Origin of the sequence: Niabella ginsenosidivorans (assembly GCF_001654455.1) — a bacterium.
Taxonomy (GTDB): Bacteria; Bacteroidota; Bacteroidia; order Chitinophagales; family Chitinophagaceae; genus Niabella; species Niabella ginsenosidivorans.
Map to the genome: position 1 here is coordinate 4,094,375 of NZ_CP015772.1, position 115,343 is coordinate 4,209,717.

The following is a 115,343-nucleotide window of genomic DNA, read 5'->3' on the forward strand; positions in this document are numbered from 1 at the left end:
CTGGTGGGAGGAAATTGTTTCCGGCGATATGTTGTACTGTTTGCAAAGCTGTGCTATGAGCCGGATGAGCACATCCAGCAGATGCGGGCTAAGTTCCTGCTGCCCGTAATTACCCAGGAAACAGATCAACAAATGCCCGCCGGGGTCATACTCCGTATTGGTTTCACCTGTGGTAAGCGGGTTGCGGCCTTCATAAACCGTACCATCGGGTGCAATAAGGTAATGATAAGGAATGTCTGCCCAGTTACGGTCAGGCCCCATACACCAGGTTTGTATATTTTTTAGCCGTACAGCGGCATTGAAATAGTGCGCCTGCAAAAAGTTCAGCAACGCTATTGCCTCTTCTTTCTGCTGCTTTACCGGCAAACCAGGTTTGCAGGGCTAATTGATATTAGCCACTATAGCTACCCAGGCCGCACGGAACTCACGATTAACTGCAGGTATGGGCAGTGTATTTTGCGCTCCTGTATTGTTTTTTTGTGCCTGGCAGGAAAGGTAACTGGTTATAAAAAACAAATAAATTGCCGGCAGTAATAATTTTGTACGCATAACCTGTTAAAATAGAAAAGATAAATCTACGGCAAATTAGCTGCCTGCAGTAGGTTTGCAGGTGCCGGATCCCTTACCTTATCCGGTTTTCCCCCTTAAACAGGGCGTAAATGGTCATACCATGCCCCGCTGTTAATGACAAGTATTTTATTGTATTGAAATCCAACAACATACAAGATCGTCGTCTCGACCGAGTTCGGAGAACGAGCGGAGAGATCTCTGTAACAGATGAGATCCCTCTGCGCACCCGCTGAAAGCAGGTTTGGTCGGGGTGACGATTAAAAAACTTGTCATCCGAATGAACTTAAATGAAACGCTTTTATGGTTGCCTCACCCGGGCATTATGTAAACAGCCAACCTACAAAATGAAAGTCTGATTGACCGTGCCTGTGTTTAAATATGTTTTCTAAAAATTTATACTGAACCTGGTTAAACAGGATGCCGGAACCAGAATGGTTATAGCAGGTTACTCCCCTTCTGCCTTATCCTCCGCTTTTTCCGCGTTTTCGATAATATCGCCTTCCTTGAACAGCACATTTTTCATAATAAGGCGCCATTCTTTTTTCTTGCGCAGCAGGAATTCCAGGTCCATAGCAAAATGGATGAACTCTTCTTCCTGGGCGTGCTTCATGATCTTTTTGGCCTCCCGGTCTTTTTCCACATGAATGCGTTGCTCATACCAGTCAATGGCCTCAGCTTCTTCAATCAATGATTGTATCATCCGGGCAAAGGTGCGCACCGGTTGCGACAGCTCTTCCGGCGGTTCATGGTACTGATCAAATCCCATAGTTTTTGACTTTTTAATGAAACAATATGTGATCTGTAAGATACAAAGTTCAGGCCATCTTTAGCAGTATTTTTCTGTATTCTTATAGTGGATAAAAAAACAGAATACTTAAAACCTGGCTTCCTGTCTTTCAAAGCTGCGTTCTATAAAAAAACATCGCTGCTCTTTCTGCAGGCAGTAATGCCCGTGTACTATTTGCAGAGGGCTTACCGGTTATTTTCTGCTACTGCCACTTTACGGCAAGTCGGATGCCCGTCTTTATCAGTTTCTGTCAGGGCTTTTGATTTTACAGCGGAACACGGCTGAAATTTTTACCATCGCGGCAAACCTGTACCTTTATTGAGGGGGAACGGGGCTGAGGCTGATCGCTCAAACCCAAGATCAAAAATAGGGGAGTCCATTTTAAAAAATACTCTTTTTTATAATCTTTAAATAAATGGTATGCTGCTGCTTTATAAAAAGAAACGCATAATAAATTGCTGCCTTTGGCATAAACAGCTTTCTGTAAAGCTGACTGAAAATAATACGCTTAAAACTTTTTCGGCGCAGTGGGGCAATAAATAGGGTGGTTATCCTAATTTTGTGAAGTTACCCGATAAAACCAGACCCACTCATGAAAAAGATTTTTCTCTTTTTTAGCATCCTGCTGTTAGCGCTTTATAGTTGTAAAAATAAAGATGAAAAAAAAGAAGCGCCAACTGCTGCCGATAACGCGCAGGAGACGCGGGATAAGGAGAACTTTTATGCGCAATATGAAGGGACCATAGGAAATATGCCGGTTATTATGCATGTTGTAAAATATGGCACCGCTTATAACATCAACTATTCCTATACAGACCATGGAAAAACAATTGAACTGCTCTTTCAAAAAGATTCGCTTTTAAAAAACGACAGCCTCTCTTTTACAGAGTTTGCAGACCGGGGCCTTACAAACGGTGAGCAAAAAGAGGCACAGCTGCATATGCTCATCAGCAGTAAAGCAATCTCGGGCTATTGGATCGGCGGAGATAAAACAACGTCCCTGCCCGTATCTTTAAAGCCACAAACCGGGTATGCGGCATTTACCCCTTTGGTATATACTGATTCTGTAAAAATTACCGGTTTTAAAACTGATACGCCTTCCGCCTACACCAGCCTGGTACTGTTACAGCCTTCTGATACCGGTTTAAACGGTGATTGGTTCAGCAGTGTAATAAAAAAAGAGGTTATAGGAGAACTGCAGCCAGACCCCGCAACGCCGCTGCAATACAGCATAAAACGGTTGGGAAGCAATTTTCTCCAGGATTTTAAGGAAGATATAGATACTTTAAAAGCGGCGGGTAATGATACAGGGCATATTCCTTATTCATTGATGCACTATGATCAGCAGCTGATCACCAACCTTATATATAATGATAAGGGCTATGCTGTTTTAAACAGCAGCAATTATGTATATACCGGCGGTGCCCACGGAATGTATAACGAAACGTTCTATTGTTTTGATCTGAAACAGCAAAAACGCCTTACCCGTGAAAGTATATTAAATATAGATTCGGCACAACTGGTGCCCCTCCTGGAAAAATATTTCAGGATCAGCTATAAATTAGGGCCGGATAAGCCGTTAAAAGAGATCCTGTTTGACAACCAGCTTACACTGACCAACAATTTTTATTTTACTTCAAAAGGCATTGGCTTTTTATACCAGCCTTATGAAATTGCGGCTTATGCGGTTGGGCCTGTGGATATCTGGATCCCCTATGCGGAATTAAAACCCTACATCAATCCGGAGTTTGCACAAAGAATGGGCATTTAAAATTGGTTCCGTTTTAACAAAAATCATTTCCGGCACTATTTGATTTGCCAGTATCTTAGCAGTAATGTTAAAACTGCTTACAACCCTTTGCTGCCTGTTGTTTTCGCTGTATGGTTCAGCGCAGCCGGATCATAACCGGATGAGCGATTACATTTCAGTAAAAAAGAAAAACGGCAGAACTATTGACAATTATTACCCGGGTATGCAGATCAATTTTATAACTGCTGACGGAATACAGTATGAAGGCCCGATTGATCATATAAAAAATGACAGCATATTTGTTCAGTTTTTCCAGGTTCTTAAACGGCCTACTATATGGGGCACATATATCCCGGACACAATAAAGAATTATACAATCCCTTATTATTATAAGGATATTAAAAACATTGTAACAAGCCGCACACTAAAAAGAAGAGGTTATTTGAATACATTGGGGGCAATACTTAAAATTGGAGGCGGAGGTTATGCTATTTTAAGCATTGTGAACAGCCTGGGCCGTAAAGAAGCTCCGTTTGCCGGTCAGAATGGCACCAACCTGGCAATAGCGGCAGGTGTTTTTGGCGCCGGATATTATATGGGGCAAAAATTCAAGTCTTTTAATAAAATATCAAAACGGAGCAAAATTGTATATGTAAATATGCAATAAGCCGGGGTTATCGGCTTTCCACTTTATTTATCAGATCCGCAGGCCTCAGGCGGATCCCAAAGGTATAGGGCGTCATATCAAGCCCCCGCTGGTACATACTTTTAAATGCATAAGAGCCGTATAAGGCAATTACGCCAAGCGTTACATCTGCCACATAAGAAAGCTTCCAGGGGCTTAGGCCAAATGCATCCTTTGCTTTTAGCTTCCCTTCGTCAGAAGTAATGGTCTTATTACGGGAAGCATATAAATAACCCACACTAACCCCTGCGCTCAGCTCAAACGGGTATAGCCGGTCTGGCGTAAAATTAAAATTAAGCATCAATGGCACCGTTACATAATCTGCTGCCAGCTTGTTTTTTTTGTAAACCCTTTCCGGTGGGGTTGTCAGCCCCCTGGGATCCATTGAAACCACGGGTGGATCCTGTACGGCGGGCGGGTTAGCGTCATATCTTACCGGTTGTTTATAGAAATAATTATTCAGCTCCAGCCCCAGGCCATATTGAAAATTTACATAACTGTTGATGAGGCTGTACCGCTGGGTAACGATCCAGATATTGATATTACGGGATTTAAACCCTCTTGTCTTAAACCACTGGTTGTTGCTTGCGGGGGCATAGGCCTGGGCGCCGGCTCCCTCATAATTGGTATTGTCTACAAAACTGGACATTCCAATATCAATCATTCCCCACTCTGTAGTTGCTTTTCTTACTCTTTTTTTTGAATGAAGGCTTTTCAGGAATCCTTTTTTAGGTTCCTGTTCTAAGGGACGGTTGTCTCTTATAACTGTTACCCCACCAATTACCAGGGTATCTGGCCGTACGTCCTGTGCTTTTACAAATAGTGCAGCAACTATAAAGAGCAACAATAGCGCTTTTCTTTTATCTGTCATTTTTAATAATGGCATCACAAACCTGTTTACTCAAAAATAGGGCTTACTTTATTTATTAAAGATAAGAAAGTAAGGATAAATAGAACAGCAGCCTTTTTGAAAAATAGCCCTGACAACGGACATAGTTGTATGGCGGTAAAAAACCTGGCATTATAAACCCAGCCTTATACCCATTGTATAGGGTGTCATATCCAGGCCACGCTTAAACATGCTTTTTACCGCATAAGAGCCATATAAGCTTACATAACCCAGGTTGAGTTCACCTACATAGGAAAGCTTCCAGGGGTTGAGTTCAAAATTATCTTTTGCTTTTTGTTTACCGTTATCAGAAGTGATGGTCTTGTTTCTTGCTGAATACAAATAACCGGCGCTCATACCCAGGCTGAATCCAAACTCCCGGCTGGCCCTCACTTTCACCGTTTTATTACCGGCTTCCACCACTTTCCTGTTTTTTGAAGGAAATGTAACATTCAGCATCAGCGGAACCGTTACATAGTCTGCAGCCAGCTTATTTTTGCTATAGTTCCTGTCAGGCTCATTATCCATATACACTACAGCAGGATCCGGAGCATCTGTGCCCGGGTGCGGATTAAACCGGACAGCATTCTCAAAACGGTAGTTATTCAATTCCATACCCAGTGCATATTTCAGATGCAGCACATGGTTTACCAGGTTTACTTTTTGAGTCAACACCCAGATGTTAACATTTACTGATTTACCAAACCGGAGGTCGAACCAGTTTGCGTTTGAACCGGGAGCATAGGCTTGTGCACCTGCACTACCGTAATTTGTGTGATCAGCGAAATTGGCAAAACCCAGGTCAATGCCAAACCAGCTGGTTTCAACATTCCGCTGGCGGGAGGCTTTAACCCACGGCTGCCCGTTACCGGTTATAATAACGGAGTCCTTATTTTTTCTTGAAATGACTTTTACCGTTATTTCACTCGTATCCGTTTTATCTTTATCCGTTTTCTCCTGGGCCCGCAGAAAAAACGGGGCCATTACTATCCCTGCAAGGGCTATACTCTTTACCACTTTCATTTTTTGTTATTTTACATTGAACGCAAATCCGGCTACGGTTACCTGGCCATCTCCGTTATCAAAGGTTGCAGACACTTTTTCTTCAATGCGTTTTGTTAGTTTTTTAAAAAAAGATTTCTTTTCTTTTGCGGGGTTTTCATCAGCAACAGCGGCTTTGGCAATAGCAGCAGGCTGCGGCACAATTTGAGGCCGGGGCTCTACGGCTTTTGCTGTTGATACCGGTTGCTGCGCAGCAACCGGTGCGGCTTCGGGTTCAGGAACAACTGCCGGTTTGCGCGGACCGGCTGGTTTTTCCGAAACTACTGTATTCTGTAAGACGCGGGGCTGCTCCTTTTCTTTAGTTACCGTGCTGTTTTTCCGAACGGTTTTTGCAGTCATACCCTCCTCAGGTGCCTGCTGCTGTTCCTGCACACCTGATGCCGGTTTTGCAGGTGCATCATCAATGGTATCTGCTTTTATCACCCCTTCGGTATCTCCTGCAGATGTTACCGGTATTTCCAGGTTACCTTGTGCCAGGTCCCTGATATGCGGTTGTTTTTGTTGCTCCTGAAATATTCCGTAGCCGACTGCCAGGATCAGCATAGCAGCAACGGCAACCATCTTCCAGTTCTTAAGAGATACCACTTTGGTATGTTTGTATAATTGTTCTCTTTTGGGAAAAGCAACGGATGTATCCGGCACTGCAATGGTTTTCCGGAACAGCTCTATTCTCTGCTTTAATTCCGGCGAGGGGTTTTGCAATTGTTCCCGCACTTCGTTATCCAGCGGTTCTTTATCCAGGAACAGCAAAATAGCTTCATCCGGTACCGCGGGTTTATCAAAGAACAATTTCGATTTATCGGGGAATTCTACCGCATCATCAGCCGGCAGCTTTGTTTGCAGCAGGCTTTCCAGTATGGATTTCAGATCCGGGTGCCGGGCTACAAACAGGTCTACAGCAGCCCGCTCTTCCGCGTTCAGTTCATCATCAACATATAAAAGAAAATAATCTTCATAGTTGGTATGGTCAATTATTCCTTTCATTTGTATTTTTTTTAGTTCCGCCCTTGTCACCAGGCCGGTCGTGTTTTAATAATTGTTTAAAACGAAGCTCATTATCTAAAGCCCGTTTCATCATTAAATAATATTTTCAATTTTTACCAGGTATTCTTTCAGCTGCAGGCGCGCCCTGTGCAGGTACACTTTTACCTGGCTGGCGGAAAGCCCGGTAATGGTGCCTATTTCCCCGTAGCTATACCCTTCATAATCTTTCAGCAGCACCAAAGATCTTTTTGTTTCATCCAGCCGCTCCAGTGCCTGGTTCAGCACTTCTTTCAAATGAGGCACCCTTTGTTCCGCTCCTTTTTCATAGGACGTCATTGATTCTTCATAAACCACTCTTTTATGCCTGCGGATATGATCGATCATTTTGCGATAGGCGATCGTAAACAGGAGCGACTTTGCAGTTGCTGCCTGTACTTCGGCCCGCTGCTCCCATAGCGCCTGGAAGGCGGACTGTACCACATCTTCCGCATTAGCAGCATGTTTCAGGTTCTTTAAAATAAACCGGTATACATTGTCCGCATATTGATTTACACACTCATTATATTCCTTTTCCGTCATAGATCCTGTAGCAGGGTTGTAGTTATTTGTCTTTTTGAACCGGTCTTATTAGTATTTCGGCTGAAAGGAAAAAATGTTACGTCGGTCTGGATTTTTTTTACAAATACCCGGAGATGTTTCTTCTTCTTGTATTTAAACCGGGCCCGGAGCTTATATAAGTAGTTGGTTGTCATATGTGAGAGGATTGAGTGGTCAGCTATCAGTGGTCAGTGGTCAGTATTGAGCATTCTGAAAGAACCATGAACTATCAGCCATGAACTATGGACTATTGACCATGAACTATAGGCTTTCCCCTACCGCAGCACCATCTGCCTATCAGCATCAAGCCGTATCAGGATAAACAGCAGTATCGTAAAGGTTAAGAGAGAGGTTCCTCCATAGCTGATGAAGGGTAACGGGATACCGATTACAGGCGCCAGCCCGATTGTCATAGCTACATTTACTGCCATATGAAAAAAGAAAACAGAAGCTACTCCATAAGCATAGCAGCGACTAAAGGTGCTCCGCTGCCGCTCGGCAACCGTAACAATTCTGAACAGCAAAAGCAGGTACAGCCCCAGCAGGGTAACGCTGCCCACAAAACCAAATCCCTCACCTATAGTATCAAAAATGAAATCCGTTCTTTGCTCGGGCACAAAACCATAACGCGTTTGTGTACCGCTCAGCAATCCTTTACCGGTAAGCCCGCCGCTGCCTATGGCGATCTTTGATTGTTTTACATTATAATCGGCAGTATTGCTTTGTTTGCCGGTTTTAGCATCCATTGCTCCCATATTCCCTTTCAGGTATTCCTGCGGGATCTCCCTGCCAATGGTGCTGAAAATACGTTCTACCTGGTGTTTTTCCAGAACATGAGTAAAGGCAAACGGAACTCCAAAACGCTGAATGCCCACACATACCGCCCAAATGAGTATTATTTTTACCAGTAAAGACTTGTTCCGTCTTACCTGCCGCCAGCTAAATAAAACAACCAGCCCTGCAATGGCAGTAAGAATCAGCGCCAGCACATTTTTATCCAGTAATAAGGTGGCAACCACCAACGCGGCAGCGGCAAACCCAATGACAAGGATCACCGGCGGCAGCCCTTCCCGGAACATTACAAGGAAAAATGCAAAAAATACCAGGGCCAGCCCTGTTTCATTTTGCATAATCGTAAGCGCTGCCGGAAGCAGCACTATGCCTGTGGCTATAAATTGGGAACGGGTCCTAGAAAAATCCATTTCAGGATCAGAAAGGTATTTTGCCAGGGCCAGCGCCACGCTTATCTTACAGAACTCGGCGGGCTGAAACTGGAATCCCCCGATGCGGATGATGGATTCCGTTCCTTTTACAGAGGAGTGAAAAGGGAACACCAGTAGCAGTAATAAAATACCACCGGCATACCATAAATTGGCCGTGGCAGGAAAGAACTTACTATCTGTTAAAAGAATAAAAAGCCCCAGGATAAGCGATACCAGCGCAAAATAGAACTGCTTGCTGTAATCCGTCTTAAAACCGATAAAGCTTTGCAAAACCGGGTCGCCATCTGTATAAGTAACTCCAAAAATGGCCATCAGCCCTATTGACACCAGCAGCAGGTATACAATAACCAGCACATAATCTACCCCCTTTGATATTTCTGCTTTTTTCTGACTCATATTTGCTCATCTGTTGCTGCAACCGGCTTCCTGTGGTGCTTTTTCTCTTCTGTTAAGAAAACGGTAAGCCTGGCCGGTTGCTTTGCTTTATTATCTTCTTTCTTATTGTTCCTGTTTACAACAGAATCTCTTTTAGGCTCAGCCGGCCGGGTAACTTTACCTTTTAAATATTTACGCAGCCGGGTACTGTCTTTACGGATCTTTGCCCATTGCTCTGCCCTTATAGAATCGGTCTTATATTGCAGCCGTACAAAATAAGAGGGCATCAGGTCAGTTTTTGAAATGCGGTCAAGATCTGCCTTGCTTTTATTGGTCAGGCTATCCAGCAGGTATTTTTCCATCAATATCCGCGCTATAGGGCCCGCCCAGGTAGCGCCAAAGCCTGCATTTTCCACGGCAACAGCTATGGCTATTTTAGGGTTTTCTTTTGGTGCAAAACAAACAAACATGGAGTTATCCTTCAGCTTTATGCGCCTTCCATCAAGCACCGTATAGTTTTCAGCAGTACCGGTTTTGGCACAAACATTAATGCCGGGAATCATAGCCACCCTTGCCGTTCCCTGTGTTACCACATCATGCATCCCGTCAATAATGGCATTGTATGCGGTGTCAGAAATATGTGTCAGCACCTCGTGCTTTGTCCTGTACTTTGCAAGGATCTTTGCATCTGCTGCCGTTTCGCCCTCAATGCTGTCCACAAAATGCGGTGTATAATAAGAGCCTTTATTGGCTATGATACAGGCAGCATTTGCTAACTGAAGAGGGGTTACCAGCATTTTATCCTGGCCTATGCCCAGGGTAAGGTTGGTACAGGAGTTCCAGGAGCCCCTGTATTCTTTGTCATAAACGGCTACGGTGGGGATATTGCCTTTATCCTCGCTGGGCAGGTCAACCCCCAGGCGCACACCCAGGCCCAGCTTGTTCATATATTGCTGCCATTTTTCAAATCCTTTTTTCACATTGCCGATGCTGGGATTATCAACCGTTAACCGGTAGGTATTTACAAAAAAGGAGTTGCAGGAATGTGCTATTGCCAGGCGCAGGTTGGCTGCATGGCCGGCCCAGGTTTCCAGGCAGCCCACCCTTCTTCCGCAGGCATAATAACCTCCCCGGCAGGGATAGCCCGATGCGGGTGTAATAACGCCTTCATCCAGCCCAACCAGCCCTCCTAATGGTTTAAACGTTGACCCCGGGGGATACATTCCTTTAATGCCCCGGTTCAATAGGGGCGCCCTTACATTCAGTACCATTTTTGCATAGTTGGCATTTTTATCAGGCCCTGTTAGATCATTAGGGTTAAAAACCGGGCCGGACGCCATAGCAAGGATACCACCCGTTTTGGGATCAATAGCTACCACAGAGCCCACTTTATTGGTCAGCAGCTTCTCGGCCAGCACCTGAAGATCCACGTCCAGGAAGGTTTTCAGCCCTCTGCCGGCTACCGCAGTCGTATCAAATTCCCCGTTCTCATAATGCCCCACCAGCCGGTTTTTGTTATCCTTTATCATGTATTGCACACCCCGCTGCCCCATCAGTACTTTTTCATAGCTGTATTCAAGACCGTTCTTACCCACATAATCCCCCATTTTATAAAAATTACCGGAGCGTTCTATGTCTTTTGCATCCACCTCGCTGATATAGCCCAGGAAATGGGCACCTACATTATACGGATAGGTACGTATGGGGCGCTGCTGCAGCACAAAACCCGGAAAACGCCAGCTGTTCTCTTCAAAACGGGCCTGCATTTCAGGCGTCAAAAGAGAGTGGAATATAGAAGGGCGTACTCTTGAATTTTTTATTATGGCATTAACAATGCGGCTTCTGAATTCCGCGGTATCTATACCTAACAAATTACAGAAAGCAGTAGTGTCAAAATTTCTTTTCACTTCGGCAGGCGTCACCATCAGGTCAAACATAATGGTATTATTTAATATAGCCCTGCCCTTCCGGTCATAAATAATTCCTCTTTCCGGGTACACAATTTTCTGGAAGATGGCATTGTTCTTTGCCAGCTCCAGGTATTTATTACTCACCAGCTGCAGGTTGGCTAACTGTGCAACAATAATGATAAATACCGCTAAAAAAATGATCCGTATTACATAACTCCTGGACTTATTAAATACCGACATATAAAAACGCTAAGGGAACCTGTTTAAGAAAAACCAAAAATAATATAAAAGTTTAAAGTGGCACAAAGGGCAACTATACTTTATTTAATAAAACTATAAAAAATATCCGCAATACGAACGCTGCAATACGATACCTGCTATAATCAAAAGACTAGTGTACAATAATTTTATCCTTCAAATCCGTTATCCGCTGCCAACATTTTTCCATCCGCAGCAGCCGTGGCCAGTTCATCGCAACGGTTGTTATAAGGGTTATCCGCATGGCCCCTAACCCAGATAAAACGGATCTGGAATTTTTTGGCAAGCTGGTAATACTGCATCCAAAGGTCTTTATTTTTTTTACCCCCCTTAAAATCGGTGCGCACCCAGTTATTCAGCCAGCCCTTTGTAACAGCATTGACCACATATTGACTATCTGAATAAATAGTAACCGGGAGATCAGTGGTTTTTAGTGCTTTCAGGCCTTCGATCACTGCCATCAGCTCCATACGGTTATTGGTGGTTTTTTTAAACCCGCCCGATAATTCTTTTACATGTTTCCCATACATCAGTAAAACACCATACCCTCCAGGGCCGGGATTACCCCTTGATGCTCCGTCTGTATAAATGGTAATACCATTGGTTTGCATATAAACAAAGATAACCGTAAAACCATTATGGATTTTTTCAACTTCACAGTCTTACAATAATGCTGATACACCACAGCTCCTTCCGGGTTTGGGACACGGTAGCTGTTGTCTGCACCCTAAAATATCCATTATGACAAAACCTTTGAAATGTATTATGCCTTGGACTAACCTTTTCTTACCCCTGGTATAAATAAAAAACACGCATATGAAAAAAAACTTTTTACTGCTGTTTGCTTACGGTATAGCCGTTTGTACAGCCTGTGAGTCTTCCTCCCAAAAACAGGTATTACAGCCATTAGCTTCTGCAAATACAGAAGCACCGGGCCCATCTGCCACTGTAACCGGCATACCTTTGCCTGCTGGTTATCGGCGTTATCCGCAAACCGGTAAAAGCTTTGCTGCCTATTTGAGCAATCTGCAGTTGAAAAAAGACAAAACAGTTTATTTATATAACGGAGTACCAAAGGCAAATCAGCTGGCCCAATACGCCGTTTTGGATATAAGTGTAGGCAATAAAGATTTACAGCAATGTGCCGATGCGGTAATGCGGTTAAGGGCGGAATACTTATTTGCAGCAAAAAAATATGATGCCATAAAATTCAATGCCGGTGATGGTACCTGGCTTTCTTATACAGCATGGTTAAACGGCACCAGGTACAGGCTGCACGGCAATAAGCTGGTAGCGATAGGCGCTGCTGCCAAACCGGCCAATAATACACATGAAATCCTGCTCAATTACCTGAATGTTGTTTTTGCTTATTGTGGTACCGCCACCTTACCGGCCTCTCTGCAGCCAAAACCATTAGCGGCCATACAACCGGGCGACGTATTCTTAAAACCAGGAGCGCCCGGGCATGCCGTAATTGTTATGGACATGGCTACTAATGACAACGGTGAAAAAATTTATATGCTGGCACAAAGCTATATGCCTGCGCAAAATATTCACATTCTGAATAATCCGGCAAAACTGCAATTAAATCCCTGGTATATTTTAAACAGGGATTCCGTTATCCGCACACCGGAATGGACTTTTTACAGGAACCAGTTATATGGCTGGAAGCAAGCAGGATGATCAGGCGGCGCCTCAGCTTTTTCTTACAAGGCGTTCATCTACGGGTATACGCCTTGTATAGAGCACACGTACACGTTCAAACTCCGGATGTGCCGGGTTCAACAGGTAATTATGCTCTTCCGGCATTACTACCGAGGGTACTTTAAGAGCAAGGAATGCTTCTTCCTTTACAAACCGGTCGCCTATTATTTTTAACGGATCCGGGGGAGGATTGGCAGCCCACCCCTTCGGCAGCCGTTCTGCCGCAAGCTCCTGTATACTGTTTTCCGGCACCTCCAGGCAGACCATGCAAAGGTCTAACTTAATAACCGTGGTAATATGCGCCAGGCTTTCCAGTAAGGCCAAAGAGGGCGACATGGCGGTGTATAAAATATAAGTGCCTTTATTATGCCACCGGCCCGGGTAAAGTGCAGCACCCGTGCCGCTAAGGTCATCAATATAATTGCATTTACTGATGCGGTATACTTTCATGTGTTTCTTAGTATAAACGCTTACGCAAAAATACCATGCTCAATACGGCCCAGCTCATCCATCAGCAACCCAATGCCTATAGAAGTATCTAAAAATTCTTTGGGAGGCTTGGCACCCAATGCATCTACAGGTGTGGCCATCCAGGTTTTAAATTGCTCCAGGTTATCAAAAACTTCGGCGCCTCTTGTGTACAGCCGGGCCAGTTCTATAACCCGTTCAGACTGCTCCGCATTTAATTTTTGCGCAGGGGTATACCGGCGTAAGGTACGGTCAGAAGTATGCAGGATACCGGCCAGTTCACTATCAGAAAAACCTATTATATGGGCAAGATGATCCAGTGCTTTTTTGGGTATACCTGCACGGATGTGGGTAATAAAATCCGTACTGCTTTGCATACCTTCATGTGCAAGCCCCATAAGCGTAAGCGGGCTGTGCAGGCGGTCAAATGCTGTGTTGTAGGCCACAGCAGGTTCTTCTACTATATTTTCAGGGAATTTGGCGGGTTTGTACTTTTTATGTTTCTTTTCCATTTTGGTTATTTGTCCCAAATTTACGGTTATTTGTCCGGTTTATTAAATTTATTTTTCCACCTTCCCTGCAAACAGCAGCAAAGGGGTTAAATATGCCAGATACTGGGTTCCAGACCCCTCCGCAGGAGTGTGAAACCGGTTTGTACCGGTTATCCATTACTTTGTACCTGTATTTTAATAATACGGTGCAGTATGTTATGTATATTAAGAAGTATAACACCCTTATAAAGGGGGTTACAAACCCATAAAAAGCGGTTCTGCACGGCAAAATATAGGTTCCCAACCTCTCCATAAAGGTAATAGAACCGATCTGTACCTGTTGTAAAAACATACAGACTATTGTTATACGGGTATGCACCCGCCTGCAACCTGTATTTAGTGGTTGCAAACGTAGGAACAGGTTATTTTGCACAGTTAAGCGCAAAAAATTGCGGGGCTTGCCACCCCGCAAAACGTTACAAGTGCATATCCTTTTAGCTGGCTGCCGGTACCGGAGGTTCCGCACCATTGCGGGGTTTTGCAAAAAATTGCTTCAGTTCATTAAGCTTTACCTCAAAGCCCGGTGCAGAAGAGCCGGCTTTGTAGCTGGTGTAAGCATAATCTGTAAGTGCCGCCTGGTAATTGTCATAGTCATACAAAGTTTTGGCATCGTTTAACCGGTTAACCACATTGTTCAATTTTGCAATCATCGTTTCCAGTTCAATACGGCTTTGATGGTCTTTGGTAAACTCTTCCCAATCCACTTCGGCCGACCGGAGGGCAGGCTGGGCACTGGCATAATCAGCTACTTTGTTTACAAAAAGTTTGTTTTGCTCATTAATACTGCCATACTTTCTGCGGTCATTTGGTGTAAGATTTACTGCAAGGCTGCTAATGGCGGTTTCTAACTGATCAACGGCATCCTGGGCGGCTTTGAGGTTTTCGGCAGGCAGGTGCTGGCTGATGAGGTTTGTAATAGGCATAACGATTGTTTTTAAAGGTTAAAAAAGGACTTTCTTAACCGAATATACGAATAATTATAACATATATATATGTTTGTTTATTAACCTATATTAACAGGTTTGCTTCTTTTTTTGTGCCTTTTTAGAACAAGTATTTCCAGCAGTTCCAGCAATTCTGTTACCGCTATAACGTCCATCACCAGTTCGGCCTGCACCACATCCCCCGGCCTGTTGTCTATATAGTTAGACAGTAGCTGGCGCAGGTGCGCGTTTACGCAAGAAGCCGGGTATTTTTCCAGCCATGTTTTTAGCCTTAGGTGTTTTTTAGCATTCATATGTTTAAGATTTTAAAGTGCCGTTATCAGTTATTACTTCAATAGTTAATTTATTAGGCGCCGTAAGTACAGTAACATAAGCGCCGGGTGTAAAACCGCAGTCCTGCAACCACTTTCCCAAAAGGCGTATTTGAGGAAAAACCACTGTATAGTGGCGGGCACTATAAATACCCGTACCCCTGTCCTGTATATTGTATGATACTTTTAACCGGCGTATTTTACTATCGGATGTTTTATTGGCAGCCATTATTATATCATTTAAAATACAAAGCAACACTGCGCCTGTACTGTAACCTACATGATGTATGTGTAGGATACAAGAGAATCTGTGTATTTTACAAAGAAGCGCAATATTTTTCCGGTTGTATTTACAAACCAGGGTATAAATTTTTTTTGAATGAAGAATATGCCGCCGCTACGCGGCTTACTCTAATTGGTCATTTATTCGTCTACCTATATAAGCCCCGCCGGGGCTATATGCAGGCAGCATTTATGAACCTGATAGCAGGTAGAAACCCGTAAAATGCTGTTTGTACCTCTATGAACCCATGTTGTTCTTTTTTAAAATAGCGCCTGTGTTGAACCCTGGACGGTTTGTATGCCCCGCCGGGGCTACATATGGGTAACATTTACAGAACCCGGGCCGCAAAGCCCGTTTTACGGGCGACCTGTTTTCACCTGTTTTTTATTTTTAAAATTTACGCCTTGCCTCCGGGTGGTGGCATCATATTCCGCTAATAGCCTACATTTGCAATAACAAAACAATAGCGCTATGCCAACACACAAAATACATGAAGGCCGAAACATAAAACGCTTCCGCGAAATGCTGGGTATTAAGCAGGATGCGCTGGCAGCTGATTTAGGAGATGACTGGAACCAGCAAAAAATATCCCTGCTGGAACAAAAGGAAACCATTGACCCATCCCTGCTGCAACAGGTGGCTGCTGCTTTAAAAATACCTGCGGCGGCTATTGAAAATTTTGATGAGGAACAGGCAATCACTGTTATATCCAGTACTTTTAATGACAATGCTGCTGTAGTTTATAATAATCCCACAATAAATCCTATTGATAAAATCATTCAGCTGCATGAAGAAAAGATTGCCTTGTATGAGCGTATGATGAAGGAAAAGGATGAAATGATGGCAAGGCTGGAAAAATTGATCCAGGCAAAATAATTTTACATTTGCAATAACAAAATAATAGCGCTATGCCAACACACAAAATACATGAAGGCCGAAACATAAAACGCTTCCGCGAAATGCTGGGCATTAAGCAGGATGCACTGGCGGCTGACCTGGGCGATGACTGGAACCAGCAAAAAATATCCCTGCTGGAACAAAAGGAAACTATTGACCCATCCCTGCTGCAACAGGTAGCTGCTGCTTTAAAAATACCTGCGGCGGCTATTGAAAATTTTGATGAAGAGCAAGCTGTGAATATTATTGCAAATACATTTGGTGAAAACGCCTTTAGTAATTCATTTAACTATGGTACAATGCATGTTCACCCTATTGATAAAATCATTCAGCTGCACGAAGAAAAGATTGCTTTGTATGAGCGTATGATGAAGGAAAAGGATGAAATGATGGCAAGGCTGGAAAAATTAATTCAGGCAAAATAACGTTACCTGTTATTTAATCATAAATACGCACATAGGTAGAGGTACCGCCATCCTGTGTGCAGGGTGGTGTTGATAAAATGAGTGTGTCATTACGCACTTCAATTTCATCTTCAATATTATCATAGACCAGCTCCCAGTAAGTATCCCGGTCATACCCATTACATTCAATTTTTTTATTGTGCACAGAAAAAGAAGTGGTGTGTATAATTTTACCTTTTTCATACCTGTTTATTATTCCGGCCTTGGTTAGCTCAATAGAGGTGCCATTGCCAGGTGCATGTTCTGTATATGGAATTTTAAACCCACTAACCCACCGCAGCTCCCATTTGCCGTAAATGTCTTTTTTAAATAATTTTTCTTTACTGCAGGATGCAATAAGGGCTCCTGCACCTGCAACAAGCAATAAAAACAGAATGATTGGTTTCATAAGAAGTTTATAAGAATAAACGTATAAATGGCGCCAATCGCAACAAAAAAACCGGCCGAAGCCGGTTTTTGAATTATATACGGTTCTATTATTAGAAGGATAACTTAACACCAGCTACCGCATTCCAGCGGGAAGTAAAGTCATTTACATAATATGGTCTGTAAGTTCCTTTAATATTGGTTAAGTTATTCTGGTTAAACTGGAAATAAGGATTGTTTGCTGTAGGAGGTGCAGTAACTGCTACTCCATTTTTTGTTGTGGGAGGGTTGCTACTGCTGGCCGAGGTAACCACATTCACGATACTTGCACTCGTTGGATAGAATCCATCAGGATAACTTCCCGTACCATATGACCAGCCCCATTTGTTATTTAAGAAATTACCCACGTTCAGCATGCTGGCAAACAGCTCCAGACGGATACCATGAGGAAAAGTAAAGGACTGAGCTATTCTTAAATCAAAATGATTTTCCCAGGGCATACGATCACCATTTCTTTCAGTATTTTTTCCCTGACGATCTTTCAGGTATGGAGTGTTATTTACTAAATTCTGAAAGTTCTTCCATTGATCAGAAGCAGAGGTCACTAAAACCCATTGGTTAGTAGTAGAATTTTTCTGATAGATATCTACAAAATTTGCTTCTGCTTCATTGGCGGGCACATAAATTAAGGCGTCTGATCCGCTGGTGCTGCCCACAGTATAATCTCCCAGAATATTGTTTCCATACAGATAAGATAAGCGCTGGCCGCTTTGGCCTGTATACGTAAGTGTTACGGTTGTGGAAACTTTATCATGGGCATAACGGAACTCTTTAGACACAAACCCAACAATACGGGAACCCATACTGAAATTAGACACAGATAGATCAGGATTGTTTAACCCGTTGATCACAAAGGGCCCGCGCCAGTTTGATTGTGCCACTGAAGAGGGCAAATCATTTAATGACTTTGCATTACCATAGCTGTAAGCTATAGAACCGGACCAACCTCTTGAGTAAGGCTTTTGAACCTGTGCGGTAAAGGTATAACCATACCCCTTATTGGTATTTGTTAAATATAGCACGTTACCATAGTCTGCATTTGCATAACTGCCCCAATAAGGCCGGGTAGTAGGTCCTATAGTTACTGTGCCCGTACCGCCGTCTGCAAGGTTTATATTGGTATACAAAGCATTGTGCAGGGTTTTGGTAAATACAGCCTCTGCTGTTCCAATCAGGCCCCAGAAAGGCAAACGCTGATCCAACCCCAGGTTTGCCCTAAGCACCTGTGGAAATTTAAAATCTTTATCAATTACATTGATAACGCTTCCCTTTGCCGCTGAAGGAGCGGGAACAAAAGCACCCATATGGGGATCATTGGGATCATAATTGAACTTGATATTAGGATTATTTGCAAGCGCCGCTGAATTATAGGTAATATTCTGGCTGGAGATCCCTGTTGTGGAGATCTGGTTAGAGATCCATACAAAAGGTACGTTACCGGTAAAGATACCTACCCCGCCACGCAGCTGCGTTTGTCCATCACCATTTACATCATAGTTAAATCCTACACGGGGAGAAAACAGCGGTGTGCTTTTGGGCATCTGGTTAGTAGTATAGCCCGGGAATGCAGCAGCAAAATCAGGATTGGCAGCCGGTTTGTTAAAGAACACAGGCATATCAATTCTTAAGCCATACGTAAGCCTGAACTGGGGGTTGATCTTCCACATATCCTGGCCATAAACGCTGAACTGGGCAGCCTTCAGATCTGCAGGCGCCTTATCTGCCGGGTCTGAGCTGGTGGAAAATCCAATCTGATAAGTAGTAAGACCTGTATTATTCAGGAAATTATTAATATTGCTTGATCCGGTTGTGCCGGAGGCACCATACGTGTATGCTCCGAAATACCCTTGTAAAAACAGGTTTGAACTTTTGTAAAAGGTATTAGCAGTTCCAAAAGTCAGCGTATGATTTCCCCTGTATAAATTAAAGTTATCTGTTAAAGTAAATACATCCTGATCTAATCCATTCACCGCAGAACTGTACTCTGAACCTATATTATATAGAACAGTAGATCCGGATTCCGGATTATAGTTATAAATAGCCACATTCGGAAACTGTGCAGTGGTGCGCGAATCTCTCACACTGGTATAAGTTAAACGTAGCATATTGGATGAGCGCGAAGAAAAATTAGAGTTCAGCTCAGCAACAAAAGAATTGTTTTTATCTGAAAAACCGTAACCGGAATTAGAAAAAATTGCAGTACTGGGTCCCCGGCTAAGAATAGTATTTGAACCGTCTACATGATTAAAACGCAACATCAGCTTGTTTTTATCATTGATGTTCCAGTCAACGCGTGCAAAAACTGAAGTTGATTGGTTCGTATTATTAATTGCTCCATAAGATCCCGGATCAAATCCATATTTGTTGATTATTTGCTGACGGATGTATTCTAATGTATCTGCATTAACTTTAGAACCGGAGCCAGCCTGCGTTGGATCAAATGCCAGCGGAGTTGATTTTTTATAGGATTCAACGTTTACAAAGAAAAACAGCTTGTTTTTGATAATCGGGCCACCCAGATTCACTCCCATCGTGCGATTGGTAAAATCGCCATAGTTCTTGCTGGTAATATCATCATTGTACTTAGCGCTTTTGCCTACAAAACCCTGGTTTTGCCCCTGAAAGTATGCGGAGCCATGAAAATTATTTGTACCACTTTTGGTAACAGCATTAATACCACCACCGGTAAAACCACCCTGTGTTACGTCATACGGCGCCATTACCACTTGCAATTCCTGGATGGCTTGCATAGAAACCGGGTTTACATTTGCCTGGCCGCCATTGGTACCCGTAGAACCTAAACCAAAAACGTCACTGGCGTTAGCGCCATCAATCGTAAACTGGTTGTAGCGGTTGCTCTGACCGCCAAAAGACATACCTGTAGAGTTTCCATCTGTTCCTCCATTTCCCACTTTTACCTGCGGCATGAAACGGACAAAATCCTGAACACTATTATTAATACTTGGTAATGATTGAATTTGTCTTGCATTAACTATCGCAGACGGACCATTTCTTAAAGGGCTGATAATCGCCGATTTTCCTGAAGCAGAAACCGTAACCTCCTGCAATGTTCCATTTTCATCCTGTAGCTGTGCATTAATTGCAAATGCTTCACCCAGGTTTAATGTAATATCATCCTGAGTGTAAGGAGTTTTTCCTGTATAAGTAATTTTAGCGGAATAAGGGCCACCGGTTCTCATACCGGATATGGTAAAATTTCCACCAGACTGTGTTACTGTATTGTAAACAGTTCCTGACGGCGTATGCGTAAGTGTAACCGTAGCACCAACCAATCCGCTACCGGAAGCATCCGTTACCTTACCGGTAACGCTACTCGTTGTTACCTGTGCATTCAAAAAAACTGTTGAAGAGAGGGCGAAAATTAACAGAAGATGAATTTTCCTAAACATAAAATGTGTTTTGATAATTGCCGCAAAGAAAAGCAATAAATTTTAACATTTACCCCTTCAATGTTAACAAATTGTAACCATCCTTTTAACATTTCTTTTGTTGATCAGGATCAAGGCCAAAAAAAATATCACTACCGGCGAACTATGCTGAGGTTACATTATGAACCGTTAGTAATCAACCGGTAACTAAGTATTATAGGATGATGAACCAGAAGGGGCGCACATTTGTTATCTTTACATAAATATTCAAAAATAATATGTTTGATACTATAGAAAGTGCCATTGAAGCCATTAAAAATGGCCAGCTGGTTATTGTTGTAGATGATGAAGACCGTGAGAATGAAGGCGATTTTATAACTGCTGCAGCAACCATTACTCCGCAAACTGTAAATTTTATGGCCAAAAACGGTCGCGGGCTGATCTGCGCACCACTCCCTGAAGAGCGTTGCGATGAGCTGAACCTGCCCCCCATGGTTACTAATAACACGGCATTGCACGAAACGGCGTTTACCATTTCCGTGGACCTGCTGGGAAATGGTTGCGGTACCGGCATTTCGGCTTCAGACCGCGCTAAAACTATTGAAGCGTTAAATAATCCGTTTACCAACCCTTCCGACCTGGGCCGCCCCGGGCATATTTTCCCGCTCCGTTCCAAAAAAGGAGGCGTACTGCGCCGCGTGGGCCATACAGAAGCAGCCACAGACCTGGCCCGCCTTGCAGGGTTTCCTTACCCCTATGGCGCCGTTCTGGTAGAAATTATGAATGACGATGGTACTATGGCCCGCCTGCCGGATCTGATAAAAGTGAAAGAACAGTTTGGTCTGAAGCTTATTTCCATAAAAGACCTGATCGAATACCGCCTGAAACGTGATTCATTGATTGAAGAAATTGTACGTGTAAATATGCCTACCAAGTATGGCGATTTCACGCTGGTGGCTTTTAAAGATAAGAACAGCAATAATGAGCACCTGGCCCTTATAAAAGGAGAATGGGAAAAAGACGAAGCAGTACTTACAAGGGTTCATTCATCCTGCTTTACCGGAGACATTTTAGGATCCCTGCGTTGCGATTGCGGCGATCAGCTGCACAAAGCCATGCAAATGGTGGAACAGGAAGGGAAAGGTATTATTCTTTATATGAACCAGGAAGGGCGTGGTATTGGCCTGATGAACAAATTAAAAGCCTACAAATTACAGGAAAACGGGATGGACACTGTGGAAGCCAACCTGCACCTGGGCTTTAAAATGGATGAACGCGATTACGGCGTGGGTGCCCAGATCCTGCGCCACCTGAATGTGACCAAGCTGCGCCTGATGAGTAACAATCCAAGAAAACGGGTGGGACTTAACGGATACGGACTGGAAATAGTGGAAAGCGTTCCCATCATCATTAAACCCAATGAACACAACGAAAAATATTTACGCACCAAAAAGGAAAAACTGGGCCATGAGTTTTAGCGGACAGTATTGAGTACTCAGTTGTTAGTGTCACATTCCTGAAACGGTGGCAATAAATATCACGCAGCGCTGAGGCACTGTGATGATTAGCGGTGAATCGATAAAGAGTACTGGTACGCTGTGTCTTTAAGATGTGCCTGGGAAAAGTATAGCTGCGGAGCAGCCAGACATTCATAGCAAACAACATTAGCCTTCAAAGGGCGCGTAGCGCCGCAATATTAAAATACAGTTGAGAGGGTACAACCAATGACCGGAGGAAATGCTGCTGACGAAACAGAAAGCCAAACGCCCCTTAACATCAGAACTATTTAGAAATCTGTCCACACGATAGGATAGATTCGGGATTATTTCAGCATCTAAAATTGCGACTGATTATCAATGTAGACCCTAAAATAAATTCAGGGTGACATTCCAGAACGACAATCCGCTATAAACAGGCTTACACTCTTCGGACTTGCAGTCTTGAAGCCGTATTTTATCGCTTCCGGCGATAAAACCACCTGTTATATTATGGATTCAGCAGCCGTTTGCATCTGATAGTAAACGGCTTTTCTGTATGAATAAAGGTATTACCACCCTTGCCCTTCTGCTGCTTACCTGTGGTTTTTATAATTATAGATCCGTTCTGTCAGCATCAACAACACCGGTACACGTTGTTGTACCCGTCAATGTTCGCTCTTCTGGCACTGAGGCCACCTATAAACCGGCTGCCGCCCAACTTATGGTTGTAAAAAAAATGATTACAAAGAATCATTATAATAATACCACAGTTTTTATGGTAAATATGAAGATCCCTTCTTCAAAAAAACGTTTCTTCGTTTACGATCTTAAAAAAGGCAGCATTATTGATGCCGGCCTGGTTGCCCACGGCCGCTGTGGTGAAAAATGGCTGGAAGGAAGAAAATACAGCAATGAACCCGGCAGTATGTGCACTTCGCTTGGAAAATATAAAATTGGCAAACCCTATTACGGCCGGTTCGGGCTTGCCTATACTTTGTATGGGCTGGACAGTACCAATAACAAAGCACTGGAACGTCATGTAGTGCTTCACGCTTATGAGTGTGTGCCCGAAACAGAAGTAGACTACGAGATCTGCCAAAGTGATGGCTGCCCTATGGTAAGCAAAGGTTTTTTGCAAAAACTCCAAAAAATTATCGATCATTCAAAAGTGCCGATCCTGCTTTCTGTTTATGAGTCAAGGTAAAGAAGCTGCAGCTTTCTGAATCAATCCCGGATTTATTCTGCTACAGTCGGCCCGATGTGGCAGAAAACTATTCACTTTTCACTATTAACTATTCACCAAGCTACTTCCTGCTGTAATTCGGTGCTTCTTTTGTAACATCCACATCATGCGGATGGCTTTCATTCATGCCCGCATTGGTGATCTTTACAAATTTAGCCTGCTGCAGTTCCTGTATATTTTTGGCACCGCAGTACCCCATGCCTGCACGTAAGCCGCCTGTATACTGATAAATAACCTCTTTTAAAGTACCTTTATAGGCTACACGGCCTTCAATGCCTTCGGGTACAAATTTCTTTACATCATCTTCCGGATCCTGGAAATAGCGGTCGCTGCTTCCCCTGGCCATAGCACCTAAAGAGCCCATACCCCGGTAGGCCTTAAACTTACGGCCTTCAAAAATGATGGTTTCACCGGGACTTTCCTCCGTACCTGCAAATATGCTGCCCATCATGGCACAGTCTGCACCGGCTGCCAGTGCCTTTACCAGGTCTCCGGTATAACGGATACCTCCGTCTGCTATAATTGGAATACCTTTTTTCTTTAACCCGGAAGCCGCTTCCATAATAGCTGTAAGCTGTGGCATACCGGCACCTGCTACAATACGGGTGGTACAAATGGATCCCGGTCCTATACCGATCTTCACGGCGTCTGCTCCGGCGTCCGCCATTGCCAGCGCTCCTTCCGCAGTGCCTACATTACCTGCCACTACATTTAATTTTCTGAAATTCTTTTTTACCTTTTTTAATGCATCCAGCACACCTTTGGTATGGCCATGCGCACTGTCCAGCACCACCACATCCACACCTACCTGCTGCAGGGCCGCGATACGATCCAGCACATCCCCGGTAATGCCTACGCCGGCACCTACCAGTAATCTTCCGAAAGAATCTTTAATGGCATTCGGAAAAGAGGTTACCTGCAGGATATCGCGGTAAGTGATCAACCCGATCAGCTTTCCCTGCTTATCTACCACGGGTAATTTTTCTACCTTATACTGGCGTAAAATGGTTTTTGCTTTTTTAAGATCCGTTCCTTCAGGTGCCGTGATCAGGTTCGTACTGGTCATTACTTCACTTATCTTACGTGCGGGGTTGTCTTCAAACCGCAGGTCACGGTTGGTTAAAATACCTTTCAGCTTTTTATTTTTGTCAACCACCGGTATTCCTCCTATTTTATTTTCAGCCATCAGTTTCAAAGCATCACCAATAGTAGCATCTTCCAGCAAAACAATAGGGTCCAGTATCAGCCCGCTTTCACTTCGTTTTACTTTACGCACCTGTTCTGCCTGCTTTTCAATGCTCATGTTCTTATGCAGAATGCCCAGTCCGCCTTCACGCGCAATAGCCGTAGCCAGCGCAGCTTCAGTAACCGTGTCCATCGCTGCCGACAGAATAGGTATATTCAAAGTAATATCTTTTGTAAGTTTAGTGCGGATGTCTACCTCACGCGGTAATACCTGGCTGTAAGCCGGTACCAGTAATACATCATCAAATGTTAAGCCTTCAAAGGCGATCTTGGAATTATTTGCAGTAGCTGCAGAAGATTTTCTTGTTGCCATGTGCAAAGGTAAGGGAAAATGAAATTATGAAAAGTGAATTGTATATTATGAATTTGTACGATTTACAAATAGGTTACAAAAACAAATGAGTGTTTGTGATTTTATTGCATTGCAATAATAGCGTATCTTCCCAATCTTTTTTAGTTATACTTTTGCATACTAAATCAATAAGATACTCATCATGTCAAAAAACAATAATTATAAAAAGCTTGGGCCTACCGTCATTTTTATTTTTGGCGGAAGTGGCGATCTGAACCAGCGCAAATTAACTCCGGCATTGTATAACCTGTGGCTGGATGGCCTGATGCCGGAACAGTTTTCCATTACCGGAACAGGCCGTACTGACTATTCCGATGAAAAATTCCGTGAGCATCTTTTACAGGGCATCAATGAATTCTCCCGCCGCAAGGATGAAAAGAACGGCAGCTGGGAAGAATTTGCTTCCCATATTTCCTATTTGCGGATGGATGTAGATAAACCTGAAGATTATAACGCCATGGCGGGTATTATCAGTGACCATGAAGCAGCCTGGGGCGTAAGCGCCAACGTGCTCTTTTACCTGGCCGTTGCACCACAGCTGGTGCCGGAAATAGCCACGAACCTGAACAAGCTGAAAAAAGCGAAAGATAAAGATAAGGCGCGCATTGTGGTGGAAAAACCTTTTGGGCATGACCTGAAAAGCGCGCAGGAATTGAATAAGCTACTCACTAATCTTTTTGATGAAAGCCAGATCTACCGCATTGATCACTATCTTGGAAAGGAAACGGTGCAGAATATTCTGGCATTGCGCTTTGCCAATGCACTGTTTGAGCCTATCTGGAACCGGCATTATATTGATCATGTACAGATCACCGCTGCCGAAACCGTAGGCGTGGAAGATCGCGGAGGGTATTATGAACGCTCCGGCGCCCTGCGCGATATGGTGCAGAACCACATCCTGCAGTTATTATGCATGGTGGCTATGGAAGCACCTGTTTCTTTTGAAGCAGATGAAATACGCAATAAAAAATCAGATGTGCTGAACGCCATCCGTAAAATAAAAAAAGAAGAAGTACAAAAATATGCCGTACGCGGTCAGTATTCATCCGGATGGATCGAAGGGAAAAAAGAAAAAGGCTACCGCGAGGAAAAAGGAGTGGATCCGGATTCCAGCGTGGAAACCTTTGCCGCTGTAAAATTCTATATCGACAACTGGCGCTGGCAGGGCGTTCCTTTTTATGTACGCACAGGAAAGTACCTGAAAGAAAAAACCACACTCATCACGATCCAGTTCAAAGAAGCGCCAAAATATGCATTTCCCCCTGAAGCATCCGAAACATGGAGGGCCAACCGCCTTTCCATCAGCATTCAGCCGGAGGAAGACATCCGTTTGCTGTTCCAGGCCAAACGCCCGGGCCAAACCATGTCCCTGAACCCGGTGAACATGGTCTTCAGCTATGCAGACAGTTATAACGCTCCGCAACCGGAAGCCTACGAAACCCTTTTGTTGGATGCCATGATGGGCAACCCTACACAGTTTATGAGAGGTGATCAGGTAGAGGTAGCCTGGGAAGTGATCGATCCAATCCTGGATACCTGGGAAAACCGTCCACCGGTTGATTTTCCGAACTATGCTCCGGGCTCATGGGGCCCTGAAGATGCGGAAGCACTGATTGCGCGTGAAGGGAGGAACTGGATTACGCTGCCACCGGCAAAAAAGGAAAATGGCAATTAAGAAAACCGAATAGATCAGATAAAGCCTCTTTATTTGTCTTTTTAGCCGGCCGCTATAATAGTTGATATAACTTACCCGGCAATGCCTGGATGATATTCTGCATTTCAAGATTAAGAATGGCAATAGCCACGGTACTGCTGCTTAGCCCTGAGCGTAAATGTATTTCGTCAATAGCGGCCTGTTCTTTTTTCTTTAAAAGGTCTACTATTACCTGCTCTTCAGGGCTCAGATCCATAAATAAGGTTCTGGCTGGCTGCTTGGTGGGCTTCTTTTTTAAAGGGGCCCAATTCATCGCCTCCAACAGTTGTTGCGCATCCGTAAGCAGGCCGGCTCTGTTCGTTTTTATAAGATGATTACAACCGTTGCTTTTTTTATCGCCCACTCTGCCGGGGAAAGCAAATACATCTTTATTATAGCTGTCAGCCAGCTCTGCAGTGATCATACTACCGCCTTTTACATCTGTTTCCACAACAATCACAGCATCGCTCATGCCGGCAACAATACGGTTACGGCTGGGAAAATGATGCCGGTCGGGTTTCGTTTTTGTAAGGAATTCCGTAAGCAAACCGCCCTGCTGTATCATTTCTTTGGCTATTGATACATGATCGGATGGATAAATTTTATCAAGGCCGTGCGCCAGCACCCCCACAGTATCCAGCCTGGCTTTTAATGCAAATTTGTGCGCCAGCAAGTCAATGCCATACGCAAGACCACTGATTACCAGTACTTCACTGCCCCGCAAACCTTCCACCAGTTGTTCACAGATCTGTTTTCCATAATCCGTATGCGACCGGGAGCCTACAACGGCAACAACCTTTGAAGTATTCAGGTCTGCAGCGCCTTTGTAATACAGCATAACTGGAGCATCATAGCAATTCAGCAACCGTTGCGGATACGCTGCATCCGTAATAAACAATGGCCGGATACCGTATTTTTCAATAAATGCAATTTCTTTTTCAACCCGTTCAAAATCATTGAACTGCTTAATACAGTCTATCCGGAATTTTCCAAGCCCCTCAATACGCTCTAACAGATGCCTTTTTTCGGTAAAAATTTCTTCAGGAGATAAATGCTGCAATAAGACCCGTGCAATAACGGGGCCTATATTCGGAATAAGCGTTAACGCAATACGATACATTAGCGGGTGCTCCATGAGGTTTCTGTTTGCAATAAAGTTACAAAGAATTTTTATCTTGATAAACCAAAGCCCGGGCGTTTGCTGCGGCTGCTTTTTTAAAGCCTGTTCCAGAACAGCTGTTAAACCGGCATACCCTCTTGAGCGGGCATGTTGCAAGATTGTTACACCATTGTGATCCGGGATATTAGTATTACATCCGGCAGCTACCAGTGCCTGTACCACCTCAACGTATGATCTGTTCCTGCTGGTTTACGTCAGTGCCATGTGCTACCAGCAATCAGGCCATCTCCAGGTTATTGGCCTGTGTGGCAATCAGCAACAGGCATCCACCAGTACCAGGTCTGCTTTATCTCCTGCATTAGGCCATTGCCGGTTCCCGTTATCGTCTAACGGCAGTACATTATGTGTGGCCAGTTTCCGAAAGCCCTGTATAACAACACCTTTTGCATAAAAACCCTTTCTGTATGGTTTTTAAAAAATACAGAGCCATTTGATCATCTTAAAAATCTTTTCGACATTTGTTTTTTGCCGGACGTTTCTGAAAAAATATAAACCCCGATAATAATGACAGGCCTGACCCATCACCTTAATGCCATGCGCAGTTTTTTCAACACCGGGGTTACCCGCTCTGCTGATTTCAGGAAACAACAATTGCTGCAATTGAAAGAGAGCATCCTGAAATATGAAGAAGCCCTCAACAATGCATTGTATGAAGACCTTCATAAAAACAAAGAGGAGGTGTGGATAACTGAAACAGGAATGGTGCTCTCTGAAATTGCAACAGCTTTAAAAGAGCTAAAGAACTGGATGGAGCCCAGGAACGTGCCTACTAACCTGGCCAATCTTCCGGGTAAAAGTTTTCTTTACTATGAACCACTTGGCGTGGTGTTAATTATTGCGCCATGGAACTACCCGTTTCAGTTGCTCTTTATGCCGCTGGTAGGCGCCATTGCAGCCGGCAATTGTGTAGTGCTCAAGCCCAGCGAGCTGGCAAGTGCTACAGAAAAAGTGATGGGCAGGATCATTGAAGAGGCGTTTGATCCTGCTTATATCTTATACGCCCCGGGAGAAGGAGCTACAATGATCCCGGAACTGATGGACAACTTTCATTATGATCATGTTTTTTATACCGGCAGCACAGCAGTTGGAAAAATCATTTACCAGAAAGCCGCGGCCTCGTTAACCCCCGTAACATTAGAGCTCGGAGGCAAAAGTCCCTGTCTAGTAACCCCCAACGCATCCTTAAAAGTAGCTGCAAGGCGTATTATAAATATAAAGTTCTCTAATGCCGGTCAGATGTGCATTGCACCGGATTACGTTCTTGCGCACCGTTCTATAAAAAAAGAATTCATCCGGTTATTAAAAGAAACCATCACAAAATTTTATGGGGATCAGCCTATTGCCAGCTATGATTTTGGGCGCATCATTAATAAAAAACATTTTTTCCGGCTCAAAGCCCTTATGGCGGAGCAGGAAATTATTCATGGTGGGGAGCATAACGAAGAACAGTTATTTATTGCACCAACAATTATTGACGAGCCCTCTATGGATGCGCCGGTAATGAAAGAGGAAATATTTGGCCCCCTGCTGCCCGTCATCGGTTACGAAACGGATGAGGAAATAACCAGCTGTATCCGCCGGAACGAAAATCCGCTGGCCTTTTACATTTTTACCGGTAATAAAAAGGAAGCAGAACGCTGGCTCCGGGAAATTCCATTTGGAGGAGGTTGCGTAAACAATGCGGCCACACATTACCTGAACAAGCACCTCCCTTTTGGGGGCAGGGGCAACAGCGGTACAGGCCATTACCATGGTAAATTTTCTTTTGAAACCTTTAGCCATGTTAAAGGCATTTTAAAAACTACCACATGGCCCGACATTCCTTTAGCCTACCCTTCCTTAAAAGGTAAGCTGGGTACTTTTAAAAAAATAATCTGACAGAGGGACAGGTTTAAGGGAAAACAGCGAATCTCCATTTTAATAGCGGCAGCAGGCCCGGCTTTATAAAAGCATATTCCATACATAATAAAAAAGTGAAGCGTTGCTGCTTCACATAATACAAGTAAGAAACCGGGGAGCGCTCTGATAGCTATTCCTGTGTTTCATCAGTAATTTCAGCGCCTGGTGCATTCTTTTTCACTGATTCAATACCATTTTCTCTGGCAGCTTCTGATTCGTACAGCTCACTTTTACCGATCACCTGGCCGTTGGTTGCCTTTAAATTAAAGTACGGTTTGTTATTGGTGGATACTTTTCTTTCATAATGATGGTCATCGTGTGCGTTTTTCTTTACAGACTCAATACCATTATCGCAGGCGGCTCTTGTAGTATAGCCTTCGCTTGTAAGGATCACCTGGCCGTTACCGGCTTTCAGGTTAAATTGAAATTCTCCGTTTTTTCTTTTGGTAATTACAAATTTGCCCATAGTTAAAAAGTTTTTATCCTAAAGTTGCTGAATTAATCATACCCGGACAAATAATAATTAGGGATTTGTATTATACCCTGCAGATTTACAGCCCCAGCACAGCTTTTAATTTGCCGTATCCGTTGCGGCTTACGTTGATCTTGGTACCGTTTTTCAAAATGGCAACATGACCATCCTTTTCATAAGGATCAATACGGGTAATTTCCTGTATATTAACAATATAAGAACGGTGGCTGCGCACAAACAGATCCTGGGGCAGGAAATTTTCAAAAAAAGACATGGTTTTATTTTTCAGATAATAACCTTCTTTGGTAAATATCTTTACAAAATCATCTGCCGCTTCCAGGTACAATACTTCCTGCACCGGGATAATTTTTATTTTGCTGCCGTTCTTTACAACAATACGGCTATTGGAGTTAGGCAACTGCACATCATTCAGCAGTTCCTGGGTATTGGCCTGGCTGCTGCCTTTTTGCTGAACCAGGAATTTATTTACGGCTTTATCAAACCGCTCCTGGTCAAAGGGCTTTAACAGGTAATCTACCGCGTGCGCTTCAAAAGCCTTGATGGCGTACTCATCAAAAGCAGTTGCAAAGATCACCGCGGGCGGCTCCTCTATCAACTCCAGCATTTCAAACCCGCTGATCTTGGGCATCTGAATGTCCAGAAAGATCAGATCCGGTTTGTGTTCCTGGATGGCTTTCATCCCTTCAAAACCATCACCACATTCTGCTACAATTTCCAGTTGCGGGTATTTCTGCAGGTATTCCTTTACCATGCTTCTTGCCAGGAACTCATCATCTATAATAATTACTTTACTCATGCTGTTGTGGTATTTTAACGATTGTGTAATAAATATTGTCCTTGGTTTTTGTGGTTAACAGGTCGTTTCGTGCATATAAAAGGTATAACCTTCTTTTTATAGAACTTAAGCCAAAACCGGTTCCTGTTTTCGGCAGTGATGTTTCCGGGTCAAACGGATTGCTGACCATAATGCAAAGATCGCCCTGATCCGTCACACATTCTATCTTTATCAGCGTTTCGCCAATAGTGTCATATAAACCAAATTTAATGGCATTTTCCACTACCGGCTGTAACAGCAGGGTAGGCAGTTTCATTTCCCTTGTCTGCTCTTCCATTGTAATAGAAGTAATTAAACGGTTGCCAAACCGTACTTTTTCTATTTCCAGGTACAAATTCAAATAATTGATCTCTTCTGTCAGTGAAATCAACTGGGATTCTTCTTTTTTTAAGGTGCCCCTTAAAAAGTCAGATAGCTGCTGCACCATTTTACGGGCCTGCTGCGGATTTAAACCAATAAGGGCATTAATAGAGTTCAGGCTGTTGAATAAAAAATGAGGTTGCAGTTGCTGGCGCAATTTAAACAGTTCCGCTTCGCGGGAAAGGCGGTCGGCATCTGTACGCCGCTGCTCAACTTTTTGCTTTTCCAGCCAGTTGTACCATAAAATAGCAGCAATAGTTACAATTGTCAGCACCAGGAAGGCAACACCTGCACGAACCACCAGCGAGGTTCTCAAAAAAGAAGCGTATGCCTCATTATCTCCCAAAAATATCTTCAGGAAGGTATTGCTTACAAATAACCATAAGCCGGTTATCAGCAGGCAGGATGCTATAACACTGGTGTACTGGTACGTAGAGGGAAGGTAATACCGTGTTATATTCAATATCAGTAAGCTGGCCAGCAGCAACAGGAAATTGCTCAGCACGCTGTCAACAATCACCACTTTCATCTGGAAGCCGAAATAAAAAGACAGAAAAAAGACCTGTACCAACACCAATACGATCCACCCCGTAACGAGCGAGAATACAAACCTTTTGGTAGCTAATGGAGATGCAGGCACTGAAATTCCTGTTTAAAGTTTAGAGTTGAATATATTTATATGCGCTTAAAAACTTTTTATATCAATGCCGCCCAAAATTACGGTACCCTTCAGGATCAGGTTTTTTGAAGGGTCTATATTTCCCATGGAAACCCTACGGTCCTTTATCTCTCCTAAAATAGCTGTAGCATCTGACGAAATTACGTTCCAGTGAGAAGGAATCAGCAAGGTAGCGCCACCAAACATAGCGGTTATATCCAATACCGCAGTTCCGTTAATATCTGCCTGCAACAGATCGATCTCACTTCCTCCAAAAATATTCACCATATCGCCTCCTTTGAAATTTTTAGACAATACTTTCTTTTTTGTTCCTCCAAAAATGGAAGTGGTATCAATAAAGTCCTCATTGCTCACATTACCAGTGTACAGCTTTTTACCGTTGGGCGCTCCGGTTTCAGGATCTTTTGTAATAAATTCATAGGATTTTTTAGGACGCAGGATAAAGAACAGCCCTGCTCCGATCAGCGCAATAGGTAATATATATTGCCTTAAGGCGTTAAACAGGAAATATTCATTCACCAGAAAGAGCGATCCTACCAGTATCAGGATCAGCCAGCCCGGCCCCTGAAAATTTTTGCGGAAGCCAATAAATATTCCCAGCACGATCAGGAACATCTGCCAGGTAAATACAAATTCCGGGAATACGAATCCCATCTTTTTAAGAAGGTACACCAGCCCGATCAGCACCATCATCAACCCCATCCAGATATGCCCCTGCGAATTACGTTGGCGAAAGGGAGGCTGAACAGACCCGGTATCCTGTGCAGAAGCCTTTGGTTTTTCCTCTTTATTATAAAATTCTGTGTTATATGGATTATTTTCACTCATTATTTAATATTTTCTGTAAAAATACCCCCCTAAGATAGGGCTTACAACAGATTTTTTGCCTGTAAACACAAGATATCGGTAAATGGAGGAAACGCTACGGTGAATAACAGGGCTTTTTCCCAAAAAAATACACCTGGCAGTGAATAAGCTCAAAGTCAGCTGATTTTGGCTATAAATTCAAACCGCTGCCCGTCAAAAAGGCCTTTATCGCTTAATTTCAGCTCCGGTATTACCAGTAATGCCATAAAGGATAAGGTCATGAAAGGAGCCGCCAGTGTAGCGCCCATCCGCTTTGCCATCTGATCAATGCCGGTATAAGCAGCAGCTACCTTATATCCATCCTTATTGCTCATCAACCCGGCTATGGGAAGCGGTACTATTTGCTCTTCCTCACCCATAACCGCGCTCACCCCGCCTTTTGCTGCAATGATCTTATTTACGGCTTTGCACAGGCTTTCGTCATCCACACCCACCGCAATAATATTATGACTGTCATGTGCCACCGAAGAGGCAATAGCGCCTTTCTTCAACCCGAAATTTTTAATAAATGCGGTTGCTATCGGCGCATCCCGGTACCTGTTTACCACTGCGATCTTTAGAATATCCCGGTCCGTATCGCTCACATATAAGCCATCTATGATCCTGGGCTCCAGGAGCAGCTTGTGAGTGATCAGTTGCCCATCCAGGGCCTCAATAACCGGAACTATCTTACTGCCGTTAGCCGGAACCTTAAAAGAATCCGGTTCCTTAAAGGTACAGCTAAAGTTGTTCAGCACCGGTGCTTTAGTTGCTTTAATCAACGTTTTGCCATTTTCGGCAACCAGTTGGCCATTGATGAACGTTTTTTCTACTTCAAAGCGCACCAGATCTTTTACCATTATAAGATCTGCCGGGTCACCCTCTGCCAGCAGCCCTACATCCAGCCCGTAATGCAGCACAGGGTTGATGCAGGCCGCCTTCAGCACATTAAAAACAGGAATGCCTTTTTCAACCGCCCTTGCACACAACCGGTTAATATGCCCTTCTTCCAGGCTGTCCGGGTGCTTATCATCACTGCAGAACATCATATCATCCGGGTAATCATTCAATAAATCAATGAGCGCCTCAAAATTTTTAGCCGCGCTGCCCTCACGGATCAGGATCTTCATCCCGGCATTTAATTTATCCAGTGCCTCCTCCTTTGTAAAGCATTCGTGGTCGGTGCCGCGCAGCCCTGCTGCTGGGTCAGCAATTGCAGCAACATAGGTCCGGGCGTCATCGCCCCGCAGGCCCGGTGCATGCCCGTCTACCGGCTTCCCTGCCTTATGCGCTGCCTTTATTTTATCCATCACCACCGCATCCTTCATTAAAACACCGGGGAAATTCATCATTTCAGCCAGGTACTTAATTTCCTTCCGGGCCAGTAATTCCGTAACTCCTTTTACACCCAGTGTTGCCCCTGCTGTTTCAAAGACCGTTGCAGGAACACAGCTGGGCGCGCCGAAATTGAATTTAAACGGTACGGTATTTCCGTTGTCAATCATATAATTTACCCCTTCAACCCCGCATACATTGGCTATTTCATGCGGGTCGCTTACCGTAGCAACGGTTCCGTGCACCACCGCCAGCCGGGCAAATTCAGCCGGTACCAGCATGCTGCTTTCAATATGTACATGGCTGTCAATAAATCCCGGCAGTATATAAGGCTGACCGGGCACTTCCCGTTCATCCAGCATTTCTGTTTTTTTGATACGGCCCTCATCCAACTCAAGCGCTGCAAAGCAGACTTTCTGTTGCCGGATGAGCACTATATTTCCTTTTATGCGTTCCATTTTTGTTTTTTACGTTAAGGTAAATGTAAAAAATAGTTCAGGAACAGGATAGCCTTTCTTACAGATACTTTTACAAAAAATTTAAACAGAATAAAGAACCGGTTTGCAGCATCATAAGTTACCAGTATTTAATTTTACATTAAATATGTTGCATGTCTGATAGTAGGCAGATTTTTCAAACAGAAAGCAGGACCAGGTGGGTCACTTTCAAATGGTTCAGCAGGTTCCTAATTCTTCTTATTATACTGTCTGTCCTGGTTTTTATTTTTTCTTTACTCGGAATGAAAAAACCGGCTTTCCCCGGTCTTTCAAAAGCTGAATACACTAAACAAAAGAACCCCGTGATCCCAAAGGATCTGTCAGAAAAAGACAAAAAGAAATACAGAGGGTTCCAGGAATTTTTAAAGGCGAAAAAACAGAATAATCTTTTTGTTACCAATGAAAAAAAGAGGCGGACTTCCAATATACGGGCCGCGTTCTTTGTAGACTGGGATCCGCAGGCATCCTCTTCATTATTCAACCATATAGACAAGCTGAATATGGTGGTCCCGGAATGGTGCACGATTGATCCGGATGCAGACACCCTGGTTACGCATATTGCTCCGGAGGCTCTTGCATACATGCGCAGGTATAAAGTTTCGGTTGTGCCTATTCTGAGCAATGTAAACACAAAATTCACTTCCGGCGACTTTGACGGCAAATTACTGGAGCGGGTTTTAAGCAATCCCGAAAAAAGAAACCGCCTGCTGAATGATGTGGAAAAATTCCTGGAAACAAACAAATTCCAGGGCATCAACCTGGACTTTGAAGAGATCACAGAAAAATCCATTCCCTTAATGGAAAGTTTTCAAAAGGCACTGTATGAAAAACTGCATCCCAGGGGAATGCTCGTAACACAGGATATACTGCCCAATGATGCCGATTACAATGTAACAAAGCTGGCCCCTTATGTGGATTACTATTTCCTGATGGCTTATGACCAGCATTACAACAGCAGTGTGCCCGGCCCGGTCAGTGCGCAGCAATGGATTGAAAAAGTACTGGATCAGGCAGCCAAAAATATCCCCTCAGAAAAGATCATTCTTTGTATGGCCACATATGGTTATGATTGGCCGGAAGGCAGCGATGGTACAACGATCACCTACCAGGAGGCGCTCTCCCTGGCAGATCAGTATAAAGCGGAGATCGACTTTGATAACGACAATTATAACTGCACGTTTAAATATACCGATTTTAACGGCATAAAGCACGTTGTATATTTTAACGATGCTGCCGGCAATTTTAACACGATGCGTTTTGCCGATTCCTATGGACTGGGCGGCGTTTCCATTTGGCGCCTGGGCGCAGAGGATGAGCGCCTGTGGACCTTCTACAATCTGAATCTGACAGATAATGCCGTACTGGCACAGCCGAATATTTATGACCGGTTACAGCATGTAAACCCCGGAAATGAAAAACCGGATTATATTGGCGATGGGGAAGTACTGGATGTGGTTTCTGAGCCCAACCCGGGCATCATTGATATTAAGATAGACTCTACTGAACATTTGGTGGCCGAAGAGCACTACAAAAGCCTGCCCACCCAATATGTTATAAAAAAATTCGGTCAGGTGCACAACCAGGTGCTCCTGACCTTTGATGATGGGCCGGATCCGCTATATACGCCACAGATTATAAAGATCCTGAAGCAGGAAAAAGTGCCTGCCGCGTTTTTTATGATCGGCGTAAATGCTGAAGACAATTTATCACTGGTAAAGGAAATAGGAAAAGATACCCTGTTTGAAATCGGTAACCATACATTTACGCATCCCAACATAGCTGCGGTAAGCATTCAGCGGGCCTTGAATGAAATGGATGCCACGCGCTTAATTATTGAAGCCGCCACGCACCATAGTACCATTCTCTTTCGTGCGCCATTTAATGCAGACTCAGAGCCCACTAAATATGAAGAATTACGTCCCGTAGGGCTTAGTAAGAAACAGGGGTACTATACGGTGGGCGAAAGCATTGATCCTAACGACTGGGATACAGACAACCCGGCTAATCCGTTAAATGCAGACTCTATTGTAAACCGGGTAATACGGGGGTATGAGCAAAATCCCGAGAAAGGGATCATTTTATTACATGATGCAGGCGGCCCGCGGGAAGCAACGGTAAAAGCGCTTCCCAGGATCATACAGTATTTTAAAAGCAAAGGAATTCCGTTTATTTCTGTAGGTCAATTGCTGAACCTGACAAGAAACCAGATAATGCCACCGGTAAAAGGAGATATTATACAGGCAGACAGCTGGGTGGCCAAAGCTTTTTTCTATATCTCAAAATTCCTGGCGGCATCCTTCTGGCTGGCCGTTTTCTTAGGAATTGGTAGAATTGTTTTTATGGGTGTGCTGGCAACGCTGAATTACAGAAGGGAAAAGAAAGAACATCTGGCGCTGCTGGGAAGCATCACTGACAAAGTTTCCATCATTGTTCCCGCTTATAACGAGGCTGTAAATGCTGTAGCCACGGTAAAGAGCCTGTTAGGGCAGGACTATCCCAACTTTGAAGTGATCTTTGTTGATGATGGTTCAACAGATGAAACATACCAAAAAGTAGCGGAAGCCTTTACCGGGAACGAGCGTGTAAAAGTACTTACCAAACCCAACGGCGGTAAAGCTTCTGCTTTAAATTTCGGCATCAATGAATCCGGCAGTCGGTATATCATTTGCATTGATGCGGATACACAGCTAAAAAAGGATGCCGTAAGCCAGCTGATGCGCTACTTTACGGATCCTGAAGTAGGCGCTGTTGCCGGAAATGTAAAAGTGGGTAACACAAACACTTTGCTTACCAAATGGCAATCCATTGAATACATAACGGCTCAGAATTTTGACAGGCGTGCCTTTGATTATGTCAATGGCATTACGGTTGTGCCGGGCGCAATAGGGGCCTTCCGCAAACAGGCGATGATAGATGCAGGAGGATTTACTTATGACTCGCTTGCTGAGGATTGTGACCTTACCATTCGTATACTCCGCAAAGGTTATGTGATCCGCAACTGTAATGAAGCCATTGCATTGACAGAAGCGCCGGAAACCGTAAAGCAGTTCCTCAAACAACGTTTCCGGTGGAGCTATGGCATTATGCAAAGCTTCTGGAAAAACAGGGACGCCTGTTTTCGCCCGCGCTATAAAGGGTTGGGCATGGTTTCACTGCCCAACATCTTAATCTTCCAGATCATTTTACCTTTAATTGCGCCGCTGGCAGATTTGCTGTTCTTTATTTCCATTTTCTATAACCGTAATGATCCTAAAAGTGAGCACCAGATCCTGTTTTATTATGGTCTATTCCTGGTTATAGATTTTATTGTAGCAGCAATGGCCTTTCGTTTTGAAAAGCAAAAAAGTTACTGGCCCCTGTTGTGGTTGTTGCCGCAACGCTTTGTGTATCGCCAGCTGATGTACGTGGTACTATTCCGTTCCATCAGGCGCGCCATTAAAGGAGAAGGACAGGGTTGGGGCAGCCTGAAACGTACAGGAAATGTTGTGCTGAACGAGCAATAAGGAAAGCGCCAGTACCCTATCTTTCCCGGGTTTGGGCAAACATCCTGTATTGTCCAATTTGTTCCCGGCAAATGCGGTCTGCCAATGCCAGGATGTTCGCTGCTTTTCTTTTGAGTAATTGCACTGTTGCATCCGCTACAGTAAAGTCATTATTATAACGGGCAGCCGTATAGGATTCCTGCAGGCAGGCCAACGCCTCAATTTCGGAAGCAGACTGAAAGAAGGACACAAATCCTTTATGAATGCGATTGCATAACAGTAGTAATTGTTTTATGCAATGCTGCCGGGGATGGACGCCTGAAAAGGCCGCGACAAAACCCCGCAGTGTAATTTCTATAGCCTGGTGTAATGCAAAGCAGGCAAAAGCATTTTCTTTCTCCTTTTCAAACTGTACTGCAATTTCAAAAAGCCGGAGCCCTTTATTCCGGCTCTTTTTAAACGCTTCAGCAGCAGTTTCAAGCAATAAAATGGATGTATGATCAGCAAGATCCAGCGGCGCTCCTTCAGCGCGGTACAACAAGGTCTGTTCATTGCAATAAACGTTGTGAAAAAGACTGCCCTGCTTTCTCTTTTCGTTAAATAGCGCCAGCTGACAAAGGGAAAACAGTACCTTCCACCTGCCTAAAGTAGCTGTTTTTATCAAAGGCTCCAGCTCTTTAAAGCTGCTTTCTTCCTGCGATGAAAGCACGATATACAGATCCAGTTGATGCGCCGCATCATTGCAATCCAGTTCAAAAACAGCTGCAGCATTGCACAGGCTCAGTATCCAGGAAACAACCTGCTCCTTTTGGGGGGCCTCCGCCATCCCGTCATTTCCGGTTACAGGCGCCGCAGGTTGATCAATGGCTGTCATATCCGAAAGCAGTTGATCCAGGTAAACATTCATCTGTTTCGTTGCATCAGTAAGCAATTTTTCTTTGATGCTGTTTTTGAAAAGCACAACATTCCGCTGGTACTGGAATGGAAGGTCTTCAACATTCCACATTAAGCCGGTAAAATCGTTTTTCATCAGGTTCTTTTTTAGGTGTTATTAATGCCGGTAACGCGTATGGCCAGTCCCGCGTCTATCAGGGCAACTGGTACAAATGGTTCCGGAACAATACATATTATGGAATCATATGCATAATAAGAAATCACAGAAATATACCCGTTTGAAACAAAAATCTGTTTCGTATAATTTTAGAAGATAGGGTTTACTCCCCCGTTTGCCGCAGGTCTTTCTTACTATCCGGATGGGTTTCAAATAGCATGGGATAGTGTTTCAGCAGATGGTATGGCGCTTTTGCGATGCACAGTAAGCACTCATAATCAAAAAGCAGGTTCCTTCTTTCAATCGTAAAATCTTCGCCATCCGCTACAGCGCATTCAAAAACAGACCATATATAATCCTGGGGCCGTTTTTTCGGGTAGCAGGTGACAAAATCCTTAATTCTTTTACTGGCCAGGTTAGGGTCCTGTAAACCGGAATTCTGTGTATTAAAATCAGGGGAAAATTGTTGTTGCTTTTTCCCCTTCTGCTTTTGCGCAACAACAAAATACAGTGCTTCCATCAGCAGGCTGAAACGCTGGGCAAATTGCAAGAGGTAATGCCGGTCTGCGTTTTCACTGAACGCACTATAGGATGCACAAACCGCGCAATGAGTCCATTTATTCCAGCAATTCCGTAAGTCCTCTAAAGAAGTAGCGTCAAAAACCAGCATCAGGCAACGAAATGGACGTGCTTTTATAAGATGCAAAAAGTGATACCCCGGTTTAAAATCTTCCGCAGAAGAATCAGGAGTGGCTTCATCCTCCGGATATTTTTCCTTTAAAGAGTAACCAGGCGGGTCGGGTTCCCGCAGCATAAAAGAAGGTAACAGTTCGTCCTCCTCCTGTTTAAAATTTTTATCCTGGAACAGGGCAACTTTTACGGGTACAGGATGCTGTTCCTGGTAGTTGAAAGTAAAGAATAGGATGTCATAGCTACAGGTGCTTTCAGAGGCTACCGGAAAGAAAGCCTGCACAGGCTGAGGGAGTATATTGCTATTCATAAAAAAAATTTAATGATGAATACAATACCAGCCCCAATGTGTTACGAAGAATAATAAAAGAATAAGCGCTCAACCGGTATTAAAAAGAATTCCTTTATCAGTGTATACAAGTGTATAAAGTTACCCGGAACCGGATCTCATATAAATGTCCGGCGTGTGTTTTTTAGCTCTGTCTCAAAATTGATCTTCTGACGCAGAAAATAGTAAACAGCTGTCAAATATTGCAAATGACCGTTTTATATACCTGATAAATAGTTATCTTTAATAAAAGAACTGAAGTCCTGCAATTATTAGATTAATTGCTGTAAACAAAGATAGCCCTTTTAAATGACTATTCCAAATTTATACCTATTTTTTTTCTTATGAATACGCTCTTTTTTGCAAAAAACCTTTACCTGCTTCGGAAAAATGCTGGTTTGAGACAGCATCATATGAAGGAGAAATTAGGCATTATGCGTAATACCTGGTCAAACTGGGAGAATGGAAAAACCGAGCCGGATATTGTAACGATCTTCCGTATAGCGGATTTTTTTGACCTGGACGTTGGAAAGCTGCTTGCCACTGATCTTTCAGAGGAAATGGAGATCAATGGAAACATTGTAACGGAGCAGCGGCCTAAATATGCAACGGTAAAGCCCTGCAAAGATTGCGCGCAGCGCGATGAGATCATTGCCGCACAGCGGCAGACCATAGATGCCCTGCAAAAGCAGGCAGATGCATTACAGTTAGCCATGGAGATCATCAGCAGGAAGCTGCCAAAAAAAAGTCCATAAAATGGACAATTTACTCATCATCCGTTTGCTGCAGCAGGTCAGGTCTTCGTTCCCGGGTACGTTGCAGCGCCTGTTCATAGCGCCATTCTTCAATTTTGGCATGGTTGCCGCTCATGAGCACGTCCGGCACCTTCATTCCTTCAAAATCAACCGGACGGGTATAAACAGGCGGCGCCAGCAAATTGTCCTGGAAAGAGTCGGTTAAGGCAGAGGTTTCATCATTCAGTACACCGGGCAGCAGTCTTCCGATGGCATCCACCAGTACAGCCGCAGCCAGCTCCCCGCCGCTCAGCACATAATCGCCAATAGATATTTCCATTGTAACGTATTTTTCGCGGATGCGTTCGTCAATGCCCTTATAATGCCCGCAGATGATCAGCAGGCGTTCTTTTAATGAAAGGGCATTTGCCATGCGTTGGTTCAGCGTTTTACCGTCAGGAGTTACATAAATAATTTCATCAAATTTCTCAGGCGCAGACAGCTCTTCAATGGCCCGGGCCAGCGGTTCACAAAGCATGACCATGCCGGCCCCTCCACCGTATTGATAGTCATCTACCTGTCCATATTCGTTTACTGCCCATTTGCGCAGGTGATGCACCTGCACCGTAAGCAATCCTTTATCCTGCGCACGTTTCATGATGCTGTGCGACAAAGGGCTTTCCAGTAATTCGGGTAAAACGGTAAGAATATCAATATGCATGTGAGGATTGAGTTTTCAGTGATCAGTTTTCAGTATTGAGATTTGAGAAATCAGTGATCAGTTTTCAGTGATCAGTTTTCAGTGTCAGCAGCAACATTGATCATTTAGGTAGTATACTTATTATCAACCGGAAACTACCATGGACTATTGACCATTGACCATGGACTATGAATATGAACAACAACCCCTTCCTTATTCCTTATTTGTCATTTATTATTCCTTATTACCCTTCCTCTCCTTCCATAAATTCGTCCAGGTCTCTTCTTTCTTTTTTAGTGGGACGTCCTATTTTACTCAGCCGTTTTCCGCTGAAAAAAGAAGCCGCCTGTATTTTAGCTTTTTCCAGTTCCTCCGGCGGCGTCAGGTCTGTATAATGTTTCACCGCCTCTTCATACTTAACACGGGTATGCAGCAGGCCGGTTACTTTAATGACCCATTTGCGGCCTTCGGTACGCACTTCATACACATCTCCCAGGTGCACATTTTTGCCGGGTTTTACATTTTCACCCTCATATTTCACCTTTCCGTTATTACAGGCATCGGTAGCCAGCCGCCTTGTTTTAAACAGGCGGATAGACCAAAGGTATTTATCAACTCTTAATTTTTCTTTTTCCATATTAAATGCCACGAATTCACGAATATACTGTTTGTACTTCTTTATGAGAAATGCCACTAACCGGACTTAAATACTATAATTTTTTATAAAACAATACGTTTATAGCTTAATCGTGTTTCTCCGAAATTCACCAATAATGCTAGCTTATTGCCAGAGACTTTAAGATAATTAATGCATCGTGCAGAAAACTCATCCATCATTTTTTTTACACCCTTTACCTCTAGGATTATTTTGTCAAAAACTACAAAGTCAGCATAAAACACATGGGGCAAAACAATGCCTTTATAATTAACCTCATACTTCTTTTCTCTCTCAAATAAAATATTATTTCCAATAAACTCATATTCCAATGCATCCTTATACACTATTTCAGAGAAACCTGGCCCAGGTTATTATGCACTTCCATACAGATCCCAATAACATCATAACTTTCTTCCTTATAAATAATAGCGTTCATTGGTGTTCATTTACGTAGCAGTTATAGGATACGAATACACGAATTGTTTAAATTTCATTCGTGTATTCGTGGCTTTCTATTCCCCAAAATATTTATGGAAATAAGGGATGGTCTCTATTCCTTTATAATAGTTCTCAATATTGTATTTTTCATTGGGACTGTGCAGGCCGTCATTATCCAGCCCAAAGCCCATGAAAATAATTTTGATGCCCAGTTCTTTTTCCAGAACGGAGCAGATGGGAATACTGCCGCCGCCTTTTACCGGGATCGGCGTTTTGCCAAACGTGGTTTCCAGTGCTTTGGAAGCTGCCTGGTATCCCTTGCTGTCGATCGGTGTTGCGTAGGGCTCGCCTCCGTGGTGCTCGAACGCATGCACGGTCACACAGGAAGGTGCTATTTTTCTAAAATGATCCAGCAGCAACTTTGTAATTTTTTCGCTGGACTGATTGGGCACCAGCCTGGCAGAAATTTTTGCGGTAGCTTTTGCCGGCAATACGGTTTTGGCACCCTCGCCCGTATAGCCCCCCCAGATACCGTTCAATTCCAGTGTGGGACGGATGCCGGTGCGCTCATAAGTGGTATATCCCTTTTCCCCGTATAATTCTTTAATGCCGATTTCATCCTTGTATTCCTGTTCATTAAACGGCGCTTTATTGATCAGTGCCCTTTCTTCTTCCGAAACCAACGCCACGTCATCATAAAATCCCGGAATGGTAATATGGTTGTTTTCATCATAACAGCCGGCGATCATTTTTGACAGAATTACTATGGGATTGGCTACTGCACCGCCATAGGTACCGCTGTGCAGGTCCCTTGCTGCAGAAGTCAGTTCCACTTCTATATAGCTCAACCCGCGCACCCCTGTATCCAAAGAGGGGTTTTCCATGCTTAATAAAGAGCTATCGCTGATCAGGATCACATCTGCTTTCAGCAGCTTCTTATTAGCCGCTACAAAGGCCGCCAGGTTGGGAGATCCTACCTCTTCTTCTCCCTCAATAATAAATTTAATATTGGTGGTCATGGTATTGGTCTTTACCATAGTTTCCAGTGCCTTTACGTGCATATAGAACTGGCCTTTATCATCAGCGCTGCCGCGTGCATATACTTTGCCATCTTTAACAGTAGGTTCAAAAGGTGGTGTGTTCCAAAGCTCCAGCGGTTCTACGGGTTGCACATCATAGTGCCCGTAAACCAGCACCGTTGGTTTTGAGGGGTCAATGATCTTTTCTCCATATACCGCCGGATGGCCGCCGGTTTCCATCACTTCTGCTTTATCACAGCCGGAAGCCAGCAGGGCTGCTTTTACTGCTTCCGCACAACGCTTCATATCCTCTTTGTTCTCACTTTTGGCACTGATAGAGGGAATGCGCAGCAGCTCCATCATTTCGTTCAGAAAACGTTCTTTATTTTCCTCCTGATATTCTTTCCATATTGCTGACATAATGTAATTTTTAGTTCCTGCGAAGGTACGGAATCCATTGGTTCACTATTCTACCCGCGGGCAGGATGAATATACATGCTGCCTTATCCCCAAAAAACAGGATCCGCCTGCGGAGCGCCCTGCCAACTCCGCAATTCTCCTTAACTTTAAGAAAATATATTAGCAAAGATGAAAAAGGAAATCCTTGATGCCATTATTAAAGCGCTCGAAAAAAATACAACCGGGCTGAAACAGGAAATCAATACGGAAGAAGCCACTGCTACTATCGATGAAGCGGCTACTGCTGAGGTGGATGCCCTTTCCCAAAAGGATGAAGCGGCCGACCTTTCCAACCTCCTACAGTCTCCACTGGAAACAACAGAAAATACGATCAGCACCGTAAAAAAATACCAAACGGTTTCGCGGGAAGAGATAGGCCCGGGCGCCCTGGTGGAAACGGATGCGCACTGGCTCCTGGTAGGGGTGGTGCTTCCCCTGCTGGAAATAAAAGGTAAAAAAGTGGCCGGTGTAGCCCCGGACGCGCCTGCATATGCAACCCTTGAAGGAAAGAAAAAAGGCGATCAGGTGCATTTAGGCAACAGGGAATACCTGATCCTGTCTGTACAGTAACTGTAAAAACGGGATTACTGTAAAGCAAGCTTGCCATCCACAGCAGCACCATTCCTTACTTCTTCAGTAACGTTATCGATCAGGGTGTCATTTTTATTCAGATTGCCGTAAACAGCAATCTGATCATCTGTTTTAATACCTGTAGAAACGGGCACCCATACTGTTTTGCCATTGGTTACTTTTATTACAAAGAGGCCCTGGCTGGAGTTCAGCAATGCTTTGTTGGGGATCACGAACACCTGCGTATTACCGGAATGCAACGGTATTTTTACTTCCGGGATCATACCCGGCAGCAATGTCTTTGAATCATTCGCAACATCCATTTCCACATGCTGTGCCCGCAGCCGGTTGTCCAGCGCACCGGACACACGCGAGGTTCTTGCCTCAAAATAACGGCCGGGCAGGGATTTTACAGTAAATTTTACCACACCGCTTTGATTCAGCACACCGGCATTGCTTTCCGGCAGATTCACCACCAGCCTCAGCTTTTTTTGTTCCTGTAATGTAAACATTGGCACGGCCCCGGCACCAGGCCCTACATAGGCGCCGGCGCTTACATTACGTGCCGTAATAACACCGGAGAATGGTGCCCTGATCTCCAGATAATTCCGGTTGTCTGTGATTTCCTTTAACGCCGATTGTGCAGCCAGGTATTGCGCATGATCTGATTTTTGCCTTGCATCAGCCATGTCCAGGTCGTTTTGAGAAACAGTACCGGGTGTTTTGCTGGTTTCCAGCAGCCGGTCGTAAGTAGCCTTACTGGCCAGGTAAATAGCCTCCTGGGATTTTACTTTTGACGCCGCCCCATCGCGCTGCGCGTTTATTTCAGGCGCTTCCATCACTGCAAGCAACTGCCCCTGGCGCACTTCGCTGCCCACATCCACATACAGTTTTTTAACAAAGCTGCTGACCTTGGCGTACAGGTCTACATTTTGAAAAGCGACCAGTTCTCCCGGGAGCGACAGGGTATCTGAAAGATTACCTGACGACAGTAAAAACGCAGCTACTACCGGTTCCTTTTCCGGCTTTTTTTCTTCTTCCGCGCCGGAAGATTTACACCCCTGGAACGCAGCGGTCATTAAAGAACCGGCCATTAGCAAGAAAATGATTTTGTTACCTTTTATCATGATCGAACACAGTTAATAATATATCGATTAAATTTTTTAGTGATGGTGAAGACCCGGTATATAATGAACACTCTCTTTATCTTCCGGATCCAGCGATACGCTTTCTGTTTTTGCTTTACCCTGTCCCCATGCAAATGTCAGTGGCAGTATGAATAATGCCGCAAATGTAGAGGCAATCAGTCCACCGATTACCGCGCGGCCTAAAGGCGAAGACTGATCCCCGGCTTCTCCCAGTCCGGATGCCATTGGTATCATGCCTACTACCATTGCCAGGGCAGTCATTAAGATAGGGCGCATCCGTAATGCAGCCGCTTCCCTTGCAGACTTAATGGCATCCCCGTTATGCCTCCGGATCTGCTCCGCATTGGTGATCAAAAGTACCGCATTTGAAATAGAAACACCCACAGACATGATCATCCCCATATACGATTGCAGGTTGAGTGTTGAGCCACATAACATTAATAATGCCATAGAACCAAACAATACGGCAGGTACCGTTGCCAGCACGATTAGGGAAACCTTAAAGGACTGGAAATTGGCTGCCAGCATTAAAAAGATCACTACGATGGCCACCAGCAGCCCGCCCTGTAAGCTATCCAGCGTATCGGTCAACGTCTGGCTTAAACCGATGAGATTCACACTCAGTCCCCTGGGCAGTTCTCCCAGAGAAGCAATGGCTTTCTGAACATCTTTTGCAGCAGCTCCAAGGTCTTTATTGTTTAAGTTCGCGGTCACCGTCAACATAGGTACTGCACCCAGGTTATCGGCCTCTCCATAAGTGGAGTCGGGCTTTATAGAGGCTACATCTCCCAGCAATGGCCTGGAATTATTGGGTGTCAGCGGAATTTCAGCAATATCGTTCTGACTGGTCATTTCACTTTCTGGAATTTCCACCTGAACGTTATAGGTAAGATTGGATTTGGGATCTACCCATATATTCTTTTCCGTTAAACGGGATGAGGACGTAGATGCGATCAGTGAACGGGAAATAGAGCTTACATCCGTTCCCAGCTGTGCTGCGCGGATCCGGTCAATATTAATATTCAGCGAAGGATAGCGGATGGACTGACCCAACTGCACATCCCGCAGATAAGAGATCTTTTTGAGCTTTTCCATCATCAGGAATGCATATTTTTCATTCAGCTTTTTGTCCCTGCCGGAAAAACGCACTTCAATAGGCGTTGGTGAGCCCTGGCTCAGTATTTTATCAGTAAGCTCAATGGGCTCAAATGATAACTTCATGTCCGGCCCCACTTCAGCCGCCCGTTTTCTGATCTTATCTTTTAGTTCGTCCAGGTTTACCTTGTAATCCTCTTTAAGGGCCACCTGCAACACTGCCTCATGCGGCCCCGCCATCCAGAGGAAGATAGGTGCCGTAGAGAACAACTGAGGGTGCATGCCCACAAAAGTGGAGGTAATGGACACATTCTTTTTTCCCACTACATCATTCACCACATTTAAAAGGTCGATCGCCTTTAATTCCGTTTTTTCAATACGCGTTCCATCCGGCACCCGCATTCTTACCTGAAACTGCTTTCCGTTTACCTTTGGTAATACATCCCTGCCAATAATGCTTAAAAAGAATACCGCCAGCAAACCGATCACAGCAATATATACTGTTACTATTATCTTACGGAAAGGCATCATCCGATCCAGGAAACGCATATAGCGCATCCTGAATTTTTCAAAGCGGCTCACCTTGCCATCCCTGTTACTGTCTGCATTTTTTAGTAATATTTCTTTTTGCGACCAGGTATCCTCCTCACCTTCCTCAAGTCCCATCGCCTTATACTCTTCTTCCTCGGTTAACTCTTTTCCTTCTTTGTTTTTATGGTGCTTCACTTTCATGATCCAGTTGGCCATTACCGGAACAAAGGTCTGCGCCAGGAAGTAAGAAGCGATCATGCTAAAGCCGATTGCCAGGGCCAGCGGCAGGAACAGAGAGCCGGGTATGCCGCCCATTGTAAATGCGGGGGCAAACACAGCCAGTATACAAAACAGGATCAGTAGCTTGGGAAATGCAATTTCCTTACAGGCATCCCAGATGGCCAAAGCTTTTGGCTTGCCCATATCCATATGCTGGTGGATGTTCTCAATGGTCACCGTACTTTCATCTACCAGGATGCCAATGGCCAGTGCAAGACCGCTCAGCGTCATAATATTAATGGTCTGGCCAAATAAGCTTAAGCACAATACACCGGTAATGATAGAGGTAGGGATCGTTAAGATCACAATCAGCGCGCCGCGGATATCACCCAGGAACAGCATTACCATTAACCCTGTAAGCACTGCCCCGATCACACCTTCACTCAGCAGGCTTTTTACAGAGTTCATTACATAGGTCGACTGGTCGAATTCATAAGTCAGCTTTACATCTTCCGGCAACTGCGACTGGATCTTTGGCAGAGTACTCTTCAGGCGCTGTACCACTTCCCATGTAGAAGCATCCGCTGCCTTTGCAATATCAATGTACACAGAGCGTTTGCCATTGATCAGCGCATAACCGGCCGAGATATCGGCACCGTCTTCTACCGTTGCCACATCTCTCAGGTAAAGGTTGGAAGCGGTGCCTCCATTGACAAGTAACGGCATATTTTCAAAGTCCTTTATCTGCTTAAAAGTGGTATTGGCAGGCGTCACGTAGTTTTTATCGCCGATCCGCACATTTCCCGCGGGAGATGAAAGGTTATTGATCCGCAGTGCCGCTACCAGTTGGTCGGCGGTCATATTATGCGCCCTCAGCAGATCCGGGTTGGCCTTAACCACCACGGTTCTTATATTCCCACCGAAAGGAGTAGAGCCTACAAGACCGGGAATAGAAGTAAAAGAAGAACGGACATACACATTTGCCAGGTCCAGCAGCTCATTATTGCTTCTTTTATCACTGCTTAGCACCAGTTGCCCGACAGGAAGCGTAGATACGTCAAAACGGATGATAAACGGCGGGTTAGAGCCCGGCGGAAAGATCGCCTGTATCCGATTGGAAACCGCACTTACCTCTGCTGCGGCCTGTGCCATGTTAGTGCCGGGGTAAAAATTGATCTTTATAAGTGTAAGGCTCTGTATATTTTTTGTTTCAATACTTTTTATCCCGTTTACATACAGGAGTATATTGATGTATTGCTTCCCAAAATAGGCTTCCATCTGCTCGGCAGTATACCCTCCAAACGGGTGTGACAGGTAGATCACCGGTAAATCCAGCTTCGGGAAAATGTCCACCTTAATAGAGGTCACCGCTTTAATACCAAAGAAAAAAAGCGCCGCTACCAATACCAGTATCGTAATGGGTTTTCTTAATGCAAAACGTATTAAATTCATCTGTGTCTGCTTGTTTTATATAATGTGGTTCATCGTTCCTGGTTCATGACGCTATGAGCTAGCAGCAATGAACCAGGAACTCCTATCGCAACTGATCTTCAAATAAATTAAAATCGCCCTGGGCGGCGGCTTTCAGCAAAAGCGCCTGCCATACATTGTTATTGGCAATATTCCTATCGGTTTCAGCACGTATCAGCGTATAGGAAGCCTGTGTAACGTCTACCATTGTAGCCAGACCGTTTTTATACATTACCGATTTTTGATGATAGGCATCCGATGCTGCTTTGATCTGCACAGGAGCTTCCCTGTAATTGGCCAGTGCATTGCGCATCTTGTTTTGAGCCGTTTGCAGTTGCTGTTTAATGGCCACATCTGCTGTATTGTACTCTTCCTGTAAAGCCTTACTGATAAGGCGCTGCGCATTTACCTGTTTTGATAAACGTACCGGCTGCATAATATTCCAGGTGACGCCCACTCCAAACAGGTAATTGGAGCGGCTGGGATTGATCCCCTTCCAGTAGTCGCCGGTATAGCTACCCTGGTCGGTTGCATAATCACTTCCAAAGCCCGAGCCCCTAGATTGCCATACGCCTACCAATGAAAAGCTGGGGTAATACTGTGTTTTCAGGTAATGAGCCTGCTCATCGCTCACAGCGATCCGGCTTTTATAATATTGCAGCAGCGGGTGCTGCTGTGCTGTACTCACTGTATCCAGGTAAACACCCGGCAGCGCTGCTATAAAAGAAGTGTCCACTTCAAAATTGTTATCATTGGTGCCCATCAGCTGTGCCAGGATATTCTTTTGTTCCTGTTCCTTATCCTTCGCCGTGGTCAATAAAATACGGGCGCTGGAATACTCGGCATTTGCCAGTGAAGAATCCACTCCTGCTACAAGGCCGTTTTTTGCACGTGCAATTACAAATACGCGGATGGAATCTGCCCTGCTTAAATTCTTTTCGTAGGATTTTGTTATCTGGCGGCTTGCAATAAGATTAAGATAAGCAGCCGCTACCTTCACTTTGTGCTCAAACAATTCCTGTTCGTAATCCTTTGTATTGCTCTCCTGTGTTCTTTGCGCCACTCTTACCTTTTCACGGTATTTTCCAAAAGCAAAGAATTCCCAGTTCACATTCGTTAAATATAAAGCGCCAAAGGCTGCATTCCAGTTCTGGGAAGCAAGCGCCGGGCCTGAAGATGCTACTGCCAATCCGCCAAATCCATACAGGGGACCATTAGTGCCGTTAATGGTTCCGTAATCCTGCTGAACGGAAAGGTTCACATTTGGTAATTGTTCTCTTTTTGCTTCCGTGACCATTTCTTTTGAGGCCTGCACATAGGCACTCTTGGCCTTTATAGACGGATAATTTTCAGCCGCGATCCTGATCGCCTCCTTTAATGTTAAGGTTGTTTGAGCAGTAAGCATTGCCGATAAAAAAACAAAAACAGATGTTAGTAAAACAGATCTTATCCGCATTGTAGAAACAATAGTTTTATTAAAACAAAACACAAACCAATAAAATCTTTTTGAAGCAAATTTGAAGCTGCCATTAAATCTCCTTTAAATCAGCAGCGCCGGCTGCCACAGGCATGGAAAAGAAGGATTATAGCAAAGACGCTCAGGCTTCCGCGCCGGCGAACACCATTAACTGGGTGCCGGGCCTGGAAGGTATGGCGGCTATTTCAGACAGGTATTTTTCATTAAAATACACACAAAAAATATGGCGGCCTTCCACATAGGCATAGGAGACCCGGAAATTGCATACTTCACAGATCTGCTTTACAATTGCAAGGCCCAGACCTACTCCTTCATTCTTCTGATTGCCTTTTTTAAACCGCCGGAATATGTCTTTATGGGGAATATCAATAGGCTGGCCCGTATTGCTGATCCGGAAATAATCCTGCGTCAGCTCTACATGTATAGACCCACCTTCCTCGTTATAACGGATGGCATTGCGCATAAGATTTGCCACCAGGATATCCACCAGGTTGGGATTGGTTTTTATATACACCTTCGCATCTATATTTTGCGTAACCCGGATGTTCTTCAGGTCGGCCCAGTATTCATATGTATTGATCACATTCTTTGCCACCTTGCAGAACTTTACATCTTCCTCAATAGCAAATTCATGATTTTCCAGCCGGGCCAGCAATACAAGCGAGCGGGTAATATTGGACAATTTGTTGATCTCGATCTGCATCTGCTCAATCAATGCTGCCTGCTGGCTGTTCAGTTCGGTCTGCGTCAGCAACTCATTTTTTGAGCGCAGTACTGCCAGAGGCGTTTGCAGCTCATGGGAAGCATTCTCACTGAATTCCCGCGCCGTGGCATACTCTTCCAATATGCGGGTGGTCATTTTTTCTATAAAACAATTCAGCTCATTGAACTCTTTTATAGAAGAACGCTCCAGTACCAGCTTTTTCTTTTGCCGTACATTGAAATGGCGGATCGCTTCCAGTGTCTTCTTAAAAGGGCGAAACAGGGTTTTGGAAAAAAATCTCGCGGATATAAACACCGCTGCTGAAATGAGCAACATTTTCCAGAGCATGGTCACAAACATGCTGCTGAAAAACTCATTGGGATTGATAAAATAATTGTGCGAGGTTATCTTATAATTCCTGCCGTTGATTGTATGATAGCTGGTTACAAACAGGGCCATTTCCTTTTCACTCATCCCCTCTATCTTTTCCAGTTGTCTTTTTACCCGGGGATTTTCAGCCGGAATCGTGCCATTATAAGGTTCGATTGCAACTTCCCGGTTCTTTAAAAAGGCATCCACCGGTTGCTTCTGCTGCATCAGGTCAGCCATATGGTTATTTACAGAGGCCAGCCGCTTTATTTCAAACTCAATAATCTTACGTTTAATGCTGGAATGGGAAATAAAGATCGTAACGGGTGTGATCACTAATATGATGCAAAGAAACCAGATGGATATTTTATTAATGAGCCTCATAATCGCTTACAGTTTAAAACGATACCCTAAACCGTACACCGTTTCAATATAATCATTCCCGTTAGCCGCGGCAATTTTTTTCCGGAGGTTTTTTATATGCTGATAAATGAAGTCGAAATTAGCAAGATTATCTGTATAATCGCCCCAAAGATGGGTGGCAATGGCCTGGCGGGAGAGCACACGGCCTTTATTGACCACAAAATATAACAACAAATCAAATTCTTTAGGAGTAATGTCCAGCAGTTCTGAGTTTACACGGGCTTCAATAGTGTCCGTATTCAATTCAATTTCATTTGCCGTAACAATATTGCTGCCGCTCAGGTTGTTCCTGCGGTACATTGCCCGCAAACGCGCATGCAGCTCCGGTAAATGAAAGGGTTTGGTAATATAGTCATCGGCTCCGCCTTCCAACCCGTTGATCTTATCATCCAGCGCATTACGGGCAGAAATGATCAGCACTTTACTTGCTATCTTTTCGTCTTTAATAAACCGCAGCACCTCAAGACCATCCCCGTCCGGGAGCATCATGTCCAGCAAAATAAAGTCATAGGTAAACATCGATAGTTTCTGGCGGGCATCCTCCACACTAAAGGCGCATTCACATATAAAATGCTCTGCCTGCAGGTATTCCTTAATACTGGCAGACAAAGCAACGTTATCCTCAATGATTAAAATCTTCATCCACCTGCAAAGATAAACAGGAGTTTTGAAGTAATTCTGAAGCCGGAAGAAGCAGTGCTCGGTTTTCAGACAACCGAGCACTTATAACTGAGCACTTATAACTTTCCCTTACTTCCCCTGGTAGCCACGATCATCGCCCTGAAATAACCGATCGACTCTGCAATACCCATAAAAGGATCGCTCATAAACCGCTCATATTCCAAGCTAACCTTACCGGTATAGCCTACCTGGCGCAGCATTTTTACAAAGGCTGGAAAATCAATGATACCCCGCCCTACTTCCACGGAAGCGCCTGCCCTGGTGGGCGCTGTTACATCTTTAAGGTGAATATCAAAAACACGGGTATGGTATTTTTTCAGGTCTGCCACAGGATCCTTGCCCGCACGGGTATCATGGCCAATATCCAGGCACATGCCAATACGGGGATCCAGGTCTTTTACATGGTTCCATACATCGTCTGCATCCGGGTAAATGGCTATATCCGGACCGTGCAGGTGAATGGCATATTTTATATTGTACTCCTTCACTTTTTTATCAACATAAGGCAGCAGCTCATAATTCGGCACTCCCACAATCAAAGAAACACCTACTCTTTTTGCATAGGCAAAAGCTTTATCCACTTCCGCCTCTGATTTCATATAAATAGGCCCCACACCATATGCAGTAACCCCTTTTGTTTTCAGCTTCTGAAGGAAAGCAGCAATCTGCTCATCAGTGCTGTTCAGCGGCAGATGGAAATCTTTTATACATAAATAATGCACTTCCTCCCGCTGCAGGGTTGCCAGCGTGGTGTCAATACCAAACTTTGCAAAAGTGTAACCTGCCATCCCGATCTTGAATTGCTCCGCATCATCGGGCGGGGGCACAGTGCCCACTTTTTTCCCCTGGGCTACCACTACTGACAGGCTACAGCCTAATACTGCTAATAACAGCAAACAAATCCGTTTCATATTTTTTTATTTAAACGTTCCTGTAAAGCAATAAATTTATTAAATAATTGCGCCCCAACTCCTTGTTTTTAAGATAACGTTTTCGTTAGTGCCTTTATAAGCTAATATTCAAGTGCTCTTTCCCGGACCAGGCTATGCAGTTCCGGCTTGCTCCCCGCTTTTACGGAATAACAAAATCAACCCGGAAAAGTAAATAAATGCTAATAGTTACAATTCCTTTTAAAACCGGAAAAGTTGCTTATATTTGTCTACTAAATAAGTAGACTAATAATTATCTTTGGAAAGAGATAGCTTCAATTGTGTGATCTGTTCGTATGGGTGAATCATTTTTTAACAATAAAATGATTCAGATGCCTGTATATAATATATCTATAACCGTTCCCAAAGCTGCTCAGATACTGATTCACCAATTGGAGCAGGTGTTGAAAGAAGCAGCATATACAAGAGAAGTTGACCACTCTGCCGGAGAAATATCCGGTGATTATAAAAGCATACGTTGGCATATAGAGGGAAAAGTATCCTTTCATGATATTACTGATTTCATTAACAGGATTACCCAAAAAATACAGGACACCTACAGCTACTCCATCATAAGCGGGAACCCGGATCTTTTAACCCTTAATTAAAACGGCTTATGCATTTAAACTTTATAGCTTTTGCTGTTCCTCTTTTTTTGCTTTTTATAGGCCTGGAATACAGGTGCTCTTTAAAAAAGGGTAAGAATGCCTTTCATTGGCAGGAATCAATTGCCAACCTGAACGTAGGTATTGCCGAGCGGTTATGCGATCTGCTGACCTCGGGTTCCTTTTTCTTTGCCTTCTCCTGGCTGTACCGGCATTATCCTCTTTTTCATATCCGTCCAACGATTACTGCCTGGATCCTGCTTTTTCTTGCAACAGATCTGATCTGGTATTGGTACCACCGTTTGGGGCATGTAGTGAACCTTTTCTGGAGCGCACATGTTGTGCATCATCAAAGTAACGACTTCAACTATACCGTTTCTACACGCATTACGGTGTTCCAGGCTGTTATTCGCGGGTTGTTCTGGAGTGTGCTGCCGGTTATCGGTTTTCCACCGGACATGATAACGATCCTTTTGCTTATACATGGGGCCTATCCCTTTTTTACGCATACACAAATGATCGGAAAGCTGGGGTGGCTGGAGTGGTTCCTGGTTACGCCTTCGCACCATCGTGTACATCACAGCAGCAACCCCGAATACCTTGATAAAAATTACGGAGACGTGCTCATCATCTGGGATAAGTTATTTGGTACTTTTCAGAAAGAGGAAGCAACACCGGTTTACGGGCTTACCAAACCTTTAGACAGTTACAGCTTTCTATGGCAACATTTCCACTTCTTTCTGGAATTATCCTTTGCACTAAAAAGAGAAAAAAGATTATGGAATAAAATAAAGCTGTTATTCAGCAAACCGGAAAAGGTGGATGCAAACATCCGGCCGGTACTGGAGCGCAAATTCCAACGCAAAAAAGCAGCAGTCCTGCCATCCGGTGGGCTGTTAAAAGTCATTTCGGTACAAACAGGTATTACGCTTCTTCTGCTTTTTTTTACCCTCCTTTTTTCCTGGTATCTCCAGCCCATCCAGCTCCTCATTGCTTCCCTTTTTATTTTTACAAGCGTGATCGCCACCGGAGCCATGCTGGAACAGAAGCAATGGGTCTTTTTTCTTGAATGTTTTCGTTTGATTTTAGCAGGTGCCTTCATTTGCAGCACATTCCCCAATAAATATGTGCTTTTATGTTGCATTTACCTATTAATGATTGTGCTGTTTTTTTATCACAGTCTTAAAGGCTGGTATCATACATTTTATATGGCCCGCTGATTTCAAAGGAACGGAGCGGGTAACCGGGTTAATTGCCCAGCCCTATTAAATACATCAAAATTGACCGTAGCCACCGGTCCGGGTCTTTTATCCTGAGCGCCTCGTAAATCTTCCGGCTTTTTTTATTAACAGTTGGTCATTACAGGTAACTGCCTGTTATATTTTGTCAAAAACAACCCTTCAAGTTGAATCAGATTTTTAGTATATTGAACATAAATAGACTGCATATGATACATTTTTTTTGTTTACCAGGAAAACTATCTGTAACAGCGGTATTGGGTGTAGCTATCCTTATCGGAAATACGGGATGTAACAGTAGCGGGCAGAAGAATAGTAAAGGAAAAGGTTCTACAACGAACTCCAGCTTTATGGCCCGATCCGGACCAGGTGCTCCAATCACTTACCAGAACGGCAAACGGTATATATTCCTTACGTTTGATGATGGCCCTCAGCCTCCGGGAACCAACAATTGCCAAAGTATTTTTCACGAAGAGGGTGTAAAAGCCACATTTTTCCTGGTAGGATTTAATAGGAATATTGACGCCTACCGGAGAAGAATAGCAGATTCATTGAATAACAGCTATCCTGAATTTATTACAGCAAACCATAGCACCACGCATGGCTTCAGGGATAATTACCGGTTATTTTATAGCAGGCCCGACAGCGCGGTTGCAGACATGCTGAAAGCACAAAAAGATCTGAATATAAAATTAAAAATTGCCCGCCTTCCGGGTATGAATACCTGGGCGTCTGCCGGGCAGGTACAGGGACCAAAGTCGTCTTTAACCGTTACCAGGGCACTGGACTCTTTAGGATATACGATTATTGGATGGGATCTTGAATGGCAGTTCACCAAAGGATCGGTTCCCAAACAGGGAGCAGCTGAAATGGCAGCGCAAATCAATAAACGCTTTGAACAGAAGTACACTTACCAGCCCAATACCTTTGTTTTACTGGCACATGACCGCATGTTTGCCAGGCCCCAGTATGCAGATTCACTGCGTAAATTCATTGCTATCCTGAAGCAGGATCCCAGGAATATTTTTGAAACCATTGATCATTACCCTACTATACAGAACCGGGAAAAATAGAAATCCGGTAACAAAATAAAAACCAGTAAGGCCTGGCGTTCGCAGCGTTCAGACCTTATTGGTTTATTTTCCCTCTTTTCTCCGGAATACGCAATAAAATTCCCAGCCGTTCTTATCTGCAGTTGAGGCCGACACCAGTTCCCAACCCTGTTCATCCATATAATTATAAATCTCTGTAGTATTCTTAAATCGCCTGTTCCGGCCCTGTTCATCTTTAATCACTTCAGGCTTTCCCTTTGTTTCAATACCCGCATAAATACCTTTAGGAATCGTTAACATACTTATATTAACCACCCGGTATTTTGACGTACTCGTAGAGTCCTGACCAGACCCTCTCAGGCTCAGCGCCATCAGGCAAACAACAACCCCATATCCCATTATTGTTAATTTGGCTCAAAATAAAGTATAATCGCCTGCTTTACTACTGCCGTTTTGTTAAATCACGGCTATAATCAATTTCATAAAAAAACACCCTGCATGTACAGGGTGTCCTATTTAAAATTCATCATTTTAAATTCTTAACTCATCATTCTTATTACGCTTCCTGCGGATTTTCCTTCGGGTTCTTTACTGTAAAATAGAGCTTATCTTTTTCCTTATCAAACTCTACCAGCAATACATCGCCGGGTTTTACGTGCATGTTCAGAATCTCCTCAGCCAGGGGATCTTCCAGGTATTTCTGGATAGCACGATGCAGCGGACGGGCTCCAAACTGCTGGTCGTACCCCTTGTCTGCAAGGAAGGTTTTTGCCTCTTCACTGAGTTCCAATCCATAACCCAGGTTGGTTACACGTTTTAATACTCCTTTCATTGAAATATCAATAATGCTGAAGATATTTTCCCTGGTAAGGCTGTTGAAGATGATCACATCATCAATACGGTTCAGGAATTCAGGAGAGAAAGTACGTTTCAGCGCCTTTTCAATAACCGCTTTATTTTCCTCATCCTCATTCTCTATTCTTGCTGATGTGGCAAACCCAACACCAGCCCCAAAATCTTTCAACTGACGAACCCCGATATTGGAGGTCATTATAATAATAGTATTCTTAAAATCCACCTTGCGGCCCAGTCCATCAGTCAGCACCCCGTCGTCCAGCACCTGCAGCAGGATATTATAGATATCCGGGTGGGCTTTTTCAATCTCATCCAACAGGATCACACTATATGGTTTGCGGCGTACTTTCTCTGTCAGCTGACCGCCTTCCTCATAACCCACATATCCCGGAGGCGCACCAATTAAACGGCTTACGGTGAATTTTTCCATGTACTCACTCATGTCAATCCGAATAAGCGCATCTTCTGAATCAAACAGGTAGCGTGCCAGGGAGCGTGCCAGCTCTGTTTTACCCACACCTGTAGGGCCCAGGAAAATAAAGGTGCCGATCGGTTTTTTAGGATCTTTCAGACCAACACGGTTCCGCTGAATGGCTTTTACCACTTTGGAGATCGCTTCGTTCTGTCCAATAACCATATTTCGCATATCATCAGACATTTTACGCAGCTTCTCGGTTTCTGCTTCCACCATTTTGCGCACAGGGATGCCGGTCATAATATTGATCACTTCAGCAATGGCTTCCTCATCAATAGGATAACGCTTGTGCTTGCTTTCCTCTTCCCACGCTGCCTTTGCCTGTTCCAGGTCTTCTGCCAGCTTCTTTTCCGTATCCCGCAGGGAAGCGGCTTCTTCAAATTTCTGGCTTTTTACAACCTTGTTTTTTTCTTCTTTAATATCCTCGATCTTCTTCTCCAGATCCACAATGTTCTGCGGCACGTTGATATTTTTCAAATGCACCCGTGCACCCACTTCATCCATCACATCAATGGCCTTATCCGGCAACAAACGATCTGTAATATAACGGTCGCTCAGCTTTACGCAGGCCTCAATAGCTTCAGGACTGTAAGTAACACTGTGGAAATCTTCGTATTTGGATTTGATATTGTTCAGGATCTGGATGGTTTCTTCCACGCTTGGCGGATCCACCATTACCTTCTGAAAACGGCGGTCTAATGCTCCGTCCTTTTCAATATACATCCGGTATTCATCCAGTGTGGAAGCGCCAATGCATTGCAGTTCCCCACGGGCCAGCGCCGGCTTAAAGATGTTGCTGGCATCCAGCGATCCGCTGGCACCACCCGCACCTACAATAGTGTGCATTTCATCAATGAACAGGATCACATCCCTGTTTTTTTCCAGTTCGTTCATGATGGCCTTCATGCGTTCTTCAAACTGGCCACGGTACTTTGTTCCCGCCACCAGCGACGCAAGGTCTAAGGAAATAACCCGTTTGTCAAACAACACGCGGCTTACCTTACGCTGTACAATGCGCAAAGCCAGGCCCTCAACAATGGCTGTTTTACCAACCCCCGGCTCACCGATCAGAATTGGATTATTCTTTTTACGGCGGCTGAGGATCTGAGATACCCGCTCTATTTCCTTTTCGCGCCCCACAATGGGGTCCAGGTTGCCGCTTTCTGCCAGCTTGGTTACGTCCCGCCCAAAATTATCCAGCACCGGAGTCTTGCTTTTAGTAGCTGTTTTTGAAGTGCTGCTTCTCGACTGGGAATATTTCTTTTCCTCTTCAAACTCTTCCTCTCCTTCCTCGCCGAATTCGGCACGGGGCTCCCCGCCGGATTTTACGATACCCAGCTCCTGGCGAAACAGGTCATAATCCACATCAAACTGGTTTAAGATCTGAGTGGCTATATTTTCCTTGTTCTTCAGAATAGAAAGCATCAAATGCTCTGTTTCTACCTGGTTGCTTTTTAAAGCCTTTGCTTCCAGTACTGTTACTCTTATTACTTTTTCTGCCTGTTTGGTTAACGGCAGGCTATTAATGTTTGCAATATTTTTTCCGGTTTTATCTTTAATTGCCAGTTCAATTTCTTTCCGTAATTCAAAAATATCAACACTAAAGCTTTTCAAGATCCGTATGGCCGTGTTATCTCCTTCCCTGATCAATCCCAGAAGCAGATGTTCCGTGCCAATGAAATCATTCCCCAACCGCAGTGCTTCCTCCCTGCTGTAAGAGATAATTTCTTTTACCTGAGATGAAAAATTATTATCCATAATTAGATAAAGTGTTTATTTACAATATTAACAAATATATTTGGTAGTAAATTTACTTGTAATTTAAGTATAATTATTCCAAATTCACCCTATATGCAAGTCAAAATAGATACCAAAGAGAAATTTCACGTCATCACGCCAATTGAGACTGCATTAACTGCTACTATGACAGATGATATGGAGGCGGCGTTGCTTCCTTTTTTGCAAAACGATGTGAAAAATGTGGTATTAGATCTACAGCAGGTACAGGGTGTAGATACCGCCGCTGCTGCAAAGTTGCTGCAAATACAGCAAAAATTCTATGAAAATAACGCCTCCTTCGTTTCCTGCAATATACAAAAAAATGTAAACGCATTTTTGGCAGACAGCGAACTGGACGATTTGTTAAATATAGCGCCTACCGAAAGCGAAGCATGGGATATTGTGCAAATGGAGGAAATAGAGCGGGACCTGCTGGACACAGAAGATATTGAGTTCAGCGAAACTGATGAGTAAACAAATAAAAAACAAAAAGGTTTAAAAATGTTGGGCGTAATCATACTGGGGAACAATTCTGCCGTACCAGCGTTTGACCGGCATCCGACCAGCCAGTTGCTGACCATGCCAAACCGGAAATTTCTGATCGATTGCGGGGAAGGTACCCAGATACAGCTGATCCGGTACAAGATCCGCCGCAGCCGTATTTCGCATATCTTTATCTCCCACCTTCATGGCGACCATTATTTTGGACTGGCTGGGTTGCTCAATTCTTTTTCCCTGCTGGGCCGGCAACAGGAACTGCATGTAAGCGGCCCCGCAGGATTGCAGGAGATCCTGGAAATGCAGTTCAGGGCAGCTCATACAGAAATGGCTTATCCTCTCTATTTTCATACTATCCGGCAGGCAGGATACCTGATGACCGTTGACGATGTGGAGATCAGTTGTTTTAAAACCGATCACCGCATAGAATGTTATGGTTTTGTATTCCGCGAAAAGAAAAACCCCAGAAGCATTGACCCCGAAGCCGTAAAAAAGCACAATATCCAATACAGCTGGTTTGAAACCCTGCAACAGGGCAAGGATTATAAAGCACCGGACGGAAGTATTATAAGAAATGAGTTGCTCACTTTTGAAGCGCCCAAAGGAAAAACCTACGCATTTTGTGCAGATACCAAATATGATGAGTCTTTTATACCAGACATCAAAGATGCGGATATGATCTATCATGAAACCACTTACCTTGAGAATTTTAGGGACCAGGCAGTAAAACGCTTTCATTCTACCAGCAAACAGGCAGCTTTGATCGCACAAAAGGCCCATGTAAAAAAATTGCTGATCGGGCACTTCAGCAGCCGCTATGATGAACTGGACGATTTTCAGAAGGAAGCCCGCGAAATTTTTCCCAATACAGACCTGGCACTGGAAGGCGTTTGCTACAGGATGCCGTGAGAGCATTGGGTTATCAGTTCCCAGATTTCAATATTCAGTCCAATGACTATCGGAATCAACTCCCAGCTATCAACATCCGATATGTAGTTTTATGTGATCTGTTTGTAGCAGGATAAGGCCTCACTGGTCTTACATAAACAGAGCGATCAAAAGGATTGCGCAAGACAGAACAAGTAACCCTGATTTTTTTTTACATTTACCTGAATTGTATTACAAGTGTGTATGCTGACTGACCTTATAATAAAAATGCTATGATATGGAAAACAGGTTAATAATAACAGATGAACTGCTGCTTTCAAAAATATTACATATACGGAACAAGCGGATAATGATTGATCGTGATCTGGCTGAATTATATGGAGTGCCTGCCAACCGGCTAAACGAACAGGTAAAACGAATAGTAAACGTTTTCCTGCCGACTTTATATTTCAACTGACACCGCAGGAAAAGATCGGGGTGGTCGCATTTTGCGACCACCTCAAAACACTGAAATATTCACCGAAATTGCCTTATGTTTTTTCCGGGCATGGGGCGGTAATGTTAGCAAGCCTGCCAAATAGTGAAAGAACTATTGAAGTGGATGCACGCATTGTAAAATTATTTAATGCAATGCGGGAGGTGCTGCACACTAATCAGGAATTATTATTAACACCGAAAAAAATAGACAAAAATCTACAGGCGCAAGGTTTTTCTTTAAAACAATATGATGAAGAAATAGCTGCGCTGTTTGAGCTGATCAGCCAGCTGCGCAAAGAAAACGAGATACCCCGACCTCATCAACCTGTTGGGTTTAAAACAAAAATTACCGGCAAATAATTTTTTCAAATGCCCGGTTCCATGTCCGTATAAGACCACCACAATCAATTAAGGTCTCTCTGGTCACACATACAGGCATAGCGCTTTCTCTAAGCTGTGGGAAAGATGATTACATACTACTTACTGCCATATTACCTGTTGTCAATCCCTGCGTATTTCATCACCAGTATAAAGCAAGTTAACTTTCCATTCTTAATTAAAATATTGAAACAACGTTGCATTTTATCAAATTATATTATATTTGCAACAATGTTGCAATAAAAAACAATCATTTCATGATTCCCCAGACATTTGAGCAATGGCGTCGCTGCATCGTAAACGACTGCGGCATTAACCTGACCAGAGAGTTTGCTCAGCGTAGGCTTAGCATTTATCAGGACGATAAAAATCCGGAAACTCAAAAATTTGTCCATCGTTACGGACAAATACATTTAGAAAATATCATCAAATGGCTTAAAAAAATATGATCACTGAAAAAAAACTGCCCGTAACGGTTTTAAGCGGGTTCCTGGGTGCAGGAAAAACCACCCTGCTCAACCATGTGCTGCATAATAAAGAAGGAATGAAGGTGGCCGTTATTGTAAATGATATGAGCGAGGTAAACGTGGATGCCCGGCTGGTAGAAAATGAGAACGTACTGTCCCGTACCGAAGAGAAATTAGTGGAAATGAGCAACGGCTGTATCTGCTGCACGCTGCGGGAAGACCTGATGAAGGAAGTAGAACGGTTGGCAAATGAGAAGCGCTTTGATTATCTCCTCATTGAAAGCACGGGCATCAGCGAGCCGGTACCCGTGGCGCAGACCTTTTCGTATGTAGATGATGAGAATGGCATCGACCTGTCGCGGTTCAGCTATATTGATACAATGGTTACCGTGGTAGATTGTTATAACTTCTTCAAAGATTTTGGCACGAACGAATTGCTGATGGACAGAAACCTCACAAATATGGAAGGCGATGATCGCACCATTGTCAACCTGTTGACGGACCAGATCGAGTTTGCCAATGTGATCATCCTGAATAAAACAGACCTGGTTACTGCAAAAACAGTAGGATTATTAAAAGCAGCTATTTATAAATTAAATCCAGGTGCTAAAATTCTTGAGTCGTCATTTGGCAAAGTTGCCCCCAAAGAAATTCTGAATACCCGGCTTTTTAATTTCGGGGAAGCGGAAACATCAGCAGGCTGGCAAAAAGAACTGGAGGCAGAAGGCCATACGCCCGAAACAGAAGAATACGGCATCAGTTCCTTTGTTTTCCGGAATCAAAAACCCTTTCATCCCGAACGTTTCTGGAACTACCTGAGTACGGCATATCCGCAAGGTATTATACGTGCCAAGGGGCTATTCTGGCTGGCTTCCCGGCCCAATGATGCTATCAGTTTTTCACAGGCAGGCGGTTCCTCCCGGCTTGAAAGAGCAGGAGTATGGTGGTGCAGCATGCCTTATGGTGAACGGATCCGCTATCCCTCTTACACATATAACAAGGACGTAATTGAAGGCCGCTGGAGTAAAAAATGGGGGGACCGGATGAATGAGCTGGTATTCATCGGGCAGGACATTGAGAAAGAAAAAATGATTGCCGACCTGGAGAACTGCCTGTTGCAGGATGAAGAGCAGTACCTGTTTGATTACAAAATAAGATTTAAAGATCCTTTTCCCAGGGATATATGATGATTACCACCAGCACCCGGAGCGGCGGCGCTGCTACAGGTACTGTATCTGTTAACAAAAAAAGCAACATAATGAGCAATCAAAAAATACACCCCTCAGCAAAGCCGGTTACCATCGTTTCAGGTTTTCTTGGCGCGGGAAAAACAACCTTTCTGAACGCGTTGATTGCTTTTTATCGTGCAAACGGTAAAAAGCTGCTGGTTATTGAAAACGAGTTCGGGGAACAAAGTATTGACGGAGAACTGATCGTTGATGCCGGCAGTGATATTTTTGAATTCAGCAACGGATGCTTTTGCTGTAACCTTAATGAGGAACTCTATGACCTGCTGCGGGAACTGTGGCAGCGGGGCAATACCTTTGATGAACTGATCATAGAGACCACCGGCATTGCGGATCCTGCAACCGTAGCTGTGCCCTTTTTAACCGATCCGTCCATTAACCGGTATTACCGGCTGGAGCGGGTCATTGGCGTGGCAGACGCCTGCCTGATAGAGGCCACCCTGGCCCAGGCAAAAGAAGCCGGCCGGCAGATCAGCTTCAGCGATATTTTACTGGTTACAAAAACGGATAGGGTCACACAGGAACAAACATCGGATGTAATGAAATTATTACAGCATATTAACCCATTTGCAAAAATCCTTACTGGTAATAAAACATCCGGATATCCGTTGCAGGAGATCTCCGGTTTTATTCGTACTGAACCCACAACAACAGCACCCCCGGAAACAGCACCAGATCACGGGCATCATCATGAACACCATCATCACCATGATCACCATGATATTACATCCCTGAGCTTTGTATTTGCAGATCCTATTGATGTTGAAAAGCTGGAATACCGTTTAATGCTGATGCTGACCCTCCAATCCGAAAATATTTATCGTGTAAAAGGCATCATTGACGCAGGAAATAAAAAGATAATATTGCAATCCGTGGCTCATTACCTGGCAATAACAGAGGGCAAGGACTGGCTACCGGGAGAAGAGCGCAAAAGCAGGATCGTATTTATCGGCAAGGGGTTAAAAGCAGCCGTGTTTGAAAAAATCCTTGAACAGTGTATCCGTAAAGCCGCACCGCTTAAAAAACAAAGCTGAATACGCCTGTCTCAGTTAACGCGATAAACAGCTTTTAAAAAATAATCTATATGGGTAGTCCTGTTTTTTCATACATTCACTGGCATCCGGATCCGGAGCTGTTCCGTATCGGCGGCCTGGGTGTGCGTTACTATTCGCTCCTGTTTGCTGCAGGCATCATCATAGCTTATCTTCTGCTGAAAAAGAGCCTCCTGCAACAAAAAATACCTGTGGCCGTTCTGGACAAACTGCTGATCTACGTGGTCATTGGCACGTTCCTGGGAGCACGGCTGGGGCATTGTTTATTTTATGAACCGGGCTATTACCTCCACCATCCCCTGGAAATTTTCATTCCCTGGAGCAGCACAACGGAGGGCATCCGGTTCACCGGCTACCAGGGGCTGGCCAGTCACGGAGCCGCATTGGGCATATTGCTGTCTGCCTGGATCTATGCCCGGAAATATCATTTTCCCTATATGGTTATTCTTGATACCATTGCTCCTTATATTCCGCTTGCCGGTGCAGTTATACGGCTGGGCAACCTGTTTAATTCCGAGATCATCGGACGGCCAACGCGTGTTCCCTGGGCTTTCGTGTTTGACCGGGTTGATCAGGTGCCCAGGCACCCGGCACAGCTTTATGAATCCATTTGTTACTTCGCACTGTTTCTCTTCTTATACCGGTATTCTCTCAGAAAAAAAACAACACAACAAAAAGGGCTGCTCTTTAGCCTGTTGCTGACAATACTGTTCTCGATCCGTTTTTTGCTGGAGTTCTTTAAGGCCGATCAGGAGGCTTTTGAAGCCGGCATGCTCATCAATATGGGGCAGCTCCTTAGCCTGCCGCTGATTGCAGCCGGGATAATATTACTTTTTCAAAGAAAAAAATTATTTGGAGCATAGGCGTCCGCCGTTGTTAAAGCTGTGGCTGCCCAGAACAGTCGCCTCGCAAAAGCCCCACACAGCAGGCACGTGATGCAGATCCATGACGGCCGCTAATCATTCATGAGATCAGGAGCATGCTGACAAAAAGAAAAAAGCAGTAATACGGATCACATTTATTGCTCCCCCAGCTTCCTGAATTGACCTGCCGGTATCTTGGTACTGAACACATCCATTATAAATAAAGCGTTTACTAAAATGCTTCTTTCGTAAAATTAAAAACGGAGGCCCGGGGGATCATCCGAAAGCAAAGTACTGATAATAAAAAAGTTGGATCATTGACCCAACTTCTTCATCATTTTGCCGGTTTAAACCGGCTGAATTAATAAACTTCTATTTTTTTAGGCGCTTTCCTTTTGGCCTCTTCTTTTTTGGGAACCGTTAAATGTAAAACCCCGTTTTCATATTTTGCCTGTATGCTTTCTTCATCTACCACATCCTTTGGTAATTCAAAACTACGCTGGAAGGATTGGTAGCTGAACTCTCTGCGGGTGTAGTTTTCATTTTTTTCTTCGTTATCTGCCTGCTTTTCCGAAGAAATTGTCAGCAGATTTCCATCCAGCGTAACGCGAAAATCATTTTTGTCCATTCCTGGCGCTGCAACCTCTACTTCAAAATTGTCATCCGTTTCTTTTACGTTTACTGACGGCAACGTTGTTTGAGTTGAAGAGAAATTTTTATTACCCCAATTAAAAAGATCACGGCTCCAGAAATCATCAAACCAGCCGGAGAAACCAGGTAACATTTCTTTGTTCCCGTTCCATTTGATAAGAGACATAATCACCTCCTTTTTTTTAAATGGTTAATAAAATAAAACTGTTCCGGGCTGTTTTTTCAGCCCTTTTATACATAAAAACAAAACCTTTGCCAGTAAAAAAACGAATGATTTTTTTTCAGCTCTTCTGAAAATTTTTCAGTTTTTATGACATGATGTATCCGTTGCGGCTGCATTTTGTATAGCGGGCACAACGCTGTTTGTCAAAACTGTTTTTGCATGAATATTGAGGGCATATCTAATACTGCAGCTTATATATTATAAAAGAAATTAACAGAGCCTATGTCTTATAAAATTGCCGTTTTATCGCCGGTAGCCTGGCGAACCCCTCCCCGTCATTATGGCCCCTGGGAACAGGTGGCTTCCAACATTGCCGAAGGGCTGGTTGAAAAAGGATGGGATGTTACCCTGTTCGCTACGCAGGATTCCTTTACCAAAGGCCGGCTGGAAGCGGTCATTCCTGCAGGATATGAAGAAGATAATGAAGCAGACGCTAAAGTAGCAGAGTGCCTTCACATCAGCTACCTGATGGAGCAGGCTGATACTTTTGACCTGATCCATAATCATTTTGACTTTTTGCCGCTTACTTATACAGGCTTTATTAAAACACCGGTAATAACCACCATACACGGCTTTTCATCTTTCAGGATCATCCCTGTTTACAAAAAATACAATACCGGTAACAACTATTATGTTTCCATCAGTAATGCTGACCGGCATCCGGAGCTTACTTATACAGCTACCGTTTATAACGGAATTGACAGCCATGATTTCAGCTTTAATGAAACGCCGGAAAATTACCTGTTATATTTTGGGAGGATCCATCCGGATAAAGGCACTTTTGAAGCGATCCAGATCGCCAAAAAAGCAGGCTGGCAATTGCTGATCAGCGGCATTATCCAGGATGAACGCTACTTTGATGAAAAGGTGGCGCCCTGGATCAACCAGGATGACATCCTCTATATGGGTGTTGCAGGCCCGCACCAGCGCAATCAGCTTCTGGGCCATGCAGCGGCTTTACTGCATCCCATCCGGTTCCATGAGCCGTTCGGGCTAAGTGTTGCTGAAGCCCAGTTTTGTGGTACACCTGTTATTGCGTTTAACAAGGGTTCCATGCCGGAGCTAATTGTTCCTGCCAAAACCGGCTTCCTGGTCAGCAATATTGAAGAGGCTGCGCTAGCAGTGGCTGATCTGCCACGCATTCATCGCAGGCACTGCAGGGAATGGGCTGTAAAAAATTTCAGCAAGGAAAAAATGGTGGATGATTATATAGCTGTATATAAAACCATCTTGGAAAATCCCTGAGTTCCAGCAGAACAAAATCAGGTATTTACAGGATTTATCCGGTAAGTTCATCCAGCAGCGCATTCAGATCCACTGTTGCAAAAGAGCTGGCATAATCGCTCATGGAATAAGGAATGATCAGCATACCATTGTGCACAAATACCCCGCAGGTATACACCACGTTAGGTACATACCCCGCGCTTTCCTGTTCAAAAGGCAACAGCAGCGGCTCTTTTAAACGCCCAATAATTTTTCCCGGATCCTCAAGATCAAGCAAACACGCGCTCAGGCAATACTTCCTTACAGGCCCTACTCCGTGAGTGATCATCAGCCATCCTCTTGGCGTTTCAACAGGAGAGCCGCCATTGCCCAACTGCACCAGCTCCCAGGGGTATACGGGCTCCTGCAATAGCCGGGCATACTCCCACCTGTTCAGGCTGTCGGAATACATCAGGTAATTCCTGAACCCGTCAATCCTGCTGATCATGGCATACCTGCCGTTGATCTTACGGGGAAAAAGCGCCATGTTTTTTCCTATGGCATTGCTTCCGTGCAACGGAAAGATCTTAAATGTATAGAAGTCTTTTGTTTCAATAAGCTTGGGCAGGATTGTATAGCCATCATAAGCCGTATAGGTGCCATAATAAACTGTCTCCCCTGTATCCTTTTTAAACCGTACAAAACGGGCATCTTCAATACCGTTGCGCTCAAATTTTGAGATAGGGAAGATCACCCTTTCTGCCAGGTCTGTATCCAAAGAAAATTTGATCTCAGTATAGGAATCTGCCAGCCATAAAATTTCTTCGATGGCTTTTTTTTGTTCCAGCAGTAAGCATCCTTCCCTTTCCTGCATGGCTTTAACAACTTCACGGATCTGGTCATAAATGAATTCAGCCGGAAGCTGGCTCAGTACCAGCTCGTAGAATTCCGGGGCAATGCCCATTTCGTTCAGCTTACTGACAAAGGTTTCCTTGTGGTATATATGGTTTTTAATCACTGCTGCTTCTGCCACATGAGCTCCTGGTCTTTGCAGCAGGATCTCATTATTTTCTGTAATAACAGCCCTTCTGAAAACCAGGGAAGAAATATGGCCCTCTCCCGTAGCCCGCAGACTTACGATCACTCTTACCTGGCCCTGCTGCAAACCGCTCTGATCGGGATCTTCCACAATGGAAGGATTGAAAAGAGCCGCGGATTCAACCGCATATTCCATAGTAAAATAGGCGCCGATCAGCAGCTTTCTCCACTCAGACAGGCTTCCCTCCTGCTTCAGCTTTTTAACAAGGTGCTTTACATTATTATAATTTTTTTTATAAATGGCGGTCACACTTCTGTACTTATTGGAAAACTCCCTGAGTATGGGATGAAGCGTTGCATGCACCTGCTCTTCAGACATGGACATCACCTGGCTGATCAGCCGTGCAGCCCGTTCTTCTGCGGGAAAAAAATACCGAGCGATCACCCGGTTGCTGTCCGGGTAAATGGCTGGCCCCTTTCTTATAACATTCAACTGCATTCTATACAATTTTTTTGCTGCCCTGTCAGCTCTTTGATCCGTTCACTTCAGCCCCGCCATCAATTGGCAGCAGCAATATCCGCAAAATCCTGCTGCATTAATGAAAAGCTGCCGCCGCCCTGGCTGGCATACCGGTAATAAGGCGCTGCTGTTAAGCGGGCGATCAGGTGGCAAACTGTAGATTCGGCTCCCTGGTTCAGGTTTACTCCTTTTTCTTCCAGGCCGTCAAAGCAACCACCCGTAGCGGGATTATAAATGATCCGGTTCAGATGATTGCGCCCCAGGAACCATTCATACGCCTGCCTTATTTTCTGCGCATAGCGCTCCTCTTTGTATACTGCATAGAACTGATCCAATGCCACGATGGTATAGGCTACATCTATCGGCTGTTCTCCATACCGCGCAGCTTCTGCATCCTTATGCAGCCAGCCTTTATTGGAAATGACCTGTATCTGTCCGCCCGCAAAAATCTTTGACAGCAGAAAGTCGAAGCTTTCTTTTGCGATGCTTTTATACAAGGGCCGTTTTGTAGCCCGGTATGCCATGAGCAACGCCTCCGGCAACACACTGTTTGCATATGTTAAATAAGGCTCAAACCAATGCCATTTTTTATCGGCATGCAACTGGTATGAGCGCACCAGCTTTTCGCCCAGGTGCTCAAAAAGCCATAACAGTTTATAAGACGGATCGCCCTGGGTATAATAAAACAATCCCTTTATTGAGAAAGCGATTGCCCGCGGCGATTGCATCAGCTCCAGCTTCGGAAACGTTTTTTCCAGTAATGCTGTTGCCAGGCAAACAGATGCATCCGGCAGCACCTGCTTCATACCGGCTACATAACCCAATGCCCATACGGCACGCCCGTTGGCATCTTCCAGGTTTACCTGCTCATTTTCCTCTGTAAAGGCACCGGTCTCATTCCTGTAGTTTAAGAACCGGCCATCAGCCAGCTGACAATCCTTAATAAAATTAAGATAGCGGTTCATCAGTTTCAGCAGTTCATCAGCGGGAATCTGCTGATACAGCATACTTACTGCTATCAGTGCCCGGGCATTATCATCCAGGGTATACCCGGAAGAAAGATCCGGCTCCTGCAAATGCGCAAACTGAACCATTCCTCTGTCAGTGGTCATTTTTTTAAGATGCGCCATCTGAACGGGTGGCAGCGCATAAGGGAACAGGACCGGCTGTTGCTGCAATATCTCCAGCAGGGCCATGTAGCGGTTGGCAACGTTTTCCCAGGCTGTACTGGCCATTGTTTCCATTGCTTTCCCGCTAAGGCTTTTCCTGAATTCCGGATCATCCAGGTAACGCAATACCTGCGCAGCCAGGGAATCTGCGTTTTCAAAATCAAAGAGCAGTCCGCTACCGTTTTCCAGCAGTTCACTGGCATGGGGAATGGGCGTGGATACAATAGCGCAGCCTGCGCTGAGGGCATAAGAGAAGGTGCCGCTTACAGCCTGTACCGGGTCTTTAGAAGTAAACAAATAAATATCTGTAGCCTGCAGGTACTCCAGCATTTCTTCCAGTGTAAGGTAGCGGTTCACAAACCGTACATGGTTCTCCAGGTGATAGTCCTGCACCAGTTGCAAGAGCTCTTCCCTGTATGATTCACCCTCTGCCTTCACCACGCAGGGATGGGTGCGCCCCAATACCAGAAAGATCACTTCAGGATATTTTTGTACGATGGTGCGCAACGCCTTCAGCGATGTTTCAATATTTTTATTCCTGCTGATCAGGCCAAAGGTGCTCAGTACTGTCCTATGCTGTAATCCATATTTTTCTTTCAGTACCTCTTTTGGTTGCGGCTGGATCAGATGCGTGCCATGTGGAATCACTGCTATTTTGGATGTATTAATTCCATACGTTGTTTGCAACAGGCCAGCTGAATGCTTTGTCATGACAATTACGCGGTCTACAAACTTTGCCAGCGCACTGACTTTTTCTTTCAGCAGCGCATCGGGGGCAGGCAGCACTGTATGCATTACCAGAACCACGGGTTTATTGATGGATCGAAGCATGCTGATAAAATCTGTATGGCGGCGGTTATCAAACAGCCCGAATTCATGTTGCAGAATCAGTGCCCGTGCATAAGGGTCATTATTAATCTGCACAGCAAGCTGCTGGTAATCTGTTGGTTCGTGGCTGTCAAATACAAAGGCTACTTCCCGGGGATAAGTGTGTTGTTTACCGTCATCAATGGCAGCAATCCTGAATTGCACTGAACTGCCGAACATCCGTTCCACTGCCTGCTTCAGGTCCATAGAAAACGTAGCAATGCCACATTCCCGCGGCGGGTAAGACGTCAGCATCCAGATATGATTATGGGACGGCTCTTTTACATCATAACCGTCGAACCTTACAGGATCTGATGTAACAACGCCTGGTTTCAGAGGTCTGCTCTCTCCTTTACGAAACAGGAGATCAATTTTTGAGAATGGGTTTTCAAGCACTCGCATTGTTCAATTATTTTTAAAAGTTTACAACTCATTATTTAAATAATCACAATACAAATTATAAATGCTATGACCACCGGTTTATCCTGCCATTTCCGGCAGGTAAGCAGCCGGTTGGTTTAAAGCAGATGGATTTCTGTTTGAAAATCAAACAGAAATCATTTTGGACGCTTTGTTCCGTATTCCGGAACAGCAGTAATTTTACAGCCAGATGCCAATCATGAATTTTCCTTTACATTTGCGAAACCGGCTGCGAAACATATAACAATTAAAAACACAGTTTGTTTGATGGAATAAACATCAACCACAGTGCCAATTCTATTTAGGACTGACAAAATTTCTTGTCTCAATAAAATATAAAAATCAAGGTTATGGGTTCCCGGACAATTCATTCATGATAAATCTAAGATCGCTTATTTTGCCCTGGTAACTTTGCAGCCTGCCGGCAGCTTCCTTTCCCTGTAACTTTCCGCAGGTTACATATCCTGCTTTTATTTTGGTAAGATCCTTATTCAGTTTCCTGCTCAATACCATTTTATGATCAAACTGAATATCCAGATCGCCCTGCGCAGAAAGCCGTAATACTAAATGCCCGCTGCCGGATGGGAGTGAGGCGCTTTCCCATATGCTGCTGTCTGCAAGCAGTACGCCAATCTTTCCCGCATAAGCAAACAGCTTAAAATTATTAAAGTAATCACAAACAACACCTCCTTTGTCTATACCCTCCAGGTAAGCCGCAATATAGAGCGTGTCCGGATTCCACAATTTCTTATTAAAGGAAAGACCGGAAGCACTTTTATTTTGCCTGATCGTATAGCTTTTATCAGCAAACTCCGGTAAAGGGCCTTCCAGTATCATTTCATCAGTTTCTCCCTGCTTCAGTAATTCCTTTTTCAATAATGCGCGCTTTTCTTTCAGAATGTCTTTAAAGGCCGGGACATCAGCCAGGTTTTGAAACTCTTCCCGATCCCGGTTTACATTAAACAGTTCCTCAGGAGGGCGATAGCTATACCGGTTCAGCAAAAATTTAGTATGGCTGTTTTGCCGGGCATCTTCGACCCAGGAATCAAAATAGAACTCATTCCGCTCCACCTTATCAATATGGGTAATAAAGCGCTCGCCTGGATGATAATTTTTAATATAATGCCATCCATCAGCCGTAATAACGGAACGCGCCGGAGTATAATTATACCAGTAATGCGGTTCTACAGAGGTTTCTGCGAAAATATAAGCATGATGCTGTTTTTTATTTTTGACCAGCACGTCCTTGAAAGAGCTTCCATCAAGACTGTCAACAGGCGCGCCTCCGCCAATATCTATAAACGTTGGCGTAAGATCTGCCAGCGAAACCAACGCATCAGATACAGCACCGGAAGGCACGTGACCTGGCCAGCGTACCACCAGCGGCACTCTGAGCCCTTTATCATATACCGTCCATTTTGCGGAAGGGAACTGGGCGCCCTGGTCGGCAGTTAACATTAGTACGGTATTATTGGTCTGCCCCGCCTGGTCAACAGCCTGCAGCACTTCTCCTAACATTTTGTCTGCGGCACGGATGCTCTGGTAATAGGAAGCAAGCGCACCACGCGTTTCCTTTGTATCTGCCAGGTACGAAGGCATCTTCATTTTTTGCGGATCAAAATCTTTGTGGGGGAACCAGGGCACATGCGGAAGCCATGGCGCTACGATTAAACAGATGGGCTGCTGTGGGCGCGATTGGAAATGCTCCCGTATCATGCGCACGGTTTCTTTTTTCCGGTCTATCCTGTTTTCTATAGGCTCGTACCTGCCAAACTCCTCACCAGTTACTTCAAACGGAAAATTATCCCGGGGGCTTACATCAATTTTACCGGAAATGACCACTCGGTACCCCAGGCTTTTTAAAAAATCCGGCAGGTTGGGCACTCCGGGGCGCACGGTAAAATGATTCATCTGGCATCCGTTTCTAAAAGGATAGAGCCCTGTGAAGATCGCGCTCCTGGAAGGTGTGCACATCGGAGATGCGGCATAGGCCCTGGTAAAGCGCATGCCCTGCGCTGCCAGCAGGTCCATATTAGGTGTCTGAACATCTTTGTTGCCATAGCATCCTACGTCCTGCTGGTTCAGGTCATCAGCAATAAACAAGATGATGCTGGGCTTTTTCTGTGCAGCAGAAAGGACGGCACTCAAACAGCAACCCAACATTGCAATAATCCTGATCATCATTTGCCTGAAGGGGTATTCTGACAAGCAGACGTTTGCAAAACATCTCATCTTTTATCCATTTTAAGGTCGTTAGCCCATAAGGTCATAACGGTATCAATCAGTACAGGCAATTTACACACAATAACCTATACAATCGTATCATTTTATCGCTCTTTTGTCTTACCCGCTGCAAAAGCCTTATCAATACCGGCAGCATTGGGGCCGACCAAAAAGTCCCTTTTGTCATGCTGAATTTAGCATCTAAAATAGCGATTGCCTGTCAATAGATTCTGAAACAAGTTCAGAACGACAATCTACTATAGACAGACTTTTTGGTCACACCCATAATAACACCGATGATCCTCTTGCTACATGAGCCTGCCTGATCCTGTATTATCTGTATTTCAGGCTGCCATGCGTGCAGCGCCCGCCCATCAACTGTTCAGGATCCGGCAACCAGGGTTGCGATCCAAAGCCAACTTATTGATCCACCTCCACGTTCATGCCCGCTTTTACCAAAGCGAGGTCTGCCGAATTATTTTTTTCCGTAAATTCAATGCGTACCGGAATGCGTTGCTGCACTTTTACAAAATTGCCGGTGGAATTATCTACCGGTACAGCGGAGTACCGGCTTCCGGTCGCTTCTGAGATAGCTGTTACCCTTCCTTCAAATCTTTTCCCGGGCAACGCATCAATACGCAACTGCAGCAACTGGCCCTGCTTTATTTTAGAGATCTGGCTTTCCGTATAATTAGCAGTTACCCATTTTTCCCCGGACTGAACAATTGTTCCTAAGATCTGACCAACGCTTATTAACTGGCCCGTGGCTATTTTACGCCGGCCCATAACACCATCATAGGGCGCAACAATATAACAATAAGAAAGATTCAGCTTTGCCTGGGCAATGGCCGCCTGAGCAAGGGCGATATCTGCCTCTGATACATTTATTTTCCTGGAAGTCGCGGTAGAAGTAAGTTGGGTAGAGCGGTACTGGCTCAGTAAAGACTGGTATTTTGCCTTCATGGCATCATATTCGGTTTTTACCTGGTCATACTGGTATTGAGATACCACATCTTCTTTTAGCAGGTTCGCATATCGTTTTAAATTCACTTCCTGATTATCCAGCCGGGCCTTTAACTCTGCCAGGTTTGCTTCAGAAATGCTGGTGCCTGCCTGTGCAACATCCACGTCTGACTGAACCACTGTTTTTCCGGCCCTGGCTGCGGCAAGATTGGCAACGGCCTTATCCAGCTGGATCCTGTATTCCGCGTCATCAATCACAGCAAGAGTGTCTCCTTTCTTCACCGGCTGGTGCTCCTCAAAACGAATCTCTTTCAGATACCCGGAGATCCGGGCGTTTACAGGATTTACGTTTTCTTCTACCTGTGCATCATCCGTATACACTTTATCATTGATATGAAAATAGGTGATCAATCCCCAAACAATAAGAGCCGTTAAAATAAGACCGTAAATAATATTGTAAATGATCTTTGTTCTTTTGCCGCTTTTTTCTTTTGCAACAGGCATGATTCAGTTCTTTATAGTATAAAAATAAAATTATTCATTGGTAAAAGCAGCCGTCTTTCCCTGCAATGAAGGCCAGTTTCCGGATTGTTTTAGTAAGCGATAATACTGGTATACAATATTTACCTGGGCATTGCTCAGTTGCAGCTGGGCTGATAGCAGGGCGGTGCTGGCATCCACCATATCTGTCATAATTGCCAGGCGGTTGATGTATTTCTGCAGCATTATGTTGTAATTATCTTTTGCAAGCGCATAGCTTTCTTTTGATGACTCCCATTTTTCAATGCTCTCTTTATATTTTACCCCGGCTTCATGTAGTTGCACGTCCATTGTTTCCTGCACCGTTTCCTGGTTCAGTGCTGCAAGGCGGGTTTCCAGATCTGCTTTCTGGATATGGCGGCCCAGCTTATAGAGGGAAGAAATATTGTATTTCAACTTTATACCTGCCGAAGCATAATGCATATAGATATCCAAAGGTGGTATAGAGTAAAGAAAAGGCCTGCTGACCCCATCGGAGGCATATAATGAAATAACGGGCAGCTTTTCAGCCCTGGTAAGTTTAAGGTCTTTTTCCGCGATCTCTTTTTGAAGCTTTGCCAACTGCATTTCAGGCATTCCTGTAATATTGAGCTGTTCTGCAGGGCTATCCGTTCTATGAAGTTCCCCGAAATGATAAAGCATTGTATCTACCTGGATAACCGTACCCTCCGGCAATCCTAATGTTTGCGTCAGCTCATGATTGGTGATATCTATACTGTTGGCCAGCTCTTTCACATTCAGGTTCAGGTTGGTGATCTGCAGCTGATTGCGCACAATATCATTATGGGTAACCATTCCTTCCCTGTAAAGTGCTTCTGCATTTTTCATCCGGACCTGTGCCAACGCCAGGTTCTGCTCGTACACTTTTTTCTGGTTATACAAAGTCAGCAGGTCAAGATATTTAGCCAGTATCAGCAGCTGGATATCTGCTTTATTTTTTTGATAATCCAGTTGCGCCACCAGTTCCTGCAACTTTGCTTTTTCAATGTTTTCCGTAATGGCTTTTCCCTTAAACACCGTCCACCCGGCCTCAACAGAAAGCGCATTGCTGATGTGGGGAAGACCGATCGTTTCCATATAATTAAACCGGTTATCCCATACATGCGCATTGGAAAGATATCCCAGCGAGCCCTCTGCCCCTGCTTCCGGAAGCCGCTCCTGCCGGGCAATTGCCGTATTTATGGCTGCCACGTGAATCAGGTCTTTTGCGTATTGCAGCTTCTTGTGGTTCTGCTCTGTTAAACGGAACAAAGAGTCTATAGTAACAACGGATGACTGGGCCCCTGATTGTTGGGCTATACAGCAGGATACCGTAAAAAAGAACCCTGCCAACAGCAATTGATAACGGATCATTTTTTGCATCATTAACCTTTAAAAGTTGTTAAAGAATATTGATTCTTTGCTTTTTCATAATGAACGTTAAATACCTTAAAGAAAAGGACTGCAATGGCCACGCAAAGACTTACTGCTGCCAGAACATAATAGATGTCCTGCGCTGCCAGTATGATACTTTGTTTATAAATGCCTGCATGCACGGAAGCCGCTGCCAGCCCGGGAGCCGTTGCAGCATCATGTCCTGATGAGGAAAGGGACTTCAGCATTCCCTGCCACAGGGACTGGAAACGCGGATCATCCGGCGTGTACTGGGCGGAGATATAGGTATAGTGGTTTTGCTTGGCCTGGTTATACCGGTCTAACCAGAAGGCCGAGCTAAACGGCGCTGCCAGCACCGACCGGAAAGAAATAGAAAAGAAAGCGCGCGACCGGTTGTCCTGTACCGGTATATTCACCGAAGCATAATAGGACAATGATGTAATGGTAATTCCAAATGCAGCCGCAGACAACATCATAGGTATGAAAAAGGCATTTGTATTTTCTTCCGGGTAAAGGATATGGGCTGTGATAAAATAATACAGGGCAAAAAGAGAAAATCCCAGAAACAACGGACCCCTTGCCTTATGCCGCCGGTGCAGCCATATACCCGTCAGCGGTATACACACCGCATAAGCTACTGCCATAAACAGGTTAGAGGTGGCCGTATATTTATTATCATACCCCAGCACCGTGCGCATGAACTCCGTGGAGATGCTGAAGGTGTTGTAAATAAAAAACAACAGGATCATCATACTAACGCCTAATAAAGCATGACTGTATTTCTGAAGCACCCGCAAATCTACATACGGGCGCTTAGCGCTGAGCATCCGCACGGCCCACATAAGAATAGCAATTACCGCAATGGTAAAGGCCGTTTTTATTTCGTTGCTTTCCAGCCAGCGCAGGCGCTCCCCGTAAATACAACCATAGGACAGGGACAAACCCGCCAGCACCACAAGGGCATACCCGATCCAGTCTACCTGGTATAAGGGGTACTTCCGTGCTTTTCTTTTTCCGTGCATCAGAAACCGTACAATGAGCCAGCTCAGGCAGAGCCCGGGCAATGAGACGATAAACGTATATTTCCAGGGGTGCTGCAACAGGATGACAGCAGTAATATAAGTGCTTACCTGTGTAATAGGGTACGAGAGGCCGTAATACATGCCATACAATAATCCCCTGCTGTTGGTGGGATTAAAGCGTGCCAGGAAGATGCTGATACAATCCATCAGGCAAATGATTTTTACGCTGGACAGCAAAAAATTATTCATAAAAAGCAGGTTATCATTGATGATAAGGGGCGCCAGCACAGACAATACGATTTCTGCCGTTATTCCGGTCAGCAACAATTTTTTTTGCCGGAAATAACGCTGAAAACGGGTAATGACAGGAAATATGGCAGCCCCGGCTATTGAGCCACCATAATAGGCAAACTGGATAAAATCTTTTTCATCACCCAGGTAGGCAGTAATGGAAAGAATAGAGTAAGACGAAATACCGCTTACAAGAATCTGGGAGCATAGCAGTATGAAAATATTTACGTCCCGGCTCCATTTGGGCACCCAGTTATGAAAAACAGATGAGTTCATAGCACTCTTTGAATTATTAGTTAAACAGGAAATAGTTAACCAGTTAACTATTGAAAAAAAAATCAATATTGCTCCAACAATGTATCCAGTACTTCTCTCGCTATCCGCAGTTTTTGTTCGGGAATATTGCTTTCCGGCACCAGAACAGATTTCTGCGCAATTCTCAACACTTTTCCTTTTATAGCATTGGCCCTGGGGGTCAAGAAGATCAGCTTATTCCTTTTATCTGCCTGGTTCATTTCCCGGTACACCAGCCCGCGCCGCTCCAGATGATCAATCAGCTTGGTTAAATTGGCTTTTTCCTTATAGGACATCTCTGCCAGTTCCTGCTGGTTCACCCCGTTCTTTTCCCAGAGGCAACGGAGCACCGAATACATTTCAGCTGTAAGGTCCAACCCCTGCGCATTGAACTCCGCGGTTAATTTTGTGCGGATGACACTATTAAGCTTCCCGATCTTCCTGCTGATCGCCCTGCTGAGGTTATTCAGTATCTCCGATTCTTTCATATCCTAAACTTTATGCAAAGGTATAAATTAGTTTAATAGGAAACTAATTTTATTTTAAGCCCGGAATATACAGCAAAAGCAACCTCCCGTTAAAAAGCGCCTTGCGCTCCAATAACGCCAGAATATTGAATTATAATGTCCATTACAGTTTTGGTGAGGTGCCTTTCAGACCATCCATCTGCTTTTTGATATCTTTTATCCGGCCTTCAATAACATCAGCGTCCTTATCAACTTCCTTTTTAACAGTTTCGGCAGCCGCTTCATCCCTTTTCGCTGCCGTCAGTTCCGCTATCTTCACATAAAGTTTATGAAGCTCATCCAGCTTGTCCTCATTCAGATCTTCCGCATCTACCAGGCGGTTACTGGCACCTTTGGTAGCTGCAATCAGCTCATTCAGTTTTAATTGAATGGCCTTTGAATCTTTGTTCTGGGATTTCTGGATCAGGAATACCATCAGGAAAGTGACAATAGTAGTTCCGGTATTGACCACCAGTTGCCAGGTTTCTGAATAATGAAATAAAGGGCCGGTTGCTGCCCAGATCACGATCAGCAGTGCTGCAATTATAAAAGCCAGGGAAGAACCGGTGGCCTGTGTTACCTTGTTGGCAAATCGTTCAAAAAAAGGAACAGAAGCATTTTTTTGCATGAGGAATAGTTATTTAAGCATGAAAAGATAGAGACCAGAAAGATACCAAATAAAAAAGAACAGGGCATTTTTTGTGCCAGCTATTGTTAATACCAGTCCCCCTGCACAAGGGACCGGATGTTTCAGTGTTTACGCTTTTTATTATTTTTGGTACTTAATTCTACAGGGTATGAAAAAAAGAACCGCGCTGCTGTGGCTGTCTGTTTACTTAGTCTTTCCCACCCGGGCTCAGATCATCATTCAAAAAGACCCGGTTATTGAAAAAATGGTATCCGGGGTTTCTGCCGACTCATTAAGATCCTACATCACTTCCCTGGTGCATTTTAACACCAGGCATACCCTCAGCGTTCAGAATAAACCTGATGAAGGAATTGGCGCAGCCCGGAAATGGGTATTGGGCCGGTTTCAGCAATTTGCAAAAAATGCGGGCGGGCGTTTAACAACCTATATTGATACGATCAGCTATGCACCTGATGGTAAAAGAGTAGATCGGACGATACTATTGGGCAATGTAGTTGCAGTATTGAAAGGCACACATTCTGAAGACAGGCGCGTTTTTATGATGACCGCTCACCTGGATACCCGCCGTACTGATGTTATGGACCGTGCCGGAACAGCGCCCGGTGCTAATGATAACGGAAGCGGCGTAGCTGCGCTTATTGAATGCGTACGCATCCTGAGCCGGCAACCTTTTCCTGCAACCATTGTTTTTGTGGCTACTTCAGGTGAGGAACAGGGGCTTCTGGGTGCAAAGTTCCTTTCAGACAGGGTTACTGCTCAAAACTGGCAGCTGGAAGCATTGCTGAACAATGATATTATTGGCAGCAATAACAGTAATGAAACCCATATTATCAGCAATACGGAAGTGCGCGTTTTTAGTGAAGGCATTCCGGCAAAACTTACCCCGGAAGCAGCAGCAAAGATCCACTCTTACGGACTGGAAAATGACGGGGCGCCCCGGCAACTGGCGCGCTATTTCAAAGAAACCGGCGAGCGGTATGTAGACAATATGAAAGTAAATCTGATCTACAGAAATGACCGGTTCTTAAGAGGTGGCGATCATAACCCTTTTGTTGAAAAAGGGTATACCGCCATTCGTATTACGGAAATGAATGAGAACTTTGAGCACCAGCACCAGGATATCCGTACAGAAAACGGCACTCAGTACGGCGACCTCCCGGAATGGATGGACTTTGAATACCTGAGAAAAAATACAGCCTTAAACCTTGCTACATTAGCCAACCTGGCAAAAGCACCGGCAATTCCACAAAATGTGTATTATGTAATGAAAGGACTGGAGAACTCAACAACCGTAAAATGGGATGCCCCCGTAACGACTGCCGATGGTTATTATCTCCTGATGCGGGAAACCAGCAGCCCGGTCTGGCAAAAAAAGATCTTTACAAAAGAAAATTCTATAACCGTTCCTTTTTCAAAAGACAACTATTTTTTTGCAGTACAATCCGTTAACGGGGCAGGCAATGAAAGCCTGCCCGCAGTGGTGGGACTACCCTCCAAAAAATAAAGCCACAGGCTGTGTGCCTGTGGCTTGGAGATCATGGCGAATACCGAAAGATCAGTTGTATCCGGGATTTTGCTGTGCCTCTAACCCCCGATTCCTGTTAATTTCATCCTGGGAAATGGGAAGAATGATTTTATAATAGCTCCGGTCGATCGTTTTAGGCCGCGTGGTTATGGTGCCTACAAACTCATCATTAAAAGTGATCTGTTTATTTAACCGTATCATATCAAAAAAGCGGTGCCCTTCACAAAAAAGCTCCTTGCTTCTTTCATCCAGGATCATATCCATAGTAACTGTTGCAGCAGTGGCCGGTGCTAAATTCGGCGAACGCTTTCTTATGGCATTCAGGTAACCCGCTGCTTTTTCTTTGTCAGTTGCCAGAGCAGCCTCTGCAGCAATTAGATAAACTTCCGATAAACGGATCACTTTGATGTTGACTGCGCTTTGTGAACCTTTATCCCCAACATGACTGGTATTTCCGCTGTATTTATAGCAGGAGCCCAGGCGGGGCTTAGCTGTTGTTGATAATTCATCCGCGGCCATTACCGACCACCTGACGTCACTGGTATCCTGCTTTAACCGGTTTAAGAAACCATCGCTTGCTCCAAACCATCCGGCAGCAGCACCTCCACCATCGCCTTTTCTTCTTAAATAATAACCCAGGCTTGATGAACCCAGGTCGGCTTCTCCGGTAAGCATCACCAGTTCAAATATGGATTCACTTCCAAACTGGGAAGTCCATGAGGTGGCCCAGTTTCCGGGGGTATAAAGGGTATATTTGCCGCTGTTAATAATTTCTTCCGCTGCTGATAAGGCAGCAGCCGGATTGTTCATATATAAGTTCACCCTGGCCTGGAGTGCAAGGTTCCCGTAGTAATTGATATAACTGTTATTCACTTCTTTTGATAACAGCGGTGCTGCTTTGATAAGATCAGCCATTATCTGCCTATAATTTTCCTCTACCGTATTCCGTAACGGTTTATCAAATGGCTTTAAAACACTCGTAATATTTGGAACGCCCCACGCTGTTTTATCAAAATTATAGGGCTTTCCGTACAGCCGTACCAGGTCAAAATACATTAACGCTCTTAAGGTGAGCGCCTCTCCTTCATATTCATCAAAGCCTTCTGCAGTGCCGGCTGTCTTTAATTTTTCTATATTCTCAATAAGATTATTGACCTGTAAAAGGCAAAAATAAATTTGTGACCAATACCCACTATAGCTGTTTGTGGTTATAGAATGGTTAAACGTATAAAGCGCATCCAGGCCTCTTCCTGCCGAATAGATGGTAAGATCGCCTCCCTTGGCATCACCGTACATAATAAAATTCCGGCCGTAATAGTCCGAACTTGTCATGGCACGCATGATCCCGTTTATGATAACCTGAGCATCCTGTGGTGCTTTAATGGCATCACCGGCATTACTTGCATTCGTTGGTTCCACATTCAAAAAATCCTTGCCGCAGGAGGTAATCAATAAACCAAATACGAAATAAAATATATGATGTAATCTTATTTTCATGATTATTAATTTTTAGCTTATAAACTTACTTCCAGCCCGAAAGTATAGGTCTTGGTGATCGGCAATTCCCAGCCGCGGGTCGAATATTGCGTTACTTCCGGGTCGGCTATTTTATATTTCGCCATTGTCAACAGGTTGGACCCGTTAAAGAATAGGCGACCGGATTTAAGGCTGAGCTTATTTAAAAACCTGCCCGGAATATTGTATCCCAGGGTAATATTTTTTAACCGGAGAAAAGAGGCGTCATATAACTGGCGCGAACTGTATTGCATAGCATCCGTAAGATCCGTACCGCGGATCTGGGGTTGTGTTCCGTTATGGTTCGCATCCGTCCATAAATTTTCAAAATAATATTGGGATCTTATCCGCTCCCAGTAATAACCATCGTCTGCCACATCTTTAAAGGCGCCGTCATACAGTTTTCCGCCTATTTTATAAATAAACCCAAGCGCCAGTGTAAACCCTTTGTATTCAGCGTCTGTATTAAAGCCGCCATATAATTTGGGGATGCCCGTGCCCAAAATAACCATCTGCGCTTTTGCATAATCATAGGTAGCGCCCCTGCCCTTAAACTCAAAATCACCTTTTGGATTATCAGGGTCATTCACATAGTATACATTACTCCCGGTGCTTGGATCCACGCCTGCCCACTCATAGCCATAAAAGGATAACATAGATGCCCCTTCCTGGTAAATAAACTGCGCACGTGCATCGTCTCCCGTAGGGTCATCCCAGATGATGGGCTGCCCGCCGTATAGTTCTTTAACCGTTGATTTTAATACGGAGCCGTTAACTGAGGCCGACCAGCGCAGGCCCGGCTTACGGATAAGATCACCGGCTAATTCAAATTCCAGGCCCCTGTTGTTAATCCTGCCGATATTGCTTAAAATAGAAGAAATACCTGTAACAGTAGATATTGGTACAGACTGGATCAGGTCGTCTGTATTTTTATTAAAGTATTCAATGGTTCCGGTAAGCCGCTGGTTAAACAGGCCAAACTCAAGCGCAATATTAGCAGCCTTGCTCTTTTCCCAGGTAAGGGAGTCATTGCCAAAGGAGGAAATAAGACCGCCCGGTTGCTCGTTATATCTTGAATCTGTATTATAATAGATCAATGAGCGCCAGCCAAAATCATTAGAAGGCATGGTACCATTGGTACCATAAGAAGCCCTCACGCGCAAATTGCTGACCACACCGCCGGAATTAAAGAATTTTTCCTTATCGATCCGCCAGGAACCGGCTACTGACCAGAAATTAGCCCATCTTGTATCAGGAGCTACACGGGAGGTTCCATCTCTTCTGAAAGATCCGGAAAGATAATAGCGTTGATCATAATTGTATTCCAGTCTTGACAATACAGACATCAGGTTATTGCCCCAGCTGTACCCGTTTGAGACCGTTTTGCCCGCTGTAGCAGGTGTCTGAAGCGAGCTCGTTGCCAGGTTGGTGCCGGACGCGCGCAAAAAATCCGTCACGTTTTTCTCTCCTTCAAAACCTGCTAAAAAGCCAATGTCATTTTTACCAAACTGCTCATTATAGTTTACTGTGGTGGAGGAAACCATTTTGGTATAAGTCGTGCTCATATCATCAACCGATCCATCAGAAGCCTGCCCGTTAAAATGCAGAGGACTGTAATACAAATGGTCTTTAACACTGGAATTGTTGTACGAAAAAATGGACTTTACATTTAATGTAGGCAATATCTTAACCGTTAACCCTTCAATGGCCGATAAGGATAAGGTACGGCTGCCTCCATTCCATAATGTATTATAATATTCATCATTATATGCATAACTTCCATACCGGTCAGTAAAGGGAGCTCCTGTTTTATAATCTGTGGGCCAGTATAAAGGCCATAATAAATTCCGTGATTCCAGGAAGTAGTTCAATCCAAGGTTCCGGGAGTCATTAAAGCCCGTTTTATCATATTTTGCAACATTCACGTTACTGGAAAATTCGATAATCTTTCCTATTTTCTGTGTCAGGTTTACCCTGCCCGCCACGCGTTCCAGTTCATTAACGGCAACCCTGTTCTTGTCTTTTGTATAGGACAGTGAGGAGTAATAGGTTGTATTATCGTTTCCGCCACTAACAGAAATATCATTCGTTGTAAAAAGCCCTGTTCTGAAAAGCACTTTGTTCCAGTCAAAATATTTGCCATCGCGGTTTTCAATGCCATCCGTCATCCCCTTTATGGCTATATTCTCATACCGGCCCGTACCCGGTGCTTCGAAATAATAACCATGCATATTGAATTTCCCATTCAGCCGGTTTATAGCACTGGCACTTGCATCAGCTGCAGATGCGCCACCGGCTATACTATAATCGTAAAAAACTGAATACAGCATATTTACCTGGTCCTGAACACTGGCGGGCTCATAATTGTCCGTAGCCCAGGAAGGAGAAAAGCCTAAGGACGTTTTCAGCGATATAACGGGCTTGCCAAGCTTTCCTTTTTTGGTAGTTACAATGATAACCCCGTTTGCAGCCCGCGATCCGTACAATGATGAAGCAGCAGCATCCTTTAACACCGATATCGATTCAATGTCATCCGGATTAAGCGAGTTCATAATATTATTCGTAGTATAGTTATAATCCGACATCTGGCCGCTGTTACCCGATATGACCGGCACTCCGTCAATTACGTACAACGGATCTTTGGAGGCATTCATGGAGCCGATCCCACGGATCCTGATATCAGAAGCAGATCCTGCCTGCCCGGAGGTTTGAGAAAACTGTAATCCTGCCACTTTACCATTCAGGGCATTTTCAAAAGTTGTATTAGGAGGGTCTTTTATATCATTAGCAGATAAAGTACTGACGGAACCTGTATAAGTCCCTTTTTTTGCTGTACCATAGGCAATGACCATTACTTCGTCCAGCGAAGTATTATCAGGTTCCAGAGAAACAGCAATCATCGCTTCATTCCCCACCGGGTATTCCTGCCGGAGATAGTTTACCGAGCTAAAAACCAGCACTGCCTTTTCCGGAACATTTTTCAATTCAAAAGCACCGTTTTCATCGGTTACTGTTATGGTATTTGTTCCCTTAACCTGTACAGTAGCTCCCTGAACAGGCGTTCCCACTCCGGCTTCCGTAACTTTTCCCGAAAGGGAACGTTGTGCCTGCACCTGCTGATACAATGCAGCTATGCAGATGATAACAAATAGTAATGATTTCATATTTTTTTATTTAACAAATACAAATCAGCTATTGTAAAGAATTCAGTAACGCAATTACTGTTCGGTTTATCGGTTTAATAGCTCTTTACAGATATTTTAAAAGTAGAACAATCCTTTTAAAAAAGAAAAAATAACAATTATTTAATTTATTATTTTTTTTCACTGACTGATTCAGGGTAAAACAGTATCTGACAATTGAAATACTTTTGACCACATGTATATGTTTTTTGGGCAGAAATATATTACAAAATAAAGTATATAAAGAGGTCCCATCTACTTATTACCACAGGGGTTAACTTTGCGCTTTTATTAAACTTTAGAGCACCATGCCCCTATTTACCGGAATTAAATCCTCTCCGTCAGGCCTGGAACCAATGAAGTCTGATACTGAAGAAATTGTTCTTTCAGTGGTCTTTATCATTATTGGATGCGGCCTTGGTTTCCTGATCAGCTGTGCAATGGCAACCCTGTTCAGCTAAGCAGTTAGTTCTTTGGGAAACACGCCTGTTTTGGAAAGGTAATGGGTCATGGTTACCGGATTGCAGGTCATCAGGAATATACCTGCATGCAATTCATTCAAAACAGCTATAGATCCCTGACCTGAAGCTGCTCATTTATTTCCTGCATTTCCTGCGGAAGCGATGTTATTGCAACAATAACGCAATCTGTTTCGTTTGCGTCAGGCACTTCCAGTGTTTCAAACTGGCTTTTTAAAAGGTCAACAGGCATAAAATGCCCGTTTCTTGATCCGATGAGCTGATGAATCCGGTCAAAAGACCCCTTCACGCAGATGAACAGGATCTTTTGAATACCGTTTCTTAACAAATCCCGGTACACTTTTTTCAACGCGGAGCAGGCAACTACTACTGTTACCCCTTTTTCATTTAATGCCATGGCATTTGCATTAATGCGTTTCAGCCAGGCCCACCGATCCTCGTCTGTTAAAGGAATAGCGGCCTGCATTTTTGCAATATTTTCCGGTGGATGCAGTTCGTCACCGTCTATAAATACATAACCTTTTTCCCGGGCTATTAACTGACCAATAGTGGTTTTACCACTGCCGGATACCCCCATTACAATAATGGTTGCGGCCTTTCTGTTTCTTATGGGATCTACAGACACATAAAAATTTTTCGGTTCAAAAGTACACAATGGAAGGCTTAAAAATTCATACTGTTTCTTATAATAAAGAGGAATTGCCCGCCTGGAAGAAGCCCCTTGTTTTCACCGGCAGCAGCGTCCAAAAATCAGGGACATGCACTTCTTCTATCCATTACCGGTAAAACATGCAGCAGTAGCAGGCCCCGTCTATTATAAGCAGCTCAGCGCTCTTCACAATTGACGGGTCATAAGGATCAGATACGGTTCTTCTCTTCTTCCGCGCTCTGCTCTACTTTTTTATCTCTGATCTTTTTGCCGGCATGCAAGAGGTAACTTACAGAAATACCCGCAGATCGGGTCGGGCGCTTTTGATAAAAATCAATCTGAACACCATTATAAGTGGTCAGCGATTTTTCCCTGAACGTATTCAACACATCCGTAACGGTTAATCTTAATCGCAATTTATTATCAAAGAACTTCTTACCGGCCGATATATCTGCAAAAAACAGGGAAGCACTTTTTGTATTTCCTTCAACATGAGGGGAGCTGTACATTGTAAAAAGCGTAAGGTCAAAATTATTTTTCAACGTGATCGTATGATACGTGTTGAAATAAGAGGATGTCTGTGCTATTTCAAAATCATTAATGACATATGCCGCATGATATAGCCCGGCATGGGCATTTACGGCCCACCATTTTGTAAGCTTAACAGGCGCATATATATACGCTCCATAAGAAGTCAGGTATGTAAAGTTTCGTGTCTGGTATTCAATCACACCATCCTTCTGAGGGTTGGCAAACTCTGCAATGATATTATTGGTACGCTGGTATTGCAGGTTTACCGAATACCCTTTCCAGAAACTGTAGTTTAGTTTAAAGTTATTGGAATATTCCGGCAACAGATCGGGGTTGCCGACCACAACAGTATAATCACCGATACGCAGGCGGAAGGGATTCAGGTCTCCAAATTGCGGCCGGCGGATCCTGCGGCTGTAACTAAAAGAAAGTGAGGCCGGAACTGGGTTTTTGTTCAGGTTTTGCAGCAAAAATGCGGAAGGGAACAGGTTCAGGTATTTCCTGGAAAATTGCTGGCCCAGCGTAACGTTATTGCCTTTCATATAGGTTTCTTCTGCTCTTAACCCTATCTTAATACTGGTTTGCTTTACCGAGCTTTCCATGGCCGTATAACCCATCAAAAGGTTTTCATTATAAATGAACCGGTTGCTGGCCGCTTTGTTCAGGACCCAGCTATCATCAACCATCTGCTCCATAGCAGTGGTATTGTCTCTTCTTGCAGCCACATATTTTACACCGGCCTGTAATTTGGTGTGTACAGTCAGGTATTTCTGGTAATCCATTTGCCCGCTGTAGATCTCGGTGCTGCTGGGGTAGCTGTTCCTGTAAAGGGTGTCTTTGAGCGGGTCTGTATAAACGGATGCGATGTTCATATCTTCTGCTTTCTCACCTTTTACATAGTCTGCCAGTATTTTAAATACAGAGCCCAGGGTATCCAGTTTATAATTATAATTCAGCGTACCTGTTGTAAGGCGGGGTATACGGCTCCAGCCGGTAACAGAATTACCGGTTACAATGCCGCCGGCACTGTCTTTTAAAGTAATGCCCGTTTTAAAATTCCGCAATAGCCGTATCCCTGTTGTGCTCCCCTGAAAGCTCAGGGATTGTTTTTCAGAAATATCATACACCATTCCACCCTGCAAATTGTTTTGCCGGTTATTATTAATGCGATCAGTAATACCGTCATAAGAGCTGTTATCCTCATAACGGTTCACTGTTCGGGCATAATAGATCTGCTGCTCTTTTGAGAAAGAACCATTGCCAAAAAAATAGAGCTTCTTTATCTTATACTGCGCTGAAATGCCGGAGGCTATATAGGGTTTTCCTTTTTGCTGTCTGAAGATCGCTGAAGCCTGCCCGGTGAATCCTTCGTCCCTGGCTTTTTTCAGGATAATATGAACAATACCACCAGTGCCGGAGGCTTCATATTCAGATGGCGGATTGGGTATGACCTCCATCTTTTTTATGTTCTCTGAGCGAATGGTTCTGAGGTATTCTGCCAGATCCTGCCCGGACATGCGCTGTATGACATCATTGATCATAATGGTTACTGATCCGCTGCCGCTTATTTTAATGGTACCATTGGCGTCTACCCATATTCCCGGTGACTTTTGCAATACTTCCAGTGCATTGTTACCATCACCCAATGGTGTCCCTTCTACATTAACAATATACCGGTCCGCCTTTCTTTCCATTAACGGTTTTGAAGCAACCACCGTTACTGTATTCAGGGTGCTTTTCTCTTTCTCAAGAACAAATGGCTTCAGGTGTACCGTATCCGAAAATGCAACAGTAAACATACCCGTACGATAGCCTACGGAAGAGACCTGTATACTGTACTTTTTCTGATCTTCAAACGCATAGGTGATACGGAACCGTCCATCCCGCTCACCAGCTGTACCCGCCAGGGTGCTATCCCGGTTTATTAAAGAAACCGATGCATAGGGTATAGGGTGTTGGTCTGCATCAACCACTATCCCTTCCAGGTCTTTTACCGGAACCGGGCCTGCGGCATGGTTGCCTGGCGCAGCACTTCCTACGATGATCATTCCTTTTGAACGATACCTGTACAACAGTCCGTTTTGGGGAAGAATGGTGTTCAGAATAATTGAAACAGGCTGATGACGGGCATTCACCGTAGCTTTCATAGAATCGCCAATCACTTCATCACTATAAATAATAGTATAGCCGCTTTGCATTTGCACCTGTTCTAAAACAGCCTTAAGCGGCTGATCGGCTGCGCTAACAGAGATCTTTTTACTTTGGGCATTTGCCACAGCTACTGAAAAAACCATCAGCAAAATGAAAACACTGCTCCTGAAAAACTTCATCCCGTTTATTATTCTTTATACGCCTGCCATTAAAAATTGTTACATTACAGCGCCCTTCTACCGGATCGTTACTTTCTTATCTTCGATCTTATAACTAAACGGGTATGCCAGTTTCAAGGCATCCAGGCCTTCTGATAAACTTTCATTGACAAACATACCGCTAAAGCGTTTTTCTTTTAAAGCTGCCGTTACTATTTCAATCGTTACATTATATTTCTTCTCAAGCCTTAATGCAATATCCTGTAGCTTTTCTTTTTTAAACACCAGAGAATCCTCTTTCCAGTGTATTTGTTGTATCACCTTCTGATCAACGGCATCAATACTAAACTGCACAATACCAGAGGTTGTATTGGGCGCCAGCAGCCGCTGATCGGGCTTCAGCAATACCTTATCCGTATGGCCCCCTCTGCGGGAAACCTCTACGATCCCGCGAAGTAAAGCCACTTCCACATCAGCATTATTCCTGTAGGCATTCACATTAAAAGCAGTGCCCTTTACTTCAATCATCAGCGGCCCCGCAAATACCTGCAAGGGTACAGCCGGGTTCTTTGTTACATCAAAAAAAGCCTCACCCTGCAAAATAATTTTGCGTTTTTCGTGTCCGAAATCGTTATTGTATTCCAGCGAAGAATGATAATTCAGTGTTACCTGGGTACCATCAGGCAAAGTAGTATAGCGTTTTTCATTTGTTGTATTCAGTACAATCATTTTATCTTTTTTAATAGGATGATTCCTGTACCGGAAAAAAAGCGCCAGCCCGCCTGCCAACAGCAGTATGGCGGCAACTTTTAAGAACAGAAAGCTTCGTACATTTTTTTTCTCCGGCAGAACGGTTGTATTGCTTTCAATCTGTTTCCATATAACTGCAAGCCGGTTTTCTTTATCGATCTCCACCTCATTCATGAAATGCATCTTTTCTAAGACCTTCCCGATCTGCTGGTATTCATAATTTTCGCTGACAGCAGTGCCCAGATGAACCGTTTCCTGCTCTGAAAGGCACCCGGTCATTTTCTTTACCAGCAAGGCTAAAAAGGCATCCCTGTTCATGATAATGTTCTGTCTGTTTTAAAAGACACAAAAAAATGATGCATTACTTACTCCTATTAAAAAAATAAAAAAAAGAAGACATCTTTACCTGATTGTTGTTTTTTCTGTTGCGGATCGTATCCCAGGTAATGGCTGACAGCAGCTGCCAGGGATTTTACCGCTTTATAAAGCTGGCTCTCTACTGTTCTGACAGAAACAGAAAGGATCTCCGCTACCTCCTTTGCTTTTAGCCCTTCTTCCTTTATGAGCCTGAAAATGATTCTTCGCTGCTCCGGTAATTTGCTGATAGCCATATTTAAAACCTTTACCAGCTCTTTATATTCGGGACCGTGTATATCAACCCCTCGGTTGTGCAGAAATGCATCATCGGGCAGCGTGGTAAAGCGCCCGGGCAACCGGCGCAGGTAATTGAGACAGCCATTCTTTACAGCAATGAATAGATAAACTTCAGGTGAGCGGATCGCATCAAGTTTTTCCCGTTTTTGCCACAGGGAAACAAACAGTGCTGATACAATTTCTTCAGCGGGCTCCCGGGCCTGCACATATTGCATAGCAAAAGCCACCAGCCGGTCATAATACCTGTAAAACAGCTGATTGAAATCTTCCTTTTGTTCCCGGGCAATCCCCTGGAACAAAGATTGAACAGATGGCGTTTGCATGCGCATATAGGACACTAAAAATAGCGCATATACTTACCCGCTTTTATATTTTATTTTATCCCGGCTGTCCCTTGGCAGTTCCTGATCGTTATTTAAAGTGTGGCGCAGCTATCCACCATTGTTTTTCGTGGTAGAAATGATTTCAGGCGCGCTGACGGGATAGCTGCACCTGCAATGCAGTCCCGCCTCATCCTATTTCTTCAATGTGCTCCGGAAGGTATATGTTCCCGACCCGGTTGTATAGACCCTGTAGCCTTGCTCTTTTTTGAGGGAAGACTCCTTTATCTTTACACCGTCGATGAATACAGGTTCCCCATCTGAGGGAATCCAGATGGCTGCCACCGTATTTACCGGCACCGTTACTTTCAGTGTAAACCGGCTGTCTTTCCATTGCCAGTTGCTGACAATTTTCCCGTACAGTGTGTTATAGAAACCTTTTGCAGCTTCCAGGTCATGTACCGGTTGCGGTTTTATTATAAAGGCGCTGAAACCCGGCGCTGTGCTGTTAATACCCAGTAAGGAACGGTAAAACCATTCCGTTATCGATCCGAACATCGGATGGTTCTGCGAATAAACATTATCAGAATATTTCCAGGTTTCCCAAAGCGTTGTTGCCCCGTTTGCGATCATATACCCCCAGCCGGGGAAATCTTTCCGGCTGGCAATGGTATATGCCTGCCCGTTTTTATCAGCCCTTCTTAATACATCAAATAACATTTTTGTAGCAAAGATGCCGGTTGTAATATGATTATCCCTCTTAGCCAAAGCTAAATCCAGCTGTTTTTCAGCGAGCTGCTTTTCTTTCCCTTCAACAATGCCATACCATAAAGGAAACAGCGCTGCTGCCGGAGTGTTATTGTCAAACACCCCATTGCCTTTGTAAAATTTTCTGAGTATTGCTTCTTTGATCTGTGCGGCAAGAGTCCCATATTGCTCAGCCTCCTCTTTCTTTTCCAGCAGTTGTGCAAATGTTGCCATCAACTGCACATGGTGAAAATAAAATAAAGAAGCGGTCAGCGCTTCGGGTTTCTCATCCAGCGATTCATGGTCACTGATATCCTGGTAATACAGGTTCTCTTTCGCCCGGCTGCGTAAAAACCGGATCTGCCGGGTCAATGCAGGATAATAGGTTTCAAGAATATGCCGGTCGCCATAAAAATCGTACAGCTTCTTTATCAGGTAGGGAAAACCGATCTGCCAGCCCAGGGGGCCTGAACGATCACCGGGCCCTTTATCATCCAGGCCTACAAAGGGCGCTGTTTCCGTAATGCCTCCCAGCGGGCGCTGGCTATCTTCAAAATCCTTCAATGACTTCTGATAAAAATTATGCATATTGAAGTTGTAGCTGAATGATTCAAGGGTACAAAACAAGTCGCCTCCATAACCAAATTTTTCACGGCCCGCACAATCGGATTGTACGCTGAACAGGTTGCTCTTAAATGTACGCAACGTATTTTCCTGAATTTTATTCAGCAGCGGATTTGAGCATTCGAAGGCACCCGCATCAGCAATAGCTGCATTCATTTGCAAACCTTCAATATCATCGGCAGTTGGTGTACCCGGCCAGCCGGTAATTTCCACATAACGGAACACATGAAAAGTGAACCGTGGGTTCCAGGTTTCTATACCATTACCGCTTGCAATAAAATGATCTTCCTGGTAGGCTACTTCCGGAGCACCTGGTCCGCCGTTACCCTGTTTTATCTGCCCGGCTACGGCCGTCATGCCGTTTACACTTCCGTCTTTATACACCGCCTCTCCATAACGCAGTGAAATTTTCGTTCCCCCTGATGCATTTACTTTTATACGTGCCACACCTGCAAAATTCTCACCCATATCTGCCACCCATTTCCCGTGCCCCGTATTGTATATTGCAACGGGTTTTATAATTCTGCCAATGCGTATGGGCGGCTGCTGATCTGCTTCCAGCTTTCCTTCAGGGCCGGCCACAGGCACGGCCGGGTAACCAGTGCTGTCAGCGGGCGTTTTTAACCAGGCTGTCAGATCCCGGCGGGCATCAAAACTTTCGCCCAGGTAAACGCTGTTGGTCATAACCGGGCCTTCCTTCCATCGCCAGTTGCTATCTGTACTGATTTCATCAACCGTACCATCTGTATAAACAATCCGGTACTGTGCTTTTACAACCGGCCTTCCTACCGGCAGGTAATCGCGCAGATTTAATTTACCCCAAAGCCTTAATGGCAGCGGGTTGTACCAGCCGTTACCTAAAAGAATGCCGGCAACATTATTCCCTTTTTTTAATTGTTGGGTGATGTCGTAAGTCCTGTACAGGATCCTTTTATCAAAACGGGTCCACGCGGGGCTCAGCAGATCACTACTGATCTTTTCTCCGTTCAGGTAGGCTTCAAAATACCCGGCGCCTGCTATATATAAGCGCGCTGATTTTATATCCCTGGTAACAGAGATGTTCTTCCTGAATACAGGCATGGGATCCTGCTGATAAAAATCGGCATCCTTTACAGGTAAAGATTTTCCGTCAGTGATCCATTCCGCCTTCCAATCGGCCGGGGTTAGCAGCGCCGTTTCAAACCAGGATGCAACGCTCCAGGGAGAAGGTCGCCCTTTTTCATCATAGACTCTTACCTTCCAGTAATATCTTGTAAAAGACTGAAGCGAGGCGCCATTATAAGGAACACCAATGCTGTTCCCGGATTTTATTTTGCCCGTCTTCCATACATTGCCGATCCCTTTTTCAATAGCAGCAGGTTCATTGCTTACTATAAGCTCATAAGCAGATTGCATTTTATTTTTTGCGGCTGACCATAGCTCCCAGCCCAGCACAGGATGCGGCACATCAATTCCCAAGGGAGTTTCAGCATATGCACAGGTGAGTTGCTGAACGGCTATTTCCTGTGCTGCCGGGCGCAAAAAAATATTAAAAACCAGTATTAAGGTGCCTACCAACCGCATCGTTATTCTTTAATTGTCTGGAGAATACCGAAAATAAGAAAAAACGGTGGCACTGTCTTTCCCGTTTTTTCTGCATTATACCACATATAAGCAGCAATGAAAACGTACAACTGTATAACTGGCCAAAGGATACTAAATAATAATGGCAGAACGATGCTGTTTTACATTTTCAAGGTAGCTCTCAAAATAAACAGGAATCCCATCCTCCTTTCCATTTTGCAGGCGGTTCTGCACCTGCCTGAACGCCAGTATGGACGCTTCAAATTTAGGCTGACCGGTTACAAGGATCGGCTGACTGAGCTTCTGGTACCAGTAGTACGTGCCTCCAACATTTTTCCGCGCCACCTCAAAGAGGTAAGCCCCTCCGCCTTCAATGATCTTCTGTTGCTGCTCCGGACTCATTTCATTGTAAAACCCGCTGGCGTCCTCTAACAGCGCTTCAAGCACTTCCAGGCTTTGTACAGAAAAATCCAGTCCCGCATACCGTGCGGCATATTTTTGCAAAAACGACCCGGCCTGTTCCTCTATTTCTTTTTCAAGAGGGGTATTTTGCCAGGCGGTGTTTTCCGTGCCTGCTTTTTTATTACCAGATCCGTTAAAAAAATCAAAAAAACGCATAGGTAGGGGAATTTATTCCGGTTAACACTAAATGACGCATAAAAATAGCCAATAAATCTTATAAACCATCGTTCTGCTATTATAGAAAAGACTGGCTTTCAGTACAAAATCACCGTGGCTACCGCTCTTCAAAGGTTGGCTGAAATAGTTAGATATTTTTAATATAAAAAAGAATATTTTTAAATAATTTCTATATTTATCCGGTTTATTACCTAACATGTCTAAATTAATTAATTTTTTATTAATTTACATGGCTCGATTGCCCACTCTGTATTGAAAAGCCAAACTTTATTTTATTAAAACCGTTTGTTTAAAAAACATGACAGAAAAAAAAGGATTATACGACCCTTCATTTGAACGTGATGCATGTGGAATTGGTTTTGTTGCCAATATCAAAGGCAATAAGAATCATCAGACCATTTCAGATGCACTTACTGTTTTAGAAAACATGGATCACCGGGGGGCCTGCGGCTATGAGCCCAATACTGGTGACGGGGCAGGTATTATGATTCAGATACCACATGAGCTTTTTTATGATGAGTGCCTTCAGTTAGGCATTTCACTGCCGGCGATTGAGGAGTATGCAGTGGGAATGATTTTCTTTCCAAGGGATATTAAAAAGCGCGAAGAATGCAGGGATATTTTTACGCGTGCTGCGCAAAAAATGGGAATGAAAGTGATCCGTTGGCGCAATGTACCGGTAAATCCTGCCGGCATTGGTTCTTCTGCTCTTGCAGTAGAACCGGACATTGAACAGGTATTTCTTCAGAAGCCCGATAAAATTAAAACGGCTGAAGAATTTGAACGCAAGCTTTTTGTATTGCGTAAGTACGCCACCCATATGACCACCAATACAGTTAAAAAGGATCCTATCGGTTTTTATATTAATTCGCTTTCCTGCAGAACCGTGATTTACAAAGGCCAGCTGACCAGTTTTCAGGTGCGTTCTTATTATAAAGATCTCACTGATCAGAGAACTGTTAGCGCATTCGGGCTGGTACATTCCCGTTTTGCCACAAACACCTTTCCCTCCTGGCGCCTGGCGCAACCCTTCCGTTTTATTGCGCATAACGGGGAGATCAACACGCTGCAGGGCAATCTGAACTGGTTGCGCTCCAGTGAACGGGGTTTTGAATCTCCTTTATTTACAAAGGAAGAAATGGATATGCTGGTGCCTATTGTAAGCAATAATCAAAGTGACTCTGCCTGCCTGGATAATATGATCGAGCTGCTGGCGCTTACAGGCCGTTCACTGCCGCATGTAATGATGATGCTGATCCCTGAGGCATGGGATGGCAATGAGGAGATGGATCCGGCCAAAAAAGCATTCTATGAGTTTCATGCCTGCCTGATGGAGCCCTGGGACGGTCCTGCTTCCATTTCATTTACAGATGGAAAAATCATTGGCGCTACGCTCGACAGGAACGGTTTAAGGCCCTCCCGCTACTGCGTTACCAGCGATGGCCGGGTTATTATGGCCTCTGAAACGGGCGCGTTGCCGGTAGATCAAAGCCTTGTTATTGAAAAAGGGCGCCTGCAACCGGGTAAAATGTTTGTGGTAGATATGGAGCAGGGACGCATCATCAGCGATGAGGAACTGAAAAAAGAGATCTGCTCTCAGAAACCTTATGCCGACTGGCTGAACAAATACAAGATCCGGTTAAATGAATTGCCGGAACCAAGGGTCATGTTCACCAACCTGAGTGAAGACCAGATCTTCCGCTATCAGAAAGCTTTTGGTTATACCTCTGAAGACGTTGAAAACATCATCCTTCCCATGGCCATCAATGGCAAGGAACCTATCGGTGCTATGGGAATTGATACGCCGCTGGCCGTTTTAAGTGACCAGCCACAGCACATCACTTCCTATTTTAAACAGCTTTTTGCCCAGGTAACCAACCCTCCTATTGACCCCATCAGGGAACGAATGGTCATGTCCCTGGCTACTTTTGTGGGCAATAACGGCAGCATGCTTATAGAAGATGAAATGGATTGCCATGTGGTAGCGCTGAAGCAGCCTATCCTTAACAATTTTGAGCTGGAAACATTAAGAAGTATTGATACAGGTACTTTCCAGGCAAAAACACTTCAATGTTATTTCAGGGCCGACGGTAAACCCGGTTCCCTGGAAAAAGGACTGGATCGCATTTGTGCTTATGCTGAAGATGCCGTAAACGACGGTTTTGAAGTGTTGGTATTGCAGGACCGGGCTATCGACAGCCAGCACGCGCCCATTCCATCGCTGCTTGCTGTTGCAGCTGTGCATCATTACCTGATCAGAAAAGGACTAAGAGGCAAAGTAGGGCTGGTGGTAGAAGCCGGTGATGTTTGGGAAGTGCACCATTTTGCATGCCTGTTAGGCTTTGGTGCCACGGCCATTAACCCTTACCTGGCTTTCTCCACCATACATAATTTAAAAGAGTCCGGAAAGATTAAAACAGATATTTCACTGGACAATCTTTACAAAAATTACATCAAGGCGGTTAGCGACGGATTGCTCAAAGTGTTCTCAAAAATGGGGATTTCCACGCTGCAGTCCTACCAGGGCGCGCAAATATTTGAGATCATCGGTATCAATCAGTCTGTTGTAAGCAAATACTTTACCGGTACTACCTCACGTATAGAAGGTATGGGGCTGGATGAGCTGGCACGCGAGGCACTGGCAAAGCACAGTTTTGGCTTCAGCCCGAAACCGATTCCTGTAGACCAGCTGCCCACAGGCGGTTTTTATCAATGGAAACGTAAAGGAGAGACCCATTTGTTCAACCCCCAAACCATTCACCTGCTACAGTATTCCACAAAGATGAACGATTACAACATCTTTAAGAAGTATACCAAACTGGTGAATGACCAGACCCAAAAAGCCATTACACTGCGGGGATTGCTGGATTTCAAACGCAGCAGGAAGCCCATTCCTGTTGAGGAAGTAGAGCCTGCAGAAGCTATTTATAAACGCTTTGCCACAGGAGCCATGAGTTTTGGCTCTATCAGTTGGGAAGCGCATACCACATTAGCCATAGCTATGAACCGCCTGGGCGGAAAAAGCAATACAGGAGAAGGCGGGGAAGATGAAGCACGCTATACACCGCTGGAAAACGGCGATAGCATGCGCAGCGCTATTAAACAGGTTGCCAGCGCACGTTTTGGGGTAACCAGTTTGTATTTAAGCGAGGCAGATGAGCTGCAGATCAAAATGGCACAGGGTGCAAAACCTGGTGAAGGCGGACAACTCCCCGGCGACAAGGTAGACGACTGGATCGGCAAGACCCGCCATGCTACTCCGGGTGTGGGCCTCATTTCTCCTCCCCCGCACCACGATATTTATTCTATTGAGGATCTGGCACAGCTAATATTCGATCTTAAAAATGCCAACCGGCATGCGCGTATCAACGTAAAACTGGTAAGTAAAGCCGGCGTAGGCACTATTGCAGCAGGTGTAACAAAAGCCAAAGCAGATGTAGTGCTGATCTCAGGTCATGACGGGGGAACGGGCGCCTCTCCGGTAAGCTCTATCCGCCATGCGGGCCTGCCCTGGGAATTAGGCGTTGCCGAAGCACAGCAAACACTTGTAAAAAACAAACTGCGCAGCCGTGTGGTATTACAAACAGATGGTCAGATGCGTACCGGGCGGGATATTGTCATTGCCGCCATGCTGGGCGCAGAAGAATGGGGCGTTGCAACCGCAGCCCTGGTGGTAGAAGGATGCATTATGATGCGTAAATGCCACTTAAATACCTGCCCTGTTGGAGTAGCCACCCAAGATCCTGAATTAAGAAAAAGATATACCGGCAACCCGGATCATGTGGTCAACTTCTTCAGATTCTTAACAGAAGATATGCGGGAACTGATGGCGGAACTGGGTTACAGAACGGTTAATGAAATGATCGGTCAAACGAACGACCTTAAAGTCAGAGAAGGAATCAGTCACTGGAAATATAAAAACCTGGATCTGTCCCCGATCCTCTATCGTGAAAAAGAAGAGGATGGCGTTGGGCTTTACCACTCGGAAGAACAGGATCATGGATTAAAATCGGTGCTGGACTGGAAATTCCTGGAAGCAGCCCAACCGGCTATTGAAAACGGAACCGTGGTAAAAGCGTCCTTTGATATTGTAAATACGGACCGCGCCGCAGGTACTATTCTCTCTCACGAGATCACAAAAAAATACCGTTCAGCCGGATTACCGGAAGATACCGTACACATTAAATTAAAAGGAACAGCAGGACAAAGCTTCGCAGCTTTTTGTAATAAAGGGATTACATTAGAGCTGGAAGGTGATGCCAATGACTATTTTGGTAAAGGGTTGAGCGGTGCAAAACTGATCGTTTACCCGGACAATAATGCAGGCTTTGTTGCAGAAGAGAACAGCATTATTGGTAACGTTGCCTTTTACGGAGCTACCAGCGGGCAGGGCTTTATACGCGGAAAGGCAGGCGAGCGTTTTGCGGTTCGTAATTCCGGGGCTACAGTAGTTGTGGAAGGCGTGGGAGATCATGGCTGTGAATACATGACAGGCGGCCGCGCTATTATCCTTGGTGATACAGGAAGAAATTTTGCTGCAGGTATGAGCGGAGGCATTGCCTATGTTTATGATGCCAGCCAGAAATTTGCCGGCAATTGCAATAAGGAAATGGTAGAACTGGATCCCGTTGATAACAATGATATCCTGTTCCTCCAGGAATTCATCTCCAAACATTACGAATACACAAAGAGCCCGGTTGCCAAATTCATTTTAGATGATTTTGATAATCAGCTAAAAAACTTTGTAAAGGTCTTTCCTTCAGAATACAAAAAGATCATACTCGCAAAGGAAGAGCAAAAGCAGTTGGCATAAACAATTTACAGAAGCAGTAATCAGCAAACAAAAACAGAAATCAGCAATTAAAATATGGGTAAACCAACAGGATTTTTAGAGTTTACAAGACAAGCTCCCCGGAAGAAGCCAGTAGAGGAACGCATACAGCACTATAAAGAATTTGTTGAGCTTTTCCCGGAGGACCAGTTAAACAACCAGGCGGCAAGATGCATGGACTGTGGTGTTCCTTTCTGCCACAGTGGCTGCCCTTTAGGGAACGTCATCCCCGAATTCAATGATGCCGTTTATCGTAAGGAATATAAAGAGGCATATGATATTTTAACAGGCACCAATAATTTTCCGGAATTTACCGGCAGGATTTGTCCTGCACCCTGCGAATCTGCCTGCGTGCTGGGCATTAATCAGCCTCCCGTTGCCATTGAGGAGATTGAAAAACATATTATTGAGATCGCTTTTGAAAAAGGGTTCGTTTCCAGAAAAGCCCCCAATATCAGAACCGGTAAAAAAGTAGCTGTAGTAGGCAGTGGCCCCTCAGGCCTTGCAGCTGCTGCTCAGCTGAACTATGCCGGGCATCAGGTAACGGTTTTTGAACGCGATGAAAAGCCCGGAGGGCTCCTGCGTTACGGTATTCCGGATTTTAAACTGGAAAAATGGGTTATTGACCGCCGTATTGCCGTAATGGAAGAAGAAGGAGTAGAGTTCAGGTGCCACGCCAATGTAGGTAAAAACATCAGCATTCATGACCTGCTGAGAAATTATGATGCCATTGTATTGTGCGGTGGCAGTACCGTTCCCAGGGACTTACCAATCCCGGGAAGGCAACTGAAAGGCATTCATTTTGCGATGGACTTCCTTAAGCAGAATAATAAAAGAGTGGACGGCAAAGATTTCCTTGCTCATAAAGATATTGAAAGCAATATCCTTACTGAAGAAGTAGTAGCTACCGGTAAAAACGTGGTAGTGATCGGCGGTGGTGATACCGGAAGCGATTGTGTAGGCACCAGTAACCGGCACAAGGCCTCTTCCGTAACACAATTTGAGTTGCTGCCAATGCCTCCCAAAGAAAGAACCGATGCAATGCCCTGGCCCTCCTATCCCATGCTCTTAAAGACCACTACAAGCCATGAAGAAGGAGCCAATCGCCACTGGTCTATTGCTACAAAAGAATTTAAAGGTGACGGGAACGGCAATCTGAAGTCGCTGGTAGTGGTTGACCTGGAATGGAAAACGCCCGAACCGGGAAAACCTGCACAATTCACAGAAATACCCGGATCAGAGAGGGAAATGCCCTGCGAACTGGCCCTGTTGGCTATGGGCTTTTTACATCCGCAGCACGAGGGCCTGTTACAGGAACTGGATGTAGAACTGGATAACCGGGGAAATATAAAGGCCTCCGATCAGGAATATAAAACAAATATTCCCAAGATCTTTGCGGCAGGCGATATGCGCAGAGGGCAAAGCCTGGTTGTATGGGCCATCAGCGAAGGCCGCGAATGTGCCCGTAAAGTGGATGAGTTCCTGATGGGCCACTCTGTTCTTGAGACCAAGGAACAATCAGTATTGTTATCTTTTGAATAAAATAAAAAGTATCCCTGACAAAAAAGGCGGCTTTATTGCCGTCTTTTTTATTGACCTGCCCCAAGGGTCCGGATATCATTACTTCTTTTATTGTTATACGAAGTAGATACCTGGTTTTTGGTTTTATACGGAAATGGCATTTTAATCAGGCCAGAAGTTTCCGCAAAAAATGTTCCGGACATTCGGAAGAACAAAGAGGCTTGATCCAGGACTTCACTTCGTATCAGTCAACCTATCCGTTCAGCAGATCAGGACAGATCCCAATCATATTTTATCAATCCAAAAGCACCATTCTGATACTGTTCTTTCAAAACCAATCAGATACATTTTTAATACTACTATTGAAACACAAAAGCAGTACAAGTACAACCAAGCAAAACAGATTCCGGGTTCCATTTATGCCGGGCCCTGCTGACAATAGCTGTTATGAGTGGGACCGTTTAAGCTATAGCAGTAATATAACTGAACTTACATTATTAGTGCTCTGTAGTAAAAAACAGCAGTCCGGAAAATAAAAAACCCCTCCCAAACGGGAAGGGTTTGTATTTGTTATAGCAAAAAGTTACTATTTTTTGCGAAGATTCGGATGCGGAGGAGCCACTGTGTTGGGTCCGTCTTCTCCGGGAGCGGCAGCACGGATATCTACTGTGTTGCAGTCTCCACCTTCTTGACCAGAAGAGAAGATAAATCTGTCTCCGCTGATACCTTCTTTTTCCTGTAAGTGAGTGATCACTTTATTTACGTGATCCCAGCTTAATTGTTGCTGTTTCTTAGTAGCAGCGCAATATCCAACTACAACTACTTTACAGTTTGGATTAGCCCTTAATTTAGAAGCTACAGTAGCTAAAGAAGCAGCAGCGTCATCAGAAAGTTTGTTAGAATTAGGAGCAAAAGTTACGCTTGGTAATGCACCTAATAAAGTAGCACAATCATCTGCAGGTTTTACTCCGCAACCTTCTGGACAAGGACATTTACCTACGCCATCAGCATCAACCGGCTGGCAATATGTAGGAGTAACCAGTTCTTTGTCTTTACAATCAGGAACACCGTCACCATCAGTATCACGGCTAACACCATGAGTATCTACCGGGCATCCGGCAGGAGTTTGCTCCTGGTCGAATTGGTCAGTTACACCATCACCATCAGCATCCGGAAGAACTATTTCGGGCACACGACGCAGTTCGCCATATGCGTAGTTCAGCGGGTTTAACCAGTACAGGGGCTCAACTCTTCTGGATTTGTTGCCCAGATTAAAGTTCAGGCCGATAGTTCCGTAGTTATAGAAGTCTCTGGAAAGGTTACCAGCTGCAGTAGGTAATACACCGTCCAGATAATCGCTAAACGGAGTAATGATGCGGTCTTCTATAGCAAGATTTACACGGTCGCTCAGCCTGAAAGCAATACCTAAACCTGCAGTAACAGAAGGTTTTGCATATCCGGCGAACATTTTGTTGTAATTCTCAGAAAGCTGACGGTTGAAAGAACCATAATTTCCGTCAATCGCATCCCTGTAATTTTTCAGGATGTCTTTCCGGTCATTATAATTTCCGGAACCCGCATTTGACGGCTGAGCGGTAGCATTATACTCTGGCCTCCAGGTGTTTACACCAGCACCTACGATACCATAAAGGGTAACGGATGTTTGGTTTTTATAAAAGCGGATGTTGTGAATGTTAAACAACGCCTGTAAAGACAGATCCTGTGCTTTTGTTCTGTAGTTGGGAACCCAGCTACCACCAGGACCGTTACCAGCAAAATTGCCGGCTCTCCAGCCTTCACCTTTAGCAATACCATAAACATATTCCAGTCTTAAAGACATCACATGTCCTAAAGATTTACGGATATGGGCACCAAAACCGAAGGATGCAATGTTTGCAGGAACATCTCCTATTACGGTGAAAGATCCACCTTTAATACCGATTTCCCACATGTCTTTTGGTTTAGCAGGATAATCGCTGGTACCAACAATAAAATCATTATTCTGCTGCAGTCTTTTGCCGGAATAATAGTTAGAGTCAGTAACAGAATAAGTACCGTACAGCGGGTGTGGCGCTGTGTACGGGTGCGAAGGGCTTACCTGAGAAAACCCTGTGGACGCAATCAGGCAGCCTATACCTGCCAATAAAGTGTACTTTTTGCTTGTCATAACTAAGGATTAAGATTTAAAAACGATTTCCTAAAATGAATAGCAAATTTAAAGCCATTTCTTAAATAAACAAATTTTTAACCTAAAAAAATAATAATTTTTTGATCACCGGAAATTCATTTTTAGTTAAAAATGAAGATTTTAAATGTGGAAAATTACTTGATTTAAGCTTATTTTGCCTATATTTTGTCTATAAATGAAGCTACCCACCTCACTTATAAAAGAAGAATTAGAGAGTTTTGAAGAACGGTTTAAAGGTGCAGTAAAAAGCAATACGCCACTTTTAGACCGTATTATGCGGTATATTGTTAAAAGGAAAGGTAAACAATTACGGCCTATGTTTGTTTTTCTTTCTGCAAAGCTGTTTGCCCCTACCTCTGAAGCTACTTACAGGGCTGCTTCTCTTGTAGAGATCCTGCATACTGCTACCCTTGTTCATGATGATATTGTAGATGACTCTTTGGAAAGAAGGGGTTTTTTTTCGACCTACGCCCTTTGGAAGAATAAGGCCTCAGTACTCGTAGGCGATTACCTGCTGGCTACCGGGTTATTGCTTTCGCTGGAGCATGGAGATCACCGGATGCTTCAGCTTATGTCTGATGCCATTCAGAAAATGGCTGAAGGAGAATTGCTTCAATTGGAAAAAGCACGTTCCCTGAACCTGAAGGAAGCGATTTATTACGACATCATTAAGAACAAAACGGCCTCTCTTCTCGCCTCTGCCTGTGCAGCAGGCGCGTGGTCTGTTACCCAAAACGAAGAAGCAACAGAAAAAGCCAGGCTTTTTGGTGAAAAAACGGGCATCGCCTTTCAGATAAAGGACGACCTGTTCGATTACGCCAGCGAAGATGTAGGAAAACCTACCGGAAATGATATTAAAGAAAAGAAAATGACCTTACCTTTAATATATACTTTAAATAATACAGACAGGGCAACCCGGCAAAAGATCATTAATATTGTAAAAAATAATAATAACAATAAACCAAAGGTGCAATGGGTGCTGGATATGGTAAAAGAAACCGGTGGCATTCAATACGCAACGGAGAAGATGGAAGCGTTTAAGCAGGAGGCTTTGGATATATTAAAAACCTGCCCGCATAATGAATACAATGCCGGTCTTACAGAGCTTGTGAATTATGTAACCGAAAGAAAATACTAACCTTGGAAAAAAAATGGACAATGGCCGTAACGGAGGAGGCTTCTGTTGAGGAGCTTCGGAGCGCGCTGAAAATACACCCGGTTCTTTGCAGCATACTGGTACAAAGAGGCGTTACCACTTTCAGCGATGCTAAGAATTTTTTTCGCCCGCAACTGGAACAACTGCATAGCCCCTGGCTGATGAAAGATATGGATAAAGCCGTGGCCCGCATCCTTACCGCATTGAGAGCCAATGAAAAAATACTGGTCTTTGGCGATTACGATGTAGATGGCACTACAGCAGTGGCGGTGATGTACCGTTTTTTAAAAACACAGCACCGGCAACTGGATTTTTATCTACCTCACCGGTATAAAGAAGGTTACGGCATCAGCAAGGCAGGTATTGATTTTGCAAAAGAAAACGGGTTCTCCCTGGTGATCGCACTGGATTGTGGTATTAAATCTGCCGATCTTATTGATTATGCCAATTGCCTGAATGTTGATTTTATCATCTGCGACCACCACCTTCCGGATACAATTATACCGAAAGCAGTGGCGGTGCTGAACCCCAAACAAAAAGATTGCAGTTATCCTTATAAAGAGCTGTGTGGTTGTGGCGTTGGCTATAAATTAATTATCGCGCTTTGTGAAAAGCTGGGCTTACCATCTTCTTTCCCATACCAATATCTTGATCTTGTAGCCACCGCTATTGCTGCGGATATTGTGCCCATAACAGGCGAAAACCGTATCCTGGCCTTTTATGGACTGGACATCGTAAATAAAGCACCCAATCCCGGTATAAAGGCGCTGGCTTTTTTAAGCGGCGCCCAACAGCCACTGCATATCTATAACCTGGTTTTTATGATCGCCCCAAGAATCAATGCTGCAGGACGCATGGATGATGCACGCAAAGCAGTGAAGCTTTTTGTTTCAGAGACCTATGAAGAAGCATTGACCTACGCAGAGCTCCTGCACAATGATAACAGTGAGCGTAAAGAGGCTGACGCCAGTATTACAGAGGAGGCCCTGGGGCTTATTCTGCAAAATGAAACCTGGATTTCGCGCAAATCTACCGTGGTTTATCAGCCCCACTGGCATAAAGGCGTGGTGGGAATAGTAGCATCAAGATTAATAGAACATCATTACCGGCCCACCGTTGTTTTAACTGAAAGTGGCGGGTATGCAGCCGGAAGTGCCAGAAGCGTGCCTGGCTTTAATCTCTATGAAGCCATTCATGCCTGCAGGGAATACCTGCTCGGCTACGGCGGTCATTTTGCCGCAGCAGGACTCACACTCAACAAAGATCATATTGATGCATTCCGCGAAAAATTTGAGGAGGTAGTGGCAGCATCCATTACAGAAGATCAACAGATTCCCGCAATCCTGATTGATGCGGAAATAAAATTATCGGATATAACCCCCGCGTTCTATAACATCATCCGGCAAATGGAGCCATTTGGCCCTGGAAATATGACCCCTGTTTTTGTTGCCCGTGGTGTAAAAGACCATGGCAGCAGAATTGTAAAGGAAAAACACCTGCGTTTTAAGATACAGCAGGAAGGCGTATTATTTACAGGAATAGGTTTTCAGCTTGCTCATAAGTTTTCCATTATTGAAAGCGGGCATCCCTTTGACATTGTTTTTAAAATTGATGAAAATGAGTGGAATGGTCAGAAAAGCCTGCAGTTAAAAGTAGAGGATCTGAAAGCTGCTGTTTTTTAATTGCCGGATTGGGTTAGTCCCCCCAAAAGGAACTTTACAGCTCTTTTCCCGGCATTGTGTCTCTGATTGCTGATAAAACTGACAACAGACCGCTCTGCCGGATATATTGAACTACCCGGGCTGCTAATGTACAGGGTATTGGAACATAGTTGAGCCTGAAGCAGCTGTAAATGAAGCTGGTAGGTGTTGTATCGCCTATAGCTCAAAAATCAAGGATCCAGGGGATAAAAATCAGAAAATTAGTCCTATCTTTGCAGCCCCTCAGGGAAACCTGAGGTCTATTTTTATTTATTTATTAAAAACAATTTGGGTAATGAACAATTATGAATTGATGGTGATTTTTACCCCGGTTTTAAGTGAAGATGAGTTTAAAGCTGCTCAGAAAAAGTTTACAGCACTGGTAACTGAAGCAGGTGGCTCTATCATACATGAAAATCCATGGGGACTAAAATCACTGGCGTACCCTATCCAGAAAAAAACCACCGGTTTGTACTGGGTATTGGAATACACTGCGCCATCCGACTTCAATGAGAAGCTGAAAATCCAGCTTCTGCGTGACGAGAATGTACTGCGTCACCTCTGCACTAAGCTCGATAAATTCGCCGTTGAGTATAATGCAAAAAAGAATAGTGGCGTAAAAACAGGAACCGAAAAAGCAGTGGAGGCTCAATAATATGGCAAAGAATGAAATCAAATATCTGACCGCCATTAAGACGGACAAGCATGTAAAAAAGTTTTGTCGTTTTAAAAAATATGGCATCCGCTACGTTGACTATAAAGACGTAGAGTTTTTAAAAAAATTCCTGAACGAACAAGGAAAGCTGTTGCCCCGTCGTATTACTGGGAACAGTCTTAAATTTCAGCGCCGCGTTTCTGATGCAGTTAAAAAAGCCCGTCAAATGGCGCTGTTGCCTTACGTTGCAGATCTTTTAAAATAGTTGATAGTTCATAGTTCATAGTATTTTCTGTGAACCATGAACTATCAACTATGAACTATCAATTACTATTAGTAACCATCCCTAATGGCGCCGGCGGCGCCAGACAGTCGCAATCTCAGATTGGGCTCCGGGAGCTAAAACAACAATAATGGAAGTTATTTTAATTCAGTATGTGGATAACCTGGGCGCTGCCAATGAGGTGGTAAATGTAAAGAACGGTTATGCCCGTAACTATCTGATACCCCGAAAATTAGCTGTAGAAAACAACGACAGCAACCGAAAACAGCTGGAAGAACGTTTAAAACAGGCCAAAAAGAAGGAAGCAGCAATGCTGGCAGAGATCAACAATGTTATTGCCAAACTGAAAGAAGCTCCCTTGAAACTGGGCGCTAAAACAGGCACGAGCGGTAAAATTTTCGGAAGCGTAACCAACCTGCAGCTGAGCAGGGCGATCCGCGAGCAAAAAGGCTATGAAATTGACCGTAAGAAGATTCATATTGCTGATGATATCAAAGAGTTAGGTACTTATAAGGCCACTATTGATTTCGGCAACGGTCACTCTACGGAAATAGATTTTGAAGTAGTAGCTGAGTAAGAACAGTTCCAAAAAAATTTAAAAACACACTCTTTGAGTGTGTTTTTTTTGTTATTTCTGCCCCAAAAAAAGGTACAGCAAATAAATTAGCCTATATTTGATATAGAATTATGGTGTTCTTTCAGTAATAAAGTTTCAGAATATTTTTAATGTTCATTGAATTTGGTACTGTTTTGGCACTCTTTATTTTTTTTTAAATTCATACAAAATGAACATTTACGTAGGAAACCTAAGCTGGAACCTTAAAGACCAGGACTTACAGAATTTATTTGCCTCTTATGGCGAAGTTGCCTCAGCAAAAATCGTATCAGACAAATTTACCAACCGCAGCAAAGGATTTGGCTTTGTAGAAATGGCTAATGACGACGAGGCCAAAACAGCTATTGACGCCTTAAACGGAACCGAGGTTGATGGAAGAAATATTGTGGTAAATGAAAGCCGTCCGAAAGAAGGTGGCAGCAGCGGTGGATATAAGAAGAAAAGCTTTGGCAGTGGCGGTTACAAAGGCGGTGGCGGCGGCTATCGTGATCGCGGCGGCTATTAATTTTTATTCTGCAAGGAATATTGAAGCTTCTTTACCAGAAGCTTTTTTTATGCACTAAAATTCAGGGGCAAAAAATAATATCATTTATTTTTAATTGCACCAAGTGAAGGCATGGCTGGAGCCTGACGAAACCTGATCCTCCTTCGTCAAACTGTAATGACAAGTGTCATAAGTTGTTGGAAATGAATTTACATAAGGAATGTCATTCCGGCCGAATGGAACGGAGCGGTTCCGGAAGCTTTCGGAAGAGCGAACAATCTCTCCGATAATACAGGGATCCCCCGGCTTCTCCCGCTATCGCGGGATGCGCCGGGGATGACGATTGAAAAATGGTCATCCCAATAAGCTTAAAGGCAACGCTTTTATGATTGCCTATGGGCGACCGTATTCTTTTAATCTAATCTAAATGGTATAAGAAGCTAACGGTTGCTGTTATCCGCTCATTAAAAAAAGAAGTAAATTTATACACAAAAACGTTTTGTATGAAAACAGCAAGCACTACATTCCGCGTTCTTGTAATACTTATTTTTCTGTCTGTGTTTTTTGCAGCCTGTATGCCTCCAAGGCACAGACCCCGCCGCCCACGGCCACCCAGGAGGCCTTTCACACAGGTGCAAACAGAACCCCATTCAGCATACAGATTTGTATCAACACCTCAGCCTTTTGCAGCTACCCTGTAATTTTGGTCTTTAAAAAGATCATGGTGACCAAAAGGCCACCATGATCTTTTTAATATCTAAGGCTAATGGAAGCTTTTAAAACCAACTGCCAATAAAGGCTTCATTAACGCTGTCCGCCTGGTTGGCTAACCGGCTCCTTCTCCGGGCCACTTTACGTCTTTGCCGGAACATAGCGGCCAATGTCATAAAAATAAACAGTACTGTAAGTGGTGGTATACCCATAAAGGAAACCCACTTCCCTCCAAAGAGCCTACGCATCGGGCGTTTTAGCCGCTCGGCAATCAGATACATGCTGGGCACCATTACCAACGTCATAAAAAAGGCAAAAGCCAAACCAAAAATGATGGTCCATGACAGCGGTTTCCAGAACATTACATTATCACCACCAAAGAAAATTTTCGGATTCAGCTCCGAGAACATTGTAACAAAGTTGATGTTAAACCCAACGGCCAAGGGAATCAGCGCCATAATAGCTGCCAGGGCTGTTAACAATACAGGAATGATCCGTGTTTTACCTGCCTGGATTACCGCCTCCCTTGTTCTTAATCCCCGGCCGCGCAGCTCATCAGCAAACTCAATTACCAGAATACCATTTTTTATTACAATACCGGCCAGGCCCAGGATCCCTACACCCGTCATTACAACCGATACGGTCATGCCACTTATGGTAAAGCCCAGCAACACACCAATAATGCTGAATACAATTTCTGTTAAGATGATGACCGATTTACTCATGGAGTTAAACTGGGCCACCAAAACCAATAAGATCAGTCCAAGGGCAATAAGCAATGCTTTTCCAAGGAAGGCACCCGTTTCAGCCTGCTGCTCTCCTTCACCGGTTTGTTTTATAGTAACATCATCTCCTGTTGCATGAAAATTACCGATAGCTGATTTTATCTGGGCATTCACAGCTGTTGGCGTATACCCTTCTGCCTCCAGCACATTACTGCGCAGTGTAATAACCCGTTTCTGATTCTTGCGTTGCACACTGCCCAGCGTATTGGTATAATCCACTTCTACCACAGAACTGATGGGAATACTTTTTACCTTTCCTGTGGCCATATCACGGAATACCACATTCATGTTTAACAGATCTGTAAGATTCTTGCGCTGCAACTCTGTATTCCTTACATAGATTTTGTACTCATCTTTCCCATCTTTTATTTTGCTGGCTTCGTTACCAAAGAGCGCGGTTCTTATAGTGTTCCCAATCTGTGCAGACGATACGCCTTCACTCAAAGCCCGTTCCCTGTTTACCTTCAGTGTCACTTCCGGGCTGGTCAGGTCCACATCCATTTTTAATTCTTCCACCCCGGGTATCTGAAGGCTATCCAGGTAGTTCTTAAGATTCACCGCCGTCGGAATCAGGTCGTCAAATTCTTCGCTGGCTACTTCAATATTAATAGGCGGGTCAGTTGGCGGACCATTTTTTTCCTGTTCCACAGAAATTTCGGCACCCGGAATATTTTTAATAACCTGCCGTACCTTGGTTAAATAAGGGGCCGTGCTTACGCCATGCCTTTTTTCAAATTCCACAAATGAAACCTGTATACGCCCCAGGTTGCTGCGCGTGCTCCGGTCACCGCTGTTCGGATCAGCAGCGCCCACTGCTACGTTGGCAATCACACTTTCCACAACCGGGTTCTTTTTGCCTTTTTCCGGATCCTGGCCCAGTGCCTGGTTTACCTTGGTCTCCAGCGTGCGCGTTACAGAATCCGTATATTTCACATCCGTTCCGCTTGGCAGCTTCAGGTACACATAAATGAAATTAGGATCTGACGAAGGGAAAAACACCACTTTGGTTCTTCCGGCGCCTGCGGATGCCCCAAATATCATAAATGAAAAAATAAGCAATCCAAAAGCACCCAAAAGCAACCAGACGGGCCTCCAGCCCTTTAACGCCCAGCGCAGCAGGGTTTCATAATGGCCCATGATCCAGGGCAGTGCTTTGTTCTGGAACTGATGGATCCAGTCTTCAAAAAAGTAGGTATGCAATATAGTAAGTACCGCCATAAAAAGAGACAGGTTTCCTATAAAAAACGCAATACTGCCTTTTTGCCCGGACGCCCATCCTATGAGATCAAAGAACACCCCTATCGCAATCATTATAATAAATGGCCTTGACCGGAATACGGCTGATTTCTTTTTATGCTCCGGGTTCTCCGCATGGTTCATAAAATCCACCGCAAATACAGGATTCATGAGGAAGGCCACAATCAGGGAGGCCGCCAGAGTAAAGATCAGCATTAATGGTAAATAGATCATGAACTTACCAATAATGCCCGGCCAGAATAAGAGCGGGAAGAAGGGTGCCAGCGTAGTCAGCGTACCGGCCAGTACCGGTACAAACACCTCTCCTGCTGCCATCATAGAAGCCCTTTGGGCATCCAGTTTTCCTTTTGCCTCTGTAAATATCCGGTGCGTATTTTCAATAACCACAATGGCATCATCTACTATAATACCCAACCCAAACAGCAGTGCAAACAGCACCATAAAGTTGAGCGTAATATTGGTACCTATAAACAGCTCTCCCAATGGAAGGAACACAAACGCCACAAACATGCTCAGCGGCACGCTCAGCGCTACAAAGAAGGCATTGGTGACTCCCATAAAGAACATCAGAATAATCAATACCAGAATAAAACCAATGACAATGGAGTTGACCAGGTCATTAAAAGAAGTTTTGGTAGAAATACTCTGATCACCCGTAATAGTCACATTCAGGTTTTGCGGGAAGACCGATTTTTTCATTTCCTCGCTGATCCCTTTTACGGCATCGACCGTTTCTATGAGGTTCTCCCCGCTTCGTTTTATGATATTTAATGTTAATACAGTTTTGCCATCCAGCCGTGCATAGCTATCCGTTTCCTTGATCGTATCCTTAATGGTCGCGATATTTTTCAGATAAATAGGATTGCCGGTATTATTACGCACAATCACCTCCTCAATATCCTGTGCTGTTTTGAACTGACCTTTTAGCTGCAGGTTGCGCCGCATATTGCCCACTTCCAGCAATCCTCCGGAAATATCCATATTTTCAGACTTCACTGCATTGGCAATATCATCAAAGGTGATACCGGATGCCTGCATTTTTGCATTATCCACATCTATCTGAAACTCCCGTTCGGGCGCGCCCACGAGGTCTACCCTTGTGATCTGTGGCAACTCTTCAATGCGGTCTTTCATTTTATCTGCATATTCCTTCAGCCGGATCCTGTCAATATCACCGCTCAGGTTCACATACATGATCGGCATTTCAGACATACTTACCTCCAGCGCAGTAGGTTCCTGGGTAAGGTCCGTAGGCAGATCCTGCTTGGCCTTATCAATGGCATCCTTTACCTTCTGCAGGGCCACTTCTACTTTTTCATTGGAGCCAAATTCAACAAGGATCATTGAATAGTCCTGAAAAGAACTGCTGGTAACCTTTGTAACCTTAACACCCGTCATTCCCTTCAACTGCTTTTCTATGGGTTGTGTAACCAGGTTCTCTATATCTTTTGGAGAATTTCCTACATATATTGTTGAAATATAAATATTGGGAATTACAACATCCGGAAAGCTTTCCTTTGGTGTTGATACAAATTTATAAACACCAAACAGCGAAACCATCAATATGAGCAGGTAAACCGTGGTACGGTTCTTTACCGCCCAACTGGTAAGGAAGAACTCCTTAAACTTTCCTGTAAAATTTTCTAAAGCACTCATAAACTCATTTTATTTGCTATGACACTCACGCGCCGCCTGTGAAATTTTATTTTGAAGCCTGTGTGGTCACTACCTGCCCTTCATGCAGGCTCTGGAACCCTTCTGTTATCAACTGGTCGCCATTAGACAGGCCCGATTTGATTTCCAGCTGATCGCGGTACAACTCTCCCACAACCACCCGCTTCTTTCTTGCTACCAGGTTGTTTCCCTCTTTAACCGCCACTAAAACAAATTTTCCTTCATTGTCTGTCTGTAATGTATTGACGGGTATTGTGATCGCATTAGAGCTGGCATAATCCTGTATTTGTACTTTTGCCAGTTGGTTAGCCCTGATAGCAGGGTCCTGCGGTACGGTAGCCTCAACATAAAAAGAGCGGGTTGTCGGGTCGATCAGTTTACTTACCACGCTGGCTTTGCCTGTAAATTCTTTATTATTGGCATCCGGTAATGTAATTTTTAACGGTGTACCTACCTTTACGCGGTCAATATAGGTTTCAGGAACATTAACAATCAGTTTCAGCACCGAAGTATTTACTATGGATATTTGAGGAACCGTTCCTGCCATACCAGAAAAGGTTTCCCCTACTTTAACATTTACCTGGTCGATAACGCCACTGATGTCGGCCGTAACATTAGTAAAGCCCAATGCTTCTTTGGCTTGCTGCACCTGTGCTTCTGCAGCACGTAACTGGCTGGTTAACGTCTCTACATTGGTTTTAGCCTGTAGTACCTGCATTTCTGAACCAATATTATTTGACCACAGGTTTTTCTGACGTTCATAAGTGGTCTTTGCCAGTGCCAACTGTGCCCTTATAACACCTGCCTGCTGCTGAGCACTCACTACAGCCTGGCGTTGTACCACATCATCCAATTTGGCAAGCGTTTGCCCTTTGCGAACACGGTCACCTTGTTTTATATATAACGCTCTCACAACCCCCGGCTGCCCCTTGGGCGCAACATAGCCGCTGTTCTTGGCATCGATCTTACCCTGAAGATCTATATAATGATCAAACGTACCGCTGCCAATCGTTGTAACGGATACGAATTTTGCCTTAACGGCAGAAGGGTCCAGCTTTTCCAGTTCCGCTTCCAGCTTTGCCAGCTCATCGTTGGTTTTTTTTTGCTCTCCTTTCAGCTTTTCAATTTTTGCCTTCAGGTCGCCTACCTTTCCTTTTTCTTTTCCACCACCACAGGCAAAAAGCACTGCCGAAAGAATAGTGATCATTAATGTACCTGTTAAAATGCTGCGCATAAAATATAGTATTAATAGTTTGGATGTTTAAAGTTTACCTGTTGCTTTTAAATAGTCGATTTTTGCGGCTACGGCACTGTACAACGCCGTGTAATAATTGGTTTGGGCCGTTTGCAGCTGTACTCTTGCATTATCTATTTCCAGTTGGCTGCCGGTACCTACCTCATATTTCTTTTTGGTCTGGTTATACACGTTTTCGGCAAGCGCCATATTCTGCTTTTGATAATCCATATTGATCAGCGCCGTTTTAAAAGTATTCATTGCCGAATCCCGTTCCCTATCAATATTCAGCTTTAATGCTTCTACCTGGTTTTGGGTTTGCTGTAATTTTATTTTGGCCTGGGCTATTTTTGCATTGGTTGCAAACCCACTAAAAATAGGGATATGTAAATTCAGGGCAATAGAGCTGGCTGTAAACCACTGGCTGTTTATAGTACGGCCCAGGGTATTATCCATCGCCATTTTTGTATAATTTCCGCTTAAAGACAGAGTGGGTATTTTGCTGTACTTATAACGCTTAACATCGTATTCATTTAACCTTTCACCCAGTAAAGCAGCCTGATAATCTTTTCTTTGGCTATAATCAAAGGCCGTATTGTCCAGAATTCCTTCCTTCAGACTTTCATCCGTTAAGGTATCTGTTAATACAAGCTGCTCGCGAATAGGCATTCCCATTAATAATTTTAATCCAAGATACCCATTGTTTACAGCGTTTAAAACCTGTGTTTTTTGTGATTGCAGGTTTGCCAGCTGCACATCCAGCTTATCAATATCCAGCTTTTCAGCAAACCCGTTATCATACATGATCTTTGTATCGTGCCTGTTCTTATTCACCAGGGCAAGATTGCTATCAATCAGCGCTACTTGTGTTTTACTTACTACCAACTGGTAGTAGATCTTGGCTATATTCTGGCGGATCTGCTCCGCTGTTACTTCTGCAGTTTTTTCTTTATAATCAATTAAGGTTTCCCTTGCCTGTAATCCTACAAAGACCTGACCGTCAAACAATATCTGGTTTAATGAAACACCGCCGTTTGATGTCCATTTTGTTCCAAACTGGGCATCAATAAAACCATAATCACCTCCTGCCGGAGGTTC

The 115,343-nt window shown here is 44.2% G+C and carries 91 protein-coding genes and 1 pseudogene (2 of these 92 running past the window's edge); 32 read left to right on the plus strand and 60 right to left on the minus strand.

Features of this window, described 5'->3' with window-relative positions; genetic code table 11:
• Together A8C56_RS17305 and A8C56_RS17310 are read right to left on the minus strand one after the other, a co-directional pair.
• Window positions 1-366: the 5' portion of a peptidoglycan recognition protein family protein gene (locus A8C56_RS17305; protein ID WP_067758798.1), read on the minus strand. 102 nt of this gene lie to the left of the window's left edge; the window shows 366 of its 468 coding nt (coding positions 1-366); the start codon lies at window positions 364-366; its stop codon lies beyond the left edge, outside the window.
• A 649-nt stretch (window positions 367-1,015) separates the two neighbouring features.
• Window positions 1,016-1,336 carry a ferritin family protein gene (locus A8C56_RS17310; protein ID WP_067758801.1) on the minus strand — a complete coding sequence of 107 codons (321 nt, stop codon included), beginning with the start codon at window positions 1,334-1,336 and terminating at the stop codon, window positions 1,016-1,018.
• A gap of 613 nt (window positions 1,337-1,949) precedes the next feature.
• Between A8C56_RS17310 and A8C56_RS17320 the strand changes: the two genes are divergently transcribed.
• Both A8C56_RS17320 and A8C56_RS17325 read left to right on the plus strand, forming a co-directional pair.
• Window positions 1,950-3,128 carry a DUF3298 and DUF4163 domain-containing protein gene (locus A8C56_RS17320; protein WP_067758807.1) on the plus strand — a complete coding sequence of 393 codons (1,179 nt, stop codon included), beginning with the start codon at window positions 1,950-1,952 and terminating at the stop codon, window positions 3,126-3,128.
• A gap of 64 nt (window positions 3,129-3,192) precedes the next feature.
• A complete protein-coding gene (locus A8C56_RS17325) occupies window positions 3,193-3,774 on the plus strand; it encodes a hypothetical protein (protein WP_067758815.1) in 582 nt (193 codons plus the stop codon).
• 7 nt (window positions 3,775-3,781) lie between these two features.
• Here A8C56_RS17325 and A8C56_RS17330 read toward each other — a convergent pair whose 3' ends face one another.
• From A8C56_RS17330 to rnhA, 7 genes are all read right to left on the minus strand, one after another.
• On the minus strand, window positions 3,782-4,678 hold the full coding sequence (locus A8C56_RS17330; protein WP_084490257.1) for an outer membrane beta-barrel protein: 897 nt from the start codon (window positions 4,676-4,678) through the stop codon (window positions 3,782-3,784).
• Window positions 4,679-4,813: 135 nt separating this feature from the next.
• A complete protein-coding gene (locus A8C56_RS17335) occupies window positions 4,814-5,704 on the minus strand; it encodes a hypothetical protein (protein ID WP_067758820.1) in 891 nt (296 codons plus the stop codon).
• A gap of 6 nt (window positions 5,705-5,710) precedes the next feature.
• Complete coding sequence (locus A8C56_RS17340) at window positions 5,711-6,727, minus strand: anti-sigma factor family protein (RefSeq protein WP_067758821.1); 1,017 nt, start codon at window positions 6,725-6,727, stop codon at window positions 5,711-5,713.
• A 93-nt stretch (window positions 6,728-6,820) separates the two neighbouring features.
• Window positions 6,821-7,306: an RNA polymerase sigma factor gene (locus A8C56_RS17345; protein WP_067758823.1), complete on the minus strand. Its 486-nt coding sequence runs from the start codon at window positions 7,304-7,306 to the stop codon at window positions 6,821-6,823.
• Between the two features lie 293 nt (window positions 7,307-7,599).
• Entirely contained in the window at window positions 7,600-8,943 is a 1,344-nt protein-coding gene (rodA, locus tag A8C56_RS17350; RefSeq protein WP_067758826.1) for a rod shape-determining protein RodA, read from the minus strand.
• Window positions 8,940-11,072, minus strand: a complete 2,133-nt coding sequence (mrdA, locus tag A8C56_RS17355) for a penicillin-binding protein 2 (protein WP_067758829.1) — start codon at window positions 11,070-11,072, stop codon at window positions 8,940-8,942. Before mrdA ends, rodA begins: the two co-directional genes overlap by 4 nt.
• Window positions 11,073-11,239: 167 nt before the next feature.
• Window positions 11,240-11,701, minus strand: a complete 462-nt coding sequence (rnhA, locus tag A8C56_RS17360; RefSeq protein ID WP_067758831.1) for a ribonuclease HI — start codon at window positions 11,699-11,701, stop codon at window positions 11,240-11,242.
• Between the two features lie 205 nt (window positions 11,702-11,906).
• Here rnhA and A8C56_RS17365 point away from each other — a divergent pair, with 205 nt between their 5' ends.
• Window positions 11,907-12,773: a DUF4846 domain-containing protein gene (locus A8C56_RS17365; protein WP_084490258.1), complete on the plus strand. Its 867-nt coding sequence runs from the start codon at window positions 11,907-11,909 to the stop codon at window positions 12,771-12,773.
• Between the two features lie 12 nt (window positions 12,774-12,785).
• On the opposite strand, the gene A8C56_RS17370 is transcribed toward A8C56_RS17365, so the two are convergent.
• From A8C56_RS17370 to A8C56_RS17395, 6 genes are all read right to left on the minus strand, one after another.
• Entirely contained in the window at window positions 12,786-13,244 is a 459-nt protein-coding gene (locus tag A8C56_RS17370; RefSeq protein WP_067758833.1) for an RES family NAD+ phosphorylase, read from the minus strand.
• 20 nt (window positions 13,245-13,264) lie between these two features.
• Complete coding sequence (parS, locus tag A8C56_RS17375) at window positions 13,265-13,774, minus strand: type II RES/Xre toxin-antitoxin system antitoxin (protein ID WP_067758836.1); 510 nt, start codon at window positions 13,772-13,774, stop codon at window positions 13,265-13,267.
• Entirely contained in the window at window positions 13,758-14,105 is a 348-nt protein-coding gene (locus A8C56_RS17380) for a hypothetical protein (RefSeq protein WP_067758839.1), read from the minus strand. Before A8C56_RS17380 ends, parS begins: the two co-directional genes overlap by 17 nt.
• Window positions 14,106-14,247: 142 nt before the next feature.
• Complete coding sequence (locus A8C56_RS17385) at window positions 14,248-14,736, minus strand: hypothetical protein (protein ID WP_067758842.1); 489 nt, start codon at window positions 14,734-14,736, stop codon at window positions 14,248-14,250.
• Window positions 14,737-14,816: 80 nt separating this feature from the next.
• On the minus strand, window positions 14,817-15,050 hold the full coding sequence (locus A8C56_RS17390) for a hypothetical protein (RefSeq protein ID WP_067758845.1): 234 nt from the start codon (window positions 15,048-15,050) through the stop codon (window positions 14,817-14,819).
• A 4-nt stretch (window positions 15,051-15,054) separates the two neighbouring features.
• Window positions 15,055-15,297: a SymE family type I addiction module toxin gene (locus A8C56_RS17395; protein ID WP_067758848.1), complete on the minus strand. Its 243-nt coding sequence runs from the start codon at window positions 15,295-15,297 to the stop codon at window positions 15,055-15,057.
• Between the two features lie 525 nt (window positions 15,298-15,822).
• Here A8C56_RS17395 and A8C56_RS17400 point away from each other — a divergent pair.
• Together A8C56_RS17400 and A8C56_RS17405 are read left to right on the plus strand one after the other, a co-directional pair.
• The gene (locus A8C56_RS17400) at window positions 15,823-16,227 is read left to right on the plus strand and encodes a helix-turn-helix domain-containing protein (RefSeq protein WP_067758850.1); all 405 of its coding nucleotides are present in this window, start codon (window positions 15,823-15,825) and stop codon (window positions 16,225-16,227) included.
• A gap of 32 nt (window positions 16,228-16,259) precedes the next feature.
• Window positions 16,260-16,673 carry a helix-turn-helix domain-containing protein gene (locus A8C56_RS17405; RefSeq protein ID WP_067758853.1) on the plus strand — a complete coding sequence of 138 codons (414 nt, stop codon included), beginning with the start codon at window positions 16,260-16,262 and terminating at the stop codon, window positions 16,671-16,673.
• Between the two features lie 13 nt (window positions 16,674-16,686).
• Here A8C56_RS17405 and A8C56_RS17410 read toward each other — a convergent pair whose 3' ends face one another.
• Complete coding sequence (locus A8C56_RS17410) at window positions 16,687-17,100, minus strand: hypothetical protein (RefSeq protein ID WP_067758856.1); 414 nt, start codon at window positions 17,098-17,100, stop codon at window positions 16,687-16,689.
• Window positions 17,101-17,191: 91 nt separating this feature from the next.
• Window positions 17,192-20,548, minus strand: coding sequence for a TonB-dependent receptor (locus A8C56_RS17415; RefSeq protein ID WP_084490260.1), 3,357 nt, complete (start codon window positions 20,546-20,548; stop codon window positions 17,192-17,194).
• A gap of 257 nt (window positions 20,549-20,805) precedes the next feature.
• On the opposite strand from A8C56_RS17415, the gene A8C56_RS17420 reads away from it, so the two are divergent.
• Window positions 20,806-22,005, plus strand: coding sequence for a bifunctional 3,4-dihydroxy-2-butanone-4-phosphate synthase/GTP cyclohydrolase II (locus A8C56_RS17420; RefSeq protein ID WP_067758862.1), 1,200 nt, complete (start codon window positions 20,806-20,808; stop codon window positions 22,003-22,005).
• A gap of 556 nt (window positions 22,006-22,561) precedes the next feature.
• Entirely contained in the window at window positions 22,562-23,209 is a 648-nt protein-coding gene (locus A8C56_RS17425; RefSeq protein ID WP_067758865.1) for a murein L,D-transpeptidase catalytic domain-containing protein, read from the plus strand.
• A gap of 100 nt (window positions 23,210-23,309) precedes the next feature.
• On the opposite strand, the gene guaB is transcribed toward A8C56_RS17425, so the two are convergent.
• Entirely contained in the window at window positions 23,310-24,806 is a 1,497-nt protein-coding gene (gene guaB / locus A8C56_RS17430; protein ID WP_067758868.1) for an IMP dehydrogenase, read from the minus strand.
• Window positions 24,807-24,987: 181 nt separating this feature from the next.
• Here guaB and zwf point away from each other — a divergent pair, with 181 nt between their 5' ends.
• Entirely contained in the window at window positions 24,988-26,520 is a 1,533-nt protein-coding gene (gene zwf / locus A8C56_RS17435; protein WP_067758870.1) for a glucose-6-phosphate dehydrogenase, read from the plus strand.
• Window positions 26,521-26,572: 52 nt separating this feature from the next.
• On the opposite strand, the gene dprA is transcribed toward zwf, so the two are convergent.
• Entirely contained in the window at window positions 26,573-27,673 is a 1,101-nt protein-coding gene (dprA, locus tag A8C56_RS17440; protein ID WP_067762208.1) for a DNA-processing protein DprA, read from the minus strand.
• A 549-nt stretch (window positions 27,674-28,222) separates the two neighbouring features.
• Between dprA and A8C56_RS17445 the strand changes: the two genes are divergently transcribed.
• Complete coding sequence (locus A8C56_RS17445; protein WP_067758873.1) at window positions 28,223-29,596, plus strand: aldehyde dehydrogenase; 1,374 nt, start codon at window positions 28,223-28,225, stop codon at window positions 29,594-29,596.
• Between the two features lie 151 nt (window positions 29,597-29,747).
• Here A8C56_RS17445 and A8C56_RS17450 read toward each other — a convergent pair whose 3' ends face one another.
• From A8C56_RS17450 to ade, 5 genes are all read right to left on the minus strand, one after another.
• Complete coding sequence (locus A8C56_RS17450; protein ID WP_067758875.1) at window positions 29,748-30,083, minus strand: YegP family protein; 336 nt, start codon at window positions 30,081-30,083, stop codon at window positions 29,748-29,750.
• Between the two features lie 85 nt (window positions 30,084-30,168).
• Window positions 30,169-30,906 carry a LytR/AlgR family response regulator transcription factor gene (locus A8C56_RS17455; RefSeq protein ID WP_067758878.1) on the minus strand — a complete coding sequence of 246 codons (738 nt, stop codon included), beginning with the start codon at window positions 30,904-30,906 and terminating at the stop codon, window positions 30,169-30,171.
• A complete protein-coding gene (locus A8C56_RS17460) occupies window positions 30,899-31,945 on the minus strand; it encodes a sensor histidine kinase (RefSeq protein WP_067758881.1) in 1,047 nt (348 codons plus the stop codon). The genes A8C56_RS17455 and A8C56_RS17460 overlap by 8 nt, the downstream gene beginning before the upstream one ends.
• A 45-nt stretch (window positions 31,946-31,990) precedes the next feature.
• Window positions 31,991-32,812, minus strand: a complete 822-nt coding sequence (locus tag A8C56_RS17465) for a LiaF transmembrane domain-containing protein (RefSeq protein WP_067758884.1) — start codon at window positions 32,810-32,812, stop codon at window positions 31,991-31,993.
• Window positions 32,813-32,967: 155 nt separating this feature from the next.
• On the minus strand, window positions 32,968-34,623 hold the full coding sequence (gene ade / locus A8C56_RS17470; protein ID WP_067758887.1) for an adenine deaminase: 1,656 nt from the start codon (window positions 34,621-34,623) through the stop codon (window positions 32,968-32,970).
• Window positions 34,624-34,904: 281 nt separating this feature from the next.
• Between ade and A8C56_RS17475 the strand changes: the two genes are divergently transcribed.
• A complete protein-coding gene (locus A8C56_RS17475; RefSeq protein WP_245645559.1) occupies window positions 34,905-38,165 on the plus strand; it encodes a glycosyltransferase in 3,261 nt (1,086 codons plus the stop codon).
• 16 nt (window positions 38,166-38,181) lie between these two features.
• Here A8C56_RS17475 and A8C56_RS17480 read toward each other — a convergent pair whose 3' ends face one another.
• Both A8C56_RS17480 and A8C56_RS17485 read right to left on the minus strand, forming a co-directional pair.
• Window positions 38,182-39,174, minus strand: a complete 993-nt coding sequence (locus A8C56_RS17480) for a HEPN domain-containing protein (RefSeq protein ID WP_067758893.1) — start codon at window positions 39,172-39,174, stop codon at window positions 38,182-38,184.
• A gap of 184 nt (window positions 39,175-39,358) precedes the next feature.
• Complete coding sequence (locus A8C56_RS17485; protein WP_067758896.1) at window positions 39,359-40,195, minus strand: hypothetical protein; 837 nt, start codon at window positions 40,193-40,195, stop codon at window positions 39,359-39,361.
• Window positions 40,196-40,626: 431 nt separating this feature from the next.
• Between A8C56_RS17485 and A8C56_RS17490 the strand changes: the two genes are divergently transcribed.
• Window positions 40,627-40,968, plus strand: a complete 342-nt coding sequence (locus tag A8C56_RS17490) for a helix-turn-helix domain-containing protein (RefSeq protein ID WP_245645561.1) — start codon at window positions 40,627-40,629, stop codon at window positions 40,966-40,968.
• Window positions 40,969-40,978: 10 nt separating this feature from the next.
• On the opposite strand, the gene trmD is transcribed toward A8C56_RS17490, so the two are convergent.
• The 5 genes from trmD to A8C56_RS17510 form a co-directional block, all read right to left on the minus strand.
• Entirely contained in the window at window positions 40,979-41,668 is a 690-nt protein-coding gene (trmD, locus tag A8C56_RS17495; RefSeq protein WP_067758903.1) for a tRNA (guanosine(37)-N1)-methyltransferase TrmD, read from the minus strand.
• Window positions 41,669-41,891: 223 nt separating this feature from the next.
• Window positions 41,892-42,284, minus strand: a complete 393-nt coding sequence (locus A8C56_RS17500; protein ID WP_067758906.1) for an RNA-binding S4 domain-containing protein — start codon at window positions 42,282-42,284, stop codon at window positions 41,892-41,894.
• 83 nt (window positions 42,285-42,367) lie between these two features.
• Window positions 42,368-42,634: a GxxExxY protein gene (locus A8C56_RS17505; RefSeq protein WP_218917199.1), complete on the minus strand. Its 267-nt coding sequence runs from the start codon at window positions 42,632-42,634 to the stop codon at window positions 42,368-42,370.
• Window positions 42,635-42,648: 14 nt separating this feature from the next.
• Complete coding sequence (locus tag A8C56_RS24880; protein ID WP_218917200.1) at window positions 42,649-42,741, minus strand: GxxExxY protein; 93 nt, start codon at window positions 42,739-42,741, stop codon at window positions 42,649-42,651.
• A gap of 76 nt (window positions 42,742-42,817) precedes the next feature.
• Window positions 42,818-44,182 (minus strand): dipeptidase, encoded by a 1,365-nt coding sequence (locus A8C56_RS17510; RefSeq protein WP_067758909.1) that lies wholly within the window; start codon window positions 44,180-44,182, stop codon window positions 42,818-42,820.
• A 168-nt stretch (window positions 44,183-44,350) separates the two neighbouring features.
• Between A8C56_RS17510 and A8C56_RS17515 the strand changes: the two genes are divergently transcribed.
• The gene (locus A8C56_RS17515) at window positions 44,351-44,791 is read left to right on the plus strand and encodes a hypothetical protein (protein WP_067758912.1); all 441 of its coding nucleotides are present in this window, start codon (window positions 44,351-44,353) and stop codon (window positions 44,789-44,791) included.
• Window positions 44,792-44,805: 14 nt separating this feature from the next.
• Here the strand turns inward: A8C56_RS17515 and A8C56_RS17520 are convergent, their stop codons facing one another.
• From A8C56_RS17520 to A8C56_RS17545, 6 genes are all read right to left on the minus strand, one after another.
• Window positions 44,806-45,885, minus strand: coding sequence for an efflux RND transporter periplasmic adaptor subunit (locus A8C56_RS17520; protein ID WP_067758915.1), 1,080 nt, complete (start codon window positions 45,883-45,885; stop codon window positions 44,806-44,808).
• 69 nt (window positions 45,886-45,954) lie between these two features.
• A complete protein-coding gene (locus tag A8C56_RS17525) occupies window positions 45,955-49,236 on the minus strand; it encodes an efflux RND transporter permease subunit (protein ID WP_067758918.1) in 3,282 nt (1,093 codons plus the stop codon).
• 82 nt (window positions 49,237-49,318) lie between these two features.
• Complete coding sequence (locus tag A8C56_RS17530; protein WP_067762210.1) at window positions 49,319-50,710, minus strand: TolC family protein; 1,392 nt, start codon at window positions 50,708-50,710, stop codon at window positions 49,319-49,321.
• Between the two features lie 142 nt (window positions 50,711-50,852).
• Window positions 50,853-52,187: a sensor histidine kinase gene (locus A8C56_RS17535; RefSeq protein ID WP_067758928.1), complete on the minus strand. Its 1,335-nt coding sequence runs from the start codon at window positions 52,185-52,187 to the stop codon at window positions 50,853-50,855.
• 6 nt (window positions 52,188-52,193) lie between these two features.
• On the minus strand, window positions 52,194-52,868 hold the full coding sequence (locus A8C56_RS17540) for a response regulator transcription factor (RefSeq protein WP_067758931.1): 675 nt from the start codon (window positions 52,866-52,868) through the stop codon (window positions 52,194-52,196).
• Between the two features lie 95 nt (window positions 52,869-52,963).
• Window positions 52,964-53,818, minus strand: a complete 855-nt coding sequence (locus A8C56_RS17545; protein WP_067758934.1) for a sugar phosphate isomerase/epimerase family protein — start codon at window positions 53,816-53,818, stop codon at window positions 52,964-52,966.
• 350 nt (window positions 53,819-54,168) lie between these two features.
• Between A8C56_RS17545 and A8C56_RS17550 the strand changes: the two genes are divergently transcribed.
• From A8C56_RS17550 to A8C56_RS17560, 3 genes are all read left to right on the plus strand, one after another.
• Window positions 54,169-54,444, plus strand: coding sequence for a hypothetical protein (locus tag A8C56_RS17550; protein WP_157098024.1), 276 nt, complete (start codon window positions 54,169-54,171; stop codon window positions 54,442-54,444).
• A gap of 8 nt (window positions 54,445-54,452) precedes the next feature.
• On the plus strand, window positions 54,453-55,661 hold the full coding sequence (locus A8C56_RS17555; protein WP_067758940.1) for a sterol desaturase family protein: 1,209 nt from the start codon (window positions 54,453-54,455) through the stop codon (window positions 55,659-55,661).
• Between the two features lie 227 nt (window positions 55,662-55,888).
• A complete protein-coding gene (locus A8C56_RS17560) occupies window positions 55,889-56,752 on the plus strand; it encodes a polysaccharide deacetylase family protein (protein ID WP_067758943.1) in 864 nt (287 codons plus the stop codon).
• A 63-nt stretch (window positions 56,753-56,815) separates the two neighbouring features.
• On the opposite strand, the gene A8C56_RS17565 is transcribed toward A8C56_RS17560, so the two are convergent.
• Both A8C56_RS17565 and A8C56_RS17570 read right to left on the minus strand, forming a co-directional pair.
• Window positions 56,816-57,130, minus strand: a complete 315-nt coding sequence (locus tag A8C56_RS17565; RefSeq protein WP_067758946.1) for a hypothetical protein — start codon at window positions 57,128-57,130, stop codon at window positions 56,816-56,818.
• Between the two features lie 157 nt (window positions 57,131-57,287).
• Window positions 57,288-59,819, minus strand: coding sequence for an ATP-dependent Clp protease ATP-binding subunit (locus A8C56_RS17570; RefSeq protein ID WP_067758949.1), 2,532 nt, complete (start codon window positions 59,817-59,819; stop codon window positions 57,288-57,290).
• A 93-nt stretch (window positions 59,820-59,912) separates the two neighbouring features.
• On the opposite strand from A8C56_RS17570, the gene A8C56_RS17575 reads away from it, so the two are divergent.
• From A8C56_RS17575 to lgt, 7 genes and pseudogenes are all read left to right on the plus strand, one after another.
• On the plus strand, window positions 59,913-60,314 hold the full coding sequence (locus tag A8C56_RS17575; RefSeq protein ID WP_067758951.1) for an STAS domain-containing protein: 402 nt from the start codon (window positions 59,913-59,915) through the stop codon (window positions 60,312-60,314).
• Window positions 60,315-60,341: 27 nt separating this feature from the next.
• Window positions 60,342-61,247 (plus strand): ribonuclease Z, encoded by a 906-nt coding sequence (locus tag A8C56_RS17580; RefSeq protein ID WP_067758954.1) that lies wholly within the window; start codon window positions 60,342-60,344, stop codon window positions 61,245-61,247.
• Window positions 61,248-61,575: 328 nt separating this feature from the next.
• Window positions 61,576-61,736: pseudogene (locus tag A8C56_RS25540) on the plus strand (ORF6N domain-containing protein); the annotation flags it as partial.
• A 15-nt stretch (window positions 61,737-61,751) separates the two neighbouring features.
• Entirely contained in the window at window positions 61,752-62,063 is a 312-nt protein-coding gene (locus A8C56_RS23960) for a hypothetical protein (RefSeq protein ID WP_067758959.1), read from the plus strand.
• A 463-nt stretch (window positions 62,064-62,526) separates the two neighbouring features.
• Window positions 62,527-63,735, plus strand: a complete 1,209-nt coding sequence (locus A8C56_RS17600) for a GTP-binding protein (protein WP_067758965.1) — start codon at window positions 62,527-62,529, stop codon at window positions 63,733-63,735.
• A gap of 71 nt (window positions 63,736-63,806) precedes the next feature.
• The gene (locus A8C56_RS17605; RefSeq protein ID WP_067762212.1) at window positions 63,807-64,829 is read left to right on the plus strand and encodes a CobW family GTP-binding protein; all 1,023 of its coding nucleotides are present in this window, start codon (window positions 63,807-63,809) and stop codon (window positions 64,827-64,829) included.
• A gap of 50 nt (window positions 64,830-64,879) precedes the next feature.
• Window positions 64,880-65,710, plus strand: coding sequence for a prolipoprotein diacylglyceryl transferase (gene lgt / locus A8C56_RS17610; protein WP_067758968.1), 831 nt, complete (start codon window positions 64,880-64,882; stop codon window positions 65,708-65,710).
• 361 nt (window positions 65,711-66,071) lie between these two features.
• On the opposite strand, the gene A8C56_RS17615 is transcribed toward lgt, so the two are convergent.
• Entirely contained in the window at window positions 66,072-66,527 is a 456-nt protein-coding gene (locus A8C56_RS17615; protein WP_067758971.1) for an Hsp20/alpha crystallin family protein, read from the minus strand.
• A 279-nt stretch (window positions 66,528-66,806) separates the two neighbouring features.
• Here A8C56_RS17615 and A8C56_RS17620 point away from each other — a divergent pair, with 279 nt between their 5' ends.
• Window positions 66,807-67,829 carry a glycosyltransferase family 4 protein gene (locus A8C56_RS17620; RefSeq protein ID WP_067758974.1) on the plus strand — a complete coding sequence of 341 codons (1,023 nt, stop codon included), beginning with the start codon at window positions 66,807-66,809 and terminating at the stop codon, window positions 67,827-67,829.
• 34 nt (window positions 67,830-67,863) lie between these two features.
• Here A8C56_RS17620 and A8C56_RS17625 read toward each other — a convergent pair whose 3' ends face one another.
• The 8 genes from A8C56_RS17625 to A8C56_RS17660 form a co-directional block, all read right to left on the minus strand.
• On the minus strand, window positions 67,864-69,324 hold the full coding sequence (locus A8C56_RS17625; protein WP_067758977.1) for a glycoside hydrolase family 130 protein: 1,461 nt from the start codon (window positions 69,322-69,324) through the stop codon (window positions 67,864-67,866).
• A gap of 59 nt (window positions 69,325-69,383) precedes the next feature.
• On the minus strand, window positions 69,384-71,783 hold the full coding sequence (locus A8C56_RS17630; RefSeq protein WP_084490263.1) for a glycosyltransferase: 2,400 nt from the start codon (window positions 71,781-71,783) through the stop codon (window positions 69,384-69,386).
• A gap of 366 nt (window positions 71,784-72,149) precedes the next feature.
• Entirely contained in the window at window positions 72,150-74,033 is a 1,884-nt protein-coding gene (locus A8C56_RS17635; RefSeq protein ID WP_245645563.1) for a sulfatase family protein, read from the minus strand.
• A 411-nt stretch (window positions 74,034-74,444) separates the two neighbouring features.
• Window positions 74,445-75,491: an HlyD family secretion protein gene (locus A8C56_RS17640; RefSeq protein ID WP_067758986.1), complete on the minus strand. Its 1,047-nt coding sequence runs from the start codon at window positions 75,489-75,491 to the stop codon at window positions 74,445-74,447.
• Window positions 75,492-75,521: 30 nt separating this feature from the next.
• Window positions 75,522-76,880, minus strand: coding sequence for a TolC family protein (locus tag A8C56_RS17645; protein WP_169818794.1), 1,359 nt, complete (start codon window positions 76,878-76,880; stop codon window positions 75,522-75,524).
• Between the two features lie 11 nt (window positions 76,881-76,891).
• A complete protein-coding gene (locus A8C56_RS17650) occupies window positions 76,892-78,490 on the minus strand; it encodes an MFS transporter (protein ID WP_067758992.1) in 1,599 nt (532 codons plus the stop codon).
• Between the two features lie 62 nt (window positions 78,491-78,552).
• Entirely contained in the window at window positions 78,553-78,996 is a 444-nt protein-coding gene (locus A8C56_RS17655; RefSeq protein ID WP_067758994.1) for a MarR family winged helix-turn-helix transcriptional regulator, read from the minus strand.
• 142 nt (window positions 78,997-79,138) lie between these two features.
• Entirely contained in the window at window positions 79,139-79,642 is a 504-nt protein-coding gene (locus A8C56_RS17660) for a low affinity iron permease family protein (RefSeq protein WP_067758996.1), read from the minus strand.
• A gap of 169 nt (window positions 79,643-79,811) precedes the next feature.
• Between A8C56_RS17660 and A8C56_RS17665 the strand changes: the two genes are divergently transcribed.
• Window positions 79,812-81,167: a M20/M25/M40 family metallo-hydrolase gene (locus tag A8C56_RS17665; RefSeq protein ID WP_067758998.1), complete on the plus strand. Its 1,356-nt coding sequence runs from the start codon at window positions 79,812-79,814 to the stop codon at window positions 81,165-81,167.
• A 51-nt stretch (window positions 81,168-81,218) separates the two neighbouring features.
• Here A8C56_RS17665 and A8C56_RS17670 read toward each other — a convergent pair whose 3' ends face one another.
• The 8 genes from A8C56_RS17670 to A8C56_RS17705 all read right to left on the minus strand — a co-directional run bounded on the left by A8C56_RS17670 (window position 81,219) and on the right by A8C56_RS17705 (window position 95,129).
• Window positions 81,219-82,685, minus strand: coding sequence for a RagB/SusD family nutrient uptake outer membrane protein (locus A8C56_RS17670; protein WP_067759000.1), 1,467 nt, complete (start codon window positions 82,683-82,685; stop codon window positions 81,219-81,221).
• Between the two features lie 17 nt (window positions 82,686-82,702).
• Entirely contained in the window at window positions 82,703-85,867 is a 3,165-nt protein-coding gene (locus A8C56_RS17675) for a SusC/RagA family TonB-linked outer membrane protein (protein ID WP_067759002.1), read from the minus strand.
• Between the two features lie 585 nt (window positions 85,868-86,452).
• Entirely contained in the window at window positions 86,453-86,989 is a 537-nt protein-coding gene (locus A8C56_RS17680) for a gluconokinase (protein WP_245645566.1), read from the minus strand.
• 233 nt (window positions 86,990-87,222) lie between these two features.
• Complete coding sequence (locus tag A8C56_RS17685) at window positions 87,223-89,874, minus strand: outer membrane beta-barrel protein (RefSeq protein ID WP_067759003.1); 2,652 nt, start codon at window positions 89,872-89,874, stop codon at window positions 87,223-87,225.
• Window positions 89,875-89,931: 57 nt separating this feature from the next.
• Window positions 89,932-90,921: a FecR family protein gene (locus A8C56_RS17690; RefSeq protein ID WP_067759006.1), complete on the minus strand. Its 990-nt coding sequence runs from the start codon at window positions 90,919-90,921 to the stop codon at window positions 89,932-89,934.
• A gap of 56 nt (window positions 90,922-90,977) precedes the next feature.
• The gene (locus tag A8C56_RS17695) at window positions 90,978-91,586 is read right to left on the minus strand and encodes an RNA polymerase sigma-70 factor (protein WP_218917201.1); all 609 of its coding nucleotides are present in this window, start codon (window positions 91,584-91,586) and stop codon (window positions 90,978-90,980) included.
• 186 nt (window positions 91,587-91,772) lie between these two features.
• A complete protein-coding gene (locus tag A8C56_RS17700) occupies window positions 91,773-94,511 on the minus strand; it encodes an alpha-L-rhamnosidase (protein WP_067759010.1) in 2,739 nt (912 codons plus the stop codon).
• Between the two features lie 132 nt (window positions 94,512-94,643).
• Window positions 94,644-95,129, minus strand: coding sequence for a hypothetical protein (locus tag A8C56_RS17705; protein WP_067759013.1), 486 nt, complete (start codon window positions 95,127-95,129; stop codon window positions 94,644-94,646).
• Between the two features lie 319 nt (window positions 95,130-95,448).
• On the opposite strand from A8C56_RS17705, the gene gltB reads away from it, so the two are divergent.
• Together gltB and A8C56_RS17715 are read left to right on the plus strand one after the other, a co-directional pair.
• A complete protein-coding gene (gene gltB, locus A8C56_RS17710) occupies window positions 95,449-99,963 on the plus strand; it encodes a glutamate synthase large subunit (protein WP_067759016.1) in 4,515 nt (1,504 codons plus the stop codon).
• Between the two features lie 54 nt (window positions 99,964-100,017).
• Window positions 100,018-101,523, plus strand: a complete 1,506-nt coding sequence (locus A8C56_RS17715; RefSeq protein WP_067759019.1) for a glutamate synthase subunit beta — start codon at window positions 100,018-100,020, stop codon at window positions 101,521-101,523.
• A gap of 565 nt (window positions 101,524-102,088) precedes the next feature.
• Here A8C56_RS17715 and A8C56_RS17725 read toward each other — a convergent pair.
• On the minus strand, window positions 102,089-103,669 hold the full coding sequence (locus tag A8C56_RS17725; protein ID WP_067759024.1) for an OmpA family protein: 1,581 nt from the start codon (window positions 103,667-103,669) through the stop codon (window positions 102,089-102,091).
• Window positions 103,670-103,865: 196 nt separating this feature from the next.
• On the opposite strand from A8C56_RS17725, the gene A8C56_RS17730 reads away from it, so the two are divergent.
• The 6 genes from A8C56_RS17730 to A8C56_RS17755 all read left to right on the plus strand — a co-directional run bounded on the left by A8C56_RS17730 (window position 103,866) and on the right by A8C56_RS17755 (window position 108,605).
• Window positions 103,866-104,828: a polyprenyl synthetase family protein gene (locus A8C56_RS17730; protein ID WP_067759027.1), complete on the plus strand. Its 963-nt coding sequence runs from the start codon at window positions 103,866-103,868 to the stop codon at window positions 104,826-104,828.
• A 20-nt stretch (window positions 104,829-104,848) separates the two neighbouring features.
• Entirely contained in the window at window positions 104,849-106,528 is a 1,680-nt protein-coding gene (gene recJ, locus A8C56_RS17735) for a single-stranded-DNA-specific exonuclease RecJ (RefSeq protein WP_067762217.1), read from the plus strand.
• 313 nt (window positions 106,529-106,841) lie between these two features.
• Window positions 106,842-107,201 (plus strand): 30S ribosomal protein S6, encoded by a 360-nt coding sequence (gene rpsF / locus A8C56_RS17740; RefSeq protein WP_067759030.1) that lies wholly within the window; start codon window positions 106,842-106,844, stop codon window positions 107,199-107,201.
• A gap of 1 nt (window position 107,202) precedes the next feature.
• Window positions 107,203-107,466, plus strand: a complete 264-nt coding sequence (rpsR, locus tag A8C56_RS17745) for a 30S ribosomal protein S18 (RefSeq protein ID WP_067759033.1) — start codon at window positions 107,203-107,205, stop codon at window positions 107,464-107,466.
• Between the two features lie 148 nt (window positions 107,467-107,614).
• Window positions 107,615-108,061, plus strand: a complete 447-nt coding sequence (rplI, locus tag A8C56_RS17750) for a 50S ribosomal protein L9 (protein ID WP_067759035.1) — start codon at window positions 107,615-107,617, stop codon at window positions 108,059-108,061.
• Window positions 108,062-108,269: 208 nt separating this feature from the next.
• Complete coding sequence (locus A8C56_RS17755; protein WP_067759038.1) at window positions 108,270-108,605, plus strand: RNA recognition motif domain-containing protein; 336 nt, start codon at window positions 108,270-108,272, stop codon at window positions 108,603-108,605.
• A 755-nt stretch (window positions 108,606-109,360) separates the two neighbouring features.
• On the opposite strand, the gene A8C56_RS17765 is transcribed toward A8C56_RS17755, so the two are convergent.
• The 3 genes in view from A8C56_RS17765 to A8C56_RS17775 are tightly spaced (at most 46 nt apart) and all read right to left on the minus strand, a layout consistent with a single transcriptional unit that may run on beyond the window.
• Window positions 109,361-112,993 carry an efflux RND transporter permease subunit gene (locus tag A8C56_RS17765; RefSeq protein WP_067759045.1) on the minus strand — a complete coding sequence of 1,211 codons (3,633 nt, stop codon included), beginning with the start codon at window positions 112,991-112,993 and terminating at the stop codon, window positions 109,361-109,363.
• A 46-nt stretch (window positions 112,994-113,039) separates the two neighbouring features.
• Window positions 113,040-114,245 carry an efflux RND transporter periplasmic adaptor subunit gene (locus A8C56_RS17770; RefSeq protein ID WP_067759048.1) on the minus strand — a complete coding sequence of 402 codons (1,206 nt, stop codon included), beginning with the start codon at window positions 114,243-114,245 and terminating at the stop codon, window positions 113,040-113,042.
• A gap of 27 nt (window positions 114,246-114,272) precedes the next feature.
• Window positions 114,273-115,343, minus strand: partial view of a TolC family protein gene (locus A8C56_RS17775; protein WP_067762219.1) — the 3' portion only. It continues 336 nt past the right edge of the window; 1,071 of the gene's 1,407 nt are visible here — the last part of the coding sequence; the start codon falls outside the window, past its right edge — the gene reads right to left on this strand; it ends in the stop codon at window positions 114,273-114,275.

What these genes read in the sequence shown, in the direction of transcription:
- A8C56_RS17635 (WP_245645563.1), bottom strand. Translation starts at nt 74,033, where the DNA reads ATGAGATGTTTTGCAAACGTCTGCTTGTCAGAATACCCCTTCAGGCAA.
- A8C56_RS17670 (WP_067759000.1), bottom strand. Translation starts at nt 82,685, where the DNA reads ATGAAAATAAGATTACATCATATATTTTATTTCGTATTTGGTTTATTG.
- A8C56_RS17555 (WP_067758940.1), top strand. Translation starts at nt 54,453, where the DNA reads ATGCATTTAAACTTTATAGCTTTTGCTGTTCCTCTTTTTTTGCTTTTT.
- A8C56_RS17340 (WP_067758821.1), bottom strand. Translation starts at nt 6,727, where the DNA reads ATGAAAGGAATAATTGACCATACCAACTATGAAGATTATTTTCTTTTA.
- rnhA (WP_067758831.1), bottom strand. Translation starts at nt 11,701, where the DNA reads ATGCAAACCAATGGTATTACCATTTATACAGACGGAGCATCAAGGGGT.
- A8C56_RS17415 (WP_084490260.1), bottom strand. Translation starts at nt 20,548, where the DNA reads ATGTTTAGGAAAATTCATCTTCTGTTAATTTTCGCCCTCTCTTCAACA.
- A8C56_RS17425 (WP_067758865.1), top strand. Translation starts at nt 22,562, where the DNA reads ATGAATAAAGGTATTACCACCCTTGCCCTTCTGCTGCTTACCTGTGGT.
- A8C56_RS17755 (WP_067759038.1), top strand. Translation starts at nt 108,270, where the DNA reads ATGAACATTTACGTAGGAAACCTAAGCTGGAACCTTAAAGACCAGGAC.
- A8C56_RS17685 (WP_067759003.1), bottom strand. Translation starts at nt 89,874, where the DNA reads ATGAAGTTTTTCAGGAGCAGTGTTTTCATTTTGCTGATGGTTTTTTCA.
- dprA (WP_067762208.1), bottom strand. Translation starts at nt 27,673, where the DNA reads ATGGAGCACCCGCTAATGTATCGTATTGCGTTAACGCTTATTCCGAAT.
- A8C56_RS17625 (WP_067758977.1), bottom strand. Translation starts at nt 69,324, where the DNA reads ATGCAGTTGAATGTTATAAGAAAGGGGCCAGCCATTTACCCGGACAGC.
- A8C56_RS17725 (WP_067759024.1), bottom strand. Translation starts at nt 103,669, where the DNA reads ATGACAAGCAAAAAGTACACTTTATTGGCAGGTATAGGCTGCCTGATT.
- gltB (WP_067759016.1), top strand. Translation starts at nt 95,449, where the DNA reads ATGACAGAAAAAAAAGGATTATACGACCCTTCATTTGAACGTGATGCA.
- A8C56_RS17385 (WP_067758842.1), bottom strand. Translation starts at nt 14,736, where the DNA reads ATGCCTATTACAAACCTCATCAGCCAGCACCTGCCTGCCGAAAACCTC.
- lgt (WP_067758968.1), top strand. Translation starts at nt 64,880, where the DNA reads ATGGGTAGTCCTGTTTTTTCATACATTCACTGGCATCCGGATCCGGAG.
- A8C56_RS17695 (WP_218917201.1), bottom strand. Translation starts at nt 91,586, where the DNA reads ATGCGCATGCAAACGCCATCTGTTCAATCTTTGTTCCAGGGGATTGCC.
- trmD (WP_067758903.1), bottom strand. Translation starts at nt 41,668, where the DNA reads ATGCATATTGATATTCTTACCGTTTTACCCGAATTACTGGAAAGCCCT.
- A8C56_RS17645 (WP_169818794.1), bottom strand. Translation starts at nt 76,880, where the DNA reads ATGATCCGTTATCAATTGCTGTTGGCAGGGTTCTTTTTTACGGTATCC.
- A8C56_RS17700 (WP_067759010.1), bottom strand. Translation starts at nt 94,511, where the DNA reads ATGCGGTTGGTAGGCACCTTAATACTGGTTTTTAATATTTTTTTGCGC.
- A8C56_RS17500 (WP_067758906.1), bottom strand. Translation starts at nt 42,284, where the DNA reads ATGGAAAAAGAAAAATTAAGAGTTGATAAATACCTTTGGTCTATCCGC.
- A8C56_RS17515 (WP_067758912.1), top strand. Translation starts at nt 44,351, where the DNA reads ATGAAAAAGGAAATCCTTGATGCCATTATTAAAGCGCTCGAAAAAAAT.
- A8C56_RS17455 (WP_067758878.1), bottom strand. Translation starts at nt 30,906, where the DNA reads ATGAGTAAAGTAATTATTATAGATGATGAGTTCCTGGCAAGAAGCATG.
- A8C56_RS17480 (WP_067758893.1), bottom strand. Translation starts at nt 39,174, where the DNA reads ATGAAAAACGATTTTACCGGCTTAATGTGGAATGTTGAAGACCTTCCA.
- A8C56_RS17650 (WP_067758992.1), bottom strand. Translation starts at nt 78,490, where the DNA reads ATGAACTCATCTGTTTTTCATAACTGGGTGCCCAAATGGAGCCGGGAC.
- A8C56_RS17475 (WP_245645559.1), top strand. Translation starts at nt 34,905, where the DNA reads ATGAAAAAACCGGCTTTCCCCGGTCTTTCAAAAGCTGAATACACTAAA.
- ade (WP_067758887.1), bottom strand. Translation starts at nt 34,623, where the DNA reads ATGGAACGCATAAAAGGAAATATAGTGCTCATCCGGCAACAGAAAGTC.
- A8C56_RS17535 (WP_067758928.1), bottom strand. Translation starts at nt 52,187, where the DNA reads ATGAGGCTCATTAATAAAATATCCATCTGGTTTCTTTGCATCATATTA.
- A8C56_RS17765 (WP_067759045.1), bottom strand. Translation starts at nt 112,993, where the DNA reads ATGAGTGCTTTAGAAAATTTTACAGGAAAGTTTAAGGAGTTCTTCCTT.
- A8C56_RS17730 (WP_067759027.1), top strand. Translation starts at nt 103,866, where the DNA reads ATGAAGCTACCCACCTCACTTATAAAAGAAGAATTAGAGAGTTTTGAA.
- A8C56_RS17405 (WP_067758853.1), top strand. Translation starts at nt 16,260, where the DNA reads ATGCCAACACACAAAATACATGAAGGCCGAAACATAAAACGCTTCCGC.
- A8C56_RS17310 (WP_067758801.1), bottom strand. Translation starts at nt 1,336, where the DNA reads ATGGGATTTGATCAGTACCATGAACCGCCGGAAGAGCTGTCGCAACCG.
- A8C56_RS17605 (WP_067762212.1), top strand. Translation starts at nt 63,807, where the DNA reads ATGAGCAATCAAAAAATACACCCCTCAGCAAAGCCGGTTACCATCGTT.
- A8C56_RS17660 (WP_067758996.1), bottom strand. Translation starts at nt 79,642, where the DNA reads ATGCAAAAAAATGCTTCTGTTCCTTTTTTTGAACGATTTGCCAACAAG.
- A8C56_RS17600 (WP_067758965.1), top strand. Translation starts at nt 62,527, where the DNA reads ATGATCACTGAAAAAAAACTGCCCGTAACGGTTTTAAGCGGGTTCCTG.
- A8C56_RS17320 (WP_067758807.1), top strand. Translation starts at nt 1,950, where the DNA reads ATGAAAAAGATTTTTCTCTTTTTTAGCATCCTGCTGTTAGCGCTTTAT.
- A8C56_RS17380 (WP_067758839.1), bottom strand. Translation starts at nt 14,105, where the DNA reads ATGTTTTTACAACAGGTACAGATCGGTTCTATTACCTTTATGGAGAGG.
- A8C56_RS17325 (WP_067758815.1), top strand. Translation starts at nt 3,193, where the DNA reads ATGTTAAAACTGCTTACAACCCTTTGCTGCCTGTTGTTTTCGCTGTAT.
- A8C56_RS17570 (WP_067758949.1), bottom strand. Translation starts at nt 59,819, where the DNA reads ATGGATAATAATTTTTCATCTCAGGTAAAAGAAATTATCTCTTACAGC.
- A8C56_RS17365 (WP_084490258.1), top strand. Translation starts at nt 11,907, where the DNA reads ATGAAAAAAAACTTTTTACTGCTGTTTGCTTACGGTATAGCCGTTTGT.
- A8C56_RS17665 (WP_067758998.1), top strand. Translation starts at nt 79,812, where the DNA reads ATGAAAAAAAGAACCGCGCTGCTGTGGCTGTCTGTTTACTTAGTCTTT.
- A8C56_RS17545 (WP_067758934.1), bottom strand. Translation starts at nt 53,818, where the DNA reads ATGAAACGGATTTGTTTGCTGTTATTAGCAGTATTAGGCTGTAGCCTG.
- A8C56_RS17770 (WP_067759048.1), bottom strand. Translation starts at nt 114,245, where the DNA reads ATGCGCAGCATTTTAACAGGTACATTAATGATCACTATTCTTTCGGCA.
- A8C56_RS17390 (WP_067758845.1), bottom strand. Translation starts at nt 15,050, where the DNA reads ATGAATGCTAAAAAACACCTAAGGCTAAAAACATGGCTGGAAAAATAC.
- A8C56_RS17370 (WP_067758833.1), bottom strand. Translation starts at nt 13,244, where the DNA reads ATGAAAGTATACCGCATCAGTAAATGCAATTATATTGATGACCTTAGC.
- A8C56_RS17620 (WP_067758974.1), top strand. Translation starts at nt 66,807, where the DNA reads ATGTCTTATAAAATTGCCGTTTTATCGCCGGTAGCCTGGCGAACCCCT.
- A8C56_RS17715 (WP_067759019.1), top strand. Translation starts at nt 100,018, where the DNA reads ATGGGTAAACCAACAGGATTTTTAGAGTTTACAAGACAAGCTCCCCGG.
- A8C56_RS17450 (WP_067758875.1), bottom strand. Translation starts at nt 30,083, where the DNA reads ATGGGCAAATTTGTAATTACCAAAAGAAAAAACGGAGAATTTCAATTT.
- rodA (WP_067758826.1), bottom strand. Translation starts at nt 8,943, where the DNA reads ATGAGTCAGAAAAAAGCAGAAATATCAAAGGGGGTAGATTATGTGCTG.
- A8C56_RS17540 (WP_067758931.1), bottom strand. Translation starts at nt 52,868, where the DNA reads ATGAAGATTTTAATCATTGAGGATAACGTTGCTTTGTCTGCCAGTATT.
- A8C56_RS24880 (WP_218917200.1), bottom strand. Translation starts at nt 42,741, where the DNA reads ATGAACGCTATTATTTATAAGGAAGAAAGTTATGATGTTATTGGGATC.
- A8C56_RS17465 (WP_067758884.1), bottom strand. Translation starts at nt 32,812, where the DNA reads ATGAGTGAAAATAATCCATATAACACAGAATTTTATAATAAAGAGGAA.
- A8C56_RS17550 (WP_157098024.1), top strand. Translation starts at nt 54,169, where the DNA reads ATGCCTGTATATAATATATCTATAACCGTTCCCAAAGCTGCTCAGATA.
- A8C56_RS17655 (WP_067758994.1), bottom strand. Translation starts at nt 78,996, where the DNA reads ATGAAAGAATCGGAGATACTGAATAACCTCAGCAGGGCGATCAGCAGG.
- rpsF (WP_067759030.1), top strand. Translation starts at nt 106,842, where the DNA reads ATGAACAATTATGAATTGATGGTGATTTTTACCCCGGTTTTAAGTGAA.
- A8C56_RS17530 (WP_067762210.1), bottom strand. Translation starts at nt 50,710, where the DNA reads ATGCGGATAAGATCTGTTTTACTAACATCTGTTTTTGTTTTTTTATCG.
- A8C56_RS17420 (WP_067758862.1), top strand. Translation starts at nt 20,806, where the DNA reads ATGTTTGATACTATAGAAAGTGCCATTGAAGCCATTAAAAATGGCCAG.
- A8C56_RS17330 (WP_084490257.1), bottom strand. Translation starts at nt 4,678, where the DNA reads ATGCCATTATTAAAAATGACAGATAAAAGAAAAGCGCTATTGTTGCTC.
- A8C56_RS17705 (WP_067759013.1), bottom strand. Translation starts at nt 95,129, where the DNA reads ATGCGTTTTTTTGATTTTTTTAACGGATCTGGTAATAAAAAAGCAGGC.
- rplI (WP_067759035.1), top strand. Translation starts at nt 107,615, where the DNA reads ATGGAAGTTATTTTAATTCAGTATGTGGATAACCTGGGCGCTGCCAAT.
- A8C56_RS17640 (WP_067758986.1), bottom strand. Translation starts at nt 75,491, where the DNA reads ATGCCTGTTGCAAAAGAAAAAAGCGGCAAAAGAACAAAGATCATTTAC.
- A8C56_RS17485 (WP_067758896.1), bottom strand. Translation starts at nt 40,195, where the DNA reads ATGAATAGCAATATACTCCCTCAGCCTGTGCAGGCTTTCTTTCCGGTA.
- A8C56_RS17560 (WP_067758943.1), top strand. Translation starts at nt 55,889, where the DNA reads ATGATACATTTTTTTTGTTTACCAGGAAAACTATCTGTAACAGCGGTA.
- A8C56_RS17580 (WP_067758954.1), top strand. Translation starts at nt 60,342, where the DNA reads ATGTTGGGCGTAATCATACTGGGGAACAATTCTGCCGTACCAGCGTTT.
- A8C56_RS17510 (WP_067758909.1), bottom strand. Translation starts at nt 44,182, where the DNA reads ATGTCAGCAATATGGAAAGAATATCAGGAGGAAAATAAAGAACGTTTT.
- A8C56_RS17445 (WP_067758873.1), top strand. Translation starts at nt 28,223, where the DNA reads ATGACAGGCCTGACCCATCACCTTAATGCCATGCGCAGTTTTTTCAAC.
- A8C56_RS17395 (WP_067758848.1), bottom strand. Translation starts at nt 15,297, where the DNA reads ATGGCTGCCAATAAAACATCCGATAGTAAAATACGCCGGTTAAAAGTA.
- A8C56_RS17490 (WP_245645561.1), top strand. Translation starts at nt 40,627, where the DNA reads ATGAAGGAGAAATTAGGCATTATGCGTAATACCTGGTCAAACTGGGAG.
- zwf (WP_067758870.1), top strand. Translation starts at nt 24,988, where the DNA reads ATGTCAAAAAACAATAATTATAAAAAGCTTGGGCCTACCGTCATTTTT.
- recJ (WP_067762217.1), top strand. Translation starts at nt 104,849, where the DNA reads ATGGCCGTAACGGAGGAGGCTTCTGTTGAGGAGCTTCGGAGCGCGCTG.
- A8C56_RS17335 (WP_067758820.1), bottom strand. Translation starts at nt 5,704, where the DNA reads ATGAAAGTGGTAAAGAGTATAGCCCTTGCAGGGATAGTAATGGCCCCG.
- A8C56_RS17615 (WP_067758971.1), bottom strand. Translation starts at nt 66,527, where the DNA reads ATGTCTCTTATCAAATGGAACGGGAACAAAGAAATGTTACCTGGTTTC.
- A8C56_RS17520 (WP_067758915.1), bottom strand. Translation starts at nt 45,885, where the DNA reads ATGGCCGGTTCTTTAATGACCGCTGCGTTCCAGGGGTGTAAATCTTCC.
- parS (WP_067758836.1), bottom strand. Translation starts at nt 13,774, where the DNA reads ATGGAAAAGAAACATAAAAAGTACAAACCCGCCAAATTCCCTGAAAAT.
- guaB (WP_067758868.1), bottom strand. Translation starts at nt 24,806, where the DNA reads ATGGCAACAAGAAAATCTTCTGCAGCTACTGCAAATAATTCCAAGATC.
- rpsR (WP_067759033.1), top strand. Translation starts at nt 107,203, where the DNA reads ATGGCAAAGAATGAAATCAAATATCTGACCGCCATTAAGACGGACAAG.
- A8C56_RS17400 (WP_067758850.1), top strand. Translation starts at nt 15,823, where the DNA reads ATGCCAACACACAAAATACATGAAGGCCGAAACATAAAACGCTTCCGC.
- A8C56_RS17575 (WP_067758951.1), top strand. Translation starts at nt 59,913, where the DNA reads ATGCAAGTCAAAATAGATACCAAAGAGAAATTTCACGTCATCACGCCA.
- A8C56_RS17630 (WP_084490263.1), bottom strand. Translation starts at nt 71,783, where the DNA reads ATGCGAGTGCTTGAAAACCCATTCTCAAAAATTGATCTCCTGTTTCGT.
- A8C56_RS17525 (WP_067758918.1), bottom strand. Translation starts at nt 49,236, where the DNA reads ATGAATTTAATACGTTTTGCATTAAGAAAACCCATTACGATACTGGTA.
- A8C56_RS17345 (WP_067758823.1), bottom strand. Translation starts at nt 7,306, where the DNA reads ATGACGGAAAAGGAATATAATGAGTGTGTAAATCAATATGCGGACAAT.
- A8C56_RS17410 (WP_067758856.1), bottom strand. Translation starts at nt 17,100, where the DNA reads ATGAAACCAATCATTCTGTTTTTATTGCTTGTTGCAGGTGCAGGAGCC.
- A8C56_RS17675 (WP_067759002.1), bottom strand. Translation starts at nt 85,867, where the DNA reads ATGAAATCATTACTATTTGTTATCATCTGCATAGCTGCATTGTATCAG.
- A8C56_RS17690 (WP_067759006.1), bottom strand. Translation starts at nt 90,921, where the DNA reads ATGAACAGGGATGCCTTTTTAGCCTTGCTGGTAAAGAAAATGACCGGG.
- A8C56_RS17565 (WP_067758946.1), bottom strand. Translation starts at nt 57,130, where the DNA reads ATGGGATATGGGGTTGTTGTTTGCCTGATGGCGCTGAGCCTGAGAGGG.
- mrdA (WP_067758829.1), bottom strand. Translation starts at nt 11,072, where the DNA reads ATGTCGGTATTTAATAAGTCCAGGAGTTATGTAATACGGATCATTTTT.